This window comes from Streptomyces sp. NPDC002138, from assembly GCF_040296485.1.
Taxonomy (GTDB): Bacteria; Actinomycetota; Actinomycetes; order Streptomycetales; family Streptomycetaceae; genus Streptomyces.
This window is the reverse complement of record NZ_JBEOXE010000013.1, coordinates 56,193-155,324: the sequence shown is the minus strand read 5'-3', so window position 1 is coordinate 155,324 and position 99,132 is coordinate 56,193. Positions and strand designations below refer to the sequence as shown.

Genomic DNA, 99,132 nt, shown 5'->3' with positions numbered 1-99,132 from the left:
CGGGGCCCTGGTGCCATAGGCACCAGGGCCCCTCCGTACGTTCCAGAAAGAGGTGCGATGACAGCAGACGACTCCTTCGGGCGTCTCGACGACGATGACTACCCCGCCTACACCATGGGTCGGGCCGCAGACATGCTCGGCACCACCCAGAACTTCCTCCGCGCCCTGGGAGAAGCCCGCCTCATCACCCCGCTCCGCTCCGCCGGCGGGCACCGCCGCTACTCCCGCTACCAGCTACGGATCGCCGCCCGCGCCCGCGAACTCGTTGACCAGGGCACCCCGATCGAAGCGGCCTGCCGGATCGTCATCCTCGAAGACCAGCTCGAGGAAGCGCAGCGCATCAACGCCGAATACGCCCTTGCCGCCGGTTCGGCGAAGCCGGTGGCCGCGGCCTGAGGCCGACCCCGCGCCCGCCGGACACCGTTGGGCCTCGGGAGTACATGGGCGCCTGGCAACGGGGCCGTTTCCTCTGGTGACGGGCCGTTGGGGGCGTGTGGCGTTTGTGTCAGCTGTCGTGGCTCGGAAGTTCCCTCCGCCCACGCCTGAAGGTGTGGGCGTTTTGCTGTGCTGTGCCGCAGGAACCAGGACGATCACCTCCGCCTTCCGCAGGGAGCGGGAGGCGTTCATCGACTGGAAGGCATGAATATGGCGACGGGAACTGTGAAGTGGTTCAACGCGGAGAAGGGCTTCGGCTTTATCGCGCAGGAGGGCGGCGGCCCGGACGTCTTCGCCCACTACTCCGCGATCAACTCCTCGGGATTCCGCGAGCTCCAGGAGGGCCAGGTCGTCACGTTCGACGTCACCCAGGGCCAGAAGGGCCCCCAGGCCGAAAACATCACCCCGGCCTGACCCCCCGACCGACCGGCTGGGCACCGCGACCGGCCTGGCCTGCGGGCCCGCCCGGTAGCGGGCGGCCCGAACAATGGAGGCCAGGCCGGCGTCAACCGGAACTGCGATCTGCGGTTGGCAGGCCCCCTGCCACGCCAGCTCGCCCGTCTGCTGACTGTGACCGGCACGGACAAGGTGCTCACCATCGAAGACGGCCCCGTCAGTCCGCTGGCAGATTAGCGACCAGCGGGCCCCGTTCGGGCTGCGTTGCTCCTGGTGGCGCTCAGCCCCCGTCCTGCGGAACCGCCGGGATTGCTGCGCGGTCAGCGCCGGCCGCCGCCGATGCGGCGGTCGTCGGCCAGTGCGGTCAGCGGGCCGAACTCGCGGGCAAGCTGGTTCCATGTCAGAACCTCGCCACAGCGGGCCGGGAACTCGTTCGGGTTGAACTCGGGCATGGTCCAGGTGCCAGTGCCCCGGTCCCGCAGCCACAGGTCCCCGTCACCGTCGACCACAGTCGGCGGGACCGGTACGGGCTCGGCCTGATCGGTGGGCTCCCAGGTGACCCGGCCCGGGTGGGAAGCGCGGCGCAGCTCGGTGGTGGCCAGCCGCGCGGCCAAGTCACGGGTGGACTCTTCGGCGTCCTTGACCGACTCGAGCCGGAATGCGGAGGTGCTGTCAACCGCATCAAAAAGATCAAGAGGCAGCTCTACGGACGAGCCGGCTTCCACCTGCTGCGGAAGATGATCCCGCTCCAGTAGCAGCTTGTAGTGTGGAGAGACTGTCATGAGGGGTGATCGATATAAGCAGGCGACGGTACGTAGCCAGGGGGGTACCCGGCGGGTATCGCATTTGGGACAACAAGGGGCAGCGGTGGTGGGGTGACCACTACGAGCTCTGTCCTGACGCTCTCCTGACGGAGTTGAACGGCGCTGCCGAACCCGCGAAGCTCACCGCTCTCCTCAAGCAGTACCGAGCACACAAACGCTGACGGAGCGAGCGACCGGTTTGGAGCATGGTCGGGTGGGCGTAGCCGAACTGGCCTCGGCCGAGTTGTCCAGGAAGCCCCTCCTCGAAGATCGAGGTGACGCACCGCGACGACTCCCCAAGATCTGTGCCAGAACCGAGTTTTGAGGTCACCGGCGTTCGTGCCAGGGCAGCATCCGGATGCTCCAGGCTGATCTGGACGCGCCGCGCAAGCAGCGACATACGATCACGCGGATCTTCCACCGCCTGGTCGAGGAGCACGGCGCGGACGTCTCCTACCAGATGGTCCGGCGCTACGTCTCGGACGGGAAGCCGCAGATCCTGGTCGAGTCGGGGAAGGCGCCGAACGAAGTATTCGTGCCGCAGACCCCACCATCCCGGCATGGAGGCCGAGGCCGACTTCGGTGACGTGACCATCCGCCTCGCAGGCGGTCTACGAACTCTGGGCGGGCACCCGTCGCTACGTGACGGGGCGACGCCTTGCCTCTGCAGGTTTGATGGTCGTATCGATCGCCGCTCTGATCGGCTTCGCCCCGACGTCAGCGCTGCTGGGGGCGACTGCACTCGGTCCAGCAAGGTCTGGGTCGGAGGTTACGAGGCGTGGGTTCCAATGACGGCTGGCGGTTCGGTCGACTGCATCATGCGCCAGGGGTCCCCGTACGGCTCGGCCGTCGCCGACCTGCAGAGTGCGCTCAAGTGGTGCAACGGCCACAACCGCCTCGAAATCAACGGCGGTTACGGCCCGCTCACAGTTGCTGCCGTGAGGCAGAGCCAGGAATTTTACGGGATCCCCGTGGACGGCACCTATGGTCCCCAGACCCGCCGTGCCATGTACTGGGTGGCCAACGGCACCGGCGATCGGACCGTCTGCGTCAAGTACTCATCGCCTCCGTGGGGCCGAGTCCGTCATGAGTGACTCGGCCCCACTGCCTTCGTAGGGGATGACGAGTTCTGACGCGCACGCGGTGAGCGATCTCGAAGTCCACCAGCGTCTCGTGACCCTCCGTCCGCCGCGCAGCTCACGTGCCGCTAATCCCTCGCTGACGGGGTAGCCGACACGTGAGCTGCGCGGAGTCTGTGCCAGAGCCCGTTCTTAGGAACACAGATCTCCCGAGGTCATGACGATCACTTCACACAACTCGTGAACGGCGCCGTACAAGCAGCTGCGATCGATGACGGCGTTATCAGTCGCAGCTCCTCTTAGAAACGCAAAGAAGCGGCCCATGGCGCCCGGATGAAGGTCCGAGGTCCGGGGGCAAGAGCCGCTTCGTGTACTCAGGTACTCAGGTCGATGAACCCTTGCGGATCCCCGGCCGGCTCGGGCGGGTCGACCGCTTCGAGTCGCCCTCGCCAATCCGGACGACGTCATCTTCAGGGCGCGAGTGGAGCTGTCCGGACGGCGCCGGGCTACGCCGTTCAAGGGGAGATTCTGGAGATCCTGGTGGGCAAGAGCCAGGACCTCGCCCTGCACCCGGCCCACGTCTACGGCCTCACTCAGCTCCTGCGCGACGCTACGGCCACCATCGGCGCCCGGAGCACGTCCGAGGGTGGCCGGTGCTTCCACTGCGACGGCACCGGGCGTGCCCGCCCGCTGTGGGAGCCGGCGGCCGGGCAAGCCTGAGCGGCTGGGCAAGCCCAAGGGGAGCCTGGGCAGGCCGCCCGAACGGTGGCTTGCCCACCCCTGGCTGGGTGCGCTCAGGGTGGTGCCCGTCCTGCCGGATGTTCCGGCCGGGTCCGTACGAGGGAGGCAGCCGGTGGAGACCTTCGAGGCGGGGGAGACAGTGGTGCGGCGGGACGTGCACCGCTCCGGGCGGGTGTGGAGCGAGCAGGCGCTACGCGTTGTCGCCGACTCCGGCGAGGCGCTGGTGACCGCCTGCACCCCGGTGCCCAAGCCCTGTGGCCGGCTCTGTACGCCAAGGCGCGCGTCGACGGTGACCGGTCGGTGCGCACGGAGGCGCGTTCGACGCGATGGCGACGGGGGAGTGGGAGCTCGCGCCCGGGGTGTGGCAGGAGACGGAACTCCTGCTGTGGGAGCCGCCGACGGCGTGGTGCAGCAACAATGCCTTCTTCACCGGGGCCGGGCTGAGGAACTGGTACGTCAACTTCGAGCACCCTACCCGCCACACCCAGGCAGGGTTCGACACCTTCGACCTGAGCGTCGGCCTCCTCATCGACCCCGACTTGAGTACGTCCACGTCCGGCGTCTGGGCATCGTCGCCGACATCGAGCACCAGGCGGTGGACCTCGCCCGCGCCCCGGTCCTCGCGATGCTCGAGGACCGGACCGGACCGGACCGGACCGGACCGGTCCGGTCGCGGACGCCGAACGTGGGCATGCGGACGGCTGCCGCCTGGCGCCCTCCAGCCAAGTTGTTCGGCACCGCCGGGAACCGGGGGTGCATCTGGCGGTCTCCGACCGTGACGAGCGCGGACAGGAGCGCTCCCTCGGCAAGGACCACGACCGCGTCCAGCGGTCCCAGCACCAGCCGGGCAGTTTCGACGGGTTGAGGACCGCGATCCACCGCCCCGACCACACCGAGCCACTGCCCGGTGGCAGCATCGTGCTCCTCTTCTCCGACAGCCTGGTCGAGCACCCCTACCACCCCATCGACGATCGCTTCGAAGCCCTCGCCGCCGCCCCACGCCCACCTCACACTCGGCGACCTCGCCCACACCCTCACCCACTTGACGACCACGACGACACGGCCATCCACATCCGATCCGCCACCCGCTAGACCCAGTACTCCGGCGCCTCCCGAAGTACCTACGCGGTCGACCTCTCCCGCCGCCAGAAGGGGGAGCTCCGCAACTGATCTGCAAGGGCGCGGCCCGGAGCGTCGCCAACCCGACCGTGGGCATGCCGACTCGGCGCCGACGGGTCGTACGACAGGAGACGCGCAGCCGCGCACAGACGCAGGCCGCTGCCTGACCTCGCCAGGGTCGAACGGCCGCCGCGGCCCAGGTCAACGACCTGGACCTCCGTTGTTTGCCGCGGGAGTTCCTCGACGCGGGCCTGTATCAGCCCCGTTGGAGGCGGAAGTCCGGGCAGGTGTCAGGGTCGTTGTCGGCGTAGACGAAGGTGCGCTTCGCGTCGATGCCGACGGACAGCAGGTCGGTGGTGTCAGGAGCGGGCAGGCCGGGCTTCGGCGGATCGAAGTGCAGGCGGAGCAGGGCGTGCGGGGAGCCGGCCGAGGGCTGGTCGAGTTCCCAGGTCCCGGTGGTGCTGAAGGAGGTACCCAGCTCCTTGCGGAAGGAGTCGCCGGTGGGCCAGTTCTGGACGGTCAGCGTGCCGCCGCCCTCTCCGGGGCGGGTGGTCAGCGTCAGTCGGGCGTCCTTGGCGTCGAGCGAGCCCTCGTAGCTGCCTTCCAGATCGACGGTGCTCGCCGTGGTGGCGGGCGCGGGGACGCAGCGTTCGTCGGATCCGCCGGCCAGACCGCAGGCGGTGAGGGGCCAGCAGAGAACGGCCAGAGCCGCCCCGGCCGCCGTGGTGCGTATGCGTGGGTTCATGGCGCCGCTACTTCGTTCCCGCGGGGATGCGCTCGGTCCAGGTGATCGTCTGGCTCACGGTGGAGAAGGTGCCGTCCTCTTTGTTGGTCTTCTTCAGCCAGTCGTAGTAACCGACGAAATGGAGGAAGGATTCGTTGCTGGTGTTGTTGTCGAGGGTGTACTGGACGACGAGGGAGCCGTCCGGGTCCGCGCCCTTGACGTCGTACTTGAGGGAGTACGAGCCCATGAAGGCTTCGCCCAGGTGCTCCGGGTCCCCGGTGACGATCGCCGGGATGTCGGTGCCGAAGAGCTTCTTCAGGGCGCCCACCTTGCCGCCCTCGGAGATGGAGTAGCTGACCTTGCCCTCGCCCTGGCCGTCCGTGTTCCACTGGGAGAGCGTGTCTTTGCGCAGTTGCTCCATGCTCACGCTGGACTTGATGAGTTCGGTCATCTCGTCGCCGTCGTAGTAGTCGCGGGAGCGGGGGCCCAGGCCGGTCACCCAGGCGAGGCCGAGGTCGTACGGGTCGTCCTTCGGCCCGCTGGGGTAGAGGGACTTGCCGCGCATGGCCCGGTCCAGGAGCGCGTACTCCTCCTGGCTGATCCGGTTCGTCGAGTCGATGTTCGCGTGCTGCGGCGTGCCGTTGAACCACGGGCCGAGGCCGATGTCGGACATCAGACTGAAGGCGAGGTTCTGGTCGGCGGTGATACCGCGCCGCACGATGTCGTTGATCTCCTTCTGGGCCGCCTCGATGGCCTTCGCGTCGGCGGACCCCTTCTCGACCACCGTGCACTGGCCGCCCACGACGGAGGGTGACAACTCGCCCTTGCTGTCCACATGCATGCCCTGCTCGCCGACCCGCGTGACCGCCGCCTGCAGGTCGGTCTTGACGGACTTCAACTCGCCGAGGGCATCGTCCAGAACACCGAGGACGGCCGCCGCGACCTTCGTGGCGTCCTCCAGCTGGCGCTGGATGTCATCGATCATCCGCCATGCGTACGGGGCCGCCGCACCTTCCCAGTAGCCCTTGTCGCGCAGCGGGGTGAGCATCTCGCCCTGGACCCGCTTGCCCAGGCCGCTGATGTCGTTCTGGGTGGTGCGCCACTGATCGGCCAGCTTCTGCAGCGGGCCGAGGTCGGTGTCCAGGATCTCCCGGAAGAAGGAAGCCATTACAGGTCCTCGATCAGTGACCGGCGCCGATGGACCCCGCGAAAGGCCTCTTCGATCGCGGCGTCGGTCTTGGTGTAGTCCCGGGCTCCGGCTCGCAGGCTCTCGGAGATGTGCGCCAGCCAGCCCGCCACCGTGCCGGCCTGCTGCTCCCACTGCCGGTGCGCGGCCTGGATGGCGTACGCGGACTCCCAGCCCGCCATGGTGCTGCTCGCCGTCGCCGCGGGTGTCTCCAGCGCGGCGGCGGGCTTGGTGAACGCGGTGTGTATCTCGTCCGCGCGGTCCGCCGCCGTGTTGAGGATGGACGGCTCGATCTTGAGGCGCTCGCCCGGCCGCTGCCCGTTGGGTCCCAGGGGACCGGTGGGGCCCGAGGGCGGGCGGAGGAAGGGCGACTGGGGCTGGAGGGGCGAGGGCTCGGACTGGAGATCGCGCGGAGTGGTGGGATCGGCGTAACTGTCGGCGGACGGCGCCTGGTAGAAGGGCGCGAAGGCCCCCAGGTTGCGCTTCTTCAGCTCATCGGGCGTCAGCGGCAGCCGCTCTGGTTCGGGCAGCAGGTCGTCACTCACCGGTTTCCCCCAAAGTTGTGCTGTCTCTCCGCAGCTCAGACTAACCGTGACCTACGACGCCCACCGCCGCGGGGCCGCCCGGGCGGGCCGGCCGGCCGGGGGTGCTCCTATGTCTTTGGTCAAGGCGGAGGGGTGTGAGCGGGTGGGGTGGTGGCAGCGGTTTGGCACCCGGTCCACACAAGGCTCTCAACACAGCCAGACCCCAGTCACCCACTGACGACCCGACGGCCCAGGGGACCTTCGCGGTGGGCGTTCCGGGTCCTTCCTGGGCCCGTGAAGCGGCCGAGCCGTCCACGCGCGGCGGCTTCCCGCGGATGCGTCCACGCTGGTGAACGGGTGGGTGAGTTCGGTGACGTGCCGGTGAGTGAGGGGCTCTGTAGTCACCACTACACCTCCCCTACACCTCCCCGCCGCAGGTCAGCGAGCCTGAGTGCCGTATCGCTCGGGCGGTGCGTCACCCGTTCGTACGGGGCCGGGTGCCGGTGCGACGGGCGGGGAAGAGGCTGAGCGATGTCGGCCGAGCTGATCGTCTACCCGCCCGATGAGGAGGGCTCGCGCCGGGTCCGCTACGACGCTGTCGCCATCGGGATCGCGCACCGCCCATCCGATATCCGGGTCTTTGCGCGGCCGCTGGGCTGGAGAACGCCGCGGACGTCGACCTCACCGACGCCGGCTTCGTGCAACGGCGGGGCGGCGGTCCCGAAGCGTGGGACCCCTCTCCCTGAACCCTCCGCGGGAGGCCGCCGCGGTCCCCCCCGGGACGTGGCTACACGTGGGGGAGCCAGCCGTCGGCAAAGTCGGAGCGCTCCCGTGCGCGCCGTACCTTTTCCTCGGGGAGCCGGCGGAACCCGGCCAGGGCGTAGCGTTCCCCGGTTCCTGCCCGGGGCCCGGGGATACCGGCCACGATGGCCATGCACTGCTGATGCTGCGGCTGCCGGCCGGTGACCAGGACCCGCAGCCCTCTGCTCTCCGCGCACCGGTGCAGCTCCAGGAGATGGAGCAGACCCCGCGTCAGCCACCTCGCCCGGCTCGACCTCTGGCTCGCCGCGTGACCCCCTGGTTCTGCTTACGAAGTGGTCCTGCTCACGAAGTCCGAACCGTCACACGGCATCATGCAGGCATGATCACCATTCATCTGAAGTACGAGGTCGACGCTGACAAGCTCGAGGATTTCGAGGAGTACGGTCGCCGCTGGGTCCGGCTCGTCAACCGTTTCGGCGGGACGCACCACGGCTACTTCCTGCCGAGTGAGGGCGACAGCGACATCGCCTACGCCCTCTTCTCCTTTCCCAGCCTGGCCGCGTACGAGCAGTACCGCACGGACAGCATGTCCGACGCGGAGTGCCAGGAAGCGTTCCAGCTGGCTCGTGACACCCGCTGCATCAAGCGGTACGAGCGCCGCTTCCTCCGACCGCTCGACGGCCTGTCCTAGACCGCCGGGAGGTGCGTGGCGCGACCCTGCCGCGCGGCGGTGCGCAGCGCTGCGACGACGGCCGTGGTCGTCGGGTTCGCGGTCTCGGTGTGACGGGTCGCGGCGAACAGCAGGCGCAGGATCGGGTGGTCCTCGATGGGTGCTGTGCGGATTCCGGGTGTGGCCGGGTCGATGGCCGTCCGGGGGACGAGCGCGGTGGCGAGGCCGGCCCGTGCGAGGGCGAGCTGGGCGGCGATGTCGGCGGTGATGTAGCGCGTCGTGGGTGTGAAGCCGGCCTGGTGGCAGGCGTGCAGGATGGCCTGTCCGCAGTCCGTGTTCGGCGGCGGCACGGCGAGGCTGTGCGTGGCCAGTTCGCGCAGCACGACGGGCCGCTCGTCGGCCTGCTGGGCCGCGGTGACGACGAGCAGCGGATCGTCGAGCAGCGGGGAGATCGCGATGCCCCGGGGCGCGGTGTCGGGCAGGTGGTGATAGCGCTGCCCCAGCACCACATCGACGGTGCCGAGCGTGAGTTCCCGCAGTTGCGCCTGGTCGGTGACAAAGCAGGTCACGGTGAGCTGCGGGTGGTGTGAGCCCAGTGCGGTGAGCGCGGGGGCCACGATCGTGGCGACGGTCGACGGCAACGCGGCGAGCGTGGCGGTGGTGCCGACCGTGCCCTTGACCGCTGCGACGGCACTCTCGGCCTCCTGCACGGCGGCGAGGATCCGGTCGGCGTGTTCGAGGAGCACCCGACCCGCCTCCGTCAGTGCCACGGTTCGCCCGTCGGGGCGCAGCAGATCGGCACCCACGTCGTGCCGCAGCGCGGACAGCTGCTGGGACACGGCACCGGCGGACAACGCCAGTGACTGGGCGGCCGCGGCGATGGAGCCGCGGGCGGCGACGGTCCTGAGCATGTGCAGACGGCGGATATCCAGCATGACTCGATAGATTACCTAAAGGGTTCCATCAGAAATCACCCCCTTGACCTGTCGAGTCATGGTGAGCGACCTTCGGCGCATGGAGATCTTCGAGTGCATCGCCGCGGTTGCCCGGCCCATCCACGATTTCGGCGACGAGTTCATGTCCGACGAGGCGACCGCCGCCGTCGGTCTGCGTGCCGGTTTTCTCCCGGGGCGTGGCTTCTACTGCCGCGGACGGTTCGGGGTGCTCGGCGAGGCCCCGGCCTCAGTGGTCCAAGCGGTACAGGGCTTCCTCGGCCCCCGCCTGGTCACCGCGGGATGGCTGGCGGGGCGGTCCGTGATGCCGGCTGGAGAAGCCGCCGCCTGCTATGCGCAGGCCGTACGGGAGTGGGGGCGCACCAACGTTCCCGCCGGCGTCGACGTGGAGCACTTCAACCGCCTTGCACAGCAGCTGATCGATGCCGCCGACGCCGACGCACTGCCTCTGTTCGCCGGCTGGCGCGCGCAGCACTGCCCCGCCGACGACCCGGTCGGTGTGGCCATGCAGCGCATCCACGTACTGCGGGAACACCGTGGCGCCTGCCATCTGGCGGCGGTGCGCCTGTGCGGGCTGAGCGCCCGATCGGCAATGGTCATCAACCTCGGTGTCGAGCAGGCAACCAGCTACGGCTGGCAAGAGCCACATCCCGTTGCCGCAACCCTGATCCCCCGATGGCAGCGTGCCGAGCAGCTCACCGATGAGCTGCAGGCACCGCTCTACGCCACACTGACCGACCGGCAACGTACCGAATTCGCCCAGCTCGTCAACGCGTTGACCGCCTCCCTGACCCCATGACCGGACGTCGAGAACACCAACAGGAGCACGAAGACCAGCCGGTCGCGTCACCACCAGCCCTGGACGCCAACGAGCCGAATCCGACGAAAACCAGCAGAGCGTCCTCTCGCAGGTACTCAGCCAGGCCGACGCGGGTCTTGCCTGGTGGAATGGTGTGCGACAGCGCCCCAGGGCGCGGCATGATCGCGGCCATGCTGATCGCTCACGAGGGTTGTTCGCCGACGGTCCACCCCACGGCCTATGTTGCTCCCACCGCCACGCTGTGCGGGGACGTGCGCGTGGGGGCCGGGTGCCGGGTGCTGTTCGGTGCAGTGCTCACCGCCGAGGGCGGACCCGTGGAGCTGGGCGACGGCAGCATCGTGATGGAGAACGCGGTCCTGCGAGGTACCCGACGGGACCCGCTGATTCTCGGACGGCAGGTCCTGGTGGGCCCCACCTCTTACCTGACCGGCTGCCGGGTCGAGGACGAGGTCTTCCTGGCCACCGGCAGCCGCGTCTTCAACGGAGCACGGATCGGGACCCGCTCCGAGGTGCGGATCAACGGCATCGTGCATCTGCGCACCGTGCTACCCGCCGACTCGATGGTGCCGATCGGCTGGGTCGCCGTCGGCGATCCGGTGCGCATCCTTCCGCCGCAGGACCACGACGGGATCTGGGCGGTGCAGAAGAACCTGGACTTCCCCGGCTACGTCTTCGGCCTGGACCGCCCAGCCGACGGCGAGAGCCTGATGCCGGCCCTCTCCGAACGCTTCGGCCGCGGCCTCGGCCGCCACAGCAACGACCAGCAGATCTGAGCCCCGCCGGAGGAGCTCGGTCCTGCCATCCACCGCTCGGCTCCACCAGGCAAGCCGCACTCGTGACTCCCGCCCGGTCCCGACGGCCTGGTGCCTCTCGAGCCGCTGTCGAACTACTGGCCTTCCTCGTGAACAGAGCCCACCCCCGAATAAGCGAGCAGGATCTACGACGTGGCAAAACCGTCAGATATCCCGAGACCGTCATCGAACGCGATCAGGCCAGGCCATGGAGAACAAGCTTAGACGGGTTGTCAGTTCGCTGTGTGGTGCATCACCAGGGACGGCCGGGCGGCCGCGGGGTGGGTGGCTCGTACGGGGGAGGGTCGCTGCGGAAGAGGGCGCGGGAGCCGGGAGACAGGAGACGGCCGCGGTGCACCGAGCCGACGCCCTTGGCATCGGCGACCGGTCGGCAGACCGCCCCTGGCTCCGACCCCGATGCCGACTCCGAAAGGTGTGCACTTCAGGGGTGCATACGGAGCGCCCAGGGGGCGCAGTGGCGTTCTGGGCTGGCCGTTCCCTCTGCCGCAGAGCCGGCTGCGGGCGGTCCTGATCTCGTACCGCTTGAGGTGGGGATTGGTGCACGCTGCGGCTCACCGGGGTGGGCGCGCCCGTGGTGGAGGCCCGGTATCCCGTGAGGGACACCGGGGCCCGGGTTCGGTCCGGTCGTACTGCACCAGAGCGCGCAGGACACGGGCCCTGCCCTGCGCACCCATTCCGGCGCGGTCTGCCGATCCGCGACCCCGACGACGTGATCGTCAAGATCACCACCACCGGCCTGTGCGGTTCCGATCTGCACGGACGAACGGTTCCTGGCGACCGCGACCGCGACCGCGACACGGTACGGGACGCCGACGCTGCGCCAGGCCGCTACGGCGTTCTGGAACGACCGTGAGGAGACGGCACGCACCCGAATACGCCTGATGAGCGAGGCCCGACTGCTCAGCGAACGGCTGCGGCACCGCCTGGCGCTCGCTGACGTCGGGCTCCGCAAGAGGCGAAGGGGCACATCGTGCTCACCGAGCGGGAAGTCCGCACAGCCGAGGCCGTGCCCCGCCGGGCGGCGGAGCGAGCTCCTGGCGGACGGTGTCCGCGCGCACTGGCCGGACCTGGTCCTGGTGCTGCCCGGAGAAGGCGTCGTCGCCGTCGAGACGGAGCTCACCGCGAAGGCCCCGAGCGCGCTCCGACAGATTCTGCGGACGTACCTGCGGACGTACCTACACGCCAGGCGCCGGGTGGTGCACCTGGGCACCGATCCGGTCGTCCGCCAGTTGCACGGCCGCCTGGACCTGACGGGCGGCGGGCCGATCTGCAGCCCTCGGCCTCAAGCCGGTCGTTTCGGGAATTGCGCTTGCTGGGGGGCGATCCGGGCAGGCGGGGAGAGAACCACTGTGCGAGTGCCGCCGCCGGCAGTCCGCCCTCCGGGCGAAAGCAACCTCAGCGTGCGCGGCGCCGTACCGCTCTGGAGGTCCCGTATGCCCCTGTCCGCTGAATCCGGCCCGCTCGCCGCCCTGTCCGCAGCCGGTGTATCGGTCTGGCTCGACGATCTGTCCCGCGAACTTCTTGCCGGCGGAGAGCTGAAGAAGCTGATCGCGGACAAGCACGTCGTGGGGGTCACCACGAATCCCACGATCTTCGCCTCGGCCCTGTCCAAGGGGGACCGCTACAACGAGCAGCTGCGGCGCCTGGGCGGGGAGGGCGTCGGCGTCGACGACGCCGTCTTCGCGCTGACCACCGATGATGTGCGCCATGCCTGTGACGTCCTGGGTCCCGTCTACGAGCGGACCGCAGGGGTCGATGGACGGGTGTCCATCGAGGTCGACCCGCGGCTGGCGCAGGACGTCGGCTCCACCGTCGCCATGGCCCGCAAGCTCTGGAAGACGGTCAGCCAGCCGAATCTGTTCATCAAGATCCCAGCCACCCACGCGGGGCTGAACGCGATCACCGCGGTCACCGCCGAGGGCATCAGCGTCAACGTCACCCTGATCTTCTCCCTGGACCGCTACCGCGAGGTGATGCACGCCTACCTGCGCGGTTTGGAGCAGGCTCAGGCCGCAGGTCGCGAGCTGGCGGACATCCACTCGGTGGCCTCGTTCTTCGTCTCCCGGGTCGACACCGAGGTCGACCGCCGACTCGACGCCATCGGCTCCGCGGAGGCGCTGGCGCTCAAGGGCAAGGCCGCCGTCGCCAACGCGCGCCTCGCCTTCCAGGCCTACGAGCAGATGCTCGTGGACCCGCGGTGGCAGCGCCTCGCCGCGGCGGGAGCCCGTACGCAGCGGCCGCTGTGGGCCTCCACCGGAGTGAAGGACCCCTCCTACCCCGACACGATGTACGTCCGCGAGCTCGCGATCGCGGGCACGGTCAACACCATGCCCGGCGGCACGCTGGCCGCGTTCGCCGACCACGGCACCCTTCCCGCGCACGCGCCCACCGTGGACGACTTCACGGCCGCCAGGACCCACTTCGCCGCGCTGGAACAGGTCGGCATCGACTTCACCGACGTCACTGACACCCTCGAGCGCGAGGGGCTGACCAAGTTCGAGGACAGCTGGAGCGAGCTCGGCGCGTCGGTCGCCCGCGAAATGCGTGCGAAGCCCGCAACAGAGGAGGGCGACTCCGAGGGCGCCGAGCTCCTGGCGATCTACCTGGGCGACCACTACGCCGCCGCCACCGGCGGCCTGGAGCTGTTCCGCCGCGCCGCGGACGCCCGCAAAGGCGAGCAGGACGGCCCCCTGCTCGCCGACCTCGCCGGGCAGGTCGACGAGGACCGTGACGCACTGGCCGGGATGATGACGGACCTGGGCGTGTCGACCAGCCAGTCCAAGACGGCCGCGGGCTGGCTGGCGGAGAAGGCGGGACGCCTCAAGACCAACGGACACCTCTTCTCCCGCTCCCCGCTCAGCGATGTCCTGGAGGCAGAAGCGATGCTGGCAGGCGTCCAGGGCAAGGCTGCCTGCTGGCGCACCCTGCGCGCACTGGCCCGGACCGACAGCCGCCTCCACGCCGACGACCTCGACGTACTGCTGGACCGCGCCGAGCGGCAGAGCACCACGCTGGAGGAGGTCCGCTCCGCCGCGGCGGCCCGGACGCTGGGATCTGGGCCGACGGCCGAGCGGTGACCGCCATGAGGGCATCGGCGGGTCTCGGACGGCACGGCCGCGAGGGAGTATCCACCGGCGGGCGGCCCGCTGGGGCGGTCCGTCCGTTTGACGAAGGGACAGCATGATGAGCAAGGAGTCGGGTGCAGCACGGGGCGACAGGTCCGTGGCGAGTCCGCTAGCCCAACGTGCGGGCTGGGACGAGGCGGACGTGCGCGCGGTGGACACCGTGCGGCTGCTGGCGGCCGACGCGGTCCAGAAGGTCGGCAACGGGCATCCGGGGACGGCGATGAGCCTGGCCCCGCTGGCGTACCTGCTGTTCCAGAACGTCATGAATCACGACCCGGCCGACGACCAGTGGCTGGGCCGGGACCGGTTCGTCCTGTCCTGCGGGCACTCCAGCCTCACCCTCTACATCCAGCTGTACCTGGCCGGATACGGCCTGGAACTGTCGGATCTGGAGGCGTACCGGACCTGGGACTCGGCGACCCCCGGTCACCCCGAGCACCACCACACCCGCGGGGTGGAGATCACCACCGGGCCGCTGGGACAGGGTCTGGCCAGTGCGGTCGGCATGGCGATGGCCGCGCGCCGCGAACGCGGCCTCCTCGATCCGGACGCGGAGCCCGGCACCAGCCCCTTCGACCACCACGTCTACGTCATCGCCTCCGACGGCGACCTGATGGAAGGCGTCACCGCCGAGGCCGCATCCCTGGCCGGGCACCAGGAACTGGGCGGCCTGACCGTTTTCTACGACTCGAACCACATCTCGATCGAGGACGACACCGGCGTCTCCTTCAGCGAGGACGTGCCCGCCCGCTTCGCCGCCTACGGCTGGCACGTGCAGAGCGTCGACTGGACCATCACCGGCGAGTACGTCGAGGACGTCGACGCCCTGCTCGCCGCGGTCCGCGCCGCTCGGGCCGAGACCGGACGCCCGTCACTGATCATGCTGCGGACCCTGATCGGCTGGCCGGCCCCGACCAAGCAGAACACCGGCAAGGCCCACGGGTCGGCACTGGGCGGGGACGAGATCGCGGCCACGAAGCAACTCCTCGGCTTCGACCCCGATCAGCACTTCGCCGTCGAGGACGAGGTCTTGGCCCGTACCCGGAAGGCGGCGGACCGCGGCCGCGCGGCGCACGCCGCATGGGATGAGGCGTTCACGGCCTGGCGCGCCGCGCAGCCCGATCGCGCCGCACTACTGGACCGCCTCCAGGCCCAAAAGCTGCCAGACGGCTGGACCGACGCCCTACCCACCTTCCCCGCCGATCCGAAGGGGATGGCGACGCGCGCCGCCTCCGGTGAGATCCTCACCGCGCTGGCCCCGGTACTGCCGGAGCTGTGGGGCGGCTCGGCCGACCTCGCCGGGAGCAACAACACCACCATGGACGGCGAACCCTCGTTCCTGCCGGCCGACCGGCAGACCAAGGACTGGAAGGGCGGACCCTACGGACGAACCCTGCACTTCGGGATCCGCGAACACGCCATGGGCGCGATCCTCAACGGCATCGCCCTGCAGAGCCTCACCCGTCCGTACGGCGGTACCTTCCTCACCTTCTCCGACTACATGCGTCCCGCCGTCCGCCTCGCAGCCCTGATGCAGCTGCCCGCCACCTACATCTGGACCCACGACTCCATCGGCCTCGGAGAAGACGGCCCCACCCACCAGCCCGTCGAACACCTCGCCGCACTGCGCGCCATCCCCGGCCTCGACGTGGTGCGGCCCGCCGACGCGAACGAGACCACCGCCTGCTGGCAGACCATCCTGGAACACACCGACCGGCCCGCCGGCCTGATCCTCTCCCGCCAGAGCCTGCCCGTCCTGGACCGCAGCAACGGCCAGTACGCTCCGGCCCTGGAAGCGGCCCGCGGCGGTTACGTCCTCGCCGGCACCGCCGACGTCGCGGTGCCCGAGGTCATCCTGATCGCCACCGGATCCGAGGTCCACATCGCCCTGGACGCACGCGATCTGCTGACCGCCGAGGGCCTGGCGGTGCGGGTGGTGTCGATGCCGTGCCGCGAATGGTTCGCCGCTCAGCCCCAGGAGTACCAGGACGAGGTCATGCCACCAACCGTGCGTGCCCGGGTCAGCGTCGAGGCCGGCGTCGGACAGGGCTGGCGCGAGGTGGTCGGGGACGCCGGACGCATCATCAGCCTGGAACACTACGGCGCCTCCGCCGACTACCAGCGCCTCTACACCGAATTCGGCATTACCCCGGAAGCGGTCGCCGCAGCCGCCCGTGACAGCATCCACGACATCACCCGGGCCCCCCGCCCCGGCGGACACCAGCACACCGCGGCCCCCTCGGAGGGCGGCACCGGCGACCGCCCCTGAGCCTGACGCCGGCACCTCACGGCCATAAGGAGGGAGCGCGCTGGTCGGATCTCACCGCGCCGTAACTGCGTCGACTACGGTGTCGCGGCCCCCGACCGCCCGCCCACGCCCCGCGAAAGGGGACGACCGCCGTGCGCCCGCTTCCCACGACGACGGAGAGACCGGCCGCGGGCGCACCGGGGACGGCCGGACTCCGCGTCGTCACCGCGATCACGGCGCACCGCGCCGCCCGGCGGCGCGGGTGTCGTCTGCTGCTTCCACTACTTCGGAGACACACCCTGACCGACGCGAGTCAGGAGTCGCCGCTGTGGTCGAAGCCGCGCAGCATCGGCGTCCGCTTCCGTGCACATCCGCACAGCGTGCACAGCCGCGTCCCCGGGGTGTCCGCGACGTCTAGGGCGCGCTGCCCGTCGAGCAGGGGCGCACCCTCGGGTGCCCCTTGGCAGTCCGGCGCGTGCAGCACGCGACGGGCCGGGCCCCGGGCCTCGTGCATCATCGCCAGGGCCCAGCCTGAAGGGCGGTGCTCCCCGAGGACCTAGTAGTTGCAGTTGACGCTGCCGGGGCCGCTGTTCCAGCCGCTGGAGAAGTCGTGGGTGGATCCGATCCTGACCCCCGTGGTACAGGTGGTGAAGCCGCCCCACGGGGCAGCGATGAGGATGCTCATTTTGTCGACGGCGGCGGTGAAGGACCGGCCGGGCGTGTAGCCCGTGCCGGGGCCCTGGTAGATGAACCAGGACACCCAGGAGTTGGCCTGGCCGGCGTTGAAGTGGTGCTTGCCTTCGGCGCTGTTGTGGCCGGGGGGGTTCCAGTTCAGGTAGATGTCACCCGAGACGTTGTTGCTCCAGTTGCGGCCGCTGCTGTCGTTGAGCCAGTCGATCTCGGCGTAGGAACACAAGGAGGTCTTGTCCCAGCCGATGTACAGGTACCCGATCGTGGTGGAGCCGTATCTGTTGCTCACCGTCACAGGCGTGGAGGGGCCGAGCGGCTGGAGATTTTGGGAGTTGTAACACGTAGCGGCGTGGGCGGGGACGGTGCCCACCGCGGTCAGCAGGGCGGCAGTGGAGCAGATGACTCCCGTTACGGCCGCCAGACGCCGGCCCGAGCTTCGAATCGCCGCTACCCCGGACTTGATGTTGAGCTTCATGCGTGTCCCTTCCCCCGTTGGCGCAAGGTCTCGCTTCGTCGCGGGTGATGCTAGGGCGGCGCGTCCGGGCGCGGATAGGCTTAAAGAGGCCACTGTCGGTGGGGCGGCCGTGCGCCACCGGTCGTATTCCGGACCGGTGAGCTGCCAGGTGTGGCTGCCGGAGTGGGAATCGAGGCCCGGCCTCTCGCACGCCCGGTGAACTGGGGACGCTCCGACCAACTTCGAGCCCAGTTCGAAGTTGGTGGATAAACGGCAAGCTCAGGCTCGGATGGTCGCGGCCTCCGTGCTCGACGCCGAGGGACTGTCGGCGGAGTCGACGGACGACGTGCAACTCCACTTCATGATCCATGACCTGGCACTCGCTGCCGAGCGACAGTGACGGCTGCACGGATTCCCAGGCAGCTGCCGTCGGCCGCCCGACGTTAAACGGCAAGCATAGGCCGTGTCATCAAGGAGTCAGGTCGCGGCCGCGGTGGTGACGGCGGCGACGGTCTGGTCAACGCCCGCCCCAGCGGCGTGCGCGTCGAGAAGGATCCGGGCGACGTCGATGCCCTCGGCCCACCGGTCGGTGCCCTCCGCCTTCGTCCGCGCGATGTTCGCGGCGACGGCCTGGTGGACTCCGGCGGTCATGCGGCCCATCTGCGGCAGGACGTGCCGGGGTCGACACCGGCCTGCCGAAGCCCGACGAGCTGGCGGGTGGTCGGTGGGTTTGAGGTTCTGGCACAGATCTTGGGGAGCTGTCGCGGAGGGTTACCTCGGTGTTCGGTTGTGGAGAGCCGGTGTCGGTGTGAGGTACGCGCAGGGCACCGGGCTGACCGACCATGCACCCTGAGACCGTCTGATGGGAATCCTGGTCGACTGCGGGGACTGGATTGCCTACGCTGCGATGCGTGATCCCCACACTGTGTGTCCGCCGACTCTTCCACTCTGTGGAGGAGTACCAGGGCGTGGACGCCTTCCTCGCCGTTGTCGATCCGTGGCTGGAGGAGCATGCCGATGCCGTCCTGAAGGCCCTTGCGCCGCTGGCCGCTTTCGGCGGATGGACGCGGACCGAGTACGAGTTTGGCGATCCGCTGGAGACGGCGTACGCGCTGAGCCGGGTCAGCGACGCGCTGATCTACAAGTTCCAGCCGCTGCTTCCGCCGGGCTCTGAGATGCCTTGGGCGCACGACATCCACGAGCCTGAACGCTGGCCGCATGTCACACGTGACCAGTATCTGGCTGCCTTCGCCCGGCTCGGCATGGCCCCGATCGGTGACGTCGCGTTCGATCCGTTCTTCCACGAGGTCGTCCACGTCGCGCAGCACGAGGACCCGGGGGCGCCGGTCGAGATCACCGGGACGCTCTGGCCGGGCTTGATGTTCGGGCAGATGCTGTTCAGCCGCACTGGCATAACGGTGCGCGCTGGCGCCCGGCACCTGACGGCGGGCATCGCGGACAGGTCGCCGCTCCACAACGTCTTCATGCGCCGTTACCGGGAGACCTCCGACGGGTCGCTGAGCTGGGGCAGCAACTCGCAGTGGAAAACCGACTTCCGCCGCGACTACCTCACCGATGCCGCCTTCCACTTCGACATCGATGAGGAGCCCGACTCAGACCGGAACTTCCGCGGCGAGCCAAGGAAGTTGACTTCGGCCGAGCGATCGGACCTGGTCCGGTACCGCTGCTTGACTCGGCCCCTCCAGAATCCGGATGCCTGGCAGAGCGCCTGCCCGGGCGGGCGGCTCACCGTCTCACGGACCTGACCCAACCGGCGGTACCGCGTCGATCCAGGTGGGGAGCATGGCGCCGAGGCGGTCGGTGAGTATCTCGCCGAAGTCGCGGACGTGTCCGGCGGCCTTGTCCAGCTCGGGGCACCGGGCCAGGACCTCCTTCAGGCCCGCCCGGTCTTCCTCGGTCAGGGTCGTGGGGTGACGGGTGAGCCAGCCGGTCACCTGCCGCACCGTCGGCGGCCACAGCGGCGGGCCGGCCGGAGCCCCGCGGAGGGTGGCAACGTGGGCGCGGACCATCTGGTAGGTGACGGGCGCGTCGTCGGCAACGAGTCGCTGTGGAGGAGGGTGACGCTGGTGCATCCCTCGGTGAAGCGTTGCTCGTGCCGCGGCTGCCGTAAAGGCCACCAGCCACGTCAGTCCGCGTGCGCGGGGTGGGCGGCCGGGGAGGTCCTCGGTCCTGGGTGTGGCCGGGGGGACATCCTGGTTCCACGGAAGGCCCGGGGCCGGCTTGGTCGGTGTCTGCGGAGCCGGCGGAAGAAGTGCCGTCGTCTCGAGGCCTGAGCCGCCGGCGACGACCGCATGCAGGTACGTCCTGGCCGCGGCCGTGTCCCAGCGAGTGTCGACGTCACGGACCAGCAGCCCCGCGATGGCGGGCGCGAGCGTGCCGGCCCGCAGCATCGGCTGGGGGTCACGGGAGGCGACTGCGGCGATCATGGCGACAACATCGTCGGCGTTGTAGGCCGATCGGCCCTCGGCCGTGAAGTACAGCGTTGCGCCGAGCGACCACAGATCCGCTTTGGGCCTCGACCCGGATTCCGACAACCGTTCCGGGGTCATGTAGCCCACCGTGCCCACGACCATCCCGGTCGCGGTCAAGGGCTGCGTGGCACCGATGACGGAAGCGATCCCGAAGTCGGTCAGCACTGCCTTGCCGTCAGGACCCAGAAGTACGTTCTGTGGCTTGACATCCCGGTGCAGGATGCCTCCCGGCGTGGGCGGCTTCCAGCGCCGCGAGGATCTCCGGTCCGATCTCGGCCGTCCGCTGCGGGCTCAATGCCCCTGACGCCTCGACCTCCTGGGCCAGAGACCGCCCGGGCACCAGGCGCATGACGATCCACGGACGGCCGTCGTCCTCGATCACGTCGTACACCGGCACGATCCCCGGATGGTCCAGGCAAGCAGCGGCCCGCGCCTCGACCATCACCCGGGCCTTCTGCCGGGCACGCTCAGACTCGTTCAAACCCTCGGCGAACCGAAGCTCTTTCACGGCGACAGCACGCTTCAGCTTCCCGTCATAGCCACGCCACACGGTCCCCATTCCGCCCGACGCGATCGGCTCGCGGCCAAGGACGTAACGGCCCGGTCTAACTCCCCCTGCATGGACATGGTCATGCACGATAGCCGACCAGGAATCGCCGGGCGAGGCGCGGCCACGGAGGGGAGCCTCGTCCGTCAGCAGGCCGCCCAGAGCCGGCCCCGCGAAGTCTTTTCCGCTCCAAAGGCATCACCCGCGCTGTCCTGTCGCATTCCGGGTGGCAGAGGGCGCGGCTCTGACCTGTGGGTCTGCCAGTTGGCTTGGGAATGCGATGTGGCCTCGTTCCCGAAAGAGTTGGCCTTCGCGGATGCTCGGGCCACGGGCTGCACGGGCTGCACGGGCTGCACGGGCTGCACGGGCGACAGCGGCCCAGAGGTCGTAGACGCCGCCGCGGCCGCGCGGTAGCGGTGGCGGTCCTACACGAGCCTCGGCTCGCGGGCCCGGGTGGCGGAAATCAGCCCGGCCAGGGAGGTGCGGGTTTCCGACAGCGCGGAGATCCGGTCGTCCAGACCCTGGAGGTGTTCTTGGAGGGTCTCCAGCTTGCATCCGGCGATCGTGCCGTCCAGGCGAATGCACGGCTGCAGGTCGCGGATGACCCGCGTCGGAAGGCCGGCGTCCAGCAGCGCGCGAATGCGCCGGACCACGGCGGGGGCGCTGTCGTCGTAGCGGCGGTGGCCGCTGCCGAGGCGGTAGGACTCCAGGAGGCCCTGCTCCTCGTAGTAGCGCAGCAGCCGGACGGAGGTGCCGGTCGCGGCGGCGAGCTCGCCGATCTTCATGTGGTGCTCCTCACAACCCCTTGAACCTCACATCGGTGTGAGATCTTAGCGTGAGGGCCATGACAAACACAGATCGCCCCATAGCCCTCTACGGTTTCCTGCGACCCAGGCCGGAGCGTGCGGACGAGGTCCGGCGAATCCTCTCCTCTTTCGTGGAACCCACCCGTCACGAGCCCGGCAACCTGCAGTACCACCTCCACGAGCACGAGGACGGCCGCTTCTTCCTGTACGAGGTCTGGCGTTCTCAGGAAGACCTGGACCGGCACAACGCGACGCCCCCGCTGCGCGCCTTCCTGGAAAATCTGTCGACCTTCCTGGAGGGAGCGCCGGAGGGCTACTTCGACACCATGCTCAGCCCGTACGCCGAGGCCGAACCCGTTTCCGCCTGAGGCGGACGCCCATGGCAGGCCCTGTGCACCGAACCGGGTGGAGCAGGAGGCAAGCCCCGCGGTCGAAGCAAGATCCATGGCGAATCGGCCACCGTGGACGCGAAGGGCTGCGAGCCTTCCAACTGAAATGCGACGGGGCACGCGCGGCGACACGGTCAATAGGGCGAACGGCTGTGTGGTGACAGTTAAGGAATGCGAGGTGACATCTATCGCTGCGAGGCACACCCGCTCCGTGCGAGACGCCGCACGGGCCGGTGAGGGTGGCACCGGAGGGAGGCTGGAGAGCTGTCTGGAGGGTTGCACCAGGCGGGGGACCGCAGGTGTGAGGAGGTGGGACCCCCCGAACCCGCTGATCTTCCATCTGTGCAGGTCAGAGGCCGTGGGCAAGCCCCCTTGGGAAAGCGACACTTCTTTCCACGCGATAGCCGAGGGAAGAGGTCTATCCGTATCCCGGCGGGCAGTCGGCACCTCCGCCCTGGTGCTGACACCCGGTGGACCCTGAACTCGTTGTGGCGTCGAGCCTTCGCCCTATTCTTCCGGATTCTGCCCCGCGCGGGTCACGGAGTGCGCGACGGTCGTGGGGCGCCCGCGGCCACGCGTGCGGGGGCGGAAAGGGGTTCGGGGAATGCGGAACGAGTCGTGGACGAGGGAGCAGTTCGGAACGTCGCACGAGAGGGCCGGGTCGGGGTGCTGCTGGAGGACGGGAGCGTGCCCGAGCCGGTGTACTTCGACGGGAACTCCGCGATCGGGCATACGAGCGACTTCTGGGCCGGCTACAGCGGCCGCCCGTTCTACGGGCCCCGCGCCCAGCTGCTGCGCGCGGTGTGCGGGTGCGGCTGGACCGGCGAGCGCCATCTGCTGGACCGCGAACGGATCGGCGATATGCCCCTGTACGAGGGCGATCCGGCGCACGAGGACGCGGCGAAGTGCCGGGAGGACTGGGACCGGCACATCGCCACCGTCGAGGAATTAACGATCGCGTTCCCCAAGGAGGTCGACCACCTGCTGGCGCAGCTGACCGAGGCGCTCGACCGACTCGTGGACGAGGCACCGGCCGGGGTGTTGAAGGCCGCGAGCCGGCTGGAGATCCTCGCGCAGAGCATCGGCTACGACGCCGCCCATATCGCGGGCCGGTCGATGGACCCGGGGGAAGTCGGCGCCGCGCTGGGCATCAACGCGGACCAGGCCGAAGACCTCATCGCGCACTACCGGGGCCTGTAAGTAGCCGTTTTTCTATCGATCATGGTGGGCGTGAGTTCGAGTGTGGTTGCCCGGCCGGGTGATCTTCCGGTGGTCTGGGCATGAAGGCAGGGCCTCCCGAACAGCTCGTGGGTGTCGAATCCATCCGAGCGTCAGGAGACTCTGGTGCCGCAGTCTTTCGTGCTGTCCACCGCGCCGTCCAGCTCTTCTTCCCGGTCGTGTGACTGCCTCGCCCACATGTACGGGAACGCGGGCGATCGTCCGAGCCGGGAGCCTCGGTATCCGCTCGGACATGACGGACGCGGAATGGGCCGCGGTCCGTGCCGCACTTTCGGTGCCGGGCTGGTTGGAGGACCGGGGCGGTCAGCCGGAGGGTTATTGCCACCGGCAGATGGTTGACGCGGTCCGCTACCTGGTCGCGGGTGGTATCTCCTGGCGGTCGATGCCCGCGGACTTCCCCGCATGGGACCGCGTCTACGCCTTCTGCCGACGCTGGCGCGACAAGGGCTGGACGGCCGAGTTCCACGACCGGCTGCGGGACCGGCCGTGAAGCCGCCGGCCGCGACCCGGGGCTTCGACGTCGGCAAGAAGGTCAACGGCCGCAAGCGCCACATCGTGGTGGACACCCTCGGACTGCTCCTGGCCGTCGCGGTCACGGCGGCGTCCGTCACCGACCGGGACGCGGGACAGATACTGCTGGCCCGGCTACGCGAGAGGCACTGGCGCATCACGCTGGTCTGGGCGGATGGCGGCTACACCGGCCAACTCGTCGACTTCACCGGCAACATGCTGCGGATCGCGCTGACGGTAGTCAAACGCAGCGACGACACCACAGGCTTCGTCGTCTTGCCGAAAAGATGGCTTCTCGAGCGCACGTTCGCATGGCTGATGCACTCACGCCGCCTGGCCCGCTACTACGAAACCCGCACCGACAGCGCCGAGGCGATGATCAGGTGGTCGATGAGCATGGTCATGATCCGCCGCCTCGCCCGGCGACCGCGCTGAACATCCCCGGACGTCCTCCGCCAGCCATCCCGGCGCGGCCAGGCGTTTCACCCTCGACCGCACGCCCTCCACCTTCGCGGGCACCGGCTCCAGCCCAACCACCACCGCGAGCTGCCGACAGTCCATCGCCCCGGCACGCGATCCGCTCTCACTGGTCAGAGCAGCCACGAGTTGCCGGTAATCCGGCGCCAGCGCCGCAGCAACGAGGTTTTCCCGCCACACCGGCACCACCGAGCCGGGCACCGCACCCACAACCCGCGCCGGCCCCTCGTCGACCACCACGACCGGTGACACGTCCTGGCCTCCGCTCGGTTCCGCCAGGACCTCGGCCGTCTCACGGGTGGTCACGATCCGCTCCCACACGGCCGCTGCCTCCCGCAGCTCGGCCTGAAGGGCATCCACCCGCTGCCGAGCGGCGCGTTCACGCTCCTCCAACAGCCCCATCACCGACGGCATCCGGCACCTCCGCCGAAGAGACGACACGACATCTCGTCCCTGCCACCGAAACACCGGCCCCATCCCTGACCAGCGGAAACACACCCATCACGCTCGGAAAGACAATGGCTTCTAAGCCCACTCCGCGTCGGGCAAGCCTGAGGCAGCAAGCCCACCTGAGCACGGCTTACTCGCGGCTCGGTGACGACAACCGTCGATCTGAAGGTGATCACCTCCTTGCCGGTCTCGCTGCCCGCCGCTACGCCGTCACCGGCGACCGCCGAACCCTGTACGGCACCCTCCTCTGAGCACAGGACCCCCATTCCGCAATTCTGGAATGGGGGTCCTGTGCTGCTACCGGTTGAGCACGACTCCCAGATCAGCGAGCTGGCCGAACCCGGCTCGCCCAGGGGGTGCCCTACCGCTGCTTCCAGTCGGGGCCGCCGCCGTCCCACGTGAAGAGGGTGCCCTCGTGAGGGTCGACGTGGTCGGGGTCGAGGCCGGCCCGGCGCAGGAACTCCAAGATGTCGCGCAGATCGCTGCGCGCCCAAAGTCCGCCCCCGTCGACGCGGACGCATCGCCGGCCCTGGCCGTCGGGCGAGGCGATGACCACCCGTGGCGTGTCAGCGTCCATGCGCCCACCTGCGGGCGCGCAGCTGCTCACTCCAGCACGCGAGGGCGGTACCCGGAGGCAGTGGGTGCACGCTTCGACCCCTTCGGCCAGCACCTGGCGGGCGGCGTCGGCACTGGCGGCATTGCACCGGCTGCGGGTGTCCCAGCAGCCCCCGACGTGCACGCGCACCGGCGGGCGCCCGCTCCCGATGCGGTACTCGACCATTCAGTCCGGCGGCGGCGGAGCCGGGCGCCGCGCGGCGGCCGCCGCCTCACGCTGTTCCTCGGCGGCGATCCAGTCGCTGGTGCGCTGCAGATCGTTGACCTGCACCTTCTCCAGGCAGCGCAGGAGGCTGAGACGCGACGGCTGACTTTCGGAAACACCGTCCGGACGGCGGAGCTCCCGAGCGGAATGCCAGCGCGGTGAGCGCTACGGCAGGAGCGACGCCGCCGTGACGGGCATTCAGGGGGAGACTATCGGCCCTCACCGTTCAGCCGGACGTCAGCGAGTCCAGGCCTTGCCCAACCGAGGGCAGACGCCGCTCATTATTTCGTGATGAGTTCAAGCACGACTTTTGCACATGTTACAACCGCACCCGTCGCCCCCGGTGATTCTAGCTTCCCCTTCGTGACCGTTGGGATGATTTCAGCGATCTTCCAAGCCGCCTTTTCGGTATTTCCGCTGCTCAGGTCTGTTCCGGCGGCTGTCACCATGCTCCCCACGGTGAGAACCTTGACCACAATGCCGAGACCTCTGAGTTCTGGATGGACTGCGAAAAATGCCGCCTTAGCAGCGCTCTGCACGCATTCGGTTGTCGCTAGTGTCTTTTCCGCGATCTCCCTTTCTTTCTTCTGTCCGTCTGTCTCCTCGTTTGGCGAACCTGTGATCGAGTCGAATTGGCCGCAGAACCCGCCGCCTTGAGTCTCGGCCCAAGGTCGGTTCGCCGCCTCGCATGCGCGCTGGGCTTCGGACTTGCCGCTGGGGTCGGTGCCTTGTTGGTTGCTGGTGTCGGTCTGAGGGTGGCTGGGGTCGGTGCCTTGTTGGTTGCTGGTGTCGGTCTGAGGGTGGCTGGGGTCGGTGCCCTGTTGGTTGCTGGTGTCGGTCTGAGGGTGGCTGGGGTCGGTGCCCTGTTGGTTGCCGGTGTCGGTCTGGCTGCCGGTGTCGGAACCGCTGGTGTCGGTCCCGGACTGGTCACCGCCGGAATCGTCCTGCGTTGCCATCACTCGAGCTTGGGGAGCTGCCGCAACGATAGTTGCACCTGTTGAGAGGGAAAGTGCTGCAACCAAACATGATGCGCCGATACAAGCAGGAATTCGACGGCGTCGCTGAGTGCTGCTCATGATGGTTCCCTGTTGTAAAAACACGACTGGGAGTCCGGACTGGCCCGCAGTTTCCTCAGGAAACCTCTTTCGCTGGGGCGTGTGGACAGGAGCCAGTCCCCATACACGCCATCCTTCACCTCGTAGCCGCCGATGGCAAAGGAAGCAAGCCGCCGAATTTCACTGAACGTTCAACTGTGACGAATAGCAGCTTCTGCTCGCGGTTGGCCGCCTGCAACTGCGCCGCGGGCTATCGGGCGTGGCGGACGTGCGGGTCTCCAAGGTCCTCCCGCGTGTCGTAGGTCGGTCGGTGCTGCGGGGTGGGCCGCCCGGGCCGATGGGGCGCCAGCTGCCGCGCCGTGGGTCGGCCGGTGGTTCATTCCCGCGTGGTCGGGGGCGAGGTGCGGGCCGTGCGCTGCCAGGGGGCGGGCCGACCGGTGGGGCCTACCGTGTGGGGTGCGGTGAGTGGTGGCAGATGTCTCGGAGGGCCTACGCGGCTTGGCTCGTACAGCCAAGCAAAGCGCTCAGCGGGGTGGCCCAGCCCGGAAAGCTGGCTACCGGGTGAACTACTGCGGCTGGGTCGACTGGAACGACCCCGACGACGCCGGCCAGTACTACTTCCGGCTCGACAGCCGTGATCCACGGTGGCTATCTGGCTGTCGATTACGTGAAAATCGACTGGTAACGACCACGCTCGCAAGAAGGGGTGTCCCGGCGGTCTCAGCGCCGGGACACCCTCCCACCCATGGTCCCACGACATGCCGCCCCCGCTCGGCCGAGGGGCGGCGGATTGCGCGTCGCACAGATGGCTCCGGTATTCGATGACATCACCTTCAGATACGGCAGGCGGACACCGGTGTTCAGCGGGTTCTCACTGACCGTCGCCGCGCCCGCGACGGTCCTCTTAGGACCGAACGGAGCGGGCAAGTCCACCCTGATGGGCCTTGCCGCCTCCCAGCTGACCCCAACGGACGGGGCGCTCAGTTTCAACCGGCTGCGCCCTGAGGGCCGCAAGCAGGCCGCGTACCGCAAGAGCGTCGCTCACCTCGTCGAAGAACTGTCCCCGACGGTCCAGGTGCTCGTCTCGACACACCAGACGGAAGACCTCGCCGCGCTCTACGCCCAGGTGATTGTCCTGGACCAGGGCACGGTGCGTTTCCACGGTAGCCCCGCCGAGTTCCAGGCTCTCGCCCCGGAGGCAACCGGGGACCGGGAGCGGGCGGAGACCGCGTACGCGCGGCTCGTCGGGCAGGAGATCTGAACGATGCTGACCGGCACACTCCTCCGCTCATCCTCCGTCACCGTCATGGCCGTCCTGCTGGCCGCGTTCATCGGGCTGCTGTTGAACGACACACTGACCAGCTTCGTGACCCACGGGTACGGTCCCTCGGCGCTCGGGAAGGCCTCCATGGCACTGCCGTTCGCCGCCGCCGCGTGCGCCGGCAGCGCTGCATGGGAAGCCGCCCGGCTCAGGCGCGGACGTGTCCTGGACCAGGCCCCTGTCCGTGGCCGACTGACGATCGCCCTCCCCGTCCTCGTCCCGGTCTGGACGATGGGCGTCGTCGGCCTCGGCATAGCCCTGGCCATCTCTGCCACCGCCGTCGGCGCCCTGCCCCCGTTCTCACACCTGGGCATGGCGGCCGCACTGGGACCCCTGCTCGCGGCCACCACGCTGGCCGGTTATGTCCTGGGCTCGCTCCTGCCCGGCATCGCTGCCGCCCCGATCGCCCTCCTCGCGGGCTTCTTCTTCACCGCGTTTCCCGCCTCCTGGGAATCGGCCTGGCCGCGCCAGCTCGTCGCGGGCGGCTTCGGCAGCTGCTGCTCAATCGGCAGCGTCATCGACCCGACAGCTGTCTGGGCTGCGGTCCTGTTCGCGGGCGGGGTGTGCGGCGCCGCCCTGATCCTCATTCACCGCAGGTCAGCGCGTCACGCGGTACTCGCACTTGTCCTTCTTGCCGCGGGCGCCGCGGGGGCTGTCGCCCTGGCCAAGCCGCTCGGCTACGAACCCGTCATCGCCCGCGACACCTCCGAACTGGTCTGCGACGCCAAGGCCCGGCCGCGCATCTGCCTGTGGCCCGAGGTCGCCGACGACGCCACGGTCATCCAGCGGACCCGCACGTACGCCACCCGCATCACCGAGGCAGGGCTGCCGGTACCCGCCACCCTCACCCAGAACCGCAAAGCGGCACCCGCCGCCGACACTGCCGTCTTCGGCATCAATGAGAACCCCCGCGCCGACGACCTCGCCGCCAACCTGGCCAGCACCGCTCTCCCCGCGCTCCCGGCCTGTGCCCGCACCACCGGAAAGTTCGCCGCCTACCCGGCCCGCGCCCCGCTGATGGCCTGGATCATCGCCATCGCCACCCACAACCCACCGAACCCCGGACGCACCAACCCCCAGGAAACGGCCCTCGTACGCAAAGTCCTCGACCAGCCCCACCAGACACAGCTGGCCTGGTACGAAATGAACCGCCAGGCGCTGACCACCTGCGACCAGCCCCCGCACCTCGACATCCCCGGGGCCGCCCGGTGATCTGGTGGCTCCGCTCCCGCTCCGTAGCCGTCCTCACCGCCTGCACCCTGCTGACGGCCCTCGCCGGCCTGGCCATCGGGAACATCGAACTCCCGGTCCCCGTACTGACCGGCCAAGCGGGCCAGTTCGTCCTGGCACAGCTGGTCACGGTCCTGCCCGCCGTCATGTGGCTCAGCGGCACAGGCCGCGCCGGATCACCGATGGAGGCCACCGCGGTACGGCCCGTTCACCGCTGGGACACCACCCTCGCCGCAACCCTGACCGCAGTGGTCCTGGCCATCTCCGCGGTCGCGCACCTCGCGGGCAGCTCCGGCATCGCCGCCTCGGTCGGCCGCAACACGGCCGTCTACTTCGGCATCGCGCTGATCCTCAATCCCCTCACAGGTCACCGCGTCGCCGCACCACTCACCGCTGCCTTCCCACTCGTCTGCGCGGCCGCGGGCTGGCGCACCACAGGCGGAGCCGAACCGTGGGCACTGGTCCTCCACGAACCCAACTCCGCCCCCGCCCTCGTCGCCACCGCCGCCGTCCTGACCACAGGCTGCGCCCTCAGCGCGCTCCGGCCGCCCGGAACCGGCCTCCTGCCGCGCGGGACCCCATGGCGGTAGCAAGCCCTCGTCCGCACGGTGCGCAACCGGACAGGGACGTCGCGAGACCGTTGCCTCGCCGCCCCCCCGGGGCCGACTGCCCCGGTGGTCGTACGGCCGGCCCGGGCTGCCCGCGTCCGGGCCGGTCAGGTCGGGTTGGCCGCTTCCCGGGCCTGGCGGATGTTCGCGGGGAGTCGGCCGCGGCGGGACCTGGCATCCGTTGGCGGTGGCCCAGGCAGGGATGGTCTCCGTGTCCACAGGTTCCCTGGCCGGGACCGGCAGGGGTTCGTACGGGAGGGGGACCGACGAGGTGAAGGCGGGCAGGGTGGCCAGGAGAAGGTGTCGGAGACCGGATTCACGCCAGGAAGTCCTCGATCAGCTCGGCCGGGTTGGCGGCTTTGGCCCTGCCCCGCTCCCAGTTCCCGTAGGCGCGGTCGCTGATGGAGAGGCGCACGGCAACCTGGTACTGGCTCAGGTCGAGGTGGTCCCGCCGTCCTTTGAGAAAGTCCTGCAGGCGGTTGGCCCGCATCTCCGCGGCCAAAGTGTCGCCGGCCGCCTCGCGGTCGGCTTCCTGAAGAAAGCCCGTGTGCATTGCGTTTCCCCCTTACCGGTGCGGCTCAGCCCTCGGCCCGTGGGCGACTGCTGCTGGGTACCCCCGTTGCTCAGCAGCAGTCGCCGATCCGTGTCGCAAGCAGACACGGGACTCCCGACAGACCACCTGGTCCGGTGGGAGACTACCTGGTCTGTTCTCGTCATCTGACTCCAGTTGACGAGAACACCCTACCCAGGGCTTGCGGGAGAGGCTGAATCCCACTCCTCACCCACCTTGACCTGGCTCAAGTGCCCGCTTGGAGACTCGACGTCACCGAGAAGACTCGATCACTTATCAGAGTGATGTCCCTTTTGCTCAGAAATCTTTCTGACCTACAGCGGACCAGTCGGTCTGTTCGGATGGCGCTAATTCTGGGACCCTGGTTGCGCATGCGTCAAGCGGAATCGACCACGGATGCGCGATGGGGGTCAGTTGCTCCTTGTGTGACCTGACGGGGCGGACCGCGGGAGCACGCGACCGCGCCTGGCCTCGACTTGGGCGAGCCGCCTGCCCTCTCGGGGGAACCCTTTTGGCCGGCGCCCCCTCGCCGTCCGTGGGCGCCCGGAAGCCGCCGCCCGGGGTGCCACCGTGGCCTTGACTCGACGAAACGCCCACCGCCGGGTGCTGAAGCAGCATGAGGAAATCTCGATGAGCCGTAAGTGGTGCAATTCCGGCAAACAAGACACAGGCCGTCATCGGTGAGCTGATCGAGGCTTACGCGGTCTGCTCCGGTTGTGAGAGTCTCGCTGTCGGCTTGAAGATCACGAGTGAGCTCATCAGGGCAGAGCCTCGCCCTGACGGGTGCGGGGGAGTCTCACGTGGGTGGGAAGTCATCGGAGACTGATCAGCCCCCCAGGGGACGAGAGAAGGGTTGAAACAAGTGCCCGAGGCGCACGAGCAGTCCAGACGGCAGTCGGACCGCGCCAAATGGACATACGGAAAGATTCTCGATGCCGCCGGCCAGGTATTCGAAAGAAATGGATACGAGGGAGCGTCGGTCAACGAGATCATCCGAGTTGCAGGCGTGACCAAGGGTGCCTTCTACTTTCACTTCCGGTCGAAGAAGGACCTCGCGGTAGCCATCCTCGAATCAACCCTTCAAGTCGACGGCCTTGTCCCGCAGGAAATCAAGCTGCAAGAGGTGGTGGACACCGGTTTGATCCTGAGCCACAAGATCTCCCGGGACCCAAAAATAATGGCCGCACTGCGCCTGTCGCTGACCCATGAGGCGCGGGATGTGTACGGAACTCCCTGGCCCGATTGGATCAAGTTCAACACCACCCAGCTGAACGAAGCCAAACAGCGAGGGGAGGTCGGCTTCGACGTGAACACGGCCGACCAGGCGCACCAGATCGCCGGTACTTGGTCAGGCCTCGTCATGACAGGGCACTCCATTTACGGGCACCTCAATGGCCTCGAGGAACGGGTTGCGACGATGTACGAGAATCTCATGATCGTGATCGCGCATCCGCGGATTCTCAGGCAAATCGACTGCTCTCCCACTCGAGGCCGGGATCTCTATCAGCTCTTCCTCGACCAGCGACCCTGAGAGCCTGCGACCTGTCCCTGACGTACGCGTGAGCCCAAGGCGTTTTGTGCTGTCCGTTCCCAAAAGCGGCAATGCTCCGGCTCCCACGGGCGCGGCGCGCCGCAGACCGGTGTGGGGAAGCTCTCTTTTTTGCGTGAACGTTCAATGGTGAGGGTAGGCAGCGCTGACCACCACTGTTTGATCTTGCAAGAAAGAGTTGCCTTGAACCTTTCCATGGCTGCTGTCGGCGTCGACCGGCGGGCGTTGACGGCTGTTTTTTCCCGGCTGCGATCAGAGGCAGGGCAATCGGATCCATTGCCCGCCTATCGACAACTCGCGAAAATGGGGGAGATCATCCCGGCGCCGTGGGGCGGATATATTGTCACGTCCTATGCTCTCTGCGACCAGATCCTTCGAGACAAGGCCTGGAGCGTTCCCGACAGCGATTGGCGGAGAAGGCACTCGGACCGATGGAATTCGCCCGCCTCCCAGCAGATGGCCGCATCCCTGCCGATGCTCAACCCACCCCAGCACACGAGGGAACGCCGGTCTCTGGGGAGCCTCTTCCCCCACAGCTCGCTCGCACTCCTCGGTCCGTCCGTAGAGCGAGCCGTCGACCGGCTGCTCACCAATTTCACGGAAGAACTGCGCCACGGGCCGGCGGATTTCCACACACTCGTCAGCGAAGAACTGCCCGTCATCACCATCGGCGAGTGGATGGGGATACCCGCCACCGACTACGGGCTACTGCGTACCCTCACGCATGATCAGGTTTTCGCGCAGGAGCTGTTCCCCACGCCGAGCCAGCTGGCCCTCTCCGATAGCGCCACGATGCAACTGCGGACCTACTTCGGCGAGTTGATACGTGAGCGCCGAAAGAGACCTGGGAGCGACCCGGTTTCAGCGTGGCTTCGGACCTGGGACGCGCTCGAACCTGACAGGCACCGCGCAGATAAAGCCGTTCACGCTCTCGCGCTCTTCATGATTCTCGCGGCCCTGGAGACGACCTCGCACGTCCTGTCCACGGCGGTGCGCCTGCTCCTCGAAAACCCCGAGCATCTGGAATCACTGCGCCGCGACCCCGAACTCATCCCGGACGCCATCGACGAAGTACTGCGCTACGACGCCCCCATCCACATGATCAGCCGTGTGGCCTCGACGGATACCCAGCTCGGAGAAGCCCTCGTGCCGGCCGGTCAGATGGTGCAGCTCATGGTGGGGGCCGCACATCACGACCCCGCCCGCTACCCCGAGCCCCATCGCTTCAGCCCCAGTCGCAGAGCGTGCCACCTGGCCTTCGGAGCAGGAATCCATTACTGCGCAGGCAACGCCTTGGCCCGGCTGGAAGCGGTCACCCTGATCACCCGCCTCCTCGGTCGCTCCATACGCCCGCGCCTGAGCGAGCCCCCGCAGTGGGCGCCCCGGGTGGCCTTCCGGCGGATCACCTCCATGCACCTCACCCTCACCTGACCACCCACGCAAGAAACGGAAGACGTCCCCATGCTCATGGACTTCAAGGCCCTCAAGGTGACCGACGAGGGCCCCATCCTCAGGGTCCAGCTCAACCGGCCCGAGACAGGCAACGCCATCGACGGCCAGATGCTCAGCGAACTGCTGGTGGTCCTGCGCGCCCTGGAGGACGACAAGACGGTCCGCGTGATGGTGCTGTCCGGCGCGGGAGATCATTTCTGCCAGGGAGGTGACCGCACGGAGTTCCCTGCACTGCTGGAGAACGACTCATCGGGCTCCGCGCTCAGGTCCCTCGCCGACAAGGCCCAGCGGGTGTGCGCGACGCTCTCGCAATTGAAACTGGTGACCATCGCCCGTCTCCACGGCGATGTCATAGGCGCGGGCCTCGGCCTCGCGGTCTTCTGCGATCTGCGCGTCGGAGCAGACACCTGCCGATTCCGGATGCCGGAGGTCGGCCTCGGCGTCCCGCCCGCGTGGGGCGGTGTCCTGCCCCGTCTCGCGGAAGAGGCGGGACAGGCCTGGGTTCGCCGGCTCCTGCTCACCGCCGAGCCGTTCGACGCCTCCAGGGCGGAGCAACTGTCCATCCTGCATGAGGTGGTGCCAGCAGACGACCTCGACACGTGGGTCGCGCGCTGGGCCAACCCGATCAGCCGTCGTGACCTGACGACCATACAGATCACCAAGAGCATGCTGAACGCGCGCGCAGGCGCAACTCAGCTCGCGGTCGCCTCGTACTTCGACGAAGAGTTGCTGACGGCTGCGATCGCACGGCGGGCGTTGCAGCGGCGGTAACTGCCGGCAGGTGGGAAACGAGGAGGGCTGTCCGCGATCGGTATCGGTATCGGTATCGCTACAGGTACCAACCACGATGGCTCTGTTCCAGGCAAGCGTGGTCCGGCCCCCAGTGGTGCCGACTGCCGGGCGTCCTCCGGCGGCTCACGAGTCGCCAGGTCCCGCTCGGGAGCACACGTGAAGGGCCTGCTGGCGCGCTCGTTGTTGACCACGCGGCACTCTGGTCGGCCCTCGCGACTGCCCCGGACCGCTCCCGCCCGTCTGCTGCGAGTGCTGCGGCCTCCTGGCGCGCATGGAGGGGACGGCGGACACGCCGCACGCATGCCGTCGGTCTGGGGTCTGAGGCTGGTAAGAGACGAGCAGAGCAGAACAAATCGGCTGATTCCTCAAGCTGGCGCGGCCCTGTACGTCGCTTCGGATGGCCGCTGGGTTTGGGATGAAGCGGAGTCCGCTCAGCTTGTCCCTTCTTCACGGCTCCCGAACGACGTCTCGAACTGAGTCGCTCCTGAGGATTCGCCGGACATGAGGGCGGCCTCCGCTGCCCCCATGCCGACGCGGTCATCGAGTCCCCGAGAAGGTACGGCTCGCCGTGCCCTTACCAACTCCCTTGCAGGGTCCTACCTTTGGTTCATGGAAACTCGGCATCCCGGCCCGCTGGCGGGAGTGGTGGCACCCGTGACAGACGGATGGCGGCTGCTGTTCGTGCCCAGCCGGGCCCGCGAGCTGGCCGTCGCGCTCGGCTCGAGCCTCATGGTCCCGCCGGTGGTCGCAGCCCCACTTCTGCTGGGCTTCCTCGTGGCCGCCGTGATCTCGGGGAGCTCACTCGCCTGGGGCGCTTTCTGGGTCCTCCTGGCACTCACGGCCGTTGCGGTGATTCTGCTCGCCGTGGCCATGGTGTTCGTGACGGTCTCCGTGACGGTGCGGTGGGTCGAGCTCCGCCCCCTGGGAACTCCGGCCCAGGTCGTGATCGCCCGCTTTCTCCGTTCGTCGACGATGGCGATGACTGATCTGCAGCGAGTCGTCGTCGTCGAGCGGCTCAGTCTGGGGCAGCGAAAGTCGATCAAGGTGGTGTTGCACACCCGCGGTGAGAGGGTGGAGTGCGAACCGGCGACGACCGCACCGCTCGCACGGGTCGACGCGCAGGCGCTGACCGCCTGGTTGACCGAGCAACTCGGCCCGGCCCAGGTGGCGGTGGAGCGTCAGACGGAGGTCAAGCGGGACTTCGTGCGTCCGGACGAGTGGTGGACCCCGTCCCACACCGCCGAGGTGTGGCAGGTACCCGTTGGCGAGGTCGACCGCATAGCCGCCCGGCGCGGCGTCGAAGGCTACGGGTACACGCCCCGGGCATCCGCGATGTACAGCCCTGGCACTTCGGCCACCGTCTACGACCCGGCCCGGGCCTACGAGGTCGCCGAAGAGCTCCGCGCGGAACGAGCCGCGGCCCGGGCCGCCGACGGCACGGTAGCCCCCGGCCCGGCCGAGGACGACGCGACGGACTCCAGCTGACTCGGTCGGACCGGTCCTGACCGGGCCCGGACACCACGCCCCATGAGCGGGCGGATGGCATCGCCTGCGTGGTGGCGAAGCCCGGCGGAGCTCGGGGGCTGGCAGGTCCGGCCCGGTGGCCAGGGGCTTCAGCTGCCCGGCGGCGAGCAGCGCGCCGATCTCGCTGGCGGCGGAGGCCGGCGAGGCGACCAGGCCGCGCCGGTGGGGTGCCGCGCCTTCGACCAGGTAGGCGGTGACGCCGGTGCACTCGCCCCGAGCCGGTCCCCGATGTGGCCGAAGGCCATCGCGCCGAGCGGGCGCATCAGGTAGGCAGGGCCGCCACCAGAATGGAGGACCGGGGCAGGAGGGCTATCGCCTGAGCGGGCGGTGCGGGTGCGAGGGATTCCATGATGTGCCGTGCGGGAGGGCGGTAGCGCGGACCTGGGCGGTTGCGCGGGAGGAGGAGGCGACTGTCTGCCTCACGGCGCCGGTACGGCGCCGATCTGCTGCATGAGCCCGAGGAGATCGGGCTGACCCCGCTCTTTGACGATGCGTCCATCGGCCAGGTAGTAGAAGTTCATGGCCTGGACCGCGATCTTGTTGCCGGTGGCAGGGATGCCGAAGAACTCGCCTTCGTGAGTGCCGCGCATGGTGAACCGTGCGGCCACCGTGCTGCCTTCGGTGATGCTCTCCTCCAGCGTCCACCGGACGTCGGGGAATGCGCTGCGCATCATCGCGATGATCTCCAGGTAGCCCTCGGGGCCCCGCAGCGGTTCAGCGTGACTGGGTGCGTGGAACACCGCGTCCGGGGCGATGACCTCCCGGGCAAGGTCCTCGTCGGCTGTGTTGATGAACTCGACGAAGCGCTTCATTACTGATTCAACGGATTCCGGTGACATTTCCCTCTGCCTCTCTGCCTGCCTGGTGGTGTTCGAAGCGAACGGCAGGACCCTGACGACAGTAACATCGAATCGATGTGTCCCTCGATTCGATGTTGACCTCGTTTCGATGTGTCATGCTGGAGGAATGCTGGAACTCTCCATACTCGGCTTCCTGGCCGCAGGCCCCCTTCCCGGACACGAGCTGCGCCGCCGCATCACCCACCTCACCGGATACAGCCGACCGGTCAGCGACGGCACCCTCTACCCGGCGATCACCCGCCTGACCAAGGCCGGACTGATCGAGCGGCGGCCCGCGCCGGAAGCCGGAGGCGGCCGGTATGTGCTGAACCTGACCGACACGGGCCGCGAGGACATGCTCCGGCGGCTGCGCGAGCCGGCCGAGCACGAACTCACCGACTTCCCCCGCTGGTTCACGATCCTGGCCTTCCTCTCCCTGCTCCCGGACGTGGCCGACCAGCACGCGGTGCTCAGGCGTCGGCTCGCCTTCCTGGAGGAATCGGCGAGCTTCTTCTACGACGGAGAGACGCCGCTGCGCGCCGAGGAGGTCGCAGACCCCTACCGGCGCGGCATGCTGCTCACCGCCCGCGCCACCAGCCAGGCCGAACGAACCTGGATCCGCGAGTCCCTCGGCCAGGACACCCCCGAGCCCGGCCCCACGCGCGACCCACACGTCTCCTCCCCGCTCGACGCATCGGCGAGCTGACAGACAACGAAAGGCGCCCCCCGTGCTTGCTTCCTGGTACGACGCACAAGGCCCGGCCACCGAGGTACTGCGGGTCGGTGAACTGCCCGACCCCACCCCCGGCCCCGGAGAGGTCCGCGTCCGCGTCACCGTCTCGGGGGTGAACCCCGGCGACACCAAGAAGCGCACGGGCTGGACCGGCTCCGGCATGCCCTACCCGCGGGTGATCCCGCACAGCGACGCCGCCGGCGTGATCGACGCGGTCGGCGACGGCGTGGACGCGCGCCGCAGCGGGCAGCGCGTGTGGGTGTACGGCGCCCAGTCCTACCGGGCCTTCGGTACCGCAGCCCAGTACACCGTCGTGCCTGCCGGCCTCGCCGTCCCGCTGCCCGACCACCTCTCCGACGATCTCGGCGCGAGCCTGGGCATCCCCGGCATCACCGCGCACCGCAGCGTGTTCGCCGACGGCCCCGTCGATGGCAAGGTCGTCCTGGTCAACGGGGCCCTGGGCGGGGTCGGCTCGCTGGCAGCCCAGCTCGCCGCCTGGGGCGGGGCCACCGTCATCGGCACCGTCCGCCGCACAGCCGACCTGGCCCGGGCCGATCCGGCGGTCATCTCCCACGCCGTCGCCCTCGACGCCGCCGACCCGGCCGCCGAGATCCTCGCCCACGCCGCCGCCGGTGTGGACCGGATTATCGAGGTATCCCTGTCGGACAACGCCGACCTCGACAACGCCGTCGCCGCCAACGGCGCGACCATCGCCGCCTACGCCACCCGCGCCGACCGCACCGAAATCCCCTTCTGGACTCTGCTGTTCAACAACGTGACCCTGCGCCTGATCGGCAGCGACGACTTCCCCGCCGACGCCAAACTCCAGGCCGTCCGTGATCTGACCTCCGCGGCCGCCGTCGGCGCGCTGACCGTCGATGTCGGCGGCCGCTACCCGCTCGCCGACATCGCCAAGGCCCACGACCGCGTCGACGCTGGCGGCCGCGGCCGCGGCCGCGTTCTGATCGACATCCCCCGATAAGGCCCCGGAAAGCCGCCGTAGCGGCGGCCGCTGCCGTCTGTCGGCCCCTGACGCGCCGGCAGGTGCAGGGTCTTGGCGAGCAGCCCGTACCCGGCGAACGCGGCCCCCAGCGGGGTCGGATTGCCCTCGCGTCGGTCCGGTGAGACGGTGCGACCGCGTCTCGGCGAAAAAATTTGTTGAGACGGCAACCTTTCCGCTCTGAGTGGCCACTGAGGGGTGTACCGACGAGGGCGAGCCGTGGTCAGCGGTGCTACGCCCTCTGTGTCAACACCCGATCGGAGCCCCACGTGTCACCAGACGACCCGAGATCCGCCGAGCAGCCGATGCCTCGGGGGCGCACGCCCCGCCGTAGCCGGATGTTCCGGCGCTCTGTCGTGGGGGCGGTGGCGGTGCTCGCCGCCTCGGCCGGTGTCGGCGCCCTGGCGCCCAGCGCGGGCGCCGCGGCGACCGTCGGCATCAGTGTGGATGCCGGCACCTCCTTGGGCACGGTGCCCAGCAGTGGCGTCGGCCTCAACACGGGCTTCGGCGACGAGCACATGGGGGACGCCCAGGTGACATCGCTGATGAAGGCCGCGGGGGTTCGGCAGCTGCGCTATCCCGGCGGCTCCGGCGCGGACGACTACCACTGGAAGACCCATACCTCCGGCGACGGCAGCGGCTGGATCCCCTCCAACACCGACTTCGACCACTTCATGGCCACCGCGAAGGCGGTCGGCGCCCAGCCGATCCTGACCGCGAACTACGGTTCCGGCACCCCTCAGGAGGCCGCCGGCTGGGTCAAGTACGCCAACGTCGACAAGGGCTACGGCGTGAAGTACTGGGAGATCGGCAACGAGGTCTACGGCAACGGGCACTACGGCAACGGCAAGGGCTGGGAACTCGACAACCGCGCCGACAAGAGCCCGACGGCGTACGCGAAGAACCTGATCGCCTACGCGAAGGCGATGAAGGCCGTGGACCCGAAGGTGAAGATCGGAGCGGTGCTCACCACCCCCGGCGGCTGGCCGGACAAGGAGAAGGCGCCCGGTGACGGCGCCGACTGGAACAACACGGTGCTCTCCATCGCGGGAAGCTCGATCGACTTCGTCATCGTCCACTGGTATCCGGGCGGCACCACTACGGCCGACCTGCTGAACACCCCCTCCCGGATCGCCGGTGTCACGTCCGAGCTGCGCTCGCTGATCGCCAAGTACGCGGGCACGCGCGCCGCTTCGGTGGAGATCGCGGTCACCGAGACCGACGGCGTCGGCTCGCCCGCCTTGACCAGCCAGGCCGCGGCCCTGTTCGCGCCGGACACCTACATGACCTGGTTCGAGCAGGGTGCCACCCACGTGGACTGGTGGAACCTGCACAACGGCTCGGGCGAAGCACCCACCACCGTCCACGGCGAGACCGACTACCAGGACGGGGGCATTCTCTCCGCTGGAACCTGCGCCGGGGGGAGGTGCCAACCGCCGCGCGAGACGCCCTTCCCCACCTACTGGGGCATCCGCTCGCTGACCGCACTGGCGCAGCCCGGCGACACCATGGTCAAGGCGTCCTCGGGTAACCCGTCGGTCAGTGTGCACGCGGTGCGCAGCAGCAACGGCGGTCTGAACGTCATGCTGACCAACAAGAGCCCGCAGAACGCGGCGCAGGTGTCGCTCTCGTACGCCGGATTCACCCCGGTCGCAGGGGCGGTCACGACCGTTTCGTATGCCCAGGCAGATACCGCCCTGACGACGGCGGAGCGGGGCACGGCGGCCGCACAGACGCTGCCGCCGTACTCGATCACGACCCTTCAGCTGAAGCCCGCGCCGGGGACCGCCGGCGCGGACAAGCCGACACCCGCCCCCACACCGACCGCCGCCACGCCGGTCGTCCCCGCCTCCGGCACGACCGGCACCCGGGCGCAGGCGGAGAAGGGCGTACCCGTCGGCCACCCGAGACCGAGCCCGAGCCCGAGCAGCACGTCCGGCCCCCTGGCTTCCACCGGGGCGAACAGCGCTGTCACGTACAGCACCATCGGTGGCCTACTGGTCATTGCTGCCGGCGGCGTGCTGGTGCTTCGCGGACGTCGCCGCAGGGCTTCGCACCGGAAGTGAGACCGCGTGAGTGACTGACGGCCCGGCAGCAACGCCACCCAACCGTGGCGTGCGCGCCGGGCCGTCGGCCTCCGCGTCGGCGTCGGCGTCGGCGGTCAGGAAACAACAAGGCCCGGGTCGTTGACCTGGACCTGGCGTACCTCGGCACCGGTCCCGACCCGTGGGGCCCCCACGGGCCGCGATGGCTGTTCACCCGTTCGTGGCGAGCGTCCCGAGACCGGCGGACGTGGCGATCCTTGCCGGTGGCAGGGTTGGGCCCGCGACTTCGGAGGCCCGGGATGTGCCTGCCGGGTTGGTTCAGCTGGCGTTCTCCAGAAGGCCTTCCCGGACAAGGCGTTGGGCGAATACCAGCCGGCCCGGTCCGTCGAGATACTCGGCGAGATCGGACACTTGGAACGGCTCGCCGTCAAGGACCCGTCGCAGTGCTGGTTCCAGGCGAGCCGGCATCGTGAGTTCCCGGTCGCCGAGGAGCGCTCGAAGCCGGTCCTCCTCAAGTCGGAGGTTGCAGACCGATTGGGGACGTCGGCGCAGCGTCGAGCCGTCGCTGATGTCGTCGAGGTCGATCAGCTGCTGCAGCTGGCCCGTCAGGACCGGGGAGCGTCGGGCCCAGAAATGCCGCGTCACCGCGGCCGACAGCGAGTCGAGGTCGATGCTGTCGAGCCGGCGCTTGAGGTCGCCGAGTTGCTGGACCGCCTGAGCCGCGAGCTCGGCCGGGTCGTCCGCGAAACCGACGGGCAAGGGCTCCCTGAGCGTGTCAAGGATTTCTGTGAGCGCCTTTTCGAAGACGATCCGCCACTGGTACGCGCGGATACCGATCGTGATGTGCGCCGAAGGGACGTCCGCGGTGCGGGCCGAGTGGGCGAAGCCGCGCGGGATGTACAGCATGTCACCGGGCTTCAGTTCGACGTCGATCAGCGGCTCGCCCGGATCACCGCCCTCGTCGGACGAACTCGGCTGCCCGTACACCTTCCAGTTCTTACGGCCGAAGGTCTGGAGCACGAACACGTCGTGATCGTCCGTGTGCACCGCGAGTCCCTGAGCGGAACGGGGTGTGATGTACGCGTTCGCCTGGACGGGATGCGTCAGTGCGAACTCGAGGCTGCGGCAGAAGCGGGTCAGCGGCGGCCAGTAGTCCTGCAGCGTCTGCAGGACGATGGTTGCTCCCGCATCGAAGAGTTCGAGGATGTGCCCCGGGTGGGCCTGGTCCGAGTTCTGCTTCTTCGAGAGGGGATCCGGGCCGATAGGAAGGACAGCCTGGTGGTTTGCGTCCAGGCAGTGGTGATCTCGTTGTCGTCGAGCCCTCTGCTCTCCCCCACCTGGAACTCCTTGCGGGACGGGTCGCCAGCGGCGACGTGGCGGTACGTGGAACCCGCAGTACGTGGAACCACGGGCCTTCTGTCCGCATGATCGGCACGTCGGATCGGCATCGATAGCGGCAATCAGGTGATCAATGAGCGACAGCCCTCGGGTGGCGGTACGGAACGACGCCGCGGTCGTGTGCGAGGCGCGTGTGGAGGGCTGCGGTGACGGCGGCCCGCGGCAGGGCGTCCATCTGGTGATCGGGGTTCTGGTCGGCGGTCGAGACTCGCGCGTAGCGCCGACCCTGCCCACGTGACGCTTGGCGGCGGCTCGGGGATACAGGGCCTCCTCAACCGCCACTGGCTGCGGCGTTCCTGCGCCGCAGCCAGTGCCACCACCGGCTCGGTGGCCGTTGGGTGGACATGGCCAACGCTGTCTCCAGCGCGTTGCGGCTGGCCAGCGTATGCGTGTGCTCGTCGCCCAGGGTGCGGACGCGGTCATCGAGGGTTCGGCGCAGCAGCTGTATCGCCTCGGCCTGCTCACCTGCACTGGTCAAAGCGAGAGCGAGGTGGTGGCGACTGGCAAGGGTGTCCGGGTGCTCGGGGCCCAGGACGCGGGTGCGGTCCTCCAGGGTCTGCCGGTGCAGGCGCACTGCTTGTGCGTGCTCGCCCATCCCGTCCAGGGCGAGACCGAGGCTGTCCCGGCCGGCCAGCGTATGCGGATGCTCGTCGCCCAGAATGCGGGCGTGGTCGTTGAGCGCCTGTCGCAGCAGCTGTATCGCTTCCGTCCGCTCACCTGCCCTGGTCAGGGCACTGGCGAGGTTGTGGCGGCTGAGCAGGGTGAGGTGGTGCTCGGGGCCCAGGACGCGGGTGCGGTCCTCCAGGGTCTGCCGGTGCAGGCGCACTGCTTGTGCGTGCTCGCCCATCCCGTCCAGGGCGAGACCGAGGCTGTCCCGGCTGGCCAGCGTATGCGGATGCCCGGGGCCCAGGACACGGGTGCGGTCGTTGAGGGTCTGCCGCAGGAGACCCACCGCCTCGGCATGCTCACCCGTCCCGTCCACAGCGCATGCGAGGTCATTGCGGCTGGTCAACGTATCGGGGTGCTCGGGGCCCAGGACCCGGGTGCGGTCCTCCAGGGTCTGCCGCAGCAGGCGTATTGCCTCGGCCGGCTCTCCCATTCCGAACAAGGCATTGCCCAGGTTGTTGCGACTGGTCAAGGTATCGGGGTGCTCGGGGCCCAGCATGCGGGTCTCGACGTCGAGGACCCGCTCATGCAGCAGGCGCGCCGCACCGAAAGCGCCGGCCCTCTGCAGCACCTGCGCCAGGGCGTTGAGAGTGGTGCGGTGGTGTGTGGCGGTGCCTGGGTCCGCGTAGTCGAGCAGCAGAGGCAGGTGGGGGGCGAGAAGCACGGCTGCAGGCCAACCAGCGCGCCCGCGCTGGTTGGCCTCGTGCACGGCCGTGGTCAGCCGCTCGGCAAGGGCCCGGTGCCACACGGCGAGCTCGGAGGTCTCGGCCGTGAGGGCGACAGCGTTGATCTCTCGGATCAGGGGATGCAGCACCACCTGCGCCCCCTCACCGCTGCCCGACGCCGGGCCGGTGCCGCCGGGAGAGCGGGGCAGGCCGAGGAGACCGTAGCGGTGCAGGCCGGCGAACGCGGCCTCCAGGGCCACCGCCGTGACGTCGTGTCCGGTGACGACGGACAGCAGGTCCGGCGTGATCAGGGACAGTGGGACGGGGGCCTGAGCCAGCAGGGCCAGCAGCCGCAACAGGGGTCGGGCCAAAGCGTTGCCCTCCCCGGCGAGCTGGTCCAAGGACACCTCCCAGGTGTGCCGCACCACGGCGCGGGCGACCTGCGGACGGGAGGCATTCGGGTGCGCCGCTCCCAACAGGAACCGCAGTTCCTGTTCCAGGGCCTGGCGGTAGGCGGCAAAGGTGCGGTAGCGGCTGGTGGGTCCGGCCAGATAGGTGCCGGCCGCGTGCAACGCCAGGGGCAGCCCGCCCAGTCGCGCCGCCAGCTCCCGGGCCTGCTCGGCGGTGCCGGCCACGGGAGCAGCGTCCAGCAGGACCTGCCCCGCAGGTCGCACCGGCAGCGGCTCCAGTGGCAGCAGTTGTGCGCACGGACCCCAGGTCTGCTCGCTGCCATCCCGGCTGGTCACCACCAGCAGGCCCCGGCCATGAGGACGGATCCAGCCGCGATAGTCGGCCACCGGTTCCCCTGCCGGGCCGATCTCGTGCGGCTCGTCGGCGTTGTCCACGACCAGCAGCCACCGCCGCACCCGGCCCAACTGCCGCCAGACCACATCCGGCAGGCTCGCCTGCCCCGCTCGCGCGGCCTCCAGCTCTGCCTCTGGCAGGCCACAGGCCAGCGCCGCCTGCACCATCTGCTGCGCCAGCTCGGCACCGTCGCGCCAGCGCACCCAAAACACTCGCCAGCCCGCCGCCTCGGCCTGGGTGGCCAGTTGCGCGGCCACCGTTGTCTTGCCCATCCCGCCGACCGCGCACAGCACCGCGAACCGGCCTTGTGGCCGTCGAAGCATGCCTGTCAGCACGGCGAGCTCTCCCTCACGCCCCCGCACGCGCTGAACATGAGGGGGGCGTAACGAAGCCTGCGGGCCTCGGGCCAGTCGGCTCACCGGTGCCAGCCGCGCAGGGGGCCCTGCTGCGGCATCCAGATTCCGGCTCCACAGCAACAGCCCGATGCTGACCACCACCAGCACGGCGAACACCGGCCAGATCACCCATGCCTGTGCCGCCCAGCCAGGCACCGCGGCGCTGGCGTAGTTGGTCACCGGCCCCAGCACAGCCGCCACCAACGCAGCCCCTCCCGCTGCCGCCGACCCGGCCCACGCACCCCGTCTGCGCCCCACGGTCTGCCACCCCCGTCCCCCGTCACCCGTCCCCCGTCACCAGAATGCTCCCGCCTGGATCACGTCCATGGAAGGTCGCGGGTGGTCACGACGCGGAAGGTGCCGTACGGATCGATGTTCGACCAGAACAGCGCGGTCAGTCCTCGCCGGTCCCCGTCGGACAGCTTCTCGGCCCAGGCCGGTTCGGCGAGGACCCGTTACGACAGCCTTTCGGCCTGGCTGGGCGTACGCCGCGAGGTCGACTGGCAACACGCACCGGCTCTACAACGGGTCTCGCCCGACCGCGATGGGTTCCGATCCTGGTGTGAGGGGCCGGTGCGCCAGCGCGACCCGATTCGCGCCGAGCGTCTGCTCGCCGCACACACCCTGGCCCGAGAGGATGCCGCACGCCGGAGCCCGCTGAACTTCGCGCTCCTGGCCGGTTGGCAGCGCGAAGTTCTCGCTGCACCAGGGGTACCGTTCCGCGTGAGTGACGCCTATGCGAAGGGCGGCCGCGAGCGCTACGGTCTGACCCCTCGCACGCAGGCCGATTTCGATTGCAGCCTGCGCGAGACGACCGACCCGGACATCCCGCTGGTGGCACGCGCGACCCGCGCCCACTTCGATGTGGCGTTCTTCCACCCCTTCACCGATGGCAATGCCCGCGCCGCACTGTTGACCTTGGTCTATGTCCTGGTGCGGGAGGACATCGTCCTTCCTGAGGTCGGCCCTCTCCAGACCACCCGCTACGCGGATGATCCGGCCGGTGCCGCCGATCTTGCCACTCTCATCGGGGTGCTCAACCGCCGCCGACACTGACGCGTCGGCGAGAGCACCGACAACTTCCGCCGATCTTCAACAAACCATTGTTTGTTGAAGACCGTCGCGCAGGCCGCACGCCGCAGGCCGCCGGACGCCACGTGAAGACACCCAGCTCGAACTCCTGGTCGCCGAGCCGGGCGTCCGCACCGAGATCCGCATCGGATACGCACGGGTGTCCACCGGCGGACAGAAGCACGACCGCCGGCTCGACGCCCTTGACGCGGTCGGCTGCCGCCGGTCTTCGCTGACAAGAAGTCGGGGAAGAATGACGCCCGGCCCGAGCTGAAGGCGTGCCACGCCTTCCTCGACCCGGGCGACACCCTGGTGGTGCCCGCTCTGGTCTTCCACGTCTTCGCCGCCCTGGCGGAGTTCATCCGCGAGCTGATCGTCTCCGGCACCCGCGAGGGCCTTGCCGCTGCCCGGGCCCGCGGCAAGGTCGGCGGGCGGCCCACCGTCGTCAACGTATCCGCGCCCACTCGACCTCGTCACGGCTCGGTGCGAAGAACAGTTTTCTGGCGTCTCTGGGTCGCACCCCTGGTGGGCGTCTCGTCGGGTTCCGCGGCGGGGCCCTCAGGCCGCCAGTTTCTTGTCGCGTACGTGCATGCGCTGGAGCGCGTACGCCGTCAAGCCGTTGGCCAGCAGCACCAGCCAGCCTCCGGGCATCAACGCCGACCGGACGTTGTAGGCGGGGTTGTCATCCGTGACCGAATTGCCGACCTGCATCCAGATCAGGAACACGGCGAAGAACGCGACGACGGCCAGCCAGATCATGCAGACCGCGATCAAAGCCCCACCACGGCCCTTGACGGGGTCTTCGAGCAGAGTCCGCGTCAGCAGTGCACAACAGACCAGCGCGAGGGCCGTTCCGAAGATCGAGACCGGAGCCAGCACCCAGTCCGACGCCACGTCCGGGACGCCGACAGGGATCTGCGGCGTCCATGGATCATGCAGGTGGAAGAAGACGTTCAGGTGCGCCACTTGATGGCCGGAGGACTTGTCCGTCCAGTACTCGGACATGATCGGCAGGAAGGCCGCCCACACGAGGGCCCCAGCCGCAGCCACGACCAGTGCCAGGTGGGCGGCGATGCTTCCACCCGCTGCGGCAAGACGGGAGCGCACCGGCGGACGCACTGGCGGACGCACCGGCACCTGCGGAGCCGTCAGTACCCCGGTAGGCCGGGGACCCGCGATGTGCTCGTCCCGCGAGACCTTGTCCTCGCCCGCTTCGCCGCCCCCGCCGGAGCCGGGCCGGTCACTGGTTGCCGTCCCGGGCGCGCCTGCGCCATGGAGACTGAAGGCGCGCAAGGCGGCGTTGCGCTGCTGTATGGACTCGCGGGCGCCGGTGATGTCCATCCAGGCGCCCGGGCCGAACGCATCACCCAGCTCTCGCTCGCACCAGGCCCGCGCCTCCAGCGCCGTCGGCCGCTCCTCGGGGTCTTTGTCCAGGCACGCCGCGACCAGGCGGCGCAGAGGCGGGTCCAGGTGCGACAGGTCCGGTTCGTCGGCGACGATGCGATGGGCGACGCCCCACTCGTTCTCCGCGGCGAACGCCTCGCTGGCAGAAGCCAGGGAGAACAAGGTGGAGCCGAAGGCGAACATGTCCGAGGCCGGTCCGACGGCGCGGCCCATGGCCTGCTCGGGAGACATGAACAGCGGAGTGCCGATCCGGGTTGACTGGCTTCTGTACGTCATCGACTGCGTCAGGGATTTGACGATGCCGAAGTCGATGACCTTCACGCCGGTCTCGTCCAGCAGGATGTTTCCCGGCTTCAGGTCCCGGTGCACCACGTCGGCCGCGTGGATGTCGCTGAGTGCGTGCGCGATACCGAAGGCCAGCAGCATGACCTGTCCCGTCGGCAGCGGCCCGTACGTGGTCACCAGGTCCCGCAAGGACGGCCCGGCAACGTAGGTGGTGGCCAGCCAAGGCCTCTCGGCGTTCGGATCAGCGTCCAGCAACGGCGCGAGGTAGGCACCCCGCACTCGCTGTGCGGTGCGTACCTCTTGCGTGAACCGCCACGCGAACTGGGCGTCCCGGGCGAACTCGGAGCGGATCACCTTCACCGCCGCCGACTGCCCGCCCGGGGAAAGGGCGAGGAACACCTGGCCCATCCCGCCTTCACCCAGCCGCGCCACCAGCCTGAACTCCCCGAGGGTGTCCGGATCCTGCGGGTGTAACCCTGGAAATGCAAACGCCGCTCCCGACACGAAGCGCTCCCCTCCGCCCTGTGCGATGTGGGCGGGATCGCCCATCAGCCCTCCGTGAGGAGGATGGTGCACGTCATGATCTGCGGTCGCAGCGTACTTCGGACCCCCACCACCGAACACCCCGACGACCGCCGCTCGGCAGACGCGGGCCGCACGTCGGGAGTCCGGACCAGGAGGGCGCCCGGTTGCGGCTTCCGACAGCGTCCCCCAGGCGCCCGTCCGGGTGGGGAGACCCGCGGGATGTTCATGCGGCGGGACCGGTGGTCGATTCGTAGGTCCGTCCGGGTCGATTCGTAGGTCCGCTCGGGCTGGGGTCAGACCCGGTTGGGGCGTGCTCTTCGGCGTACCGGGCGCCGGATCCGCCGGTCGGGAGGAAGTCGCGGATCGCGGCGAGATCCGCCTCGGTGAGCGCGACGTCGGCGGCGCGGGCGTTCTCCACTGGGCGCGGGGGGCGATCGCCAAGCGCCCGCTCGGCTCAGGTCATGGTGACCACCGAGTACCTGTCGCTCGCGGAGCTGTCCCACGAGACGTGGACCCGGCAGCGCACCGGCTGGCCGGTGGCGGTGAGTCCGCTGGCCGCGATGGCCCCCGACGGGTCGGACAAGGTGCTGTACAGGCCCCCGGCGGGCGCGGCCCCGCCCCGGGTGAAGCCCAGAGTGTTCGGCGCCGCAGTGGTGGGGTAGAACACCGCGTCCCCCGTAATCGTGTAGGTCCCCCGCGTGGTGTCCTTGCGTTTCCTTCCCGGGATGATGGAGGGAAGACCGAAGGTGTCCTCCGCGCCGTCGGAGACATTGCCCTGCGCGTCGACCTCCCACAACTCCCAATAGCGGCCGACCGTGGCGTGCACGGTCGAGTTCTTCGACGTGACGTAGGCGTCGATGGCCGTGCTCGGCAGGGCGGACCACGTCGCCCCATCCTGCTGTTCCACGGCGAAGACCCGGTTGATCTCCTGGATGATCACCCCCTGCTGAGGCGGGTTGACGCTCAACGCCCGCCTGCGTTCGAAGCCGCCGCACTCGCCTTCCAGATCGTCCCCCGCCAGGTGCGTGAAGGCGGCCTGCGTCGCGACCAGTGCAGCAGCGGTGCTCGCCGTGGGAGCACGCTGAACCGGCACCCGCGAGTGGTCCTCCGCCCGCGAGCCCCCGAGCGGCACCGGGCCGGACCCCGGGTAGGGCCGGGCCACAGGCGTGGGGAGCGGGCGGCGCAAGGCCTCGGTGGCGTTCGCCTCGGCCTCGCGCTCGAAGCGGTCGGAGGGGCTCGACACCCGGAGTCCCGATCCGATCTCGGTGCCGGCCACCGGGCCCCGCCGCTGCTGGATCACGTGAGTCAGTTCGTGAGCGAGGGTGTGGTCGTCCGAGCCGCCGCGGCCGAGCACCACGTGGTCGCCCGAGGTGTAGGCGCGGGCGCCGATCTCGGCCGCAGACCGGGCGGCCGGGGCGTCGTCGTGGACGCGCACGGTACGGAAGTCCTCCCCCAGGCGCGATTCCATCTCGGTGCGCACCGGTTCGGCCAGCGGCCGGCCCGGGGAGCTCAGGACGTCGTGCACGGCGGAGCGCTGCACCGGTGCGGCCTCGGCCTCCGTGCCGGTCGCGGCATCACCTCCGCCGCCAGGGGGGCGGTGGGCGTGCCGTTGCTGGATCATCCGGGCGACCGCCGCGTTGCCAACGGTGGTCTGGAGGAACAGAGCCGTCTCCGGAGTCATCGGTGCGTTCGCCCGGAACTCCTCATCCGTGGCGGACGGCCGGGCAGCGGTCCGGCGGCCCGGCGCCGTACGCGACGTCGTGTCGTTCCGCGGGTCCTTCGTGCGCTCGTGCACAAGCCGTTCCCTTCGCCGCGGCACCCGCGCCACGCGGATGCCCATGGCCACGCTTACCAGGCACCGCAGTGGCGGAGCAGGGCCGCGAGTGCAGAACCGCGGGCACGCTCCGTGCCCGGCAAGGTCGCCGACTTCCTCCGCACCACCGAGCTGAAACTCACCGAGCTGGAACTCACCGAGCGGGCCGGGACACCACGCGCGCCGTTGCGGGGCGGCGCCGTGGGGTCGGCCCTGGGTAGGGCGTTGACCGCCGCCTGACGGACCTTGCCGGCCAGGATGTTGCCTGTCGGCCGTGCTCTCGAAGCGCGGCGCGTACTTCCACGGCAGAGGGGCGGGCCCGGCACACCCCGACGCTCGACAGCTTCGCGAGCGCACCTTCCCCTCCTGGGCCGGCAAGACCGTGCCCGGAGCCACCGTGCCCGGAGCCACCGTGCCCGGAGCCACCGAGCCTCTCCGCCGCCTCATCGACAAGGACAAGCAGTACCGGGACTGCCCCCCCAAGTGCCAGATGTGGCCCGTGACCTCCGTCCACCCGCGCGGGAGCACGAGCCCGTCAATCCACCGTGCCTGGGTCACCGTCCACGGTCACAGCGGTGGCGCCCCACACCACCTCCGGGCTGCTCGGCGCCTCCTCTGCCAACGGCCTGTACCGGCGCGTGGCCCGGTTCTCCGGCGGCCCGCTCCTAGCATTCCGGCCTGGTGGGCCGAGGAGCTCGCGCACGGGTTCGCCGGCACGCCCGGACTGCTGCCCGCCGGGCCGACGTCGTCAGCCGTCGGCGAGCGGGAGGCGGTTCAGGGCGTCGGCCAGTTGGGTCACCGATACGGCGCCGGACTCAGGGAGGCCCGCTTCCGACCAGGCGAGCTGCGCGACCGAGGTGTCGCCTTCGGCGGCCGCAAGGACGTCCTGCTTCGCGCTGTGCTCGTGCACCGGATCGGTGTCGGGGCCGAAGCCGGCGAGGTGCACGACGATGCGCACCTCCAGCTTGGGGTTGGACGCCATCCGCTCGTTGAGGCGGTAGACCCGCACCCGGTGCCCGACCAGAGCACGGGCGCGCTCGAGCATCGCCCGGCCCGCCTCGGAATCACCGCGGTCCGTCCGGATCGGCTGCTCCAGCTCGCCCGAGGTGTTGCGCAGGACCAGGACGCCGCGGGTGCTGGAGGCCTCCACCCGTACCGCCAGGAGCGTCGCGAGGTCACGGGGGTTCACCGGTCCATGATGACCGAGACGGACCAGCAGATCCGCCCTGACCCCGGGAGGCGGAAGGGAATCGGACCCGGCAACTCCTCGTCGCCCCCTCAGCCACCCTCGCGGATACACAGCAGGGAAGTTCGTGCGCTATCGTTGATCTTGTTCTCGCGGCCGGGATTCCTGGTGGTGGGCTCGCGTTGGTGGTCCAAGGAAAGGCACCCCACTTCCCGTGGGGGGATGCAGGTGCAAGGCCTGCCCAGCGCTCGATGAAGGCCCCGGCCTCCGCAAGGAGACCGGGGCCTTCGCCGTTCCCGCTGCCCATGCGAGTCGGCTCTCTCACTCAGCCCGCCCAGTGGTGGGTACTCGCCAACCTGTCCGCCGGAACGCGGTCCTGGGCGACCGGAGGCTTGGCAGGCTTCGGCGGGTTCAGGACACCCACTCAGCGCCCCCACTCGTAGACACCGGGCGGTGTTGTCGCCATCCGAGAGGCCTATCAAAGCCACTGCGACCCTCTCCTACGCCTTGTCAGGAACTCTCAAGGGGAGCGGTTCCAGACGAGGGTGAGGTATCCGCTGTAGAGGGCCGAGGCAGCCGTCGCGGTGCCGAGGATCCAGTACACCGTCGTCTTGCGGGCGCGCGCGAGGGCGACAGCGAATGGGCAGCGGAGCGCGATGTGTACGAGCAGTGCGTGCGGTCTGTGCGCGTTGCCAGCACGCCCATACGGCGCGCGGGCTCTGCGCGGGGCTGGTTGCGCGTTGACGGTGGAGAAGCTGGCGCCCGTATAGCCGGTGAAGGCCCAGAAGGTGTCGCCGTTGTCGCCGAGGGCGAAGAAGTCGGGCATGCCGTCACCGGTGACGTCCTCGCCCGCGATGAGCTGGGTGAGGGTGGCCGTGTTCGGGGATCCGGCGGGGAGCAGGATCTCGAGGCGGCGGCTGATGTCGACGCGGCCGTTGCCGTCGCCGGGGTAGACGTAGAGCTTGCCGTCGGGCATCCGGGCGATCAGGTCGGTGAGACCGTCACCGGGGAACCAGTCGGTGGAGTGCGTGATGAGGGCGCTCTTGCCGCTGGCCGCGTCCTTCCAGTACCCGCTGGGGACCGGTCTGCCGGCGTCGGTTGCTGCGGGCATCCAGGCGTCGATGTCACCGTCCTTGTCCCCAGCGTAGATGCGCAGGTCACCTGAGCCGTCGATGACGAACGTGTCGCCGTAGCCGTCGCCGGTCGCGTCGTTCGTCTTGTCCTGGCCAGCTTTGGGGCGGACGTAGAAGAGGTAGGTGGTGGGGGTGGAGATGTTCCCGGCTTGGTTGACGGTCCGGACATAGAGGACGTTCGGGCCGCTGTTGTCGGGATTGATGTCGAGGGTGACGGCGTCCTGGGCCGCCGCGGGCACGGCCTTCTGGTTGTAGACGGGGTGGTTGAGCGCCCACTGGTACTCGCGGATATCGGCGGCGTTGGTACCGCCGCCGGTGACGGTGACCTTGCCGGGACCGAGGGTGTTCTTGCTCCACTCCACTCCACTCCGCGCCGTCGGGGCCGGGGGCGGGGAAGTCGTCGGAGCGCACGGCCGGGGGGTTGGGGGCGGTGTGGTCGACGGTGAAGGTGCACCATCCGCCGCCACCGGAGTCGCTGGGGCCGCTGCCGGACCACCAGCCGGTGGTGTCGATGGCCTGGGCGAGCGGTACGCGCCCACTACCGGGGCCACGACAGGGTCCTGATCATCACCGACGAGCAGACGGGCCCGCACCTGGGGCGCCGCGGCCCGGCGGAACCGGTCCCGGACATCCCCGTCTACACCTGGAACCTGGCGGGATACCAGCCCGCCCACGGCCCGGGCGGCCCCAACCGGCACACCTTCGGCGGCCTGACGGACGCCGGATTCCGGATGATCGGCCTCGTCGAGGCGGGCCGCGAGGCGCGATGGCCATGGACGTCATCACAGGACTAGGAGATCCACCAGGCACTCTCTTTCCGCCCACTGGCTGGCGCGCGCAGCGGACAGCGGACAGGGGACAGGGGAGAGGGGGCAGCGAACCCATACGCGGCAGCCGGTGGCTCCTGAGCTCCCGAGCTCCCGGCCTCCATGCGTCCTCGGTAGCTTGTCCGGATGGAACACGACGTCACCGCGCTGGTCGAGGAGTGGTTGGCCGGCCCCAACTCCGAGGCCTCCGGTCACTTCAGCTACCAGGCCTTGGAGCATTACCGTCCCGCCCTCCTGCACTGGCTCATCACCGGCTGCGGCGACGACGGCCGCCCCGAACCCGGCCTGTACCGGCGGCTCACCCCGACCGCGCTCCAGGAGTGGGCCATCGGCTACGCCTCTGCCGCCCGTTCCCGGGACGCCGCCTGCGGAGCCGTACGGTCCTTCTACCGCTGGGCCGAGACCCCCGCGGCCGTGGGCGGCCCCGGGCTCGTACGACCCGGTACCGCGAAGTCCCTGCAGTTCCAGCGCGGGGGCAACTTCGCCGCGGGCCTGCCCGGGCGTGAACTCCTCACCCCCGACCAGTGCCGCTGGCTCGCCCAGGCCGCCGACCGCTACCCCGGCACCCGCCGTGAGGGCCCCCAGCGCGCTCGCGCCCTGGCCTACCTCGCCCTCAACCACTACCTCTGGGGCCGCCACAGCGAGGACGACGTCCTGCGCCCCGGCCAGATCACCGCCATGCGCCTGACCGGCCGCCACCAGGAACAGCACCGCACCACCTGGGACGTACCCCAGAACCTGGGACGTACCCCAGAACATGGGACGTACCCCAGAAGAACGCCGCCTCCGACGCCACCCGCCTCCAGCCCGTCCACCGCGACGCGGTCCGCGCCATCGACGAGTACCTCCCGCACCGCGCCACCGGCCGCGATCACACCACCCATCTCTTCACCACCGCCAACGGCCGCCCCCTCGAACCCCAGAGCCTCATCCGCATCCTGCGCACCGTCGCCGCCACCCACCCCGACCTCGAGGACATGGCCCCCACCTCTCCGCGGACGCAGTCACCCACTCACCCGCCACCGCCAACGCGGACGGGACCGCGAACAGCTGACGGCCCCATGCGACTGCGCACTCGAGGGACCCGGGCCAGTACAGGTACCACCCTTCCCACGCTTGCCGGACGGAGGATCGAGTCCAGTTGCGCCTGGGCGGTCGCGAGGGGATCGCGCCGTCCTCCTCGCAAACGACCAAGTTGATCTTTGCGCCTTCTTTGCGTTCCCTGCGGCCCTGAACAACCAGTCGTAGTTGGCCTCATATGGCTGCAAGTGCAACGGGAGGGGACACGAGTGGGCGACGAAGGCAAGATGCTCGACATCAAAATGGCTGATCTGAAAGCGACAGCGCCAACCTTTCACGATCAGAGCGTGGCGCTCGGCACGGCCCTGAGCACGCTTCGAACGTCGCTGGCCAAGGCGGGGGCCGCCTGGGGGGATGACGATCCGGGCAATCAGTTCCACGACAAGTACGGTCCGATCGTCGCCCAGATCGAAAAATCGGCGGGCATCATCAAGGACGGCCTCGCGAGCATCCATACGGCGATGACCGACATGGCGGACGGGCACATCGAGAACGAGGCGCTGATCGCCTCCATGTTCAGCAGGGTCGATCCCGCACCCCACAGGGGGCCCGCTGCCCCGGGCCAGCGGCAGTGAGCGCCGGTGACAAGGTCCGGGAGGTCGTCACCGACGTCACCGGAATCGAGTGGCCCGCCGCTGACGTGGGGGAAACTGCGCGAGATCGCGAAGGCCTGGCGCACGTTCGCCGATTCCATGGAAGGCATCGCCTCAGCCTCCAACAACGCTGCTCAGACGCTGATCCACAACAATGCGGGCGAGACGATTTCGGCGTTCGCAGATCCCTTCTGGGCCCGCTACTCTCGCGATAAGAAGGGGTGGCTCCAGGACCTCGTCGCCGGTCCCCGCTCGCTCGCGGACGGCATCGACAAGTACGCCGACGCGGTGGCAGACGCGAAGAAGAAGCTCGACCACGAGTTGGAGATAGCCGGCGCGGTCATCGTCGCCGGAGCGGCTCTGGCGTTCTTCACTCTCGGTGCACCGAAGTCGCCGAGGCTGCGGCCACCGCCACTATCGTCGAACTTGCCGCGACCGTCGGCGTGGCCCTCACGACCGAGGTGGCCACCATCGCCGGCACTGTCTTCGCGACCGCCGCGATCGCAGGCATCGAATCGGTCACCGTCGACCTCGCCGTCGCCCAGCCGCTCAAGATGGCCGCGGGCCTCCAGACTGGCATCAACCTCGACGAGGCGAAGGACGCAGCGTTCTACGGAACCCTGACCGGCGGCGCGTTCGGCGGCGCGTTCGGCGGCGCGTTCGGCGGCGCGGGCAAGGCTTTCCAGCTCGCTCGGGAAGGCGGGGGATTCACCGGGCTGTTCCCCAACCTGGCGAACGGCATGGGCGGACCGCGTACTGCCTTTGCCGGTTTCCCCGACGGACTGGGCAGCGACCCGTACCTCTTTCGCACGGGGAATCCCTCCGGGGCGGCCAGCGGTTCGGGGCCCGGTCGAGGTCCCTGGCCGGCACCGAGCGTGCTGAAGGGGCCGCCGCGGGAAAGGAACTCAAGCCGCCCAACGCACGGCACACCGTCTCGGGGTCGGCCAGTGGCGAGGTGAGGCCGAACAACAGCGTCATCCTGCGAGGCCAGCAGGAATCGATCGCCCAGGACATCGCTGACATCGCCGGTGGCAAGGCGAAATATGTCAAGGAGACCGACCGGTACGAGGTGAACGGGCGCACCTATGGTGTGGAAGCTTCGGGACGGGTCTACCCCGACTCCGGCCCGGGCATCGTGAAACTCGACAGGAACGAGTACGCGGCACTGCAGGAGATAGCCAAGGCGAAAGGCGACCTCAGCGCCGCACCGCAATTGACCAGGGCTCCCCGATTCACCAACAATCCGGGCATCGTCGACAAAGCTCTAGCCATTTACAACGGGACGTACCAGTGACATACAACCTCCTTACCGTCGGCGCCATCAGCAGCCGGACCATGGGCGCCGCACTTGCCGGATGCCTCGGCATCGCGACCGTTGACGTGGAAGTGGCCGACCCTGACGGCGACCCCGACCTCCGCAACTGGGATGCGCCCGTCGCGTGTGAGCACAGATCAGTTCACGGTGACGTAGCCCTGTCTCTCGATATCTACGTCCAGGGGGAGGCCGCGGACCGGCCGAGCGAGGCCGACCTCGCGGCACGGTTCGCGAAGGCCGCGACGACGACCGTCCTGTACCCCGCCGAGGAAGCGCCCCCGAGCGCCTACTGGGCCGTGACGCCGGATGGCCTCCTCACCCGTGCACGGCTCGAACTCTCGGACGACGAGCCTCCCCTCTACACGGTCACCGCCGTCGAGGCACCGGTGCCCCAGCTCCCTCGAGCCGTGGTGACGCGATTCGCCGAGATCGTAAGGGAGCAGCGGCCGGACACCCCCGTGGCCGAGGCGTTCGCAGCCTCGGTCGAAGGGCTGCGGCAGGCCGCCTCGGGCCTGGCGCGGCTCGCTCTCGAGGACGAGATCGGCAGCCCCATCTGGTCCGCGCGGGACAACCTGATCGTGTGGGAGCGGCTCATCGGGCAGATGGAATCCGGATGGGCGCCGTCGGGCTGGTACCCGGCCGACCTCTATCGAGAAAGGCTGGAGGCCCGCGATGAACTCGCCGGTGCCGGTGCCCTCCTTCCCCGTGGCGTCGCTGAGCTGCTCGCCGAGGCCTTGGAGCAGTTGGACGGGCGGTTCACCGCGGCGACAGCGGAAGACCCGTCAGGAAGCCTTCACCAAGAACTGACCGGCGGGTCCACGGAGGGGCTCACGGTCGGCTGGTGGTGGCTACGCCGCCCGGACCCCGCGCCTTGGGCGCAGTCCTGACGTCGAGCATCGCCGCAGGTCGCCCCATAAACGCCTGCCGCTCAAGGTGATCATGCCAATAGCGTTCCTTCCGGTCGAGAAGACGAGTGTGGAGATTGGCCCGGGCGCTGCCGAGCAAACACCGGGCGGTCGGTCGGCGCGCGCCGCCGCGCTCGCGTCCGGAGAACAGGGCCCACAGCGCGCACAGGACGACGGCGGCGACGACCGCAGCGCCTTGTACAAGGGTGGTTGCCCAGGAGCTGTTCTGAGGGGGAGGGGCGTATGAGCGATCCGGAGGCTCGTGCGCGCGTGGCCGTTCGCGGGGGAAGCGGGTGCGTGGCGACATGAGCGCATTCGACGGCATCGACGGCCGTGACACGGCTGAGGTCATCGACGCTGAGATCGTGGACGACGGTGACCACTTGCCCGCCGTCGCCGTCGCCGTCGCCGAGGCCGCGGCCGCGGCGCGTCGGCCACTGGTCGACCGGCATACGATCCTCTACCCCCGGGACGCGGTGCCGACCGTGGCCGAGGTGCCGACGTACACGCTTCGGGACCTGCAGGTGTCCGGGGCGACGGCCGAGCGGCTGAAGAACAAGTCGAAGCCGAGGAACACCAACCGCAACTACTCCAGCCAGCGCAGGAACTTCGCCGAGTGGTGCGAGGCCATGGGCCGGGTCGCTCGTCCGTGCACCACCGCGACGTATGTGGAATGGATCCCGGCCTGATCGCGCGTGAGCTGGCGCCGAACACGATCCGTACCCACATGTCCGGCGTACGGACCCGGATGCCGGAGGACAAGAAGCCCGGCACCGCCGAGGCGCGGGGGATACTCGCCAAGTACAGCAAGGAGTGGGGCAGGCGCAATCGGGTCAGGAAGGCCCCGCCGATCACGGACGCCATGGTCCGGGCGATGGTGGATACGTGCGACCCCCCGGTGGAAACCCGGTTCGGCCACGGTGAAGCGGGAGTACCTCGACCGCGCCCAGTCCCGCTCCGAGAACCCGTGGCACAAGGTCCGGGCGGCGCGCCGCGCCAACCCGGAGGGTACGGCGTGAGCCCCGGCCCCGGCCCCGGCTGAGGCTGGGGCTGGGGGCTCTCCGCTATCGCCGACGGCGAGCCGAGGTCATCTTCTGTATGGACGAGTTCGGGCCGCTCAATCTCCAGCCCCACCCCGGCCGCCAGTGGGCCGGGCGCAGCGGACGGCCCAAGGACCCAGAGCGAGAGCCCAGGCCCAGGCCGAGGTGACGGGCGCTCTACACCCGCCCGCATGGTGTCCGGCACCTGTTCGCCGCCTACGACCTGGGCAAAGAGCAGCTCTACGTCCACATGACCTGGATCGGTGGGGCGCGTCACACCCCCGACCGGGCCGGCCGGCCCGGGGTGGAGCCGGTGCTTCTGCCAACGCGTTCGCCCAGCCCGGCGGGCCCGTCCGCTGTGTCGAGCAGGAGTGCGGCGACGGCCTGCGGGGCCTCGCGCATCGCGTTGTGAGTGGTCGGGAGGTCATGGACGGTCCAGGCCGGTTCGGCGAGCAGCCGGGCGCGCTGCGCGGCGAAGGGCGTGCGGTCCTCCCAGCCCGCGCAGTAGACGAACTCGCGGCGGGGGACGGCGGCGTGGGCACCCGTGAGGCGGGCCGTCTGCAGGAAGGCGGCGAGTGGGTGCGGACGGCGGCGCGGGTCGCCGTCCGGCCGCCACGGTGGCTGGACGGCGTAGCCGGTGGCCGTGGCGCCGGTGACGAACGACTGCCGGTAGTCCTCGTTCATGAGGGACCAGCAGGATTCACCGTCACGCGGCACGCAGGCGTCCAGGTACACCAGGCGGGAGACCCGGCCGCCGGCGCGGTCGGCGGCAGCGCTGATCACCATCCCGCCGTAGCTGTGGCCGACCAGCGTCACGTCCTCGAGCTGGGCGCGGTCCAACAGGCGCAGTACGTCGTCGGCATGGGTGTCGAGATTGGCAGAGGCGGTCGCGGCGGGCTCGTCGTCAGGGTGCAGACCGGTCAGGGTCAGGGCGTGGACGGTGTGACCGGCCCGCTCGAGCAGCGGGACGACTGCCTCGAACGCCCAGGAACCGTGCCAACCGCCGGGTACCAGTACGTACGTCGCCATGGGACTTCCCCTTTTGCTGCTGCACGGCGGTGGCACCGGGGGCCACCGCTCACGACCAGGAGTCTGGTTGAGGCGGCTCATGGCGGGCCACCGATAGAATGCCAACTGATGCCCGTTCACCGCCAAGCCCTCCCGGACGCCGGCGCCACGTCACAGATCTGGCCTTCCGGCGGGCGCCACCTGTGGCCCTCGGGTGGCAGCAGCGAGGAACGGGCGCATGCGCGCGGGCACTTGGTGTACGCGGCCCGCGGCGTGCTCGTCCTGCACACCGGGAGCGGGACCTCGATCGTTCCGGCCAACCGGGTCGCGTGGACACCGGCCGGCTTCACCCACCGTCACCGCGCCCACGGCGACACGGACATGCGGATCGTCTTCCTGCCGCCGTCCCTGGCCCGGGTGGTGCCGGAGCGGCCGGCGGTGTTCTGCGTCTCGGGGCTCGCGCGGGAGGTCCTGCTCGCCCTGACCGGCCCGCGCGGCAGCGGCCAGGACGCCTCCAACGGTCAGGACCGCCAGGACAGCCCGGGTGCAGCGGAGACGGGCGCGGCGAGGCCCGGTTACGGTCGCGCCGCGCGTCAGCGACTGCTGCGCGTACTCGTCGACGAGCTGTGCGAGGCGGAGGAACAGCCCTTGCACCTGCCGCACCCCCGAGACGACCGACTGCGAGCGATCGAGCGGATCCTGTCCGGGAATCCGGCCGACGCCACCACGGTGGCCGAACTCGGCCGGCAGGTCGGGGCCAGTGCCCGCACTCTGAGCCGACTCTTGCGCAATGAGCTCGGCATGACCTTCTACGAATGGCGCACCCAGCTGCGCGTGCACCATGCACTGGTGCTCCTGGCCGAAGGCCATGACACCACCCGCACCGCCCACGCCTGCGGCTGGGCCAACCCCAGCGGCTTCATCGCGGCGTTCACCGACCTGGTCGGCACGACTCCGGGCCGCTACCGAGCCGGCGGGTGACCCGGACCCGGGCCGGCTCCCAGGTCGCGCACACCCCGCGTCGGACGACGGTGCAGGCCGGCTCCCGCGACTGGGCGCCCTCCGGCTTCTGAGCTTTCCCCGTTGTACGGGAGGTACTGATTGCCTGGTCAGCGCGTGTCGGTGGTGTCATCCCCGCGCGTGCGGGGAGCAGGCTTAGTGACCTGCAACGCTACGCGGCAGGTGGGCCATGTTGAAGCACTTCTGCGGGTTCCGGCATATCTGGACCAATCGGCAACGGAGCCTACCGAGCGCACCTCAGGTGCAGTCGATCGCCGGACCGGCCGCCCTTCGCGCAGCGAGCCTCAGCGAAGGAGGGAGGCGGAAGCCGTTGTCCTCCGCCGTAGATCAGCCCGCCCCGCGAGCCGCTCGGAGGGCCAGCGGTTGGGGTGACCACGTCGCGCGACGCTAGCATCGGCAGTCTGCCGACCACTGGAGTTCGCCACTATGTCGTTGCCGCGTATCGGAGTCGTCATCGTGACCATGGGCACTCGCCCGCAGGAGCTCGAGGCTCTGCTCGCTTCGGTGGAGAAGCAGGATGTGCCTGCGGCGCGGGTAGCTCTGGTGGGCAACGCGACGCCCCTGACCGAGATCTCGACGGACGCGACCAAGATTCCACTTGAGGAGAATCTGGGCTGTCCCGGCGGCCGCAACGTCGGTTTGAAGATGCTGCGCGATTCGGGCGAGGTCGACGTCGTCATCGAATTGGACGACGACGGCCTCCTCATCGCCGAAGACGTGTTCCGCACAGTCCAGCAGCTCTTCGCTGAGGACCCGAAGCTGGGGATCATCGGGTTCAGGGTCGCTGACGAAAACGGGCATACGGAGCGACGCTGGGTGCCCCGGTTGCGTGCGGACGATCCGATGCGCCGCGGTCTGGTGACCGCCTTCCTCGGGGGTGGCCACGCCTTCTCGATGCCCATGCTCAGGCAGATCGATCTGTGGCCAGCGGAGTTCTTCTTCGGACACGAAGAGTCCGATTTGGCATGGCGTGCGCTGGATGCGGGGTGGAAGATCCTCTACGAACCCGAGCTCGTCCTCCAACATCCGAAGACGTCCCCGGCGCGGCACGCGGTCTACTACCGGTTCACCGCCCGAAACCGTGTCTGGCTGGCCCGCCGCCGACTCCCGATCCCCCTGATTCCGGTCTATCTCGGCGTATGGACCCTCCTCGCCATGGTGCGGATGCGGTCCCTGGAGGGCGCGAAGGCATGGTGGGGCGGTTTCCTCGAGGGTGTGCGAACGCCGTGCGGCTCCCGCAAGGCGATGAAGTGGCGCACGGTTTGGCGTATGACCCGGCTGGGGCGCCCGCCGATCCTCTGAATGATCATCGCCCAGGGCCCAGACAGCTCGGGGTCTCGGGACCCGCTCATGCGCCCGGGCAAACGTTCGTAGGCGAGGACGCCGCCCTGCCCGCCGACGTCCGGATCGAGGGAGAACACCTCGTCGTGCAGGGCCCGGCTCAGCTCCCACGGGGACTTCTCCGTGAAGCCACGCTCGTCCAGGTCCCGGGCGGCGGACACCGTGATCACACCTCAAACCGAGACCGGACCCCGCCTGTGCCGCTGACCAGCGCATTCCCATGTCCCCGTTCTCGCCATCGGGAGACCTTGGCTGCGCGGATGTGCCGCGTTCGTCCTGGCCGTTCGGTAGCACACGGGCCCTAACCGCCGGCAAGGTCGATCGCGGATACCGTGCCGTCGCCGCGGTTGGCGACGTAGACGCGGTTGCTGTGGGGTTCGAAGGCGAGTCCCTGTGGCTGGGAGCCGACGGGAATCGTGGCTATCACGCTGGCGGAGGCGGGATCGATCACCCTCACCAGACCGTCGGGGTGTGTGAGGTAGACGGCACCATGGGAGTCGACCGCCACACCGGTCGGGCTCGGACCGACATCGATCTCGGCAACGCCGAGGGTCGTCATGTCGATCACCGACACCGTCTTGAAGCCGGAGTTGGCGACGTAGACGCGCTGCTTCTGGGGGTCGATCGCAATGCCTGTGGGATGCAGACCCACAGGGATACTGTTGATGACCTGTTGGGTTGTGGTATCGATCACCGAAATCTCGTTGTGGTCGGGTTGCGTGACGAAAACGCGGTGACTCACGGGATCGATCACCACTTCTAGAGGTCCCTCGACTTCGGTGAAGTCAGGGAACAGGACGGGTGGATTGCTGCTGATGCTAATGATCGACACCCTGTGAAGAGCGCGGTTGGCCACGTAGGCCCGACCCATAAGGTGATCGACCGCCACCCTCAGCATGTCGGGTGGCGGGGGACCGGGAGGGCCTTCGACGACGATGGTGGCGACGATGGTGTGGAATTTATCGAGTGCCGACACGGTGAAATTCCCGCCATTGGCGACGTAGACGCCGAATTGAGGGTCGGTCGCCACGCTCTCGGGGCGGACTCCGACGTTGAGGGTGGCATTCACTGTGTTCGTCGCAGAGTTGATGACCGACAGAGTGTCGGCACCGCTGTTGGTGACGAAGACCTGGTCATGAACGTCCACCGCCACACCGACCGGCTTCGCCCCGACGCCGATCGTGGCCACGACACGCGGCTTTTCAGTGCTGGATGCTGATGTCATCACTACAGCCCCTCGGTCCTCTTCGGCAGCAGCTTGTGATCAAGACTTGGGGAGACTCTTCTAGCCTGGAGCGGTCTGCTCGCCTCCTTGAAGACGGCGAGGATGCGGGGCAAGCCTGATTGTTCGAGCAGGGGTGCCGCAGAGATTCGAGGCCTGCCGACAAGGCCGGTGTGGTCTTCCGCATGATCGCGAGTTGTTCGAACGGTCCGCCGAGAGTGGGCCGTGTATGGACCCTACGGACCCGTGCACCAGGCAGCCGGAACCTTTTCAGGGCGGCGCGTAGTCAGGACTGCGAGGCGTAGATCACTTGGTACGCCTATGCCCGTGCGACGTCCCGGATCAGCGGCTCCGGATCTCCGATGAGCTCTGACCGGCGCCGCCCTTGAGCTTGCCCGGGATGACACAGCCTGCGTCAGGGGCGGGGGACGGGGCCGATGTCGATGGCGAAGTGGAGAGGCGCTGACGAGCGGGGCACCGACTGGCCGTGCCTCCGATAGCGGCCACCCTTCTAGCTTCCCCCCGGGCCACCGCAGGCGCATCCCGGAGGCGGCACGCCACCCGGGCGGGAGTCAGGAGGGCGAGGAGCCCGCACCGGCACCGGGAGCACCACGCCGGGCAGCGCTCCCCGGGGGGACCCACTCATAGGCCAACGCCGTTGGCGAGCAGCCGAACCCGTCCACACCGCTGCTCTGATCTATCCCCGCGAGTGCCGGGAGCAGGCTTGTTGACCTGCAACGTTACTCAGTGACTGGGCAGTTTTGCAGCACTTCCAGTGATTCCGGCATATCTGCCTCATTCGCCAGCCTCCCCCTCGGCAACGCTTCACTCCTGCCCCTTGAGTGCCTGATCCTGATCCGGTCATGACAGTGCCGTGGCCAGACACTCGTCATCAATGTTCACGTACGGTGCTTAGGTAGCTGGTGGGACTCGCCCGTACATGACGGAAACGAGGTCGGCATTCCGATGCACGTAGCGGTCGAGCGTCCCGGCATGTCGGAAGACTCGCGCTTGGCCGCCCACAGCACCGTCTCCACGTCCCTCGCCCTGCGAAGTGATCGCCAGCTGGGCAAGCTCGTGGACGCTGCCGTCCCGCTCGGCTCCGGTATCGGCGGGAAGTCCGCGCTGCTGGAGGTCGGCGGGAAGCCGGTCTTCGTGAAGCGGGTGCCGCTCACGGACATGGAGCTCCTTCCGGAGCATGTACGGTCCACGGCCAACCTGTTCGGGCTTCCCACCTTCTGCCAGTACGGCGTTGGTGGGCCGGGGCCGGTCGCGCCCAGTTTCGGGGCGTGGCGGGAGCTCGCCGTCCACATCATGACAACGAACTGGGTTCTCGGAGGGCAGTACCAGGGGTTTCCGCTGATGTACCACTGGCGGGTGCTGCCGGACACATCCATGATTGCCGGCGAACTCCCGGACGTGGAGCGGGCCGTGGACTACTGGGGAGGCGGTCCGGAGGTACGCCGTCGTATCGAGGCCCTCAGACAGGCCTCCGCGAGCCTGGCGCTCTTCTTGGAGTACATCCCTCAGACGCTCCACGAGTGGTTCGTCGAGCAGGTACAGGCTGACGATGAGTCCGCCGACCGGGCCTGCTCTCTGGTGGAAGACGGGCTGGAGGCCGGCACGTCCTTCATGAACGCGCGCGGGCTGCTGCACTTCGACGCCCATTTCCAGAACATCCTGACCGACGGCCGGCTCCTGTACTTCGCCGACTATGGCCTCGCGCTCTCCTCGCGATTCGACCTGTCACCGTCGGAGACGGGCTTCTTCGAACTGCACAGGACCTACGACCGCTGCTACACGCGCAGCTGGCTGGTGAACTGGCTGATCACGCATCTCTACGGCCACGCGTACGAGCGCGAAGCACGCCGCGCACTGATCCGGGCATGCGCGGAAGGGCAGGACCCGCTGGGCGGACCGCAAGGGGCCAGGGCGATCCTCTCCCGCCATGCACCGCTCGCCGCAGTGATGACCGACTTCTACGGCAAGGTCCAGAGCGAGAGCAGGCAGACCCCATACCCGTTGGACGCGCTCCGCCGGGCCCTCGATGCGGACAGGTCGCGTCGCAGCTGAATACCCGATCCTGACAAGGAATGGTCGGGCCAGGGCCCGAGGGCCAGTTGGGTCCTCAGCGAGGGGTTCCGCTCGTTCTGATGAGGCGAAGGGGATGCGGCTTCGCGCCCAGAACACGCCGTGTCAAGGCGCCGCCGATGCCGACTGCGCGCAACTGGAGCGGGTCGCCAACGGCGACGACCTTGGTGCCGGTGCCGGTGCCGGTGTCGGCCGCGTGCCGGACGAGTGCGGCCAGCGCGCGGTCGTCGACCATCGCCGCTTCGTCGATGGCGAGGACGCCGACCCCGTGCAGGCCGCGGCCGTCGCTGATCTCGCGGGTCCACGCGGCGACGGTGCGGGAGTCGACACCGGCCTCGGCGGCCAGGTTCGCGGCGGCCACAGCGGCGGTGGAGGCGCCCAGGACCCGCAGTCCGGCAGCTTCCCACCCGGCGCGGGCGGCCCGCAAGAGGGTGGTCTTGCCCGCCCCGGCCACGCCGACGACGGCGTCGACCCGTGCCCGGCGGTCAGCAGCCGCGTCACGACGGCGCGCTGCTCGGCGCTGAGCACGAAGGGTCGGACGAGGGAGGATCGGCCGACGGAGACGGGGCCGCCGGAGTAGGGGCCGACGGCGGCGGGGTCGACGGCGGCGGCGTCGATGCTGCCGGGGCCGACGGGGGGAGAACCGGCGACTGCGGGGGAACCGGCGACGACGGTCGCATGGGCGGCCTCGACCGCGGCGAGCGTCATCTCCGCGGCCTCGGCGGTCAGCCGGCCCCGTTGCTGCCCGAATCCGGCCGTCGCGCACTCGATCACGGCGCGCTTGGCGGCCACGACCATCGTGTGCGTGGAGCGCCGACGGTGGGTGTGATGGCCACGATTGGAGTCGGCCAGGCGGACCGCGTGCCCCTCCACCTCGAGCACCTCGTCGGTCAGCGCGGTCAGCTGCCGCGACGACAGCACGTAGGGCAGCGTCCTCACCACGGCCGCCATCACGTGCGACCATCGCGTCGACCGCGGCCTCACCACCGAGTTCGACGGCCGCCCGGGTGCGCCACGCCTGCCGCGGCGCACCCGGCCCGGCCTCCTCCTCGGCCTCGGTGCTCTTGCGGGCCGCGGTCTTCTGCCGCTCGCGCGAGGCGCCCTCGCCGACCAGCTCGACGACCTGCCGGTGGCGGGAGAACGCGTCCCGAAGACCCGCGTCGACACCGGCCAGCTCCCACGCCCCGGTGCTCTCCGAACGCGTGAACCGGGCCCCGTACGCCTGCGTGAGACGCGCCTGGAGCCGCCCTTCGGCGATCTTGTTGACGAGGTGGGCGTAGCGGTGCAGGTTCTCGCCGCCGGCCGCCGGCCGCGACATGCTCGCGGTCGCCCTGCGCCGCCGCGACGCCAAGGTGTCCGTGACCGCCATCGCCGCACACCTCGGCATCGGCTGCTCCACCCTCTACCCTCTACCCTCCACCCTCTACCGCACGCTCGCCGCATACGACGAAGCCGCCACCACCACGCCCACCCCGGAGACCCCTCGGCGCGGCGTGTCCACCACAGGCCGCCTCAGTTCTGCTGGGCACGCACGCGTCGGCCGCGTCCTGTCCAAGATCGGCGCCCGCGACCGCGTCCAGGCGGTGATCTTCTCCTACGACCGCGGCCTGGCCCGGCCCCAGGCGGGCCGAGCGTGGTTCCGTCGTGGGCGAGCGGCTCAGGGAGGCGCCGACCGTACGGGCGTGGGGGCCCGCCAGGGGGGATCTGTCGAGTGGCCCCTGCCCGGCAAGCGCCCTACGATCGGATCGCTCTGCACCGGACACGCGGTACGGACACGCGGTACGGACACGCGGTAGGGACACGCGGTACGGCCGCGGCCTTTTCGGACCGTGCCGCGTCGTGCGTCCGCCGGGACCTTCCACAGACCCGCCCTCGGAAGGAAGACCGAAAGCTCATGTCGACGGGTGGAACGGGGAGCGGGCCGACGAGGCTCCTGTGCGCAGCGCTGATCACGGTTCTCTGCGCAGCAGCGTTCTTCCTGTGGGCCGACGGGCCGCGGCCCGCTTCCACGGCAGGCGGACAGGCCCGCAGCTCCGGTGCCCGCGAAGGGGCCGCACCGGAAGGGCACGGACGGCCATGCGAACGGACCCTGGTGGGTGTCGCCCATCCGGACGACGACCTCCTTTTCATCAATCCGGAAATCCAGAGGCTCATCCGCTCAGAGTGTTTCGTGACCGTTGTGTATCTGACGGCGGGGGACAGTGGCAGTTCCTTCCGGCGCGCCCCCTACGCGAGGGGCCGGGAGAGTGGCGTGCTGAACGCGTACGCCAAGATGGCCAACGTACGGGACAGCTGGCGCCAGGAAGTCATCCTCGCCGGCGGACACCCGGTCCTGTCCTACACGCTCAACGGCGGACCGGATATTCGGCTCACTTTTCTCAGGCTGCCTGACGGAATGCCCAGAGGGCGCGGTACTTCACAGTATTCTCATCAGAGCCTTCTGAGAATCTTCCGCGGGCGAATCCATAGGATCGGCCCCGTGGACGGAACTGCCGCCTACACCGAACCGGAGCTCCTGGGGACCCTGTCCGCACTGATGTCCCGAGCGGGTGTCGGAAGGGTCCTCACGCTCGACTACGACAACGTTTCCTTCGGTGGCTTCAGAACCGCAGCGGCCGGCCACTACGACGACCACAGTGATCACGGGATCGCGGCCCGGTATTTCAGGAAGGCCGCATTCGCCACACCTCTCCATCCGGCCGTCGTTCCGTATCTCGGTTACGGAATTTCGTTCCTGCCCGACAACCTGGACCGGATTCAGGAGCGCGACAAGGGGGCGGTGTTCCAGGCGTACCTGGAGAAGTGCCGTCGTCGAAAATGCCCGACGATCCACACCATCGGCCCGAGCTTTCGGAAATGGATCCGAAGGCAGTACGCGAGATCACACCGGACGCCTCACCCCGGTGAGATCCTCTCGGCCATCGGCGAGGCCACGTCGGCCGGGAGCGTCGAGCGATGCCTCGACTCGGCCAGGGGCCGGGAAGGCAAGGCGGAAGTCGTCGCCTGTGACGGCAGCGCAGATCAGTCGTGGCGATTCTCAGCGGGCACGATCACGTCGGCGGCGCACGGTCTCTGCCTCACCGCCGCGCGAGAGATCACTCTGTCGGCCTGTGTCGGGTCGCCGGATCAGATGTGGTGGCGTGACACCGACGGAAGAGTCGGATCCGGTGGCCGCTGCCTGTCCCAGGATGATCCGGCGAGGTCCCGACCACGGCTGCGGCTCGGGCCCTGTGCTCCGTATCAGCCCGAGCAGCGCTGGTACTGGTAAGAGCGCGGGCACCTGGCGAGCGGGCCGGGCAGGCGAGGACGCGGGGCGGACGATGCACGGGTGGCCCTCACCGGCGCGGACGGGCGGAGGCAACCGAGATGCCGAGTCGGGTCCCGCGCGCCCCTCGTGCTGTCCGTTCGCGTACAGCACCGCAGAGGCCGCAGGTGAACAGGACGACCAGGGCCAGAGCGGCAACCCACAGTCCGGCGCGCAGCCCGGGGGGCTGGTATGAGCACGTGACACGGGATCCGCCGTCGCCGAGGTCCACCGCGATCAACCCGGCGAGCGCACCGGGCGCCTTGGCGTCTCCCGCGTCCACCGAGCAGCCCCATCCGTCGACGACGGGTACGGAGATCACGGCAGTGCCCGTGGTGCGGTGAGGGAAGACGGCCCCGATGGAGTGACCACCGGCTGTGATCTCGCGCGGTGCCGAGTCCTTCAACCGGTGGACCGCAGTGGCCAGCGCTCGATGATCGAGGCAGCCGATGGGAAAGCGGGGGATGCTCTGAGCACCGTCCGGGATGAATGTTGAGATGATCTTACCGTCGACAGGGACCGTGCCGAGCGGCAGCAGCCCGTTCCTGGTCATCGGGTACTGGCCCGACCGGTCGTAGCCGGTGCCGCGCCCGCGCAGTGTGCCTGAGAACCAGGGGACATCGGCGAATGCCGAGGTGCCTGGCGCACAACTGACGGTGATGGCGGTCGGGACGCCGCCCGGCAGGTGCCATGTCCCGTCCTGGCCGACGGTGAGGCCGGAGGCTTCCGGCCTTACAACGGGCGGGGTGGTGTAGATCTCGGCGCCCAGCACTCGCTCCTGGCGCGCGAAGACGGATTCCTCCCGTGGCCCCGCGGTCGGCGGGCCCCGTCGCAGGGTGACCACGGGTGGCGCGTCCATGCTCCGCTGAATGAAATCCTGCGGTGCATTGGCGTCGAGGTAACTGCGCACGCCCATGATCGCGCGCCCGGCCGGATCCGTGAAACTCGTGGTGTGCCGGCCTTGGATGTACCAGCCGGCGCCCAAACGGCTCAGGGTGTCCGCCGTTCGCGCGGGCATGTAGCTGCTGTAGTACGCGCCGCCCTGGCCGCCCAGGAGGAGCGGGTCGTTGTCGGCGAACTCGTGCGGGCCGGGATCGCTGCGCGTGCTCGGCCAGTAATCTTCGGACCGGATCGCACGGTACGCCGCGCGGGAGCGGTCGTCCAGGGTCCGCTTGGGCCTCCACCACGGATCCTGATCCCGCACCTCGCTGACGGACAGGACTCCGAAGACGGTGGCGATGAAGACCGTGCCGAGCAGCCCACTGGTGACGGCGCCTCGCGTCGTGCGGGAGTCGCCGCACCGTAGGAGCGCCAGCAGGAGTACCGAGGTCGCGGCGCCGCCGGCCACAGTGAGGACCCAGGATGTGCGCGTGAGGTAGTGGCTGGTGCTCGTGACGACGAGCAGCACCGCCAGCGCCCCCGCCCCGGCCAGCAGTTCCCGGGGCTCCGGTGGTGCGGCGAGGGCCACCCAGGCCACACACACAAGCATGGCCGTCAGAGCGATGGCGGCCCTGTAAGGGCCCCCGTTGGGAAGCGCGAAGCCGTGCCAGAGCAGAATCGTCGGCGTCCAGACATACGAAAGCGCCACCACGACGATCAGGGCACACCACGTGGCCCGTTCCTTGACAGGCACCCTCCGCATGAAGGGGTAGGCAAGGACGAGGAGCAGAGGCAGCACGCCGACGGAAATCTGCGGAGCGGATGTGTGGAAGCCACCTGGCAGGAGATGTGCCAGGTAGTCGCGCAGTCCTGGCGGCCCGCCGTACACGGCCTCAGGCGCGGGCTGAGATGCCTTGGCCGCTTTGAAGGTGACGAAGAGCACGGGAGCGGTCAGCGAGACGCCGACCGCCGTCATGGACAGTGCCCGCAGCAGGGCGCGACGCCGTTCGTACGCGGGCCTCTCGTCGAGCACGAGTCTGACCAGCAGGATGAGCCCCATGCCAAGGGTCGCCATGGCCGCGGTGTAGAAATTGCCGGCCCAGGAGACGGAGACGAGGAGGGTACCGGCCGTCCAGCGACGCCGGCGCAGACACCAGTCGTACGCGAATCCGAGCAGGGGAAAGGCCACCAGCCCCCACATCCACATGGGGTCCGCGAATCCGATGGAGGTGGTCCAGGCGCTGACGGCGTAACCGACCGCCAGCGCCGCTCGCAGCCAGGGTGAGCCGGAACGCAGCCGCCCGAGGTAGACCGTCATCAGAAAGGCCGCGAGTCCCGTGCTGAACACCGTGACCAGGAAGACCGGCAGTTCGACATGGTCGCGGGGAAAGAGGCCGACCAGCCAGGAGAAGGGGTTCGCGAGATAGGTGAAGAAGTCCGCCAGGAACGGCACGCCGTAGCCGCTGCCCCAATTGAAGACGAGATCCCCCTGGGTGTTGCCGTGCAACAGGTCCCACAGGTGGGCGTGAAAGGGCACGAACTGGTTGCCGAGGTCGTTCACCGCACGGGAGCGGCTGCCGAAGGGGTACGTCCCGTGCACGGCTATGGCGAGGCAGTAGGCACCCATGGAGACCAGCGCCGACAACGTCGCCGCCGCATGGGGCAGGCCCGGACCTCTTCGGGGCGCCGGAGGTGTCATCAAGGTCGCCACCCCTGAGCGGTCTGTCAGAGCCATGTCGTCCCGATCACCTCTCGCTTTCCGGGGGCCAAGCAGCGCCGAGGGCCCAGCATCCCCTGGGGGCGCCCGCTCCGCCGAGCCCGCCCAGCTGCCGACGTGCCGCGCACGGCAGACGGCAGACGGCACCCGCCTCCACACCACCACGGCAGGACGCGACGCGCCGTTCCTACCGGGCCGTTCAGGTGGATCCGGGCAGCTCGACACCAGCCACAACGAAAAGCCGCCTCTCATCCCGGGCTGTAGCCCTGGTACGAGAGGCGGCTTTTTTCGTCCTGTGGTCCGTCAGGAAATGCGTCGGGCGTGCGTCAGGCGTGCGTCACGAGCGTCGCATCAGCGTCAAGACATCCCCCCCACACACACAGCGCGCACATCATGCACACCGCCCTCACCTGCAGGTCAGACGCCCTTTGCCACAGGTGTCGTCTTGTCTCCGGCAACACCCACTCTCCACTCGCCACACGTCCTACCTGGGGCCAGTCGGAGCGGCGAGTTCCAGAGCGCGGCAGCAACTCGCCGCGGCCGGGTCCGCCGCCGCGTGAGCCTGAGCGACCTGCACCGACGTCTGCTCGCCGCCGTGATCGGCATCGGCGCGCCGTACCCCCTCGTGATCACGGGCGGGTACGCCGTCCAGGCCCACGGCCTCGTCGAGCGCCTGAGCCAGGACCTCGACGTGGCCACCGAGAACCCCGCCCCCATGTCGGAGATCGTCACCGGTCTCGAGCGGAGTCTGACGGCGCGGGGCTGGCAGGTGCGCGTGATCGCCGTCGACCCCCTGTCGGCCCGCCTCATGGTCACCGACCCCGGCCCCGACCCCGACCCCGACCATGGCGAGGACTGCGAGGTCGACGTCCTCAAGGAACACTTCTGGAACCCGCCGGCCCAGACGGAGTACGGACCTGTCCTCGCCTTCGACTCCGTCATCGGTACGAAGGTCCGCGCCCTCGCCGACCGCGGGGCCGTACGCGACTTCATCGACGTCCACGCGGCCTCCCACCACCGCACCACCAACGACCTCGAACGCCTCGGCGAGCGGCACGGCCGCGAGGAGTGCCGCCTCCAGGACCTCCGCGACCGCCTCACCGGGGTCGACTGGGGCTGACGACGAGGAGTTCGCGGCGTACGGCCTCACCGAGGACGAGACAGCCGAGCTGCGCGTCTGGGCCCAGCGCTGGGCGAGCGACCTGGATCGGCGCCTGCACGATCACGGTGACGACCAGAGCGACGACCCCAGCCATGATGGTGACCAAGGCATCTGAGGGCCGGCAAGACGCGCGCGAACCTCGTCCTGGCTGGGTTCCGGCCATGTGTCCAGCCAGCGTTGCACGTGGAAAGACTCGCGTGTCAGGATTCGGCTGGTGAGTGACAACGGGGAAAACGGGGAACACATACCGTCGCCGGTACGGCCCGTCGCCGGTACGGCCCGTCGCCGGTACGGCGCACCAGACTTGCCGACTTGGCGGCAGCGGCCGACCAGCACAATCCGTCCGCTGGACAACTGACCTCCCCTGCACCGGCACATGCCGCCCCGCCGCCGGAGGCGGACGCGTCGGCCCCTGACGAGGCGGCTTCCGCGCGGCGGGGGTTCGCAGTCCTGCTGGGTGAATTCCGGCGTACAGCCGTGCTCGTGCCGCTCGATGCGTACGGCAGTCTGTGGACCGCGGACCAGGACGGGGTGCGGTGGATCTGCGCGTTCTCCGACGAGGAGACACTGGCCGCCTTCGCCCGGGCGCAGGGGGATGCCGACCGTGAGTGGACCTATCAGAGGGTTCTGGGTGCGCGGTTGTTGGACGTCATGGTGCCGTTGCTGCCGGGGCCGGGCGGGGTGGCCCTGGATGCGGGCAGCCCTGACGGGATGCTGTTCCCGCCTGTCCGGGGCGTCGTTCCGGATGATGTCGCCGTTGATCTGGAGGCGTCCCGATGAGCGGCAACGGGCCTGACCTGGAGGCCCCGGCGGAAGCGCTGGCGAAGATCGCGAACGGTATCAATCTCGCGCATGTCGAGCTAAAAGACCTCGGGATGATCGGGCAGGCGTCGGCGGGCCGCGGCTTCTCGGGGCTCGCGCTGTCCGGGCTGGAGCTCGGGGACGGCGCGCTGACATCGGAGTTCGAGACGTTCTGCAACCGCTGGGAGTGGGGCGTACGGGCGCTGACCCTGCGCGGGAACGCCTTCGCCCAGGAGGTCGGCCTGTCGGCGGGCTCGTTCGCGGAGCAGGAACGGTACATCAAGGACTCGTTCAAGATCGGCGTGAACTCCCTCGACGGGAACCCCCACCTGTCGGAGGACGACGTCAAGGAGATGAGCTGGGACAAGGTCAGTTCCCAGATGGCGTACGACAATCCGGACTTCAGCGCAGAATCGTTTTCCCAGGCGAACCGGGACGTGAAGCAGACCTGGAAGGACACCGGCTACGACGTCATGGACGCCCAGATGGACTCCATGGAGCGCTCCGGTCTCCTCGACCCCGCTGTGCGGGAGAAGGCGGACGAGAAGCTGCGCGAGACGTTCGACCCGTCGGAGCAGGCCGTGACGCAGGCCGAGCAGCCGCGGTGGGGTGAGCGCTGATGGTGAGCTGGGACGGCCTGGGAAAGCTCGCGGACAAGGGGATCGACCTCGTCGACAAGGGTATCGACAAGGGCAAGGAACTCGTCGGCGAAGGCATCGACAAAACCACCGACATCGTCGGGGAAGGCCTGGACAAGGTCGGCGCCCACGGCTGGGCGGACGCCGTCGAGGACTGGGGCGACGAGACCGCCTCCTCCCTCGGCGCGGACGTCGGCGAACAGCAGCTCGGACAGAGCGAGGAAGCCGACGAGCTGATCCACGGCAACCCCGACAAGATCGCCGAGACGGTGGAGAACCTCCGCGACTTCCACCGGGCCTTCGACCTCGTCGGCGCCGGAATGAAGAGCCTGGACTCCGAGCACTGGAAGGGCGAAGCCGCCAACAGCTTCCGCGAACACTTCCAGACCCTCCCCACGGACTGGCTCCATGCCGCCGACGCCTTCGAGAACGCCGCGAAAGCCCTGGAGACGTACTCCGCGGCGGTGACCACCGCGCAGGGCAAGGCCCGCGAGGCGATCGCCCTCTACAAGGAGGGCACCCAGGACTCCAAGACGGCCGTCGAGGCCTACAACAAGGAGGTCGACGCCTACAACGCCGCCCGCAACAGCAGCAGCCCGCTGCCCCTCCCCGGCGAGTTCACCGACCCCGGGCAGGCCAAGCGCCAGCGCGCGCAGGAGATCCTCAAAGCTGCCCGCGACGCACGCAAGGAAGCAGCCGCGACAGCCAAGAGCGCGGTCAGCGCCGCCTTGGCCCACGCCCCCAAGGAACCTACCGGCCGGGAAAAGGCCATGCTCGAGATCGCCGACTACGGCGTCGCTCAGAGCTTCGAGCTGGCCCACTTCGGCGGCGGCATCATCAAGGGCACCGCCGGCCTGGTCAACTTCGTCCGCTCCGTGAACCCCACGGACGCCTGGGACGCCGCCAAGGGCGACCCCGCCGAATTCCTCGGCCGACTCGTCCCCGAACTCATCGGCACCAAGGGCGCCGGCTCCGTCAAGACACTCGCCTCTGCGGCCAAGCACATGGACGGCTTCAAGGGACCGGCCCGCGCCAGGCACACTGCGGACGGCCTGCACATGAGTGAGACGCCCGATGTCGCCAAGCGGTTCGACCACACCGACCCGATCGACTTGGCCACTGGTCGGATGTTCCTGCCGCAGACCGACATCGTGCTCCCAGGCACCCTCCCGCTGGCCTTCGTCCGGCGCGCTGAGAGCGGATACACCGGAGGCCGCTGGTTCGGTCCCACCTGGACGTCGACGATCGACCAGCACCTGGAGGTCGATGCGGAGGGCGCCGTACTTGTCACTGAGGACGGCCTGGTCGTGGCGTACCCGCACCCACCCCCGGGTGTTCCCGTCGTACCCCTGTCCGCCTCTGCGCCGCGGCACCCCCTGGAGCGCACCCTGGACGGGGATTGGACGCTCACCGATCCTGACACGGGGCACGTGCGCCGCTTCACGCCGCCCGACGGCGGTCCGAACAGCGATGGCATAGCACCAATCGCCCAGCTCGAGGACCGCAATGGCAACCTCGTCTTCTTCGAGTACGACGAGCAGGGCACGCCCCTCGGCATCTCCCATTCCACGGGCTACCGCCTCCGCTTCGACACCGCTGATGGCCGTGTCACAGCCCTCCACCTGGACGGCGGCCCGCGGATCCTCGCCTACGGCTACACGGACGGCAACCTCACAGAGGTCGTCAACTCCTCCGGCCTACCTCTGCGCTTCGGCTATGACGCCCGTGCCCGCATCACCTCGTGGACCGACACCAATGACCGGTCCTACACGTACGAGTACGACGAGCAGAACCGCTGCGTCGCGGAGGGGGGCGGCGAGAGGCACATGGTGCTGCGCTTGTCCTACGACCGCGTCGACGATGTGACGGGCCACCGCGTGACCGAAACCGTCACGGGTATGGGCCACACCCGACGGTACCTCGTCGACGACACGTATCGGATCGTGGCCGATGTCGATCCACTCGGCCACACCACGCACTACAGGCGCGACCGTCACAACCGTCTGGTGGCGCAAACGGACCCACTGGGCCGCACCACTGCCTACAACTATGACGAACACGGACGTCTGACCAGCGTCCTGCGCGCCGACGGACGCGAGACCACGGCCCGCCACAACGACCTCGGCCTGCCCGTACACATCAAACGGGCCGACGGTCACGTCGTCCGGTACACCTACGACGAACGCGGAAACCGCGTATCGGCGGCCGACTCGCTGGGCAGGACCACGGTCGTTGCGTATGACGAGGCGGGTGGCCTCACCTCTGTCACCGATCACCTGGGAAACACGACCACCATCCGCTGTGATCGTGCGGGGCTTCCGGTCACGGTCACAGATCCCCTCGGTGCCACCACGCGTTTCGTACGGGGCGCCTTCGGCCGGCCCATCACCATCACCGACCCGGCAGGCGCCTGCACACGCCTGCAGTGGACGGTCGAAGGCCGCCTCGCCCGCCGGACCCATGCGGACGGGGCAGTCGAAAGCTGGACCTGGGACGGCGAGGGCAACTGCACGAGCCACGCCGACCGGGTCGGTGGGATCAGCCGTTTCGAATACACTGAGTTCGACATACTCTCGGCCCGGCACGGGTCCCGACGGCGCCCGCCACACCTTTCGGCACGATGCCGATCTGCGTCTGACGGAGGTCACCAACCCCCAAGGCCTGACTTGGGAATACGCGTACGACGCCGCAGGGTGCCTCACCTCCGAGACGGATTTCGACGACCGTACGGTCACGTACACGTACGGGCCTACTGGAACCCTCTCCTCCCGAGCGAACGCACTCGGCCAGGTGACCTCGTTCGAACGCAACGCGCTCGACCAGATCATCCGCAAGGACGTCGACGGCAGCGTCACCACCTACGCGTACGACCTCACGGACCAGCTCGCCCATGCCGAAGGTCCCGACGGCACCACGGTCACTCTGCTGCGTGACCGCGATGGGAGACTCCTTTCGGAGACCGTCGACGGACGCACGCTGACCTACACCTACGACGATGTGGGGCGGCGGACGGGCCGGACGACTCCGGTCGGCGCCACAACAACGTGGGGTTTCGACCGCGCGGGCCGACGCGCGGCGATGACGGCTGGGGGCCGGGACCTCCATTTCACGTACGACGCCGCAGGCCGCGAAGTGAAGCGGCGGATCGGCGACTCCGTCGTCCTGAGTCACGTATTCGACCCCACCGGCCGCCTTACAGCCCAGACTGTCACCGGCCCAGCCGACGTCCGCTTGCGGCACCGCGACTACAGCTATCGAGCCGACGGCCATCTCACATCGGTCGACGACGCGGAACCAGATCACTCGGGCTGGAGCCGTACGGTACGAGCACGATCAACTGGGCCGCGTCATTGTGCGGCGTAAGGCCCGTCTGTCCCGGAAAGCAGACGTATGGCGCTACGTGTGGGACGCTGAGGACCGTCTCGTCTCCGCGATCACGCCCGACGGCACCCACTGGCGCTACCTCTACGACCCCTTGGGGCGCCGCACCGCCAAGCTCCGCCTGGCGCAGGACAACGTAACCGTCGTCGAGCGAGTGAACTTCACCTGGGACGGGAACACGCTGTGCGAACAGACCAGCAGCTCGAGCCAGCAGCCGCATCTGGTCGCCATCACTTGGGACCACCAAGGCATCCGCCCCTTGGCCCAGACGGAACGCATCCTCGACGCGTCGCGCAACGAAGTGGATTCTCGCTTCTTCGCGATTGTCACCGACCTGGTCGGAACCCCGACCGAGCTGGTCGACGAGGCTGGCAACGTGGCATGGCACAAACGATCCACGCTGTGGGGCCTCACCACATGGGCCGTTGCCAGCACCGCCTACACGCCCCTCCGCTTCCCGGGCCAATATGCCGATCCGGAGACGGGCCTCCACTACAACTACTTCCGGCACTACGACCCCGAGAGCGCCCGCTATCTCTCCTCGGACCCCCTGGGCCTCGCCCCGGCGCCGAACCCCTTCACGTATGTGGCGAACCCGCACACGTGGACGGACTACTTGGGTCTGGCTCCGGATTACGTCCCGATCTATCGCACACCGGAAGGGCCTCACGCTCAGTACGAGCTGGATAACGGGCCTAACCCCGCCAATCATCAACCGGGCGTCGATATTGGCGGCGGAATAATGTCAGATGGAAAGATATACTTCGGCGAACGGGCAGTGGCTGCCGAATACGCCGGACCGACAGGAGTGAACTTCGCCAAGGGAATGGTTAAATATGAAATGCACCCGAAGTTCCTTGAGGAGTTCATGGATCACGTGAAAGTGCATGACAGAAATGGGCCGGACGGGGCTGTACGGCTGGAATTCGAGATACCTGTAGAAAAACTCGACCGGTTCAATGAGCTAACTCAGCGACGAAGCTGGATAAAAATCTTCGGAGGCCCGAATTGATGTTCCGCGATCATCAGGAACTCGACGTAACGATCGTTGCTGTGGCCCCTGTCGGTTCAAAGGTCGAAGTGGACGGATGCGAAGGCGTATTCGGGTTCATCGACCTGGTGAAACACCCTTCCTGGTGGGACAAGAGCGTGGCCCCTCCCCTCGCCGGTGACAAGCTCCACGTCTGTGTTCTGGACCCCACCCGCGAGCCGTACCCCCGTTTGAGCGCGTTGCAGGATGACATCAGTATCGCCAGACATTTGCGGGGGGATGCGTAGCGATCGACTTTGGGCACATGCCGCTCCTCCAGCCTCCGCGCCTCGCCCAGCCGGACAGAGCCGCGGCCACTACCCGTCGGCCGGCGACGCCAGACCACGCCTAAGGCTTGTCCCGCTATCTATTAGGCGAGGGCGAGGTTGTGCAGGCGGGCGATCCCGAGCATGGCGTGGTGTACTCCGTTGCCCTTGAGGCGGCAGTCACGAAGGATCTTCCAGCTCTTCATTCGGGCGAAGGTGTGTTCAACGCGGGCGCGTACCTGCTTGTGGGACTTGTTGTGTAGCTGTTTCCAGTCGGGCAGTCCTTCGCCCTTGCGGCGCCGGTGAGGCATGACCAGGCCGGTCCCGGGGTAACCACCGTCGACGATCGTCATCGTGTTGCCGACGGCGGCCTTGGCCCCGGACTCCTCCCACGCCTTGCAGTCGTTGCGGTACCGGTAATCATGACCACTTGCCGTTGGGAATGGGAGTATGGGTCAGGGCGTCAGCGCGGCTGCCACCCGGGCCAGGCGATCGGCTGACAGGGCGAAGCGGTTGGTGGGGTTGCGGAATGAGTACTCGCCGTCGTTCACGGAGAAACCGTGCCCGGCTATCGTCCAGCGCGCGGGGCCGGGAGCCCCTTGGTCCTGCCGGAGAGCAGAGGCGAGGGCTTCAGGGTCCTCCACGCTCGTGCGGGCGTGCAGCGCACCTGCCAGACGGCCAACGGCATCGTCGGGTACTGCATCGTCGCCGAAGGCAGGCAGCAGGAGCAGCAGGCGGGAGTGGGGATCGGTGGTGCTGCCGCCGGGCAGGGCGTTGTCCGCAGCTGTCACGAGCTCGGGCCAGGACAGGCCCGGTCCCATGAAGTGCCCGTCATCCCTGGCGATGAGTTCGGCCTGGTCCCAGTCGGGGTGGTGGAGGAGGTAGTCGGTGCCGGTGTCGTCTGCGACCGTGCGGTAGACCACGTGAAGACGGTGATCAGCAGCGAGGGGAACCGTGAATGCTGGCCACTCGGCCCGCGCCCACAGCCGCCGCTGGAAGTCGCCGGCCGCGTCGTAGTCCGCGCCGAACAGCAGTTCCTCGGCGTCCTCGCTCTGGACGCACGAGTAAAGGTGCCCCAGCCAGAAGAGTGGCTCGTCCAGGAGCCCGGTCTGGTACGTGAGGGGGCCGCCGTCGTAACCCGGTATCCGGGCAGGCTGCAGGTCTGCACTGTTCATCACGGGGACATCATGCCGCCCTGGCTCCGCGCCCTTGAGGCCGGGCGCACCAGACGATCTTTGCGGGACAGCCCTTAGGTCGAAGATCGACCGTCGCCCTGGCAGGGGCTCGCCGCATGCAGCAGGGGGCGTTCAGCCTCGGGCACCGGTCCTCGAGGCTGGGCGCGGGGTGGAGACGTGGAGGGCCCCGCACGGAACCGGGAGGTCCGGGGTTCACGTGCGGGGCCGTGCTCACGGAGTGGGCCGTCAGACCGCCGTCAGGGCGTACGTCCCCGTACCGTCCGGCCTGCCGCTGGAGTACTGGCGAATCAACTCCCCGTCTGCGTATCGGTCGTGGCCCATCATGGAGCCGGTGTACTTGTTCTGCACGCCAACCTTGGAGCTGCCGGGTACGTCGCGGTAAATGTAGAAACGCTGGAGGTCGTCCTCCCCGCAGGTGGCCGTCGTCAGGTAGGCCTGTTCCAGGTTGGCGATGTTCGCAGGGATGGTCGCGCACCCTCCATTGCCCCAGTTCCACAGGGACGCTTCGATGACTCCGTTGTTTTCCGTGACGTTGCACAGGCGCCAGTTGTCCAGGTGGGCGCTGAAGAAGGTGGATTCGCGCAGGCGGATGCCGTCGTTGGCGAGGAGCGGTGCGCTCCAGTTCAGGGGCTTGCCGGGGACGTCGATCCTGTAGACGGCGGCTTGGCAGTCCAGGGCGGCCCGCGTGTTGGGGGCCGGACTCCCGGTGGCCTTCACGCTCTTCTCAGCCTTGGCGGCTGCTTCGTGCCCGGCCTTGGCGGCCTCGGCCTTCGCCGAGGGGGACGGCCCGGCCGGGTGCTTCGCGGTGGCGGCGGGGGAGCCGCAGTCGAGGAGGCCCTGTGCCTTGCGCATGATGCTGTTGGCGGGGACCTTGTCCTCGCAGCGCACCGCGCCTTCTTCGAGGGTGGTGAAGGTGGTGTAGCTGCCGGTGTCGGGGCCCTCGGTCCACTTCAACGCCCAGCGGCCGTCGCCCTGTTTGGTGCGGTTGCAGTTGAGGCTGCCGTAAGTGCCGGTGACCTTCTTGGTGCCCTCGTAGAGCCCGTAGTAGCCGGGCTGGTAGAAGTCCCAGGTGATGGACTTGTTGGTGCTGCTGGTGGTGGTGTAGTTGACCTGGACGTTCAGGCCGAGGCTCGCGCCGACGGTGCCGAGGGCCTCGACGGCGAAGCTGCCCTGAACGCTGCCGTTGACGCCCACGGAGACCGAAATCGTTTCCTGGACGTTGGTGGAGATGGTCTGGGTACCGGTTGAGCCCTGCGTGACGTACCAGCCCTTGAAGTGGGTGATCGTCGGAGACACTTCGGTGGTCTTGATGATCGGATGGCGTGTGCCGAGGTCGACGGAGGTGCAGGCGTCGCCGAGCTTCGGCTGGCCGGCGGTTGCGGCGGGTTTCGAATGCCCTGCCGCGGCGGCGGGGCCGGCCACGGCAGTGATGGCGGCGAGCGTCGATGCGGCGGTCACGGTGAGGGCTACTAGCCCTTTGGCCCAGCGGCCGGAAGATCTTAAGTGGCTCATCATGCCCTTTCCTTGGCCTGGCGGCATTTCAACCCAAGCCAGAATTTGCCAGTTATGCAGTGGGGCGCGGTCGACCGAGACGAACCTAGCGTCGGCAGCGACGCAGTGACGATGACGGAATCAGCCGTTCCGAGGCGAAAGTCGTGACTCTTCATAGGCTGTTACGCCGCCTTGACCCGGCCGGTTTCATCGGAATTTCATCTGCAGAGCTATGATCTGCCACCAACGTCGCTCAGGTGGGGTGTTCGAGTCGTGATTCCGCTGCCGTCACCTCGACGGTAAGCGACTGCCAGACCGGCCTCTCATCATCCGCCGACGCGGCCGCCCGCCACCAAGCCATCGGGATATTCGGCCAACTTGCATATTCCGAAACGGAGCACCTGCGGCTGCCGTGGCGCCTTGAATGTTTGCGCGCCAGCGTCAACTGCCCTAATAACGACGGGGGCAGATAGGCGTCGGCGCGAGACAAGAGAACCCGGCGAATCTAGCCAGGCGCTGTCCAGCGGTGAGCCGTGAAAGAGGAGCGGCGAGCCCCACGCCCGGCCCGGCAGCATCCGCATGATTCCCCACCGCATCCAGTGCGGGCACGGAACACAACCAATCGGAGAACAAGGGGAGAACGGACATGTCCGTACCAGGTTTACATCGGCACGACGGAGGACGGGACCGAGGACCGAACAGGCGGCAGCGTGCCCTGCCAGGGGCGACGCCGGCCGCCGTCGTCGCATCCAGCGGTTCAGCGACGGCCTCCGCGCCCGCGCACGCTGCCGACCGCGGGAGCGCCGTTGCGAAGACGGACGGCAGTGTCAGGCCCAAACGGGCCGAGGAACGATCGTGGAAGATTCAGATCCTGGATTACACAGACGGGCCCTACGCCGGTTCAGTTCTGAGTGGATTTACATGCCACCGGAAAAGGGGGAACGCCCGTTGAAACACCTCAGAAGCGGTCTGTTGGCGATAGCCGCACTGGTCCTCACCGCATCCGTGTGCGCCGCAGGTGCCGCCCCCGCTACCGCCGCGCCGCCCGCCAGCGCGGCTCCGCCCGGTCACGGAACGTGCGTGGCCACCGCACCCGGTACCCAGCTCCAGCGCCAGGGCACGGCCTGGACGTGCGTGAGGACCACCGACACCGCCCCCGCAGGCGCCGCCGCCCCCACCTCCGCCGCCCTCGCACCAGCGGCCCGCGCCCAGGCCGCCGATCCCAAGCCGAATCCCGGGCTGGGGATGTGTACCGGGGCCGATCCCCGTCAGTCCAGCCGCAAGGCCTACTGCGTACGCCATTGGGTCATCTACGAGGCCCTCGGCAAGGACGGGAACGTAGCGGACCACGCCACGGTGTTCGTCGCGGCGGCGGCGTCCATGGACTCCCTGCCCCAAGCGGCATGGCGCGAGGACGTCATCACCGAGGTCGTCGAGATGACGGAGAAGATGCCCCCCGTCACGTTGGCCCTGAGCTCGACCTGTAGCGGCCAGTGCTCGCCCGGGTCGTCGGCCTGGGACGGCGCGGCCGTCCGCTTCCGCCGCCTCCACGAGGGCAAGGACGGCACCCTGAGCTACAGCTCGTCCGTGGGCAAGGGCTCCAACACGACGATCCTGCCGACCTACCGTGTGCAGGGGGCCATCCTCAACGGGTCGGGGCCGCCCACGCACATCCGCCCGGAGTGGAATGGCATCGAGGTTCGCTGTGACGATGACTCGGGCAGCTGGCCCGGCTGCATCGTCCCGGGCCACCTGGCCAACGTGACGTTCAGCAAGGCCCGGTACCGGGGGGCGGCCATCGCCTATGAGTGGGCGCAGAAGAACCTGACCGGCAAGTTCGGCGACCACGACCACCCGCTGAACCGGTTCACCGACCCTCTCGACCCGAAGAATGACAAACGGCGTGACAAAACCTGTGGCATCGGCGGGCCGAACAAGTTCGTGAGGGGCGCCACCGGTGTCACCAACGACTCCTGTGACGAGTACCCCTTCGCCGGGTCCGGGCAGGGCGGCAACGACGGGAACCAGTGCGTAGACATCACTCCGCGTGCGGTCGGCGGCGCGTGGGACATCGCGAACGTCACCGTCGACCGGGCCGCCCAGCCCACCCCGCCCTACAACGCGCCCTGCATCCGGGCCCATGTCGACAACACGGACAACGGTGACGCGGGCCTGGAGTACGGGCGGGCGATACAGTCCGACCGCATCATCGACAACGAAGCCTTCGAGGTAATCATCACCCCGTGACCGAGGTGGTGCCGCAGGGCCGCCCCCGGCGTGGGGGCGGCCCAACCCCCGGGCCGGGGGCAGTGGTTAGGTTCCGTCCGACGGGTCAGGCGCGAAGCCACAGGCGTATGGCCGCAACGATTACAGTGCAGTAGAGGACATAGGCCCGCTTCGAACCTCGTGGCAACCGCCCCGTGTCGCTGCTTCGTGAAAACTGACCCCCTGGCAGTCTCCGAATCTTGACCCCCTCCGGACTCTTGGAGGGTGCTGAACGTGGAGGACTGGGCAGAGATACGCCGGCTGCATCGAGCGGAAGGTGTGCCCATCAAGGAGATCTCGCGGCGACTGGGGGTGGCCCGCAATACGGTGCGGGCCGCGTTGTCCTCGGAGCGACCGCCGAAGTACGAACTGACACCTCAGGGATCGGTCGTCGACCCGTTCGAGCCGCAGATCCGTATCCTGCTGAACGAGTGGCCGCGGATGCCGGCACCGGTCATCGCCGAGCGGATCGGCTGGCCGCACTCGATGCCGCCGCTGCGGAAGCGGCTGGCAGTGATCCGGCCGGAGTACGTCGGCATCGACCCGGTCGATCGCGTGAGCTACGAACCCGGCGAGATCGCCCAGTGCGATCTGTGGTTCCCCGAGACGAAGGTGCAAGTCGCTGCGGGGCAGGAACGGGTCCTGCCGGTGCTGGTGATGTCGCTCGGGTTCTCCCGCTTCATGACCGCGACGATGATCCCGACCCGCCAGGCCGGCGACATCCTCTCGGGCATGTGGTCACTGATCAGTGGCATCGGCAGGGTCACCAAGACACTGGTCTGGGACCGTGAGTCCGCGATCGGCGGGACCGGGCGGGTGACCGCTCCCGCGGCGGCGTTCGCTGGAACGCTTGCCACCAAGATCAAGCTGGCGCCGCCCCGCGACCCGGAATACAAGGGAATCGTTGAACGCAACAACCAGTACTTGGAGACCTCGTTTCTCCCCGGCCGGCAGTTCGCCTACCCGGCCGACTTCAACCACCAGTTGGGCGACTGGCTGATCAGGGCCAACGCGCGGACGGTCCGCTCGATCCAGGGCCGGCCGGTCGACCTGCTGGAGACCGACTACCTGTCGATGTTGCCGCTACCGCCGATCACCCCGCCCATCGGGCTGAACCACCGGATCCGGCTGTGCCGGGACTACTACGTCCGCGTCGACACCGTCGACTATTCGGTCGACCCGCAGGTCATCGGCCGCTTCGTCGACATCACCGCCTCCCCGCAGGAGGTCAGGGTCCTCTGCGAGGGCCAGCTCGTCGCCCGACATGCCAGGTCCTGGGCCAAGCAGGCGGTGGTCACCGACCCGGTCCACGTCGCAACCGCCGCCCGACTACGTCAGGCCCTGGCGTTCGACCGCGAAAGACGTGCGGCAGCCACCCGCCAACACGCCGACGGCCACAGCGTCGCGCTGCGGGCCCTGCCGGACTACGACGCCCTGTTCGGCGTCGACTTCAACCCGCCGTCCACGAAAGCGAAGTGACCCATGCCCACGGCCATCAAGCCCGAGCTGTCCACCGCGGTGACCGGGCCGAAGGACGGCATGCCGTCCATGCTGGCTTACCTGACCCGGGTGCTGAAGATGCCCACGATCGGCGCGACCTGGGAAGAGCTCGCTGAGCAGGCCCGCGACCAGAACTGGTCCCACGAGGAGTATCTGGCCGCCCTGCTGCAGCGGCAGGTTGCCGACCGCGAATCTAAGGGCACCATGATGCGGATCCGCACCGCCCACTTTCCGCAGGTCAAGACACTGGAGGACTTCAACCTCGACCACCTGCCATCGCTGCGGCGCGACGTCCTTGCCCACCTTGCGACCGGCACGTTCGTCGCGAAGGCCGAGAACGTGATCCTGCTGGGGCCGCCCGGCATCGGGAAGACCCACCTGGCCATCGGCCTCGGGGTCAAGGCCACCCAGGCCGGCTACTCGGTCCTGTTCGACACCGCCAGCAACTGGATCGCCCGCCTCGCGACAGCCCACCAGACCGGCCGCCTGGAGGCCGAGCTGAAGAGGATCCGCCGCTACAAGTTGATCATTATCGACGAGGTCGGCTACATCCCGTTCGACCAGGACGCGGCGAACCTGTTCTTCCAGCTCATCGCGTCGCGCTATGAGCAGGGCTCTGTGATGGTCACCTCGAATCTCCCCTTCGGGCGATGGGGAGAGACCTTCTCGGATGACGTCGTGGCCGCCGCGATGATCGACCTCCTGGTTCACCATGCCGAGGTTCTCACCCTGACCGGCGACTCCTACCGCACCCGCCAGCGACGCGAACTGCTGAACAAGGGAAACGGCGCTGGACGCCGGTAATTCACAGCGCCCACCAGCAATACAACCGCTGACCGGAGGCCCGAGCGCGCTGAGCCAGTCCTGCCAGCGCCTTCAGAACATCCGCCGCGACCTCGACGCCGATACGAATCTGCCGGAGTTCGTCGGTCTTCGACCACGGCTCAGCAAAGCGAAGGAGGCCGTCCTCCGTCGCCGTGACGAGGGCATCGAACAGGGTGTCCGACAAACTGACCACAAAAGGTGGGCCGTCCTCCGGCGATGACAGCAGCTGCCCGGACCGTGGGCGTTCGCTGGCCTCCTCATAGCTGCAGCCCGTCATGATGGCTTCGAGCTGGGCAATCGCGACGACCGGGTCGATGTTCTTGACGAGGACCACGTCGAGCTCCGCTCGACTCGGTCCTCCCGGAGACTGCAGGACCGCGACGGCAGCCTGGTCGTCAGCGGCGGAGAAGTAATCGCAAAGCGTCATGCTGCCGATTCTGGCATCCACGGCTGACAGCCTGCCGAGGTGATGAGGGCAGTCGTCGACCAACAACAAGGGGGTCAGTTTTCAGAGACTCGCCGGGGGTCAGATTTCAGAGAGCGTTGACACCCCGTTCATCTTCAACTTTCCGATCAGCCACTCCACTTCTTTCCTGCGAACGTAGCGGGCCTTCTCGAAGGTGGTGGGCCGACCGCCTCGGCTTCCACGGTGCAAGCGATTGGCCTGCTGATTGCCCGGCTCAGGGCTGGTGTGCTTGATCTGTCGGCGCCGCAGGTAGCGGCGGTTGCGCCGGGGCCCGGGGGCCACAGGCCGCCCTCACCAACTAAAACCAGGCCGACCCAGGTGGGCCTCGGGGTGCGTGCCCGGGGCCGGCCTCGCGAGGTGGCAGAGACCGCTGGCGTACACCGGAACCCGTAGACGTATTCAACGTCGTGCAGACCCTGGCCTGTGCCGCCCTACGATGGACCGGTGACTGAGACGGTGCCCCAGGTGGACCTCTTCAACGCTGACCGGCTCGTGCTCGAAGAGCAGCCGGTGCCACCGCTCTCAGCTGCGGACGCGTTGGCCAGGGACCGTGTGTGGGCGAAGGCGGTGCAGGCGAACCCGACCCTTTTCGACGGGCCCGCGGTCGCCTGTAGTGGTTTGGAGCTGAAGGACCGGTCGACCCTGCGCCTCTCCTGGGTACGGGTGACCTACCGGCACTACGCCCTCCGCCATGTACCCGGCGCCACCGCGCTGCCCTCGCTGTTCGCCAACGTCGTCCAGCCGGTTGATGACCGTCGGATGCTGGTAGCCAGGATGTCGTCGTCCACGGCGGCGCCGGGCCGCTGGCAGCTGTCGGGGGGTCCGTCGAACCGCCCGCGGGCGGTGACGTGCTGGACCAGGCGGACCTTGCTGATCAGGCTGCGCGGGAGCTGTCCGAGGAGCTCGGGATCAGCTCAGAGGCGGGGGCTCTGAAGCTATGGGTTGCCACCCGCGGCGAGAACGGCAGCATCGGCCTGACCTACCTCGCCCCAGCCCTCTCCGAAGCAGACATGCGCGCGGCGTTCGCGGACACCTCGGCCGCCGAGCAGGCCCGAGGGAGGGAGCCCGAACTCGACGACATCGCGTTCATCTCTCCCCCGGAGGAACTCCTTGGGCTCGACGGGCCACACGCCGACTACCTGGCGCCCATCGTCCGCCGCTACGCCGACGGCCGCTGACGCTTGGCGGCACCGCTCACGCGCCCACACCAACTACTAGGAGGGCGGACCATGGACCAGCTGACCTTTGCCCATGCCGACGACCGCCTGTGGAAGCAGTACGGCGAGCTCGCCACCCGCGCCTACGGCCACCCGATCGGCGACATCACCCACCTGCGCGAGCACGCCGACCTCCAAGTCGCCGTCCGCGGCGGCCGCGTCGTCGCCGGCGGCCTCGGCCTCCTCGTCAACCAGTACTTCGGCGGCGCCCCCGTCCCCAGCGCATGCCTCGGCGACGGCTGCGTAGCCCCCGAAGAGCGCGGCGACCACCTTGCCACCGACATGACCGCCGCTCGGCTACGGCTCCTGACAGAACGCGGGGCGGTGATCTCCACCATCGTCACCTCCTCCACCGGCTACGCGCGCCGCCTCGGCTGGGAGGCCCCCGTTGACGTTCTCTCCCGGGCCGTCGCCACCGACGACCTCAAGCGCTCCTTCTCCAGCGAGGACTTCCAGATTGAGCACGGCACCACCGATGAAGCCGAAACCCTCCAACACCAGCTCGCCCGGCAGTGGAACGGGCCCGTCCACCGGCCCGACTGGTGGACCCGGTGGAAGCAGGACAAGAGCAACCTCATCACCTACCGCTTTGCCCGACCTGGCCACTCCACCGCCGGTCTGCTCACCCTGACCACCAAACGGCACGAAGCCACGGCATGACCCTGGTCGTCCACGACTTCTGGGCCGCCAGCCAGCCAGCCAGCCCGTCGCCGCCGCCATGCTCGCCTTCCTCGGCCGCCACAACACCCGCGCCCGCGCCATCGAGTTCCGCCGAGGAGTGCTTCCCCCGTACCCCACCCTCCTTCACGGACTACGCCACCACCGCGCCACCGCTGAAGCCTGGCACCCCTGGATGCTCCGCATCCTCGACATCCCTGGCGCCATCCGGCTCCGTGGCTGGCCCGCCGACCTCACCACCGCCGTACCGATCGAGATCGAGAGGGAGACCGGGGACTCGTGGGGCCGGTGGGTGTTCCAGGTGAAGGCCGGAACAGCCGAGATCGTCCCCACCCACGTGGAGGGACAGGCGTCCTTCACCAGACGCCAGCTCGCGGTCTGGTACGCCGGCGGCTACCGGTCCGCCACCGCGGCCCGCATGGCCGGGGTCCATGCCGTATCGGAGAATGCGCTCGCGACCCTGCTCCGAAGCACGGTGGACTTGGAACCCTGGTTGCCGGACCACTTCTAGGGGGGCAGGTCGAGGGAACGGCTGCCGCAGGGCGGATATTGATCATCCGGTCTTGGCGGCCTGTGGGACCCGCTGAAGGCAGCGCCTCGATATGTGGAAGGGCCGGACAACCTCGCACGGGGGTTGTCCGGCCCTTCCACATGCCGAGCACGGTTACTGGTCGGCTGGTGTGGTGGGGTGGGTGATGATGCGGTCCTTGCGGGGGTCCCATGCGGTGGTGTGGGTCAGGGTCCGGCCGTCGGTGTAGCGGGCGGTGATCTGCCAGGTGGACCAGTCGGTGCGGGGGCCGCGGTCGATGGCGAGGACTTCGTACGCGGTGTCGGCAGTGCCGTGGTCGTAGTGACCGCCGGTGCGCCGGGGACCTACCTGGATGTTGATCCACTCCGGGTAGGTCATCTCGAACCCTTCGTCGCGGTCTCCGAGGGCTTCGTCGGGCATGGTGTTGTCGCATTCGCTGCAGTGGCTGCGGCGGTCGGGGTTGACCTCGTCGCAGGTTGCGCAGGTCCAGCTGGGTGCCTGGCATTCACTGCATGCGTCGTAGTGGCGCGGGTTGGTGGCGGAGCAGGTACAGGTCCAGTTGCCGAGCGCGGCGGGTAGGGGGCGGGTGGTGTGGCTCATGGTCTGCTCCTGGCTGGTGAGATTGCGGGGCTGGTGGGTGGGTGTCCAGCTGGTGAGGGAGGAGCCGGTGGACGGGCCTGCGGCCCCGGTCACGACTGTTCGTTCTGTGGCTGGGTGGTGGCGCGGGCGGCCTGGATGGCTTTGGTCCAGGTGCTGGCGGACGGTTCGTGGTGAAGCTGGGCGGTGTGCTCGTGCGAGTGCTTGGTGAGGACCTGGCGGGCAGGGGGGAGGCGGGGGTGTCCGTGTAACGGGTGCTGGTACGGGCGCCGCAACTCGGCGGCTCCCAGGTGAGGGCGCGGCTCTGGCGTTCGGCGGGCGGGTGCCCGTTCCGTGAGGGGATGTGCCTGCACTCCACAAAACGGCGCGGTCCTCACCGACTCACTCACCATCACCAGCCCTGCGGGGTCATGGATGGACAACACGTTGGCTGGTGAGTTCACCGGTGAACTCACCGGCCGGCCAGGGAACCTTCCCAGTACAGGTGACAGCGCTGCAGGCGCGGAACTCAACAGCTGCTGCGGCCGGACAGGCGGGGGAGTTCACCGTGCCGCGGGCCGGGTCTGTGCCTGGTACGACCGTTCGATCCTGTCACTGGGCAGCGGCAGACTACGCGCATGAGTAACAGCGACAACGCTATCCGCCACAGACTTGATCTGACCTGGGTGCCGTCCATGGGTGGGCCGCTGATCGTCCTCCCGGTATCGGCCCTGCACCAGTGGGGCGGCTGCACCGAGGACGGTGTGATGGTCGGTGGCACCGACCAGCTGGACGACTACGACCGAGCCTGCGCGGTTGAGGAGCACGCCGAAGTGATCAGCCTGGGCGACACCCGCACTGCGTCCGTCCTGGTGCTCGGCGACGAGCCCGCCACCACCTGCTACCTGGCCGAGCAGAGGATCTTCCTGCGGTGGCTCGCCGCCGACTCCGGCCCGGAGTTGCTCGCCGCCGCCGAGGCCGTCCTGAGCGACCCGGCGACGCCGTGGGAGAAGTGCGGAGTCTGGGAGACTGACGGCCCCGCTGTCCTCATGGACTCGGCCGAGGCCGGCGAGGATCTCGGCGTTCCTTACCCCGACGGCAGAGGCAAACCGGCCGAAGCCCCAGTTCCGGTGCCCGCAGGGCGATGGGAAGTGCGTGCGTTCCACAAGACCGGTGATTTCCCCGGGGTTGGCATAGTCCAACTTCTCGCAGCCGATGATGGTGACCAGCCAGACTTATATATGGAGGGGGGAGAGAGTGAGGGAGGGGGGTGAACGAGGTTGTGCTGGTGTGTGGATGGACGGGTCTTTGGGCGGCTGTGGTTTGTGGCTGGAGGGCTTCGGTCGTGTGAGGGGTTGCTGAGGGACGGATGATGGGCTGCATTGGGGCTTGGCGTTCTTATAGGGCGGTTCATGAGTCTTTGAGTGTTTCTGTCGTCGCCTGATGGTGTGGGTATGGGCGGAATCCACTGGTCCGCAACCGGTGGTCTGTTGGGGTGGCGTGGTGAGTGAACGTAAGCCGTACCCAAGCGACTTATCGGATTGGCAGTGGTCGTTGATCGAGCCGGTGATCACGGCATGGAAGGACCGGCACCGCTCGGTCAGCGGCCACCAGGGCGTCTATGCGATGCGGGAGATCGTGAACGCGATCCTCTACCAGAGCCGGACCGGCTGCCAGTGGACCTACCTCCCCCCACGACCTGCCGCCGAAGAGCGCGACGTACTACTACTTCGCCGCCTGGCGCGACGACGGGACCGACCAGGTCATCCATGAACTCCTGCGCTGCCAGGTCCGTGAGCGGGCCCGCCGATTAGAGGACCCGACCCTGGTGGTGCTGGACACCCAGAGTGTCCACGCGGCTGCCGGGGTTCCCACCTCCACGACCGGCCGGGAAGCGGGGAAACGGGTGCCGGGCCGCAAGCGGGGACTGGCCGTGGACGTGCTGGGCCTGGTCATCGCCGTCACCGTCCTCGCCGCGAGCGCGCACGACAACGCCGCGGGCATCGCCCTGCTCGACCAGGTCGCCGAGAACGCAGGCGGCACCGTCGAGAAGGCCCTGGTCGACCAGGGCTTCAAGAACGCCGTGGTCGCCACGGCTCCACGCTCGGGATCAACGTGGAGATCGTCGAACGCAACCCGCAGGACAAGGGGTTCGTCCCGCAGCCGAAGCGGTGGAAGGACGAGCAGACCTACGGGATCCTGATACTGCACCGGCGCCTGGTCCGCAACTACGAGCACCGCTTGGCCTCCTCCGCCTCCCGCGTCTACTGGGCGATGACCCAGGTCATGGCCCGTCGGCTCACCGGCGTGAACACTCCCACCTGGCGCGACCCGCAGACGGTGAGTGCGTGAACATCCAGCCCCTGCTCGACGCGCTCGGCATCCAGGAGGACGCCGCTCGAGCCCTGGCCGACGACCTCCGCACCCAGATCGCCGCACTTCAGGCCCGGCTGCGGGAAGCCGAGACCCACCTCGAACACCTGGCCATCACCCGCAAGACCGTCACCGCCCTGGGCGAACGGCTCCCCGCCCACCCGGTCTCGTCCGACCTGCCCGAGCACCCGGACTACCCCCGCATCCTCGCCGTCTTCAACGAGGGCGCCGGCCCGCTCCGGGCCCGCGATGTCTGCGAAGCTCTCGACCACGAACTGCTGCCGAAGAACATCGAGGGCACCCGCGCCAAGCTGGAACGCCTGGTCAAGCTCGATGTCCTCACCGAGATCGACACCGGCAGCTTCACCAGGAAGCAGTAGCCGACCGAGCACCGCGACGACAGCCCTGCCCAGCCTCACTCGTGTGCCGAAGCTCGATAGTTGTCACCATCGGCACCCGCTGACCTGCGACTTCGGTCGAGCGAAGCACAGTGGTTGTCACCAGATCGGCGCGCTACCTGTCACCAGCAGTGCGCGAAGCACGGTGGGTGTCACCGGCTCCGACGCTCTGCTGGTCGCTGGCTCGGATAGTCAGCCTCCAGCTGGCGGCGGTCGCCACGTCGAGCGCTCAGGCAGTTCGGTTCAGGCGAATCGGTGGAACCGGTCCTGTCCGGGTGATGTCTGGGCAGGCATGGATGATCTTCTGTTTCTCGCCCTGCTCCTCGGGCCGTTCCTGGCGCCCTGCATGGGCCTGGGCGCTGCCGTCGCGCTCGTCCGGCGGGTCTGTAAGCAGCAACCGGTTCTGGTCGGCCACCTGCCCAGCGTCGCCACCTGCGCTCTGGTAGCGGTCCTGGCCGGCGCGGCGGCGTACGGCGCGTACTCGTGGGGTGTGATGTCGGGGTTCTACATCCTGGACCCGGATCAGATGTGCGCGTCGAAGGGCGTGTCGGGCGATCATGTGGTGACGCGATGGACGTTGCCGGTCGGTGCTCAGTGCGTCACGTCAGACGGTGTGGGAACCGAGCTGGCTCCGGGCTGGGTGAATCCCGTGATCTTCACAGGCCTCGCGCTCCTGCTGCTGTCCTTCGCCACAGGAACCCTCGCGGTAGTGCGTCGACGTCTCCCCTCGCGGTGAAACACTCACTCGCCCTACTTGCTTACGCGCACACGAGACCCGCATCTCGCCAACCATGATGCTCACTCTCCAGCTCAGGCGCTCAGACACACCCGGCGTGCCCCGTTCAGCGCCTCTCGTGCCAACACGCCTGCCTTGGTGACAACTGTCATGCTTCGGCTCAACCCGGAAATGGACATCAACTCACGAACCGCCCTCTGAGGAAAATTCAGGCTCTGGCCGCAGTTCCGTGAATGATCTCCGTGGACCTGCGGAGGTTTCCGACCCGCAGGTGGTGGTGGCGGTCGACCCGCAGCCGTGGGCCTTACCCATTCCAACGTCGGCGAGACGACCGGTCAGCTCTCCAGAGCGTCCCTTAAGGCTCGGAAGACTTTGATGGTCTTGTCGAGGGCAAGCCTGGCCTTGATGGCCAACTCATCCGCTTCCTGCCGACGGCCGGCGCGACGCAGCGTCTGGACGTGCTCAACCATGTGAGTCGCAGCCACGATGACCTCGCTGCACCCCACCTCGATCATGTACAGCGGACTCTCGGTGGCTTCAACGATCCCAGCGGCGACCTGAGCAACCGCGAGCAGTTGATCGGCACTTAGATGAGCCTGCCGAGCGAACGCGATGGTCTCTGTGTAGCCGCCTTGCGGCAGCTGCTCCTGCCTGAGGGTTTTCCGTGCGCCGCACGCCCGCAGGAACGCCAGGATGGCCTGCTCCGCTACGAAGGCCTGTCGGCCGTCGTCGAAAAGGATCTCGGCTGTCGTGCGCCACCCGTGTCGAGCATGCCGCCGAACCCGGCTGGTGCGACTGGCCCGGCTTGTGACACCTACCTTCAGAGCATCGAGCTCGTCACACTCTGCTATGTACAGCACAGCGCCGGCCGCGACCAGAGAGTGGAAGTTCCGGCCTTGGCGGGCGCCAGGACCTGTCGTCTTGATATGCACACCGAGATAGTGCCGGATGGCGCTGACAACCTGTCGGCTCCCGCTAGCAGTAAACCACTGATGCCGGGGAGGCTGATGGTAATGACTGGCCTTTCACGAAACTCCGGGCAGAGCCAAAATTCAGGATCGGCATCACTCGGCCCGTGCAGCGGCCGAGCCGTCCACGCGCGGCGGCTTCCCGGACGCCCACGCTGGTGAACGGGTGGGTGAGTCCGGTGGCGTGCCGGTGAGTGAGGGGTTCTGCCCAAGGTCACTCACGCCGGGCGATTGCCCGGCACCTGGGCTGGGGCCTCAACACCGTGCTCCGGTACGCGAACGCCGCACAATGGCAGGACACCATCCGCGACAACCGGCCCCGACCCAGCAGGCTGGACCCCTACAAGCGCTACCTGGAACGACGATTCGCCGCGGGATGCACCAGCGTCACCCACCTCCACAGTGAACTCGTAGCCGACAACGCGCCCGTCACCTACCAGATGGTCCGCACCCACATCGCCACCCTCCGCGGAACTCCGGCCGGCACACCGCCCCGGATCCGACGGTGCGCCAGGTAACCGGCTGGCTCACCCGCCACCCCACCGCGCTGAGCGAGGACGACCGCGCAGGCCTGAAGGATGTCCTGGCCCGCTGCCCCGAACTGGACACGGCCGCCCGGCATGTCCGCGACTTCGGCGAGATACTCACCGACCGCCTCGGCGCCACACCCCCTGTCTGGATCGACGCAGTCGACGCCAGCCAACTGCCCGGCCTCACCGGCTTCGCACTCCACCTGCTCCGGGACCTCGACGCCGTGACAGCGGGGCTCACCCTGGACTGGAGCTCGGGCAGCATCGAAGGCGCCGTGAACCGCATCAAGAAGATCAAGCGGCAGCTCTACGGCCGAGCCGGATTCGAACTACTCCGCAAGATGATCCTCCTCCAGTAGCACTCCGAGCTCCAAGGCCTGCCAGAACCGAGTTCTGGGAACGCCCATCCAGCGTTACCGGACAGGCTCGCGGTTGATGTGCTCCGTGAGGTGAAATAGGGGCCCTTGGCGTCGCAGGCGGATATGAGAACTGGAGTGCGCGGTGGGGACGATACTCAAGGGCATGAGCCGCGTTCAGTGGCACGAGCTGACGCACGCGTACGGATCAGCGGAAGAGGTTCCGGGCCGACTGTCACGGGTGGCGTGGGGCGATGCATTGACGAGCGCTTCAGCGTTGAGTGATCTTGGGCTATGGCTCGGTGAGCTGTCTGTTTTCGACGCGACTGCCGAGGCCGTTCCGTTTCTGTGGGATCTCGCGGTAACTGACTCTGTCGCCAGCCGCTCCGGTGTAATCGAGCTGCTCATGACGATCCTCGAACAGGCCAATCCTCCACGGCTCGACGTTCAATAGGCGGCTCACCGAGCTGTGCTCGACGGCAGGAGCCTGGCAGCCAGGCTGGCCGGTGACGGGGACGTCGCCGTGCAGGCACTGGCTCAGGACTTGGTGGCCGCGATCGACGACCACGTCTGCGAGGCCTGCCGTCCCACTTGACAAAACGAACGCTCCCCGTCACCCTCCGCAACCGCTCCCCAAGATCTGTGCCAGAACCCCGCTCTCACCTATGCAGCCACCAGCCGCCGCAGCGGATGAGCATGGACACTTTCGTCGCGCTGTGCGAGATCCTGCAGTGCACACCCAATGATCTGATCGAGCCGATCGTGGTCAACGCGCAGGCGAGGAAGACCGCCGACGGTGACAGCGGGCCCATCCCGCTGAATGCTCGCCGCACGGTCGTTCGCCGGCCCGGTCGGCCATGAGGCCGCTGACGCCGGACCGACGGCGGCTACGTGCCGAGTTGGACAGGTCGCGTCTCGTGGTGGACGTTCCTGCGGAACGCTGTCGGCCCTGGTCTGAGTGATGCCGTCGGGCAGGCCGCCCTGGAGGGTGCCAAAGCCTGGAAGGGAGCCAACGCCCACTGTCTGGCCAGGCTCGTTACCGAGCGTCCGGACTGCCTTACCTCGGCGGCTTCTGATGTTCCAGCAGTGCTGGTGCGTCTGCGTCACTTGCTTGTCGAAGCCGGTCACGCAGACCGGGTGACGAAGGTGGTGTGCGTGGACTGCGGCCGCACCGAGCCGCTGCCCACCGTCGCCTCTGCCGCGGGCCGGATCTGTCGATCTTGCAGTGCGAGTGGGCGCCGCCAGGTCTGTGCCCGGTGCGGCCAGGAACGACGGGTACGGGCACGGCGGCCAGAGGGACCGATCTGTACGCCGTGCCGCCTCCGGGAACCTGAAGTACGCAAAGAATGCTCCGACTTCCATCGCATGATGGTGCCCGTCCGCCGGCTGCCGGAGGGAGGACACCTGTGCCAGAACTGTGTGCCCAGAACCTCCAGGAATGCTGCCACTGCCAAACAAGGAGAGTCAACGCCCACACCGCCGAGGGGCCGGTATGCGGCCGCTGCTACACCAGCCCACCGCGCCCGTGCGGGGTCTGCGGGCTCACCGCTCCCATCGTGGCCCGCGCCACAGCGTCCCGCCCTGACACCTGCGCCCGGTGCTACCGCGAGCCCGCAGGGCAATGCGCCATCTGCGGCCGGGTCCGCCCCGGCCACAGGTCCGACCGGGGCAGGGGAGCATTTCACTGCCACACCTGCGCCCCTCGCCCGATTCGTCCTTGCGGCCCGTGTGGTCGTCCTAGCCCTACGAAAGTGACCTGGCCTCTGGGTCCGGTCTGTTCTCCCTGCTACTACAGACACCGCAAGTCAGCAGCGCCTTGTGCCGAGTGCGGTGCAGTCCGCATTCTCGTCGGCCGCACCATCGCGGGAAACGGTCTGTGCGCGACCTGCTGCGACCACGAGGATGCCTCTGCGCGCTGCAGCCTCTGCACTGCGCCAGCCGATCTCCGTCTTGAAGGGCTCTGTCCTCACTGCTCCCTCACAGACCAGCTCCGACATCTCCTGGCGGATGACGCCGGCACCGTGCCGGACCACCTGCAGCCGCTGCTCTCAGTCCTGACCGACGCAGCCAACCCCTACCCGGTCCTCGCCTGGGTCCGCCGCAGTCCTTCAGCACATCTCCTGGCCCAGCTCGTCCGCCAACCGGGCGGCCTCACCCACGGAGCCCTCGACGCTCTCCCGCAGAACGCCCCCACGTCCTACATCCGCGGGCTGCTGGTCACAGCAGGGCTCCTCGCCAAGCGGGACGAGAATCTCGCCCGCCTCGAACGCTGGGTCACGCGCACTTTGGCCAATCTGCCTTCTCACCACGCGAATATCATCCGTCCCTTCGCGCAGTGACACACCGTCCGGGACGCGCGACGACGCTCAGCCCGCGCCCGCTACACCGTCAGCGCAGGTAAGGGCGACGCCAACAACATCCGCTGCGCGCAACAATTCCTGGCCTGGCTCGATACGCACGAGCTCCAGCTCAGCACCCTGAAGCAGCCAGACCTTGATTGGTGGACGGCCACCCACCCCAGCAAGGCGAGCACCATCATCTCGTTCATTCGCTGGGCTCAAACACGTCGCCTGGTCACCGGCCTCGACATCCATTACCCGCCCAGCCAGTACCCAGCCACCTTCCAGCCTGAGGACGCCCACCACGAACAACTACGACGATGCCTGACCGACACCTCCCTCCCGCTGGACATTCGAATCACCGGTGCCCTGATCCGCCTCTACGCTCTTCCTCTCTCACGCATCGTCGAACTCACTGCCGACCGCTACAGCCGCGACTCGGAAGCTGCCTACCTCACTATCAACCGTCATCCAGTGATCCTTCCGCCCACCCTGGGCCGCCTCATCGAGGTACAGATCGACCACCTCAGCGGCACGTCGGCCCACCGACGACAATTTTTTGAAGACGAACTCTCCTTTCTGCTTCCGGGACAGAGCCCCGGCTGTCCTCGTAACCCTCTGGGCCTTGCGGACACACTCCGGCGCCATGGTCTTCCGGCCCGAGCAGCCCGCAACACCGCCATGATCGAGGCCATCGCCGACATCCCCCGATGGTGATGGCAGACCTGTTCGGTATCCAGCCCCACACCGCCAACCGCTGGGCACAGCTCGTCAGCGAAAGCTGGTCCCACTATCTGGCGGCGCCGTAGAACGCTGCCGGGCTGCGGTCTGTTCACTGCTCGAGTGGTACCCCTGCCCCGGCTTGATACTCCGAGCCGAGGCGGGCGAGCTGAGGCTCCTGCAGATGGTCTCGCCGTGTCACACGCCGCCGCGCGACCGCGGAAAGAAGGAAGTGCCTGTCACGACCGCCGGATCCCCAACGAACGCGCGTGAGAGACTCGGTGGTCGGATCGCCGAGGCAGAAAGGCCGCTTGCCATGTCGGACGCCACACCGCCGCCGGTGCATCTCGACAAGGTGGTGGACGGGCTGGCGGAAAACCCTGCACTACCGTCGGAGCTCGTCCACCGGCTCCTCGGATACCGCAAGGGCTTTGGCAGGGTGGCCGAGCGGCCGGACCTGAGCGATGGCGTGATCGCCGAGATCATTGCCACAGACGATCACTGGCTCACACACTCTCTCGCCCTGAACCGCAGCCTCCCACAGGCCTTCCGGATGATTCTCGCGGAGCACCCGGATCCCGCGATACGCAGGGCTCTGGTCATTGCAGCGGACGACGCACCGCGAGAGCTGTTCGAGCTGCTGCTCGACGACGGCGACCCTCAGGTCCGCGAACACTTGGCGGAGAGCGCTCACATGCCGACAGACCTCCGTGCCCTGCTGGCGGTGGACCCGAACCCGAAGGTCCGGGCGACGCTTGCCCAATGGTGGACGACGGCCCCGGAACCGGTGCGCCGACTGCTGCTGACAGACCCCGACGACTCAGTACGAGCAGGGGCCTGCGCCACCTACTTTCGCCGGCTTCCCCATCCCGTTCCGCCGGCAGACCTCGTTCCGGACCTGTTGGCCGACCCGGTCACGCGCGCCGGGGCGGTGCGCCACTGCAGGCTGGACACCGCCACCGCCCACCGGCTGGCCGAAGATCCGAACGATGAGGTGCGCGAGGAACTCGCGGAGCACCCCGACCTGCCGCCGGCATTGCGCGACAAGCTTGCCCAGGATCCCAACCTGTGCGTTGCACTCCGTGTCTTCGCCCGTCAGGACACACCGGAGCCGATCCGTGCTGCGATTCATGTACAGATCGTGTCCGACGTGCCTCCGCTGGACTGGCTCGCGGACCACCAAGCCCCGGACGACGACGAGCTCGACCGGGAACTCACTGGCGAGATAGCACGCGCGGAGCTCCGGACATTGCGCCTGCCGTGGGTGACGGCCGACCCCGTGCCGTACGTGGACTCGCCATACGTCTGCTTCCGCGCCTCGGCCGCGATGTCCGACCACCTGGCGCCGCCGCTCGTCGCTCAACTGCTCGACGACGAGGAGAGCAGTGTGCGTACCACGATGGCACTTCACGCCCGAGACCGGATCGATCCCGACACCGCCGAGCGCATTGAGCGAACCTACCGCCCGGAGAAAATGGTCAGATGGCGGCCGGCCGACGACTTCCCTCTTCCGGCAGATGTACTGCGGCGCCTGGCCACAGACCCCGACCCCAGAATGAGGCAGCTGGCCCCGCGGGACCCCGACCTGCCGGTGGGACTCGCGCGCCGGCTAGCGGCTGACCCCGACCACATGGTGCGCCGCACCATCGCGACCCATCCCCGACTTCCGGCTGAGGACCTGACGCGGCTGCTTTCTGATCCGTCGGAATCCGTCGCGGCCACTGCAGCCGCAAACCCGAACCTGCCAACCACATGGATGCACCAGCTGCTCGCCCTCGCAGGCTTGTGACGCTCGATTGTGCGCGGCCGGTACCGGACCGGGATGCTGAAGGCCGTCGAGTGGCCGCGCCTGAACGTACCGGGGGCCGGTCTCCCGAACCCTAGGTCCTGGCCGCGGCGATTCGACGGGGCCGTAGCCCGCGAGGAGCACCGAAGCCCTCCAAGGACACGCTGAGGGCAAGCTGTGCTTGACCACAAGTAGGAGGAATTGCGCAGGTACGCAATACCGCTACTTCACCAGTGGAGGAGGGACACCACCGAGGCGGTCATCGGAGCCATCACGGGCACCCTCGCGCACCCACAGCTCCTCGTGTTGGGCCGCTACGACGATGAGGGCCGGCTGCGCGCGATCGGCCGCACCGTCCCGCTGCGCCCCGAGCAGTCCCGCCAGGTCGCCGAGCACCTGACGGCCGTCGACCCCGACCACCCGTGGACGGGGGTGCGGTTCGCCACCGCGTGGGGATCCCGCGACACCCTGGACGCGATCCTCGTCCGCCCCGACCTGGTGGCGGAGATCAGCGCCGACCGGGCTGTGGACCGCGGCGGCGTCTCCCGCCACCCGCTGCGCTTCCAACGGGTGCGCCTGGACGTGACGGTGGAGGACGTGCCGCGGTTCGGATCGGGGCCGGCCGCAGCAGTCGGGTGAGCGGTCGGCGCCACACGCCGTGTGCTGGCGCTCGTTCCGGTGGTTTCCCGGCGACTGGGCCAAGGGGGAGCGCGAAGATCGTGAAACTCGGGCTGTGGCCGACACGACACCCAGCACACCGGACGGATCTAAAACTCCGGACCCCCAGCTCACACCTCCAGCAGGACTGGCTTTGTTCATGAGAACGGGTTCTGGCTCAGGTTGTGTGGTCCGTGCACTGTGAGTGACCGCTGAACTTCCTTTGACGTCTCCGGAAGTTGCCTCGAAATGAGCAGTGGCAGGAGCGACTGCCCCGACAGTTCGGTTTGTGAAAGAGGTCTTGCTCCTGCTGGAGGACTGCTGTTCCCGTCGGTCGACGACGTCGCGGTGCTGTCGGTGGACGTGAACATCGCGATAGTGCGTGTTGGAGTGCGGTGCACCGCCGCGGGCGCCTGGTGCCCGGGTTGCGGAACGTGGTCCTGCCGGGTTCACGGCTCCTACCTGCGGTTTCCCGCTGATGCTCCGAGTGCGGGACGAAGCGTCGTACTCCAGCTGCGGGTCCGCCGGTTCACCTGCCGGAACGCCGAGTGTGGACGTCAAACGTTCGTCG

General features: G+C 68.7%; 87 protein-coding genes and 10 pseudogenes (1 of these 97 cut by a window edge). 65 read left to right on the top strand and 32 right to left on the bottom strand.

The annotated features are described in order from the left end of the window. Nucleotides 1-57 precede the first annotated feature (57 nt). Complete coding sequence (locus tag ABT084_RS11855) at nt 58-396, top strand: MerR family transcriptional regulator (RefSeq protein ID WP_351041236.1); 339 nt, start codon at nt 58-60, stop codon at nt 394-396. A gap of 249 nt (nt 397-645) precedes the next feature. After that, nucleotides 646-849 (top strand): cold-shock protein, encoded by a 204-nt coding sequence (locus tag ABT084_RS11850; RefSeq protein ID WP_351041234.1) that lies wholly within the window; start codon nt 646-648, stop codon nt 847-849. Nucleotides 850-1,151: 302 nt separating this feature from the next. On the opposite strand, the gene ABT084_RS11845 is transcribed toward ABT084_RS11850, so the two are convergent. Further along, nucleotides 1,152-1,613: a hypothetical protein gene (locus ABT084_RS11845; protein WP_351041232.1), complete on the bottom strand. Its 462-nt coding sequence runs from the start codon at nt 1,611-1,613 to the stop codon at nt 1,152-1,154. A 14-nt stretch (nt 1,614-1,627) separates the two neighbouring features. Here ABT084_RS11845 and ABT084_RS11840 point away from each other — a divergent pair, with 14 nt between their 5' ends. From ABT084_RS11840 to ABT084_RS11820, 5 genes are all read left to right on the top strand, one after another. Then, nucleotides 1,628-1,816, top strand: coding sequence for a hypothetical protein (locus ABT084_RS11840; RefSeq protein ID WP_351041272.1), 189 nt, complete (start codon nt 1,628-1,630; stop codon nt 1,814-1,816). 176 nt (nt 1,817-1,992) lie between these two features. After that, nucleotides 1,993-2,220, top strand: a complete 228-nt coding sequence (locus tag ABT084_RS11835; RefSeq protein ID WP_351041229.1) for a hypothetical protein — start codon at nt 1,993-1,995, stop codon at nt 2,218-2,220. After that, nucleotides 2,195-2,728, top strand: a complete 534-nt coding sequence (locus ABT084_RS11830; RefSeq protein ID WP_351041226.1) for a peptidoglycan-binding domain-containing protein — start codon at nt 2,195-2,197, stop codon at nt 2,726-2,728. The genes ABT084_RS11835 and ABT084_RS11830 overlap by 26 nt, the downstream gene beginning before the upstream one ends. Nucleotides 2,729-3,253: 525 nt before the next feature. Next, nucleotides 3,254-3,433: a hypothetical protein gene (locus ABT084_RS11825; protein WP_351041223.1), complete on the top strand. Its 180-nt coding sequence runs from the start codon at nt 3,254-3,256 to the stop codon at nt 3,431-3,433. A gap of 774 nt (nt 3,434-4,207) precedes the next feature. After that, nucleotides 4,208-4,546: a hypothetical protein gene (locus ABT084_RS11820; RefSeq protein ID WP_351041220.1), complete on the top strand. Its 339-nt coding sequence runs from the start codon at nt 4,208-4,210 to the stop codon at nt 4,544-4,546. Between the two features lie 283 nt (nt 4,547-4,829). On the opposite strand, the gene ABT084_RS11815 is transcribed toward ABT084_RS11820, so the two are convergent. From ABT084_RS11815 to ABT084_RS11805, 3 genes are read right to left on the bottom strand one after another with little or no spacing between them, the layout of a single operon-like run. Beyond that, on the bottom strand, nt 4,830-5,318 hold the full coding sequence (locus ABT084_RS11815) for a hypothetical protein (RefSeq protein ID WP_351041217.1): 489 nt from the start codon (nt 5,316-5,318) through the stop codon (nt 4,830-4,832). Nucleotides 5,319-5,325: 7 nt separating this feature from the next. Next, nucleotides 5,326-6,465, bottom strand: coding sequence for a hypothetical protein (locus ABT084_RS11810; protein WP_351041214.1), 1,140 nt, complete (start codon nt 6,463-6,465; stop codon nt 5,326-5,328). After that, a complete protein-coding gene (locus ABT084_RS11805) occupies nt 6,465-7,028 on the bottom strand; it encodes a WXG100 family type VII secretion target (protein ID WP_351041211.1) in 564 nt (187 codons plus the stop codon). The genes ABT084_RS11810 and ABT084_RS11805 overlap by 1 nt, the downstream gene beginning before the upstream one ends. 1,120 nt (nt 7,029-8,148) lie before the next feature. Between ABT084_RS11805 and ABT084_RS11800 the strand changes: the two genes are divergently transcribed. Next, on the top strand, nt 8,149-8,460 hold the full coding sequence (locus ABT084_RS11800; RefSeq protein WP_351041208.1) for an NIPSNAP family protein: 312 nt from the start codon (nt 8,149-8,151) through the stop codon (nt 8,458-8,460). Here the strand turns inward: ABT084_RS11800 and ABT084_RS11795 are convergent. Beyond that, on the bottom strand, nt 8,457-9,374 hold the full coding sequence (locus tag ABT084_RS11795; protein WP_351041205.1) for a LysR substrate-binding domain-containing protein: 918 nt from the start codon (nt 9,372-9,374) through the stop codon (nt 8,457-8,459). The two genes, ABT084_RS11800 and ABT084_RS11795, sit on opposite strands and share 4 nt — an antisense overlap. Before the next feature lie 79 nt (nt 9,375-9,453). Between ABT084_RS11795 and ABT084_RS11790 the strand changes: the two genes are divergently transcribed. The 5 genes from ABT084_RS11790 (at nt 9,454) to tkt (ending at nt 16,418) form a co-directional block, all read left to right on the top strand. Next, entirely contained in the window at nt 9,454-10,191 is a 738-nt protein-coding gene (locus ABT084_RS11790) for an SCO6745 family protein (protein ID WP_351041202.1), read from the top strand. Between the two features lie 191 nt (nt 10,192-10,382). Continuing rightward, nucleotides 10,383-10,985: a gamma carbonic anhydrase family protein gene (locus ABT084_RS11785; RefSeq protein WP_351041199.1), complete on the top strand. Its 603-nt coding sequence runs from the start codon at nt 10,383-10,385 to the stop codon at nt 10,983-10,985. Nucleotides 10,986-11,733: 748 nt separating this feature from the next. After that, nucleotides 11,734-11,877 carry a hypothetical protein gene (locus ABT084_RS11780; RefSeq protein WP_351041197.1) on the top strand — a complete coding sequence of 48 codons (144 nt, stop codon included), beginning with the start codon at nt 11,734-11,736 and terminating at the stop codon, nt 11,875-11,877. 580 nt (nt 11,878-12,457) lie between these two features. Further along, nucleotides 12,458-14,101, top strand: a complete 1,644-nt coding sequence (gene tal, locus ABT084_RS11775; RefSeq protein WP_351041194.1) for a transaldolase — start codon at nt 12,458-12,460, stop codon at nt 14,099-14,101. 103 nt (nt 14,102-14,204) lie between these two features. Further along, nucleotides 14,205-16,418 (top strand): transketolase, encoded by a 2,214-nt coding sequence (gene tkt, locus ABT084_RS11770; protein ID WP_351041191.1) that lies wholly within the window; start codon nt 14,205-14,207, stop codon nt 16,416-16,418. A 292-nt stretch (nt 16,419-16,710) separates the two neighbouring features. On the opposite strand, the gene ABT084_RS11765 is transcribed toward tkt, so the two are convergent. The 3 genes from ABT084_RS11765 to ABT084_RS11755 all read right to left on the bottom strand — a co-directional run bounded on the left by ABT084_RS11765 (nt 16,711) and on the right by ABT084_RS11755 (nt 18,192). After that, nucleotides 16,711-16,914: a DUF6233 domain-containing protein gene (locus ABT084_RS11765; RefSeq protein ID WP_351041189.1), complete on the bottom strand. Its 204-nt coding sequence runs from the start codon at nt 16,912-16,914 to the stop codon at nt 16,711-16,713. Nucleotides 16,915-16,953: 39 nt separating this feature from the next. Next, on the bottom strand, nt 16,954-17,562 hold the full coding sequence (locus ABT084_RS11760; RefSeq protein ID WP_351041186.1) for a hypothetical protein: 609 nt from the start codon (nt 17,560-17,562) through the stop codon (nt 16,954-16,956). 456 nt (nt 17,563-18,018) lie between these two features. Further along, a complete protein-coding gene (locus ABT084_RS11755; RefSeq protein WP_351041184.1) occupies nt 18,019-18,192 on the bottom strand; it encodes a hypothetical protein in 174 nt (57 codons plus the stop codon). 317 nt (nt 18,193-18,509) lie between these two features. Here ABT084_RS11755 and ABT084_RS11750 point away from each other — a divergent pair, with 317 nt between their 5' ends. Next, nucleotides 18,510-19,307 carry a hypothetical protein gene (locus ABT084_RS11750; protein ID WP_351041181.1) on the top strand — a complete coding sequence of 266 codons (798 nt, stop codon included), beginning with the start codon at nt 18,510-18,512 and terminating at the stop codon, nt 19,305-19,307. On the opposite strand, the gene ABT084_RS11745 is transcribed toward ABT084_RS11750, so the two are convergent. The 3 genes from ABT084_RS11745 to ABT084_RS11735 all read right to left on the bottom strand — a co-directional run bounded on the left by ABT084_RS11745 (nt 19,296) and on the right by ABT084_RS11735 (nt 21,365). Next, a complete protein-coding gene (locus ABT084_RS11745; RefSeq protein ID WP_351041179.1) occupies nt 19,296-20,198 on the bottom strand; it encodes a protein kinase domain-containing protein in 903 nt (300 codons plus the stop codon). The two genes, ABT084_RS11750 and ABT084_RS11745, sit on opposite strands and share 12 nt — an antisense overlap. Nucleotides 20,199-20,208: 10 nt before the next feature. Beyond that, entirely contained in the window at nt 20,209-20,670 is a 462-nt protein-coding gene (locus ABT084_RS11740; RefSeq protein WP_351041177.1) for a protein kinase domain-containing protein, read from the bottom strand. 335 nt (nt 20,671-21,005) lie between these two features. Next, entirely contained in the window at nt 21,006-21,365 is a 360-nt protein-coding gene (locus ABT084_RS11735; protein ID WP_351041175.1) for a MerR family transcriptional regulator, read from the bottom strand. A 59-nt stretch (nt 21,366-21,424) separates the two neighbouring features. Between ABT084_RS11735 and ABT084_RS11730 the strand changes: the two genes are divergently transcribed. From ABT084_RS11730 to ABT084_RS11715, 4 genes are all read left to right on the top strand, one after another. Further along, on the top strand, nt 21,425-21,754 hold the full coding sequence (locus ABT084_RS11730) for a putative quinol monooxygenase (RefSeq protein ID WP_351041172.1): 330 nt from the start codon (nt 21,425-21,427) through the stop codon (nt 21,752-21,754). A gap of 639 nt (nt 21,755-22,393) precedes the next feature. Further along, nucleotides 22,394-22,975: a hypothetical protein gene (locus ABT084_RS11725; RefSeq protein ID WP_351041169.1), complete on the top strand. Its 582-nt coding sequence runs from the start codon at nt 22,394-22,396 to the stop codon at nt 22,973-22,975. Between the two features lie 271 nt (nt 22,976-23,246). Then, entirely contained in the window at nt 23,247-23,504 is a 258-nt protein-coding gene (locus ABT084_RS11720; RefSeq protein WP_351041167.1) for a transposase, read from the top strand. Next, the gene (locus ABT084_RS11715; protein WP_351041164.1) at nt 23,417-23,959 is read left to right on the top strand and encodes a transposase; all 543 of its coding nucleotides are present in this window, start codon (nt 23,417-23,419) and stop codon (nt 23,957-23,959) included. Before ABT084_RS11720 ends, ABT084_RS11715 begins: the two co-directional genes overlap by 88 nt. An 853-nt stretch (nt 23,960-24,812) precedes the next feature. Here ABT084_RS11715 and ABT084_RS38020 read toward each other — a convergent pair. Both ABT084_RS38020 and ABT084_RS11700 read right to left on the bottom strand, forming a co-directional pair. Beyond that, the gene (locus ABT084_RS38020) at nt 24,813-25,232 is read right to left on the bottom strand and encodes a DUF6233 domain-containing protein (protein WP_502968899.1); all 420 of its coding nucleotides are present in this window, start codon (nt 25,230-25,232) and stop codon (nt 24,813-24,815) included. Between the two features lie 320 nt (nt 25,233-25,552). Beyond that, nucleotides 25,553-26,227 (bottom strand): hypothetical protein, encoded by a 675-nt coding sequence (locus ABT084_RS11700; protein WP_351041161.1) that lies wholly within the window; start codon nt 26,225-26,227, stop codon nt 25,553-25,555. Nucleotides 26,228-27,116: 889 nt separating this feature from the next. Between ABT084_RS11700 and ABT084_RS11695 the strand changes: the two genes are divergently transcribed. From ABT084_RS11695 to ABT084_RS11685, 3 genes are read left to right on the top strand one after another with little or no spacing between them, the layout of a single operon-like run. After that, nucleotides 27,117-27,587, top strand: a complete 471-nt coding sequence (locus ABT084_RS11695) for an ATP-binding cassette domain-containing protein (protein ID WP_351041159.1) — start codon at nt 27,117-27,119, stop codon at nt 27,585-27,587. Between the two features lie 3 nt (nt 27,588-27,590). Beyond that, entirely contained in the window at nt 27,591-28,859 is a 1,269-nt protein-coding gene (locus ABT084_RS11690) for a DUF7224 domain-containing protein (RefSeq protein ID WP_351041157.1), read from the top strand. Further along, nucleotides 28,856-29,467, top strand: a complete 612-nt coding sequence (locus tag ABT084_RS11685) for a hypothetical protein (RefSeq protein ID WP_351041154.1) — start codon at nt 28,856-28,858, stop codon at nt 29,465-29,467. The genes ABT084_RS11690 and ABT084_RS11685 overlap by 4 nt, the downstream gene beginning before the upstream one ends. 334 nt (nt 29,468-29,801) lie before the next feature. Here ABT084_RS11685 and ABT084_RS11680 read toward each other — a convergent pair whose 3' ends face one another. Further along, nucleotides 29,802-30,038 (bottom strand): helix-turn-helix domain-containing protein, encoded by a 237-nt coding sequence (locus ABT084_RS11680; RefSeq protein WP_351041151.1) that lies wholly within the window; start codon nt 30,036-30,038, stop codon nt 29,802-29,804. A gap of 880 nt (nt 30,039-30,918) precedes the next feature. Between ABT084_RS11680 and ABT084_RS11675 the strand changes: the two genes are divergently transcribed. The 4 genes from ABT084_RS11675 to ABT084_RS11660 all read left to right on the top strand — a co-directional run bounded on the left by ABT084_RS11675 (nt 30,919) and on the right by ABT084_RS11660 (nt 35,334). Then, the gene (locus ABT084_RS11675) at nt 30,919-31,587 is read left to right on the top strand and encodes a TetR family transcriptional regulator (RefSeq protein WP_351041148.1); all 669 of its coding nucleotides are present in this window, start codon (nt 30,919-30,921) and stop codon (nt 31,585-31,587) included. A gap of 201 nt (nt 31,588-31,788) precedes the next feature. After that, nucleotides 31,789-33,036, top strand: a complete 1,248-nt coding sequence (locus tag ABT084_RS11670; RefSeq protein ID WP_351041145.1) for a cytochrome P450 — start codon at nt 31,789-31,791, stop codon at nt 33,034-33,036. A 30-nt stretch (nt 33,037-33,066) separates the two neighbouring features. Next, complete coding sequence (locus ABT084_RS11665; protein ID WP_351041143.1) at nt 33,067-33,828, top strand: enoyl-CoA hydratase/isomerase family protein; 762 nt, start codon at nt 33,067-33,069, stop codon at nt 33,826-33,828. Nucleotides 33,829-34,503: 675 nt separating this feature from the next. Next, a complete protein-coding gene (locus ABT084_RS11660) occupies nt 34,504-35,334 on the top strand; it encodes a hypothetical protein (protein WP_351041140.1) in 831 nt (276 codons plus the stop codon). A 458-nt stretch (nt 35,335-35,792) separates the two neighbouring features. Here the strand turns inward: ABT084_RS11660 and ABT084_RS11655 are convergent, their stop codons facing one another. After that, nucleotides 35,793-36,185, bottom strand: coding sequence for an ester cyclase (locus ABT084_RS11655; RefSeq protein ID WP_232648458.1), 393 nt, complete (start codon nt 36,183-36,185; stop codon nt 35,793-35,795). Between the two features lie 154 nt (nt 36,186-36,339). Here ABT084_RS11655 and ABT084_RS11650 point away from each other — a divergent pair, with 154 nt between their 5' ends. The 3 genes from ABT084_RS11650 (at nt 36,340) to ABT084_RS11640 (ending at nt 40,011) form a co-directional block, all read left to right on the top strand. Further along, entirely contained in the window at nt 36,340-36,918 is a 579-nt protein-coding gene (locus tag ABT084_RS11650) for a PadR family transcriptional regulator (protein WP_351041137.1), read from the top strand. Nucleotides 36,919-36,940: 22 nt separating this feature from the next. Beyond that, nucleotides 36,941-37,927, top strand: a complete 987-nt coding sequence (locus ABT084_RS11645) for an NADPH:quinone reductase (protein ID WP_351041134.1) — start codon at nt 36,941-36,943, stop codon at nt 37,925-37,927. Between the two features lie 356 nt (nt 37,928-38,283). Further along, nucleotides 38,284-40,011, top strand: coding sequence for an LPXTG cell wall anchor domain-containing protein (locus ABT084_RS11640; RefSeq protein ID WP_351041131.1), 1,728 nt, complete (start codon nt 38,284-38,286; stop codon nt 40,009-40,011). Between the two features lie 297 nt (nt 40,012-40,308). Here ABT084_RS11640 and ABT084_RS11635 read toward each other — a convergent pair whose 3' ends face one another. Continuing rightward, nucleotides 40,309-41,622, bottom strand: coding sequence for a cupin domain-containing protein (locus ABT084_RS11635; RefSeq protein WP_351041267.1), 1,314 nt, complete (start codon nt 41,620-41,622; stop codon nt 40,309-40,311). Between the two features lie 37 nt (nt 41,623-41,659). After that, nucleotides 41,660-44,098 (bottom strand): FxSxx-COOH system tetratricopeptide repeat protein, encoded by a 2,439-nt coding sequence (gene fxsT, locus ABT084_RS11630; RefSeq protein WP_351041128.1) that lies wholly within the window; start codon nt 44,096-44,098, stop codon nt 41,660-41,662. A gap of 192 nt (nt 44,099-44,290) precedes the next feature. On the opposite strand from fxsT, the gene ABT084_RS11625 reads away from it, so the two are divergent. Then, nucleotides 44,291-44,974, top strand: a complete 684-nt coding sequence (locus tag ABT084_RS11625; RefSeq protein WP_351041126.1) for a Fic family protein — start codon at nt 44,291-44,293, stop codon at nt 44,972-44,974. 573 nt (nt 44,975-45,547) lie between these two features. On the opposite strand, the gene ABT084_RS11615 is transcribed toward ABT084_RS11625, so the two are convergent. Beyond that, complete coding sequence (locus ABT084_RS11615; RefSeq protein WP_351041123.1) at nt 45,548-47,227, bottom strand: serine/threonine-protein kinase; 1,680 nt, start codon at nt 47,225-47,227, stop codon at nt 45,548-45,550. Nucleotides 47,228-47,657: 430 nt separating this feature from the next. Continuing rightward, nucleotides 47,658-48,998 carry an eCIS core domain-containing protein gene (locus ABT084_RS11610; RefSeq protein WP_351041121.1) on the bottom strand — a complete coding sequence of 447 codons (1,341 nt, stop codon included), beginning with the start codon at nt 48,996-48,998 and terminating at the stop codon, nt 47,658-47,660. Nucleotides 48,999-49,109: 111 nt separating this feature from the next. On the opposite strand from ABT084_RS11610, the gene ABT084_RS11605 reads away from it, so the two are divergent. After that, on the top strand, nt 49,110-49,256 hold the full coding sequence (locus ABT084_RS11605) for a hypothetical protein (protein WP_351041119.1): 147 nt from the start codon (nt 49,110-49,112) through the stop codon (nt 49,254-49,256). A 508-nt stretch (nt 49,257-49,764) separates the two neighbouring features. Here ABT084_RS11605 and ABT084_RS11600 read toward each other — a convergent pair. Both ABT084_RS11600 and ABT084_RS11595 read right to left on the bottom strand, forming a co-directional pair. Further along, nucleotides 49,765-50,205, bottom strand: coding sequence for a hypothetical protein (locus ABT084_RS11600; RefSeq protein WP_351041116.1), 441 nt, complete (start codon nt 50,203-50,205; stop codon nt 49,765-49,767). Between the two features lie 517 nt (nt 50,206-50,722). After that, a complete protein-coding gene (locus ABT084_RS11595; protein WP_351041113.1) occupies nt 50,723-51,697 on the bottom strand; it encodes a hypothetical protein in 975 nt (324 codons plus the stop codon). A 162-nt stretch (nt 51,698-51,859) separates the two neighbouring features. Here ABT084_RS11595 and ABT084_RS11590 point away from each other — a divergent pair. The 8 genes and pseudogenes from ABT084_RS11590 to ABT084_RS11560 form a co-directional block, all read left to right on the top strand. Then, nucleotides 51,860-52,129 (top strand): annotated as a pseudogene (locus tag ABT084_RS11590) (TROVE domain-containing protein); the annotation flags it as partial. Nucleotides 52,130-53,451: 1,322 nt separating this feature from the next. Continuing rightward, nucleotides 53,452-53,817 (top strand): hypothetical protein, encoded by a 366-nt coding sequence (locus ABT084_RS11585; RefSeq protein WP_351041110.1) that lies wholly within the window; start codon nt 53,452-53,454, stop codon nt 53,815-53,817. Nucleotides 53,818-53,823: 6 nt separating this feature from the next. Continuing rightward, nucleotides 53,824-54,207 (top strand): annotated as a pseudogene (locus tag ABT084_RS38015) (WXG100-like domain-containing protein); the annotation flags it as partial. A gap of 71 nt (nt 54,208-54,278) precedes the next feature. Next, complete coding sequence (locus ABT084_RS11580) at nt 54,279-54,794, top strand: hypothetical protein (RefSeq protein ID WP_351041108.1); 516 nt, start codon at nt 54,279-54,281, stop codon at nt 54,792-54,794. Beyond that, nucleotides 54,791-55,129, top strand: coding sequence for a hypothetical protein (locus tag ABT084_RS11575; protein WP_351041105.1), 339 nt, complete (start codon nt 54,791-54,793; stop codon nt 55,127-55,129). The genes ABT084_RS11580 and ABT084_RS11575 overlap by 4 nt, the downstream gene beginning before the upstream one ends. Then, nucleotides 55,126-56,037 carry a hypothetical protein gene (locus ABT084_RS11570; RefSeq protein WP_351041102.1) on the top strand — a complete coding sequence of 304 codons (912 nt, stop codon included), beginning with the start codon at nt 55,126-55,128 and terminating at the stop codon, nt 56,035-56,037. The genes ABT084_RS11575 and ABT084_RS11570 overlap by 4 nt, the downstream gene beginning before the upstream one ends. A 323-nt stretch (nt 56,038-56,360) precedes the next feature. Continuing rightward, complete coding sequence (locus ABT084_RS11565) at nt 56,361-56,744, top strand: hypothetical protein (RefSeq protein ID WP_351041099.1); 384 nt, start codon at nt 56,361-56,363, stop codon at nt 56,742-56,744. A gap of 394 nt (nt 56,745-57,138) precedes the next feature. Next, nucleotides 57,139-57,348 (top strand): annotated as a pseudogene (locus ABT084_RS11560) (IS630 family transposase); the annotation flags it as partial. 20 nt (nt 57,349-57,368) lie between these two features. Here ABT084_RS11560 and ABT084_RS11555 read toward each other — a convergent pair. Next, a complete protein-coding gene (locus ABT084_RS11555) occupies nt 57,369-58,124 on the bottom strand; it encodes an alpha/beta fold hydrolase (protein ID WP_351041096.1) in 756 nt (251 codons plus the stop codon). A gap of 108 nt (nt 58,125-58,232) precedes the next feature. Between ABT084_RS11555 and ABT084_RS11550 the strand changes: the two genes are divergently transcribed. Next, on the top strand, nt 58,233-59,084 hold the full coding sequence (locus ABT084_RS11550) for an AraC family transcriptional regulator (RefSeq protein WP_351041094.1): 852 nt from the start codon (nt 58,233-58,235) through the stop codon (nt 59,082-59,084). Between the two features lie 465 nt (nt 59,085-59,549). Further along, nucleotides 59,550-60,425, top strand: coding sequence for a glycosyltransferase family 2 protein (locus tag ABT084_RS11545; RefSeq protein ID WP_351041091.1), 876 nt, complete (start codon nt 59,550-59,552; stop codon nt 60,423-60,425). Between the two features lie 340 nt (nt 60,426-60,765). Here the strand turns inward: ABT084_RS11545 and ABT084_RS11540 are convergent, their stop codons facing one another. Continuing rightward, on the bottom strand, nt 60,766-61,689 hold the full coding sequence (locus ABT084_RS11540; protein ID WP_351041088.1) for a YncE family protein: 924 nt from the start codon (nt 61,687-61,689) through the stop codon (nt 60,766-60,768). A 990-nt stretch (nt 61,690-62,679) separates the two neighbouring features. Here ABT084_RS11540 and ABT084_RS11535 point away from each other — a divergent pair. After that, the gene (locus ABT084_RS11535; protein ID WP_351041085.1) at nt 62,680-63,759 is read left to right on the top strand and encodes a protein kinase family protein; all 1,080 of its coding nucleotides are present in this window, start codon (nt 62,680-62,682) and stop codon (nt 63,757-63,759) included. A 55-nt stretch (nt 63,760-63,814) separates the two neighbouring features. Here ABT084_RS11535 and ABT084_RS11530 read toward each other — a convergent pair whose 3' ends face one another. Continuing rightward, entirely contained in the window at nt 63,815-65,095 is a 1,281-nt protein-coding gene (locus ABT084_RS11530) for an AAA family ATPase (RefSeq protein WP_351041264.1), read from the bottom strand. Between the two features lie 217 nt (nt 65,096-65,312). On the opposite strand from ABT084_RS11530, the pseudogene ABT084_RS11525 reads away from it, so the two are divergent. Together ABT084_RS11525 and ABT084_RS11520 are read left to right on the top strand one after the other, a co-directional pair. Next, nucleotides 65,313-65,402, top strand: a pseudogene (locus tag ABT084_RS11525) (DNA-binding response regulator); the annotation flags it as partial. 269 nt (nt 65,403-65,671) lie between these two features. Beyond that, a complete protein-coding gene (locus tag ABT084_RS11520; protein WP_351041083.1) occupies nt 65,672-67,045 on the top strand; it encodes a ricin-type beta-trefoil lectin domain protein in 1,374 nt (457 codons plus the stop codon). Between the two features lie 67 nt (nt 67,046-67,112). Here ABT084_RS11520 and ABT084_RS11515 read toward each other — a convergent pair whose 3' ends face one another. Next, nucleotides 67,113-69,695, bottom strand: coding sequence for a YfhO family protein (locus ABT084_RS11515; protein WP_502968901.1), 2,583 nt, complete (start codon nt 69,693-69,695; stop codon nt 67,113-67,115). Nucleotides 69,696-70,233: 538 nt separating this feature from the next. On the opposite strand from ABT084_RS11515, the pseudogene ABT084_RS11510 reads away from it, so the two are divergent. The 4 genes and pseudogenes from ABT084_RS11510 to ABT084_RS38010 form a co-directional block, all read left to right on the top strand. Continuing rightward, a pseudogene (locus ABT084_RS11510) lies at nt 70,234-70,954 on the top strand (nucleotidyl transferase AbiEii/AbiGii toxin family protein). A 197-nt stretch (nt 70,955-71,151) separates the two neighbouring features. Further along, nucleotides 71,152-71,619: an SseB family protein gene (locus ABT084_RS11505; RefSeq protein WP_502968898.1), complete on the top strand. Its 468-nt coding sequence runs from the start codon at nt 71,152-71,154 to the stop codon at nt 71,617-71,619. After that, complete coding sequence (locus ABT084_RS11500; RefSeq protein WP_351041080.1) at nt 71,616-72,260, top strand: hypothetical protein; 645 nt, start codon at nt 71,616-71,618, stop codon at nt 72,258-72,260. The genes ABT084_RS11505 and ABT084_RS11500 overlap by 4 nt, the downstream gene beginning before the upstream one ends. Next, nucleotides 72,260-76,290, top strand: a pseudogene (locus ABT084_RS38010) (putative T7SS-secreted protein); the annotation flags it as partial. The gene ABT084_RS11500 and the pseudogene ABT084_RS38010, both read left to right, overlap by 1 nt. Nucleotides 76,291-77,059: 769 nt before the next feature. Here ABT084_RS38010 and ABT084_RS11480 read toward each other — a convergent pair. The 3 genes and pseudogenes from ABT084_RS11480 to ABT084_RS11470 form a co-directional block, all read right to left on the bottom strand. After that, nucleotides 77,060-77,365, bottom strand: a pseudogene (locus tag ABT084_RS11480) (transposase); the annotation flags it as partial. Between the two features lie 45 nt (nt 77,366-77,410). Beyond that, nucleotides 77,411-78,130 carry a hypothetical protein gene (locus ABT084_RS11475; RefSeq protein WP_351041253.1) on the bottom strand — a complete coding sequence of 240 codons (720 nt, stop codon included), beginning with the start codon at nt 78,128-78,130 and terminating at the stop codon, nt 77,411-77,413. A gap of 246 nt (nt 78,131-78,376) precedes the next feature. After that, entirely contained in the window at nt 78,377-79,663 is a 1,287-nt protein-coding gene (locus ABT084_RS11470) for a hypothetical protein (RefSeq protein WP_502968900.1), read from the bottom strand. Nucleotides 79,664-80,722: 1,059 nt separating this feature from the next. On the opposite strand from ABT084_RS11470, the gene ABT084_RS11465 reads away from it, so the two are divergent. The 3 genes from ABT084_RS11465 to istB all read left to right on the top strand — a co-directional run bounded on the left by ABT084_RS11465 (nt 80,723) and on the right by istB (nt 84,211). Continuing rightward, nucleotides 80,723-81,889, top strand: coding sequence for a NucA/NucB deoxyribonuclease domain-containing protein (locus ABT084_RS11465; RefSeq protein WP_351041072.1), 1,167 nt, complete (start codon nt 80,723-80,725; stop codon nt 81,887-81,889). A 243-nt stretch (nt 81,890-82,132) separates the two neighbouring features. After that, nucleotides 82,133-83,386: an IS21 family transposase gene (gene istA, locus ABT084_RS11460; RefSeq protein ID WP_351041069.1), complete on the top strand. Its 1,254-nt coding sequence runs from the start codon at nt 82,133-82,135 to the stop codon at nt 83,384-83,386. A gap of 3 nt (nt 83,387-83,389) precedes the next feature. Beyond that, on the top strand, nt 83,390-84,211 hold the full coding sequence (gene istB / locus ABT084_RS11455) for an IS21-like element helper ATPase IstB (RefSeq protein WP_351041066.1): 822 nt from the start codon (nt 83,390-83,392) through the stop codon (nt 84,209-84,211). Nucleotide 84,212: 1 nt separating this feature from the next. On the opposite strand, the gene ABT084_RS11450 is transcribed toward istB, so the two are convergent. Together ABT084_RS11450 and ABT084_RS11445 are read right to left on the bottom strand one after the other, a co-directional pair. Then, entirely contained in the window at nt 84,213-84,680 is a 468-nt protein-coding gene (locus tag ABT084_RS11450) for a hypothetical protein (protein ID WP_351041063.1), read from the bottom strand. A 111-nt stretch (nt 84,681-84,791) separates the two neighbouring features. Continuing rightward, a pseudogene (locus tag ABT084_RS11445) lies at nt 84,792-84,971 on the bottom strand (IS5/IS1182 family transposase); the annotation flags it as partial. Nucleotides 84,972-85,546: 575 nt separating this feature from the next. Here ABT084_RS11445 and ABT084_RS11440 point away from each other — a divergent pair. From ABT084_RS11440 to ABT084_RS11430, 3 genes are read left to right on the top strand one after another with little or no spacing between them, the layout of a single operon-like run. Then, complete coding sequence (locus ABT084_RS11440; RefSeq protein ID WP_351041060.1) at nt 85,547-85,876, top strand: NUDIX hydrolase; 330 nt, start codon at nt 85,547-85,549, stop codon at nt 85,874-85,876. 51 nt (nt 85,877-85,927) lie between these two features. Beyond that, the gene (locus ABT084_RS11435) at nt 85,928-86,575 is read left to right on the top strand and encodes a GNAT family N-acetyltransferase (protein ID WP_351041058.1); all 648 of its coding nucleotides are present in this window, start codon (nt 85,928-85,930) and stop codon (nt 86,573-86,575) included. 58 nt (nt 86,576-86,633) lie between these two features. Continuing rightward, complete coding sequence (locus ABT084_RS11430) at nt 86,634-87,104, top strand: sterol carrier protein domain-containing protein (protein WP_351041055.1); 471 nt, start codon at nt 86,634-86,636, stop codon at nt 87,102-87,104. Between the two features lie 153 nt (nt 87,105-87,257). On the opposite strand, the gene ABT084_RS11425 is transcribed toward ABT084_RS11430, so the two are convergent. Continuing rightward, complete coding sequence (locus ABT084_RS11425) at nt 87,258-87,815, bottom strand: hypothetical protein (RefSeq protein WP_351041052.1); 558 nt, start codon at nt 87,813-87,815, stop codon at nt 87,258-87,260. 521 nt (nt 87,816-88,336) lie between these two features. On the opposite strand from ABT084_RS11425, the gene ABT084_RS11420 reads away from it, so the two are divergent. From ABT084_RS11420 to ABT084_RS11405, 4 genes and pseudogenes are all read left to right on the top strand, one after another. Next, entirely contained in the window at nt 88,337-88,972 is a 636-nt protein-coding gene (locus ABT084_RS11420; protein WP_351041049.1) for an Imm21 family immunity protein, read from the top strand. Between the two features lie 229 nt (nt 88,973-89,201). Beyond that, nucleotides 89,202-90,050 (top strand): annotated as a pseudogene (locus tag ABT084_RS11415) (IS5 family transposase). Further along, entirely contained in the window at nt 90,047-90,451 is a 405-nt protein-coding gene (locus ABT084_RS11410; protein ID WP_351041046.1) for a hypothetical protein, read from the top strand. The pseudogene ABT084_RS11415 and the gene ABT084_RS11410 overlap by 4 nt, the downstream one beginning before the upstream one ends. Nucleotides 90,452-90,494: 43 nt before the next feature. Further along, nucleotides 90,495-91,205 (top strand): hypothetical protein, encoded by a 711-nt coding sequence (locus ABT084_RS11405; RefSeq protein ID WP_351041043.1) that lies wholly within the window; start codon nt 90,495-90,497, stop codon nt 91,203-91,205. Nucleotides 91,206-91,540: 335 nt separating this feature from the next. Here the strand turns inward: ABT084_RS11405 and ABT084_RS11400 are convergent, their stop codons facing one another. After that, the gene (locus ABT084_RS11400; RefSeq protein ID WP_351041041.1) at nt 91,541-92,137 is read right to left on the bottom strand and encodes a hypothetical protein; all 597 of its coding nucleotides are present in this window, start codon (nt 92,135-92,137) and stop codon (nt 91,541-91,543) included. A gap of 299 nt (nt 92,138-92,436) precedes the next feature. Here ABT084_RS11400 and ABT084_RS11395 point away from each other — a divergent pair, with 299 nt between their 5' ends. The 8 genes and pseudogenes from ABT084_RS11395 to ABT084_RS11360 all read left to right on the top strand — a co-directional run. Beyond that, nucleotides 92,437-92,691 (top strand): hypothetical protein, encoded by a 255-nt coding sequence (locus tag ABT084_RS11395; protein ID WP_351041039.1) that lies wholly within the window; start codon nt 92,437-92,439, stop codon nt 92,689-92,691. Next, the gene (locus ABT084_RS11390; RefSeq protein WP_351041037.1) at nt 92,679-93,062 is read left to right on the top strand and encodes a transposase; all 384 of its coding nucleotides are present in this window, start codon (nt 92,679-92,681) and stop codon (nt 93,060-93,062) included. The genes ABT084_RS11395 and ABT084_RS11390 overlap by 13 nt, the downstream gene beginning before the upstream one ends. A gap of 163 nt (nt 93,063-93,225) precedes the next feature. Continuing rightward, the gene (locus ABT084_RS11385; protein WP_351041035.1) at nt 93,226-93,513 is read left to right on the top strand and encodes a hypothetical protein; all 288 of its coding nucleotides are present in this window, start codon (nt 93,226-93,228) and stop codon (nt 93,511-93,513) included. 188 nt (nt 93,514-93,701) lie between these two features. Next, the gene (locus tag ABT084_RS11380; RefSeq protein ID WP_351041033.1) at nt 93,702-93,920 is read left to right on the top strand and encodes a helix-turn-helix domain-containing protein; all 219 of its coding nucleotides are present in this window, start codon (nt 93,702-93,704) and stop codon (nt 93,918-93,920) included. Nucleotides 93,921-95,080: 1,160 nt separating this feature from the next. Beyond that, nucleotides 95,081-95,398 carry a hypothetical protein gene (locus tag ABT084_RS11375; RefSeq protein ID WP_351041030.1) on the top strand — a complete coding sequence of 106 codons (318 nt, stop codon included), beginning with the start codon at nt 95,081-95,083 and terminating at the stop codon, nt 95,396-95,398. Between the two features lie 1,036 nt (nt 95,399-96,434). Beyond that, nucleotides 96,435-97,907 carry a hypothetical protein gene (locus ABT084_RS11370; RefSeq protein WP_351041027.1) on the top strand — a complete coding sequence of 491 codons (1,473 nt, stop codon included), beginning with the start codon at nt 96,435-96,437 and terminating at the stop codon, nt 97,905-97,907. A gap of 198 nt (nt 97,908-98,105) precedes the next feature. After that, a complete protein-coding gene (locus ABT084_RS11365) occupies nt 98,106-98,543 on the top strand; it encodes a hypothetical protein (RefSeq protein WP_351041024.1) in 438 nt (145 codons plus the stop codon). Between the two features lie 307 nt (nt 98,544-98,850). Next, nucleotides 98,851-99,132, top strand: a pseudogene (locus ABT084_RS11360) (ISL3 family transposase); its annotated part runs 455 nt beyond the window's last position; the annotation flags it as partial.

Excerpts from the sequence above, each read along its gene's own strand:
- ABT084_RS11835 (WP_351041229.1), top strand. The coding sequence starts at position 1,993 with ATGCTCCAGGCTGATCTGGACGCGCCGCGCAAGCAGCGACATACGATC.
- ABT084_RS11565 (WP_351041099.1), top strand. The coding sequence starts at position 56,361 with ATGAGCGCATTCGACGGCATCGACGGCCGTGACACGGCTGAGGTCATC.
- ABT084_RS11650 (WP_351041137.1), top strand. The coding sequence starts at position 36,340 with ATGCTGGAACTCTCCATACTCGGCTTCCTGGCCGCAGGCCCCCTTCCC.
- ABT084_RS11715 (WP_351041164.1), top strand. The coding sequence starts at position 23,417 with ATGGGACCGCGTCTACGCCTTCTGCCGACGCTGGCGCGACAAGGGCTG.
- ABT084_RS11855 (WP_351041236.1), top strand. The coding sequence starts at position 58 with ATGACAGCAGACGACTCCTTCGGGCGTCTCGACGACGATGACTACCCC.
- ABT084_RS11615 (WP_351041123.1), bottom strand. The coding sequence starts at position 47,227 with ATGGGCGATCCCGCCCACATCGCACAGGGCGGAGGGGAGCGCTTCGTG.
- ABT084_RS11800 (WP_351041208.1), top strand. The coding sequence starts at position 8,149 with ATGATCACCATTCATCTGAAGTACGAGGTCGACGCTGACAAGCTCGAG.
- ABT084_RS11540 (WP_351041088.1), bottom strand. The coding sequence starts at position 61,689 with ATGACATCAGCATCCAGCACTGAAAAGCCGCGTGTCGTGGCCACGATC.
- ABT084_RS11655 (WP_232648458.1), bottom strand. The coding sequence starts at position 36,185 with ATGAAGCGCTTCGTCGAGTTCATCAACACAGCCGACGAGGACCTTGCC.
- ABT084_RS11720 (WP_351041167.1), top strand. The coding sequence starts at position 23,247 with ATGACGGACGCGGAATGGGCCGCGGTCCGTGCCGCACTTTCGGTGCCG.
- istB (WP_351041066.1), top strand. The coding sequence starts at position 83,390 with ATGCCCACGGCCATCAAGCCCGAGCTGTCCACCGCGGTGACCGGGCCG.
- ABT084_RS11500 (WP_351041080.1), top strand. The coding sequence starts at position 71,616 with ATGAGCGGCAACGGGCCTGACCTGGAGGCCCCGGCGGAAGCGCTGGCG.
- tkt (WP_351041191.1), top strand. The coding sequence starts at position 14,205 with ATGATGAGCAAGGAGTCGGGTGCAGCACGGGGCGACAGGTCCGTGGCG.
- ABT084_RS11690 (WP_351041157.1), top strand. The coding sequence starts at position 27,591 with ATGCTGACCGGCACACTCCTCCGCTCATCCTCCGTCACCGTCATGGCC.
- ABT084_RS11790 (WP_351041202.1), top strand. The coding sequence starts at position 9,454 with ATGGAGATCTTCGAGTGCATCGCCGCGGTTGCCCGGCCCATCCACGAT.
- ABT084_RS11830 (WP_351041226.1), top strand. The coding sequence starts at position 2,195 with ATGGAGGCCGAGGCCGACTTCGGTGACGTGACCATCCGCCTCGCAGGC.
- ABT084_RS11625 (WP_351041126.1), top strand. The coding sequence starts at position 44,291 with ATGTTCGACCAGAACAGCGCGGTCAGTCCTCGCCGGTCCCCGTCGGAC.
- ABT084_RS11370 (WP_351041027.1), top strand. The coding sequence starts at position 96,435 with ATGTCGGACGCCACACCGCCGCCGGTGCATCTCGACAAGGTGGTGGAC.
- ABT084_RS11435 (WP_351041058.1), top strand. The coding sequence starts at position 85,928 with ATGGACCAGCTGACCTTTGCCCATGCCGACGACCGCCTGTGGAAGCAG.
- ABT084_RS11680 (WP_351041151.1), bottom strand. The coding sequence starts at position 30,038 with ATGCACACGGGCTTTCTTCAGGAAGCCGACCGCGAGGCGGCCGGCGAC.
- ABT084_RS11815 (WP_351041217.1), bottom strand. The coding sequence starts at position 5,318 with ATGAACCCACGCATACGCACCACGGCGGCCGGGGCGGCTCTGGCCGTT.
- ABT084_RS11520 (WP_351041083.1), top strand. The coding sequence starts at position 65,672 with ATGTCGACGGGTGGAACGGGGAGCGGGCCGACGAGGCTCCTGTGCGCA.
- ABT084_RS11475 (WP_351041253.1), bottom strand. The coding sequence starts at position 78,130 with ATGAACAGTGCAGACCTGCAGCCTGCCCGGATACCGGGTTACGACGGC.
- ABT084_RS11420 (WP_351041049.1), top strand. The coding sequence starts at position 88,337 with ATGAGTAACAGCGACAACGCTATCCGCCACAGACTTGATCTGACCTGG.
- ABT084_RS11700 (WP_351041161.1), bottom strand. The coding sequence starts at position 26,227 with ATGGCAACGCAGGACGATTCCGGCGGTGACCAGTCCGGGACCGACACC.
- ABT084_RS11515 (WP_502968901.1), bottom strand. The coding sequence starts at position 69,695 with ATGGCTCTGACAGACCGCTCAGGGGTGGCGACCTTGATGACACCTCCG.
- ABT084_RS11785 (WP_351041199.1), top strand. The coding sequence starts at position 10,383 with ATGCTGATCGCTCACGAGGGTTGTTCGCCGACGGTCCACCCCACGGCC.
- ABT084_RS11530 (WP_351041264.1), bottom strand. The coding sequence starts at position 65,095 with ATGTCGCGGCCGGCGGCCGGCGGCGAGAACCTGCACCGCTACGCCCAC.
- ABT084_RS11545 (WP_351041091.1), top strand. The coding sequence starts at position 59,550 with ATGTCGTTGCCGCGTATCGGAGTCGTCATCGTGACCATGGGCACTCGC.
- ABT084_RS11735 (WP_351041175.1), bottom strand. The coding sequence starts at position 21,365 with ATGAAGATCGGCGAGCTCGCCGCCGCGACCGGCACCTCCGTCCGGCTG.
- ABT084_RS11845 (WP_351041232.1), bottom strand. The coding sequence starts at position 1,613 with ATGACAGTCTCTCCACACTACAAGCTGCTACTGGAGCGGGATCATCTT.
- ABT084_RS11470 (WP_502968900.1), bottom strand. The coding sequence starts at position 79,663 with ATGAGCCACTTAAGATCTTCCGGCCGCTGGGCCAAAGGGCTAGTAGCC.
- ABT084_RS11765 (WP_351041189.1), bottom strand. The coding sequence starts at position 16,914 with ATGATGCACGAGGCCCGGGGCCCGGCCCGTCGCGTGCTGCACGCGCCG.
- ABT084_RS11385 (WP_351041035.1), top strand. The coding sequence starts at position 93,226 with ATGAGCCGCGTTCAGTGGCACGAGCTGACGCACGCGTACGGATCAGCG.
- ABT084_RS11730 (WP_351041172.1), top strand. The coding sequence starts at position 21,425 with ATGACAAACACAGATCGCCCCATAGCCCTCTACGGTTTCCTGCGACCC.
- ABT084_RS11760 (WP_351041186.1), bottom strand. The coding sequence starts at position 17,562 with ATGAAGCTCAACATCAAGTCCGGGGTAGCGGCGATTCGAAGCTCGGGC.
- ABT084_RS11550 (WP_351041094.1), top strand. The coding sequence starts at position 58,233 with ATGCCCGTTCACCGCCAAGCCCTCCCGGACGCCGGCGCCACGTCACAG.
- ABT084_RS11795 (WP_351041205.1), bottom strand. The coding sequence starts at position 9,374 with ATGCTGGATATCCGCCGTCTGCACATGCTCAGGACCGTCGCCGCCCGC.
- ABT084_RS11850 (WP_351041234.1), top strand. The coding sequence starts at position 646 with ATGGCGACGGGAACTGTGAAGTGGTTCAACGCGGAGAAGGGCTTCGGC.
- ABT084_RS11430 (WP_351041055.1), top strand. The coding sequence starts at position 86,634 with ATGCTCGCCTTCCTCGGCCGCCACAACACCCGCGCCCGCGCCATCGAG.
- ABT084_RS11810 (WP_351041214.1), bottom strand. The coding sequence starts at position 6,465 with ATGGCTTCCTTCTTCCGGGAGATCCTGGACACCGACCTCGGCCCGCTG.
- ABT084_RS11555 (WP_351041096.1), bottom strand. The coding sequence starts at position 58,124 with ATGGCGACGTACGTACTGGTACCCGGCGGTTGGCACGGTTCCTGGGCG.
- ABT084_RS11640 (WP_351041131.1), top strand. The coding sequence starts at position 38,284 with ATGTTCCGGCGCTCTGTCGTGGGGGCGGTGGCGGTGCTCGCCGCCTCG.
- ABT084_RS38020 (WP_502968899.1), bottom strand. The coding sequence starts at position 25,232 with ATGGTCGAGTACCGCATCGGGAGCGGGCGCCCGCCGGTGCGCGTGCAC.
- tal (WP_351041194.1), top strand. The coding sequence starts at position 12,458 with ATGCCCCTGTCCGCTGAATCCGGCCCGCTCGCCGCCCTGTCCGCAGCC.
- ABT084_RS11535 (WP_351041085.1), top strand. The coding sequence starts at position 62,680 with ATGTCGGAAGACTCGCGCTTGGCCGCCCACAGCACCGTCTCCACGTCC.
- ABT084_RS11665 (WP_351041143.1), top strand. The coding sequence starts at position 33,067 with ATGCTCATGGACTTCAAGGCCCTCAAGGTGACCGACGAGGGCCCCATC.
- ABT084_RS11755 (WP_351041184.1), bottom strand. The coding sequence starts at position 18,192 with ATGACCGCCGGAGTCCACCAGGCCGTCGCCGCGAACATCGCGCGGACG.